At 66.8% G+C, this 112,804-nt stretch carries 106 protein-coding genes and 1 tRNA gene (2 of these 107 only partly in view); 79 read left to right on the top strand and 28 right to left on the bottom strand.

What is annotated here, in order from left to right; translation table 11 throughout:
- The 4 genes from ACOZBP_RS08090 to leuB form a co-directional block, all read left to right on the top strand.
- A protein-coding gene (locus ACOZBP_RS08090; RefSeq protein ID WP_422675892.1) for a branched-chain amino acid transaminase crosses the window boundary here: on the top strand, positions 1-913 show its 3' portion. Its footprint begins 62 nt before the window's first position; the window shows 913 of its 975 coding nt (coding positions 63-975); its start codon lies beyond the left edge, outside the window; its stop codon occupies positions 911-913.
- Between the two features lie 147 nt (positions 914-1,060).
- Positions 1,061-2,473 (top strand): 3-isopropylmalate dehydratase large subunit, encoded by a 1,413-nt coding sequence (gene leuC, locus ACOZBP_RS08085; RefSeq protein ID WP_422675891.1) that lies wholly within the window; start codon positions 1,061-1,063, stop codon positions 2,471-2,473.
- Complete coding sequence (leuD, locus tag ACOZBP_RS08080; protein WP_422675890.1) at positions 2,466-3,056, top strand: 3-isopropylmalate dehydratase small subunit; 591 nt, start codon at positions 2,466-2,468, stop codon at positions 3,054-3,056. Before leuC ends, leuD begins: the two co-directional genes overlap by 8 nt.
- Entirely contained in the window at positions 3,056-4,156 is a 1,101-nt protein-coding gene (gene leuB, locus ACOZBP_RS08075) for a 3-isopropylmalate dehydrogenase (RefSeq protein WP_422675889.1), read from the top strand. Before leuD ends, leuB begins: the two co-directional genes overlap by 1 nt.
- Positions 4,157-4,221: 65 nt before the next feature.
- Here the strand turns inward: leuB and ACOZBP_RS08070 are convergent, their stop codons facing one another.
- On the bottom strand, positions 4,222-4,827 hold the full coding sequence (locus ACOZBP_RS08070) for a TetR/AcrR family transcriptional regulator (protein ID WP_422675888.1): 606 nt from the start codon (positions 4,825-4,827) through the stop codon (positions 4,222-4,224).
- Between the two features lie 165 nt (positions 4,828-4,992).
- Between ACOZBP_RS08070 and ACOZBP_RS08065 the strand changes: the two genes are divergently transcribed.
- From ACOZBP_RS08065 to ACOZBP_RS08045, 5 genes are all read left to right on the top strand, one after another.
- The gene (locus tag ACOZBP_RS08065) at positions 4,993-6,186 is read left to right on the top strand and encodes an efflux RND transporter periplasmic adaptor subunit (RefSeq protein WP_422675887.1); all 1,194 of its coding nucleotides are present in this window, start codon (positions 4,993-4,995) and stop codon (positions 6,184-6,186) included.
- A gap of 6 nt (positions 6,187-6,192) precedes the next feature.
- Positions 6,193-9,468: an efflux RND transporter permease subunit gene (locus tag ACOZBP_RS08060; RefSeq protein ID WP_422675886.1), complete on the top strand. Its 3,276-nt coding sequence runs from the start codon at positions 6,193-6,195 to the stop codon at positions 9,466-9,468.
- The gene (locus tag ACOZBP_RS08055) at positions 9,468-10,907 is read left to right on the top strand and encodes an efflux transporter outer membrane subunit (protein ID WP_422675885.1); all 1,440 of its coding nucleotides are present in this window, start codon (positions 9,468-9,470) and stop codon (positions 10,905-10,907) included. Before ACOZBP_RS08060 ends, ACOZBP_RS08055 begins: the two co-directional genes overlap by 1 nt.
- A 133-nt stretch (positions 10,908-11,040) precedes the next feature.
- Complete coding sequence (proB, locus tag ACOZBP_RS08050) at positions 11,041-12,204, top strand: glutamate 5-kinase (RefSeq protein WP_422675884.1); 1,164 nt, start codon at positions 11,041-11,043, stop codon at positions 12,202-12,204.
- On the top strand, positions 12,201-13,463 hold the full coding sequence (locus tag ACOZBP_RS08045) for a glutamate-5-semialdehyde dehydrogenase (protein ID WP_422675883.1): 1,263 nt from the start codon (positions 12,201-12,203) through the stop codon (positions 13,461-13,463). Before proB ends, ACOZBP_RS08045 begins: the two co-directional genes overlap by 4 nt.
- A 205-nt stretch (positions 13,464-13,668) precedes the next feature.
- Here ACOZBP_RS08045 and ACOZBP_RS08040 read toward each other — a convergent pair whose 3' ends face one another.
- The gene (locus ACOZBP_RS08040; RefSeq protein ID WP_422675882.1) at positions 13,669-16,119 is read right to left on the bottom strand and encodes a membrane-bound PQQ-dependent dehydrogenase, glucose/quinate/shikimate family; all 2,451 of its coding nucleotides are present in this window, start codon (positions 16,117-16,119) and stop codon (positions 13,669-13,671) included.
- 139 nt (positions 16,120-16,258) lie between these two features.
- Positions 16,259-19,069, bottom strand: coding sequence for a M16 family metallopeptidase (locus tag ACOZBP_RS08035; protein ID WP_422675881.1), 2,811 nt, complete (start codon positions 19,067-19,069; stop codon positions 16,259-16,261).
- 262 nt (positions 19,070-19,331) lie between these two features.
- Here ACOZBP_RS08035 and ACOZBP_RS08030 point away from each other — a divergent pair, with 262 nt between their 5' ends.
- From ACOZBP_RS08030 to ligD, 4 genes are read left to right on the top strand one after another with little or no spacing between them, the layout of a single operon-like run.
- On the top strand, positions 19,332-20,765 hold the full coding sequence (locus ACOZBP_RS08030) for an NAD(P)-dependent oxidoreductase (RefSeq protein WP_422675880.1): 1,434 nt from the start codon (positions 19,332-19,334) through the stop codon (positions 20,763-20,765).
- Positions 20,762-25,288: a glutamate synthase large subunit gene (gene gltB / locus ACOZBP_RS08025; protein WP_422675879.1), complete on the top strand. Its 4,527-nt coding sequence runs from the start codon at positions 20,762-20,764 to the stop codon at positions 25,286-25,288. The genes ACOZBP_RS08030 and gltB overlap by 4 nt, the downstream gene beginning before the upstream one ends.
- Positions 25,289-25,330: 42 nt before the next feature.
- Positions 25,331-26,659, top strand: coding sequence for an ammonium transporter (locus ACOZBP_RS08020; protein WP_422675878.1), 1,329 nt, complete (start codon positions 25,331-25,333; stop codon positions 26,657-26,659).
- A 57-nt stretch (positions 26,660-26,716) separates the two neighbouring features.
- Entirely contained in the window at positions 26,717-29,284 is a 2,568-nt protein-coding gene (gene ligD, locus ACOZBP_RS08015; protein ID WP_422675877.1) for a DNA ligase D, read from the top strand.
- Here the strand turns inward: ligD and ACOZBP_RS08010 are convergent.
- Positions 29,281-30,192 carry a LysR substrate-binding domain-containing protein gene (locus ACOZBP_RS08010; protein WP_422675876.1) on the bottom strand — a complete coding sequence of 304 codons (912 nt, stop codon included), beginning with the start codon at positions 30,190-30,192 and terminating at the stop codon, positions 29,281-29,283. The genes ligD and ACOZBP_RS08010 overlap by 4 nt on opposite strands.
- An 87-nt stretch (positions 30,193-30,279) precedes the next feature.
- Here ACOZBP_RS08010 and ACOZBP_RS08005 point away from each other — a divergent pair, with 87 nt between their 5' ends.
- The 3 genes from ACOZBP_RS08005 to ACOZBP_RS07995 all read left to right on the top strand — a co-directional run bounded on the left by ACOZBP_RS08005 (position 30,280) and on the right by ACOZBP_RS07995 (position 32,792).
- Positions 30,280-31,314 carry an aldo/keto reductase gene (locus ACOZBP_RS08005; protein ID WP_422675875.1) on the top strand — a complete coding sequence of 345 codons (1,035 nt, stop codon included), beginning with the start codon at positions 30,280-30,282 and terminating at the stop codon, positions 31,312-31,314.
- Positions 31,315-31,331: 17 nt separating this feature from the next.
- Positions 31,332-32,519 carry an MFS transporter gene (locus ACOZBP_RS08000; protein WP_422675874.1) on the top strand — a complete coding sequence of 396 codons (1,188 nt, stop codon included), beginning with the start codon at positions 31,332-31,334 and terminating at the stop codon, positions 32,517-32,519.
- 90 nt (positions 32,520-32,609) lie between these two features.
- The gene (locus ACOZBP_RS07995; RefSeq protein ID WP_422675873.1) at positions 32,610-32,792 is read left to right on the top strand and encodes a DUF3606 domain-containing protein; all 183 of its coding nucleotides are present in this window, start codon (positions 32,610-32,612) and stop codon (positions 32,790-32,792) included.
- On the opposite strand, the gene ACOZBP_RS07990 is transcribed toward ACOZBP_RS07995, so the two are convergent.
- Positions 32,793-33,632: a Ku protein gene (locus ACOZBP_RS07990; protein WP_422675872.1), complete on the bottom strand. Its 840-nt coding sequence runs from the start codon at positions 33,630-33,632 to the stop codon at positions 32,793-32,795.
- Between the two features lie 98 nt (positions 33,633-33,730).
- Here ACOZBP_RS07990 and ACOZBP_RS07985 point away from each other — a divergent pair, with 98 nt between their 5' ends.
- Positions 33,731-34,381 carry a DUF1345 domain-containing protein gene (locus tag ACOZBP_RS07985; protein ID WP_422675871.1) on the top strand — a complete coding sequence of 217 codons (651 nt, stop codon included), beginning with the start codon at positions 33,731-33,733 and terminating at the stop codon, positions 34,379-34,381.
- Here ACOZBP_RS07985 and ACOZBP_RS07980 read toward each other — a convergent pair.
- A complete protein-coding gene (locus ACOZBP_RS07980; RefSeq protein WP_422675870.1) occupies positions 34,365-34,781 on the bottom strand; it encodes a winged helix-turn-helix transcriptional regulator in 417 nt (138 codons plus the stop codon). The genes ACOZBP_RS07985 and ACOZBP_RS07980 overlap by 17 nt on opposite strands.
- Positions 34,782-34,894: 113 nt before the next feature.
- Between ACOZBP_RS07980 and ACOZBP_RS07975 the strand changes: the two genes are divergently transcribed.
- Both ACOZBP_RS07975 and ACOZBP_RS07970 read left to right on the top strand, forming a co-directional pair.
- Positions 34,895-35,650, top strand: coding sequence for an SDR family oxidoreductase (locus ACOZBP_RS07975; protein ID WP_422675869.1), 756 nt, complete (start codon positions 34,895-34,897; stop codon positions 35,648-35,650).
- 356 nt (positions 35,651-36,006) lie between these two features.
- Positions 36,007-37,500 (top strand): DEAD/DEAH box helicase, encoded by a 1,494-nt coding sequence (locus ACOZBP_RS07970; protein WP_422675917.1) that lies wholly within the window; start codon positions 36,007-36,009, stop codon positions 37,498-37,500.
- Between the two features lie 168 nt (positions 37,501-37,668).
- On the opposite strand, the gene ACOZBP_RS07965 is transcribed toward ACOZBP_RS07970, so the two are convergent.
- Together ACOZBP_RS07965 and ACOZBP_RS07960 are read right to left on the bottom strand one after the other, a co-directional pair.
- Positions 37,669-38,949 carry an OmpP1/FadL family transporter gene (locus ACOZBP_RS07965; RefSeq protein ID WP_422675868.1) on the bottom strand — a complete coding sequence of 427 codons (1,281 nt, stop codon included), beginning with the start codon at positions 38,947-38,949 and terminating at the stop codon, positions 37,669-37,671.
- Between the two features lie 197 nt (positions 38,950-39,146).
- Positions 39,147-39,914, bottom strand: a complete 768-nt coding sequence (locus ACOZBP_RS07960; RefSeq protein WP_422675867.1) for a competence/damage-inducible protein A — start codon at positions 39,912-39,914, stop codon at positions 39,147-39,149.
- A gap of 132 nt (positions 39,915-40,046) precedes the next feature.
- On the opposite strand from ACOZBP_RS07960, the gene map reads away from it, so the two are divergent.
- The 5 genes from map to ACOZBP_RS07935 all read left to right on the top strand — a co-directional run bounded on the left by map (position 40,047) and on the right by ACOZBP_RS07935 (position 43,496).
- Positions 40,047-40,868 (top strand): type I methionyl aminopeptidase, encoded by an 822-nt coding sequence (gene map, locus ACOZBP_RS07955; protein ID WP_422675865.1) that lies wholly within the window; start codon positions 40,047-40,049, stop codon positions 40,866-40,868.
- Positions 40,869-41,006: 138 nt separating this feature from the next.
- Positions 41,007-41,744, top strand: coding sequence for a RadC family protein (gene radC, locus ACOZBP_RS07950; protein ID WP_422675864.1), 738 nt, complete (start codon positions 41,007-41,009; stop codon positions 41,742-41,744).
- Positions 41,741-42,265, top strand: coding sequence for a GNAT family N-acetyltransferase (locus tag ACOZBP_RS07945; RefSeq protein WP_422675863.1), 525 nt, complete (start codon positions 41,741-41,743; stop codon positions 42,263-42,265). The genes radC and ACOZBP_RS07945 overlap by 4 nt, the downstream gene beginning before the upstream one ends.
- Positions 42,266-42,333: 68 nt before the next feature.
- The gene (locus ACOZBP_RS07940) at positions 42,334-42,576 is read left to right on the top strand and encodes a BolA/IbaG family iron-sulfur metabolism protein (protein WP_422675862.1); all 243 of its coding nucleotides are present in this window, start codon (positions 42,334-42,336) and stop codon (positions 42,574-42,576) included.
- Between the two features lie 2 nt (positions 42,577-42,578).
- Complete coding sequence (locus tag ACOZBP_RS07935) at positions 42,579-43,496, top strand: oxidoreductase (protein WP_422675861.1); 918 nt, start codon at positions 42,579-42,581, stop codon at positions 43,494-43,496.
- 6 nt (positions 43,497-43,502) lie between these two features.
- Here ACOZBP_RS07935 and cysQ read toward each other — a convergent pair whose 3' ends face one another.
- Positions 43,503-44,288 (bottom strand): 3'(2'),5'-bisphosphate nucleotidase CysQ, encoded by a 786-nt coding sequence (cysQ, locus tag ACOZBP_RS07930; protein ID WP_422675860.1) that lies wholly within the window; start codon positions 44,286-44,288, stop codon positions 43,503-43,505.
- Between the two features lie 88 nt (positions 44,289-44,376).
- On the opposite strand from cysQ, the gene chpT reads away from it, so the two are divergent.
- From chpT to ACOZBP_RS07915, 3 genes are all read left to right on the top strand, one after another.
- On the top strand, positions 44,377-45,069 hold the full coding sequence (chpT, locus tag ACOZBP_RS07925) for a histidine phosphotransferase ChpT (RefSeq protein WP_422675859.1): 693 nt from the start codon (positions 44,377-44,379) through the stop codon (positions 45,067-45,069).
- Between the two features lie 87 nt (positions 45,070-45,156).
- A complete protein-coding gene (locus tag ACOZBP_RS07920) occupies positions 45,157-45,540 on the top strand; it encodes a response regulator (RefSeq protein WP_422675858.1) in 384 nt (127 codons plus the stop codon).
- Positions 45,537-46,352, top strand: coding sequence for a CheR family methyltransferase (locus tag ACOZBP_RS07915; RefSeq protein ID WP_422675857.1), 816 nt, complete (start codon positions 45,537-45,539; stop codon positions 46,350-46,352). The genes ACOZBP_RS07920 and ACOZBP_RS07915 overlap by 4 nt, the downstream gene beginning before the upstream one ends.
- Here ACOZBP_RS07915 and ACOZBP_RS07910 read toward each other — a convergent pair.
- Entirely contained in the window at positions 46,335-47,705 is a 1,371-nt protein-coding gene (locus ACOZBP_RS07910; protein ID WP_422675856.1) for a metallophosphoesterase, read from the bottom strand. The genes ACOZBP_RS07915 and ACOZBP_RS07910 overlap by 18 nt on opposite strands.
- A 249-nt stretch (positions 47,706-47,954) precedes the next feature.
- Here ACOZBP_RS07910 and ACOZBP_RS07905 point away from each other — a divergent pair, with 249 nt between their 5' ends.
- From ACOZBP_RS07905 to ACOZBP_RS07885, 5 genes are all read left to right on the top strand, one after another.
- Entirely contained in the window at positions 47,955-50,195 is a 2,241-nt protein-coding gene (locus ACOZBP_RS07905) for a TonB-dependent receptor (RefSeq protein WP_422675855.1), read from the top strand.
- Positions 50,196-50,308: 113 nt separating this feature from the next.
- Positions 50,309-52,207: a M20/M25/M40 family metallo-hydrolase gene (locus ACOZBP_RS07900; RefSeq protein WP_422675854.1), complete on the top strand. Its 1,899-nt coding sequence runs from the start codon at positions 50,309-50,311 to the stop codon at positions 52,205-52,207.
- 46 nt (positions 52,208-52,253) lie between these two features.
- Entirely contained in the window at positions 52,254-53,276 is a 1,023-nt protein-coding gene (locus ACOZBP_RS07895) for an NAD-dependent epimerase/dehydratase family protein (RefSeq protein ID WP_422675853.1), read from the top strand.
- 259 nt (positions 53,277-53,535) lie between these two features.
- A complete protein-coding gene (locus tag ACOZBP_RS07890; protein ID WP_422675852.1) occupies positions 53,536-54,768 on the top strand; it encodes a tyrosine-type recombinase/integrase in 1,233 nt (410 codons plus the stop codon).
- Positions 54,769-55,069: 301 nt separating this feature from the next.
- Positions 55,070-56,521, top strand: coding sequence for an ATP-binding protein (locus tag ACOZBP_RS07885; protein ID WP_422675851.1), 1,452 nt, complete (start codon positions 55,070-55,072; stop codon positions 56,519-56,521).
- Between the two features lie 19 nt (positions 56,522-56,540).
- Here the strand turns inward: ACOZBP_RS07885 and ACOZBP_RS07880 are convergent, their stop codons facing one another.
- From ACOZBP_RS07880 to ACOZBP_RS07855, 6 genes are all read right to left on the bottom strand, one after another.
- Positions 56,541-56,780 carry a helix-turn-helix domain-containing protein gene (locus tag ACOZBP_RS07880; protein ID WP_422675850.1) on the bottom strand — a complete coding sequence of 80 codons (240 nt, stop codon included), beginning with the start codon at positions 56,778-56,780 and terminating at the stop codon, positions 56,541-56,543.
- Positions 56,777-57,046, bottom strand: coding sequence for a hypothetical protein (locus ACOZBP_RS07875; protein WP_422675849.1), 270 nt, complete (start codon positions 57,044-57,046; stop codon positions 56,777-56,779). Before ACOZBP_RS07875 ends, ACOZBP_RS07880 begins: the two co-directional genes overlap by 4 nt.
- A complete protein-coding gene (locus ACOZBP_RS07870; protein WP_422675848.1) occupies positions 57,043-57,171 on the bottom strand; it encodes a hypothetical protein in 129 nt (42 codons plus the stop codon). Before ACOZBP_RS07870 ends, ACOZBP_RS07875 begins: the two co-directional genes overlap by 4 nt.
- Positions 57,168-58,649, bottom strand: coding sequence for a hypothetical protein (locus ACOZBP_RS07865; RefSeq protein ID WP_422675846.1), 1,482 nt, complete (start codon positions 58,647-58,649; stop codon positions 57,168-57,170). Before ACOZBP_RS07865 ends, ACOZBP_RS07870 begins: the two co-directional genes overlap by 4 nt.
- A 27-nt stretch (positions 58,650-58,676) precedes the next feature.
- Positions 58,677-59,552: an antA/AntB antirepressor family protein gene (locus tag ACOZBP_RS07860; RefSeq protein WP_422675844.1), complete on the bottom strand. Its 876-nt coding sequence runs from the start codon at positions 59,550-59,552 to the stop codon at positions 58,677-58,679.
- Between the two features lie 67 nt (positions 59,553-59,619).
- Positions 59,620-60,369 carry a hypothetical protein gene (locus ACOZBP_RS07855; protein ID WP_422675843.1) on the bottom strand — a complete coding sequence of 250 codons (750 nt, stop codon included), beginning with the start codon at positions 60,367-60,369 and terminating at the stop codon, positions 59,620-59,622.
- 281 nt (positions 60,370-60,650) lie between these two features.
- Between ACOZBP_RS07855 and ACOZBP_RS07850 the strand changes: the two genes are divergently transcribed.
- From ACOZBP_RS07850 to ACOZBP_RS07815, 8 genes are all read left to right on the top strand, one after another.
- The gene (locus ACOZBP_RS07850) at positions 60,651-60,890 is read left to right on the top strand and encodes a hypothetical protein (RefSeq protein ID WP_422675842.1); all 240 of its coding nucleotides are present in this window, start codon (positions 60,651-60,653) and stop codon (positions 60,888-60,890) included.
- Positions 60,887-61,336 (top strand): hypothetical protein, encoded by a 450-nt coding sequence (locus ACOZBP_RS07845; RefSeq protein ID WP_314431429.1) that lies wholly within the window; start codon positions 60,887-60,889, stop codon positions 61,334-61,336. Before ACOZBP_RS07850 ends, ACOZBP_RS07845 begins: the two co-directional genes overlap by 4 nt.
- Positions 61,336-61,677, top strand: coding sequence for a hypothetical protein (locus ACOZBP_RS07840; RefSeq protein WP_422675841.1), 342 nt, complete (start codon positions 61,336-61,338; stop codon positions 61,675-61,677). The genes ACOZBP_RS07845 and ACOZBP_RS07840 overlap by 1 nt, the downstream gene beginning before the upstream one ends.
- 47 nt (positions 61,678-61,724) lie before the next feature.
- Positions 61,725-62,618, top strand: coding sequence for a DUF7146 domain-containing protein (locus ACOZBP_RS07835; protein ID WP_422675840.1), 894 nt, complete (start codon positions 61,725-61,727; stop codon positions 62,616-62,618).
- Complete coding sequence (locus ACOZBP_RS07830) at positions 62,615-63,730, top strand: AAA family ATPase (RefSeq protein ID WP_422675839.1); 1,116 nt, start codon at positions 62,615-62,617, stop codon at positions 63,728-63,730. Before ACOZBP_RS07835 ends, ACOZBP_RS07830 begins: the two co-directional genes overlap by 4 nt.
- Positions 63,731-63,932: 202 nt before the next feature.
- On the top strand, positions 63,933-64,112 hold the full coding sequence (locus ACOZBP_RS07825; RefSeq protein ID WP_422675838.1) for a hypothetical protein: 180 nt from the start codon (positions 63,933-63,935) through the stop codon (positions 64,110-64,112).
- Positions 64,113-64,123: 11 nt separating this feature from the next.
- Complete coding sequence (locus tag ACOZBP_RS07820) at positions 64,124-64,915, top strand: hypothetical protein (protein WP_422675837.1); 792 nt, start codon at positions 64,124-64,126, stop codon at positions 64,913-64,915.
- A gap of 55 nt (positions 64,916-64,970) precedes the next feature.
- Positions 64,971-65,468 carry a hypothetical protein gene (locus tag ACOZBP_RS07815; protein WP_422675836.1) on the top strand — a complete coding sequence of 166 codons (498 nt, stop codon included), beginning with the start codon at positions 64,971-64,973 and terminating at the stop codon, positions 65,466-65,468.
- A 165-nt stretch (positions 65,469-65,633) separates the two neighbouring features.
- Here ACOZBP_RS07815 and ACOZBP_RS07810 read toward each other — a convergent pair whose 3' ends face one another.
- Positions 65,634-65,888 (bottom strand): hypothetical protein, encoded by a 255-nt coding sequence (locus tag ACOZBP_RS07810; protein ID WP_422675835.1) that lies wholly within the window; start codon positions 65,886-65,888, stop codon positions 65,634-65,636.
- Between the two features lie 412 nt (positions 65,889-66,300).
- On the opposite strand from ACOZBP_RS07810, the gene ACOZBP_RS07805 reads away from it, so the two are divergent.
- From ACOZBP_RS07805 to ACOZBP_RS07670, 28 genes are all read left to right on the top strand, one after another.
- A complete protein-coding gene (locus ACOZBP_RS07805; protein WP_422675834.1) occupies positions 66,301-66,795 on the top strand; it encodes a hypothetical protein in 495 nt (164 codons plus the stop codon).
- 150 nt (positions 66,796-66,945) lie between these two features.
- A complete protein-coding gene (locus ACOZBP_RS07800) occupies positions 66,946-67,617 on the top strand; it encodes a hypothetical protein (protein WP_422675833.1) in 672 nt (223 codons plus the stop codon).
- Complete coding sequence (locus ACOZBP_RS07795) at positions 67,514-69,658, top strand: phage terminase large subunit family protein (protein WP_422675832.1); 2,145 nt, start codon at positions 67,514-67,516, stop codon at positions 69,656-69,658. Before ACOZBP_RS07800 ends, ACOZBP_RS07795 begins: the two co-directional genes overlap by 104 nt.
- Before the next feature lie 9 nt (positions 69,659-69,667).
- A complete protein-coding gene (locus ACOZBP_RS07790) occupies positions 69,668-69,880 on the top strand; it encodes a phage head-tail joining protein (protein ID WP_422675831.1) in 213 nt (70 codons plus the stop codon).
- Positions 69,880-71,622, top strand: a complete 1,743-nt coding sequence (locus tag ACOZBP_RS07785; RefSeq protein ID WP_422675830.1) for a phage portal protein — start codon at positions 69,880-69,882, stop codon at positions 71,620-71,622. Before ACOZBP_RS07790 ends, ACOZBP_RS07785 begins: the two co-directional genes overlap by 1 nt.
- 1 nt (position 71,623) lies before the next feature.
- The gene (locus tag ACOZBP_RS07780) at positions 71,624-73,654 is read left to right on the top strand and encodes a prohead protease/major capsid protein fusion protein (protein WP_422675829.1); all 2,031 of its coding nucleotides are present in this window, start codon (positions 71,624-71,626) and stop codon (positions 73,652-73,654) included.
- A gap of 69 nt (positions 73,655-73,723) precedes the next feature.
- The gene (locus ACOZBP_RS07775) at positions 73,724-74,053 is read left to right on the top strand and encodes a capsid cement protein (RefSeq protein WP_422675828.1); all 330 of its coding nucleotides are present in this window, start codon (positions 73,724-73,726) and stop codon (positions 74,051-74,053) included.
- Positions 74,054-74,074: 21 nt separating this feature from the next.
- Positions 74,075-74,401 (top strand): head-tail joining protein, encoded by a 327-nt coding sequence (locus ACOZBP_RS07770; RefSeq protein WP_422675827.1) that lies wholly within the window; start codon positions 74,075-74,077, stop codon positions 74,399-74,401.
- Positions 74,398-75,120, top strand: a complete 723-nt coding sequence (locus ACOZBP_RS07765; protein ID WP_422675826.1) for a DUF6441 family protein — start codon at positions 74,398-74,400, stop codon at positions 75,118-75,120. Before ACOZBP_RS07770 ends, ACOZBP_RS07765 begins: the two co-directional genes overlap by 4 nt.
- On the top strand, positions 75,113-75,577 hold the full coding sequence (locus ACOZBP_RS07760; RefSeq protein ID WP_422675825.1) for a hypothetical protein: 465 nt from the start codon (positions 75,113-75,115) through the stop codon (positions 75,575-75,577). Before ACOZBP_RS07765 ends, ACOZBP_RS07760 begins: the two co-directional genes overlap by 8 nt.
- Before the next feature lie 11 nt (positions 75,578-75,588).
- Positions 75,589-75,765 (top strand): hypothetical protein, encoded by a 177-nt coding sequence (locus ACOZBP_RS07755; RefSeq protein WP_422675824.1) that lies wholly within the window; start codon positions 75,589-75,591, stop codon positions 75,763-75,765.
- Between the two features lie 4 nt (positions 75,766-75,769).
- Complete coding sequence (locus tag ACOZBP_RS07750; protein WP_422675823.1) at positions 75,770-76,735, top strand: phage tail tube protein; 966 nt, start codon at positions 75,770-75,772, stop codon at positions 76,733-76,735.
- Positions 76,732-77,202 carry a hypothetical protein gene (locus ACOZBP_RS07745; protein ID WP_422675822.1) on the top strand — a complete coding sequence of 157 codons (471 nt, stop codon included), beginning with the start codon at positions 76,732-76,734 and terminating at the stop codon, positions 77,200-77,202. The genes ACOZBP_RS07750 and ACOZBP_RS07745 overlap by 4 nt, the downstream gene beginning before the upstream one ends.
- Before the next feature lie 203 nt (positions 77,203-77,405).
- On the top strand, positions 77,406-77,603 hold the full coding sequence (locus tag ACOZBP_RS07740) for a hypothetical protein (protein ID WP_422675821.1): 198 nt from the start codon (positions 77,406-77,408) through the stop codon (positions 77,601-77,603).
- Complete coding sequence (locus ACOZBP_RS07735) at positions 77,596-79,923, top strand: hypothetical protein (protein ID WP_422675820.1); 2,328 nt, start codon at positions 77,596-77,598, stop codon at positions 79,921-79,923. Before ACOZBP_RS07740 ends, ACOZBP_RS07735 begins: the two co-directional genes overlap by 8 nt.
- Positions 79,923-80,585 (top strand): hypothetical protein, encoded by a 663-nt coding sequence (locus tag ACOZBP_RS07730; RefSeq protein ID WP_422675819.1) that lies wholly within the window; start codon positions 79,923-79,925, stop codon positions 80,583-80,585. The genes ACOZBP_RS07735 and ACOZBP_RS07730 overlap by 1 nt, the downstream gene beginning before the upstream one ends.
- The gene (locus tag ACOZBP_RS07725; RefSeq protein ID WP_422675818.1) at positions 80,585-81,178 is read left to right on the top strand and encodes a hypothetical protein; all 594 of its coding nucleotides are present in this window, start codon (positions 80,585-80,587) and stop codon (positions 81,176-81,178) included. The genes ACOZBP_RS07730 and ACOZBP_RS07725 overlap by 1 nt, the downstream gene beginning before the upstream one ends.
- Position 81,179: 1 nt before the next feature.
- On the top strand, positions 81,180-81,572 hold the full coding sequence (locus ACOZBP_RS07720) for a DUF6950 family protein (protein WP_422675817.1): 393 nt from the start codon (positions 81,180-81,182) through the stop codon (positions 81,570-81,572).
- A complete protein-coding gene (locus ACOZBP_RS07715) occupies positions 81,565-83,445 on the top strand; it encodes a hypothetical protein (protein WP_422675816.1) in 1,881 nt (626 codons plus the stop codon). The genes ACOZBP_RS07720 and ACOZBP_RS07715 overlap by 8 nt, the downstream gene beginning before the upstream one ends.
- Complete coding sequence (locus ACOZBP_RS07710) at positions 83,442-83,618, top strand: hypothetical protein (protein WP_422675815.1); 177 nt, start codon at positions 83,442-83,444, stop codon at positions 83,616-83,618. The genes ACOZBP_RS07715 and ACOZBP_RS07710 overlap by 4 nt, the downstream gene beginning before the upstream one ends.
- Positions 83,619-83,648: 30 nt before the next feature.
- Positions 83,649-85,766: a hypothetical protein gene (locus ACOZBP_RS07705; protein WP_422675814.1), complete on the top strand. Its 2,118-nt coding sequence runs from the start codon at positions 83,649-83,651 to the stop codon at positions 85,764-85,766.
- A gap of 16 nt (positions 85,767-85,782) precedes the next feature.
- Positions 85,783-86,649 (top strand): hypothetical protein, encoded by an 867-nt coding sequence (locus ACOZBP_RS07700; RefSeq protein ID WP_422675813.1) that lies wholly within the window; start codon positions 85,783-85,785, stop codon positions 86,647-86,649.
- 46 nt (positions 86,650-86,695) lie between these two features.
- Positions 86,696-87,412 carry a CatB-related O-acetyltransferase gene (locus ACOZBP_RS07695; RefSeq protein WP_422675812.1) on the top strand — a complete coding sequence of 239 codons (717 nt, stop codon included), beginning with the start codon at positions 86,696-86,698 and terminating at the stop codon, positions 87,410-87,412.
- A gap of 519 nt (positions 87,413-87,931) precedes the next feature.
- Complete coding sequence (locus ACOZBP_RS07690; RefSeq protein WP_422675811.1) at positions 87,932-88,417, top strand: hypothetical protein; 486 nt, start codon at positions 87,932-87,934, stop codon at positions 88,415-88,417.
- Entirely contained in the window at positions 88,414-88,701 is a 288-nt protein-coding gene (locus ACOZBP_RS07685) for a hypothetical protein (RefSeq protein WP_422675810.1), read from the top strand. Before ACOZBP_RS07690 ends, ACOZBP_RS07685 begins: the two co-directional genes overlap by 4 nt.
- Before the next feature lie 841 nt (positions 88,702-89,542).
- Positions 89,543-90,310 (top strand): N-acetylmuramidase family protein, encoded by a 768-nt coding sequence (locus tag ACOZBP_RS07680; RefSeq protein ID WP_422675809.1) that lies wholly within the window; start codon positions 89,543-89,545, stop codon positions 90,308-90,310.
- Positions 90,307-90,675 carry a hypothetical protein gene (locus ACOZBP_RS07675; protein ID WP_422675808.1) on the top strand — a complete coding sequence of 123 codons (369 nt, stop codon included), beginning with the start codon at positions 90,307-90,309 and terminating at the stop codon, positions 90,673-90,675. Before ACOZBP_RS07680 ends, ACOZBP_RS07675 begins: the two co-directional genes overlap by 4 nt.
- A gap of 4 nt (positions 90,676-90,679) precedes the next feature.
- Positions 90,680-90,856, top strand: coding sequence for a hypothetical protein (locus tag ACOZBP_RS07670; RefSeq protein WP_422675807.1), 177 nt, complete (start codon positions 90,680-90,682; stop codon positions 90,854-90,856).
- A gap of 337 nt (positions 90,857-91,193) precedes the next feature.
- Here ACOZBP_RS07670 and ACOZBP_RS07665 read toward each other — a convergent pair whose 3' ends face one another.
- From ACOZBP_RS07665 to ACOZBP_RS07640, 6 genes are all read right to left on the bottom strand, one after another.
- Positions 91,194-91,361 (bottom strand): hypothetical protein, encoded by a 168-nt coding sequence (locus ACOZBP_RS07665; protein WP_422675806.1) that lies wholly within the window; start codon positions 91,359-91,361, stop codon positions 91,194-91,196.
- A 171-nt stretch (positions 91,362-91,532) separates the two neighbouring features.
- The gene (locus ACOZBP_RS07660) at positions 91,533-91,880 is read right to left on the bottom strand and encodes a hypothetical protein (RefSeq protein WP_422675805.1); all 348 of its coding nucleotides are present in this window, start codon (positions 91,878-91,880) and stop codon (positions 91,533-91,535) included.
- A gap of 3 nt (positions 91,881-91,883) precedes the next feature.
- A complete protein-coding gene (locus ACOZBP_RS07655; protein WP_422675804.1) occupies positions 91,884-92,093 on the bottom strand; it encodes a hypothetical protein in 210 nt (69 codons plus the stop codon).
- A complete protein-coding gene (locus ACOZBP_RS07650; RefSeq protein ID WP_422675803.1) occupies positions 92,090-92,254 on the bottom strand; it encodes a hypothetical protein in 165 nt (54 codons plus the stop codon). The genes ACOZBP_RS07655 and ACOZBP_RS07650 overlap by 4 nt, the downstream gene beginning before the upstream one ends.
- A 113-nt stretch (positions 92,255-92,367) precedes the next feature.
- A complete protein-coding gene (locus tag ACOZBP_RS07645) occupies positions 92,368-92,739 on the bottom strand; it encodes a hypothetical protein (protein ID WP_422675802.1) in 372 nt (123 codons plus the stop codon).
- 262 nt (positions 92,740-93,001) lie between these two features.
- Positions 93,002-93,077: transfer RNA gene (locus ACOZBP_RS07640), tRNA-Ala, on the bottom strand.
- Positions 93,078-93,198: 121 nt separating this feature from the next.
- Here ACOZBP_RS07640 and ACOZBP_RS07635 point away from each other — a divergent pair.
- The 5 genes from ACOZBP_RS07635 to hisS all read left to right on the top strand — a co-directional run bounded on the left by ACOZBP_RS07635 (position 93,199) and on the right by hisS (position 97,957).
- Complete coding sequence (locus ACOZBP_RS07635) at positions 93,199-93,528, top strand: YggT family protein (RefSeq protein ID WP_422675801.1); 330 nt, start codon at positions 93,199-93,201, stop codon at positions 93,526-93,528.
- A 132-nt stretch (positions 93,529-93,660) separates the two neighbouring features.
- A complete protein-coding gene (locus ACOZBP_RS07630) occupies positions 93,661-94,539 on the top strand; it encodes a 3-hydroxybutyryl-CoA dehydrogenase (RefSeq protein ID WP_422675800.1) in 879 nt (292 codons plus the stop codon).
- A complete protein-coding gene (locus tag ACOZBP_RS07625) occupies positions 94,539-95,102 on the top strand; it encodes a hypothetical protein (RefSeq protein WP_422675799.1) in 564 nt (187 codons plus the stop codon). The genes ACOZBP_RS07630 and ACOZBP_RS07625 overlap by 1 nt, the downstream gene beginning before the upstream one ends.
- Before the next feature lie 73 nt (positions 95,103-95,175).
- On the top strand, positions 95,176-96,411 hold the full coding sequence (locus tag ACOZBP_RS07620; protein WP_422675798.1) for a DUF418 domain-containing protein: 1,236 nt from the start codon (positions 95,176-95,178) through the stop codon (positions 96,409-96,411).
- Between the two features lie 52 nt (positions 96,412-96,463).
- A complete protein-coding gene (gene hisS, locus ACOZBP_RS07615) occupies positions 96,464-97,957 on the top strand; it encodes a histidine--tRNA ligase (protein WP_422675797.1) in 1,494 nt (497 codons plus the stop codon).
- 518 nt (positions 97,958-98,475) lie between these two features.
- On the opposite strand, the gene ACOZBP_RS07610 is transcribed toward hisS, so the two are convergent.
- A complete protein-coding gene (locus ACOZBP_RS07610; protein WP_422675796.1) occupies positions 98,476-100,614 on the bottom strand; it encodes a M13 family metallopeptidase in 2,139 nt (712 codons plus the stop codon).
- A 153-nt stretch (positions 100,615-100,767) separates the two neighbouring features.
- Here ACOZBP_RS07610 and ACOZBP_RS07605 point away from each other — a divergent pair, with 153 nt between their 5' ends.
- Positions 100,768-102,630, top strand: coding sequence for a cation:proton antiporter (locus tag ACOZBP_RS07605; RefSeq protein WP_422675795.1), 1,863 nt, complete (start codon positions 100,768-100,770; stop codon positions 102,628-102,630).
- Between the two features lie 228 nt (positions 102,631-102,858).
- A complete protein-coding gene (locus ACOZBP_RS07600; RefSeq protein WP_422675794.1) occupies positions 102,859-103,518 on the top strand; it encodes a TetR/AcrR family transcriptional regulator in 660 nt (219 codons plus the stop codon).
- Positions 103,519-103,613: 95 nt separating this feature from the next.
- On the opposite strand, the gene ACOZBP_RS07595 is transcribed toward ACOZBP_RS07600, so the two are convergent.
- On the bottom strand, positions 103,614-104,729 hold the full coding sequence (locus ACOZBP_RS07595; protein WP_422675793.1) for a Rieske 2Fe-2S domain-containing protein: 1,116 nt from the start codon (positions 104,727-104,729) through the stop codon (positions 103,614-103,616).
- A gap of 97 nt (positions 104,730-104,826) precedes the next feature.
- Here ACOZBP_RS07595 and ACOZBP_RS07590 point away from each other — a divergent pair, with 97 nt between their 5' ends.
- Together ACOZBP_RS07590 and ACOZBP_RS07585 are read left to right on the top strand one after the other, a co-directional pair.
- The gene (locus tag ACOZBP_RS07590) at positions 104,827-105,759 is read left to right on the top strand and encodes an alpha/beta fold hydrolase (RefSeq protein WP_422675792.1); all 933 of its coding nucleotides are present in this window, start codon (positions 104,827-104,829) and stop codon (positions 105,757-105,759) included.
- Between the two features lie 146 nt (positions 105,760-105,905).
- Positions 105,906-107,981 (top strand): transglycosylase domain-containing protein, encoded by a 2,076-nt coding sequence (locus ACOZBP_RS07585; RefSeq protein WP_422675791.1) that lies wholly within the window; start codon positions 105,906-105,908, stop codon positions 107,979-107,981.
- A 69-nt stretch (positions 107,982-108,050) separates the two neighbouring features.
- Here ACOZBP_RS07585 and ACOZBP_RS07580 read toward each other — a convergent pair whose 3' ends face one another.
- The 3 genes from ACOZBP_RS07580 to ACOZBP_RS07570 form a co-directional block, all read right to left on the bottom strand.
- Positions 108,051-108,764, bottom strand: a complete 714-nt coding sequence (locus ACOZBP_RS07580; protein WP_422675790.1) for a M48 family metallopeptidase — start codon at positions 108,762-108,764, stop codon at positions 108,051-108,053.
- Positions 108,730-110,010 carry a polyhydroxyalkanoate depolymerase gene (locus tag ACOZBP_RS07575; protein WP_422675789.1) on the bottom strand — a complete coding sequence of 427 codons (1,281 nt, stop codon included), beginning with the start codon at positions 110,008-110,010 and terminating at the stop codon, positions 108,730-108,732. The genes ACOZBP_RS07580 and ACOZBP_RS07575 overlap by 35 nt, the downstream gene beginning before the upstream one ends.
- Before the next feature lie 96 nt (positions 110,011-110,106).
- The gene (locus ACOZBP_RS07570) at positions 110,107-110,727 is read right to left on the bottom strand and encodes an SCO family protein (protein WP_422675788.1); all 621 of its coding nucleotides are present in this window, start codon (positions 110,725-110,727) and stop codon (positions 110,107-110,109) included.
- 63 nt (positions 110,728-110,790) lie between these two features.
- On the opposite strand from ACOZBP_RS07570, the gene ACOZBP_RS07565 reads away from it, so the two are divergent.
- Positions 110,791-112,296 carry an ActS/PrrB/RegB family redox-sensitive histidine kinase gene (locus tag ACOZBP_RS07565; RefSeq protein WP_422675787.1) on the top strand — a complete coding sequence of 502 codons (1,506 nt, stop codon included), beginning with the start codon at positions 110,791-110,793 and terminating at the stop codon, positions 112,294-112,296.
- Between the two features lie 69 nt (positions 112,297-112,365).
- Positions 112,366-112,804 carry the 5' portion of an ActR/PrrA/RegA family redox response regulator transcription factor gene (locus ACOZBP_RS07560; protein ID WP_422675786.1) on the top strand. 116 nt of this gene lie beyond the right edge of the window, so the window shows 439 of its 555 coding nt (coding positions 1-439); the start codon lies at positions 112,366-112,368; its stop codon lies beyond the right edge, outside the window.

The following is a 112,804-nucleotide window of genomic DNA, read 5'->3' as shown; positions in this document are numbered from 1 at the left end:
GATCCACGTCATGAGCCACGCCCTGCACTACGGCACCTCGGTGTTCGAAGGCATCCGCGTCTATGACACCCCGAACGGCCCGTGCGGCTTCCGTCTGACCGACCACATCCGCCGCCTGTTCGACAGCGCGCGCATCTATCACTTCCCCCTGCCCTTCACCGAGGACGAGCTGGTCCAGGCCTGCAAGGACGTGGTCCGTTCCGAGGGCCTGCGTTCGGCCTATCTTCGGCCCCTGGCCTTCCTGGGCGAGTGCGGCATGGGCGTGTCCCCCTCGCCTGAGACCATCCGCACCGACGTCATGATCTCGGCCTTCCCCTGGGGCGCCTATCTGGGCGAGGAAGCCCTGGAGAAGGGGGTCGACGCCTGTATCTCCAGCTGGAACCGCGTCGCGCCGAACACCATCCCGGCCGGGGCCAAGGCCGGCGGCAACTACCTGTCCGGTTATCTGATCGGCCGCGAAGCCCGTGTGCGCGGCTTCGGCGAAGGCATCGCCCTAGGCGCCGACGGCCTGCTGTCCGAAGGGGCCGGCGAGAACCTGTTCGTGATCAAGGACGGCGTGCTGATGACCCCGCCCGCCGCCGCCTCCATCCTGCAAGGCATCACTCGCGACAGCGTCATGAAACTGGCGCGCGGCCTAGGCTATGAGGCTAGAGAGCAGATCCTGCCGCGCGAGACCCTCTATGTCGCCGACGAGGTCTTCATGACTGGCACCGCCGCCGAAATCACCCCCGTCCGCTCCATCGACGGCATCCCCACCCGCGCCAACGGTCCCGGCCCGATCACCAAGGCGGTCAACAAGGCCTTCCGCGGCCTGTTCGACGGCACCACCCCCGACCGCTTCGGCTGGCTGGAGCCCATCGGCGAGGCTTCCTCCGCCGCCTCTCCCAAGGAGCGCGTGCATGAGCTGGCATGATCAATCCTCCCCTGTCGCCTCGCGACGGGGGAGGGGGACCGCCGCAGGCGGTGGAGGGGGCGAGCCCCGTCCGTCGCGCTCGGCCTTCGCCCCCACCACCATGCTGCGCATGGTCCCCCTCCCCCGCTTCGCAGGGGAGGATGGCCGATGAGCGCCCGCACCCTGTACGAAAAGGTCTGGGACCGGCACGTCGTCGTGCCGGAAACGGCCGAGACGCCGGGGGTGATGTATGTAGATCTGCATCTGGTCCACGAAGTCACCTCGCCCCAAGCCTTCTCCGAAATCGAGGCGCGCGGCCTGAAAGTCCGCCGCCCCGACCGCACCTTCGCCACCCTGGACCACTCGACCCCGACCCTGCCCGCCGGCGCGGACGGCCAGCGCCCCTACTTCACCGCCGCCGCCAGGAACCAGGTCGAGACGCTGGAGGCCAACTGCGCCCGTCACGGCGTCGAACTGGCCGGTTGGGACTCGGATCAGCGCGGCGTGGTTCACGTCATGGGGCCTGAGCTGGGCCTGACCCAGCCGGGCATGACCGTGGTCTGCGGCGACAGCCATACCGCCACCCACGGCGCCTTCGGAGCCCTGGCGTTCGGCATCGGCACGTCGGAGGTCGGCCACGTCCTGGCCACCCAGTGCCTGTTGCAGCGCCGCGCCAAGGCCATGCGCGTGACGGTCGACGGGGCCTTGCGTCCCGGCGTCTCGGGCAAGGACATGGCCCTGGCCGTCATCGCCGCCATCGGCTTCGGCGGCGGCACCGGCTACGTCATAGAATACGCCGGCGAAGCCGTGCGCGCCCTGGACATGGAAGGGCGCATGACCCTGTGCAACATGTCCATCGAGGCGGGCGCGCGGGCCGGCATGATCGCCCCCGACCAGACCACTATCGACTGGCTGCGCGGCCGTCGTCACGTCCCCGCCGACTTCGAGGCCGCCGCCGCCGACTGGCTGACTTTGGCCTCCGATCCCGGCGCGACCTTCGATCAGGAGGTAAGGCTGGACGGCGCCGCCATCCGTCCCATGGCCACCTGGGGCACCACCCCCGACGCCGGCGCCCCCGTCGGCGCCCCGGCGCCCCAGCCGCGCTCGGCGTCTGACCAGAAGGCCCTGGACTACATGGGCTTCACCGCCGGCGAGGCGACGACCGGCCACAAGGTCGACGTGGTCTTCATCGGCAGTTGCACCAACGGACGCCTGCCCGACCTGCGCGCCGCCGCCGACATCCTGCGCGGCCGCAAGGTCCAGCCGGGCGTTCGCATGCTGGTCGTCCCCGGCTCCGAGGCCGTGCGTCGCGACGCTGAAGACGAAGGCCTGGATAAGGTCTTCATCGCCGCCGGCGCCGAATGGCGCATCCCCGGCTGCTCCATGTGCATCGCCATGAATGGCGATTTCGTCGCCCCCGGCCAGTTGGCGGTCTCGACCTCCAACCGCAATTTCGAAGGCCGTCAGGGCAAGGGCGCTCGCACCATCCTGGCCAGCCCCGCCACCGCTGCGGCCAGCGCCGTGACCGGCGTTCTGACCGACCCGCGTGCTTTCCTGTCGGAGGCCGCCGCTCATGTCTGAACCATTCAAAACCCTGACGTCGAAGACCCTGACCCTGAGCCAGGCCAATATCGACACCGACCAGATCATCCCGGCCCGCTTCCTGACCACCACGTCGCGCGAGGGTCTGGGCGCCCACGCCTTCCACGACTGGCGCTATGAGGCGGACGGGTCGCCCAAGCCCGAGGCGGTGCTGAACCGCATCGATCCGACCGAGCAGCGCATCCTGCTGGCCGGTCCCAATTTCGCCTGCGGCTCGTCGCGCGAGCACGCCCCCTGGGCCCTTCTGGACTATGGCTTCCGGGCGGTGATCTCGACCGAGATCGCCGACATCTTCACCTCCAATGCCCTGAAGAACGGCTTCCTGCCCATCGTCGTCGATCAGGCGACCTGGGACGATCTGGCCGCCCACCCGGAACAGGCCGTCACCATCGACCTGGAAGCCGGCGAGATCCGTCGCGGCAATGTCGCCCCCGTCCCGTTCAAGGTCGAGGCCTTCGCCCGCCAGTGCCTGCTCGACGGCGTCGATACGCTCGGCTGGCTGCAAGCCAGACTGCCCTACATCCAGACCTACGAACGCTTCCGTGAACCGGAGACCATCTGATGCCCCACACTCGCACGTTCAACATCGTGGTCCTGCCCGGCGACGGCGTCGGCCCGGAGGTCGCTCTGGCCGCCGAGCGCGTCCTGACCTGCATCGGCGACATCTACGGCCATCGCTTCGAGTTCGCCGAGCACCTGATCGGCGGCGCCGCCATCGACGCGACCGGCGAAGCCCTGCCCGAGGAAACGAAAACCGCTTGCCTGGCCTCCGACGCCGTCCTGCTGGGCGCGGTCGGCGGACCCAAATGGGACGGCGCGCCCGTCCGCCCCGAACAGGGTCTGCTGGCCATCCGCAAGGCCATGGGCCTGTACGCCAACCTGCGGCCCCTGCAGGTCTCGCCGGTCCTGGCCCACCTGTCGCCGCTGAAGAAGGAGATCGTCGAGGGCGTCGATCTGATCGTCTTCCGCGAGCTGACCAGCGGCGTCTATTTCGGCGAGAAGACCCGCACCGAAACCAGCGCCTCGGACCTGTGCGTCTATACGGTCGAGGAGATCGAACGCGTCGCCCGCGCCGCCTTCCAGGCCGCCGGCCAGCGTCGCGGCAAGGTCACCTCGGTCGACAAGGCCAATGTCATGGAGACCAGCCGCCTGTGGCGCGAGGTCGTGACCCGCATCCACGCCGAGGAATATCCGCAGATCACCCTGGAGCACGCCCTGGTCGACTCCATGGCCATGCACCTGATCAGGAAGCCGCGCGAATACGACGTCATCCTGACCGAGAACATGTTCGGCGACATCCTGTCGGACGAGATCTCGGTGCTGGGCGGGTCCATCGGCCTGCTGCCCTCGGCCTCACTGGGCAGCAGCGGCCCCGGCCTGTTCGAGCCGATCCACGGCTCGGCCCCCGACATCGCCGGCAAGGACCTGGCCAACCCCATCGGCATGGTCCTGTCGGCGGCCATGATGCTGCGTCACAGCTTCGAACTGGAAGACGAGGCGGATTCGATCGAGGCCGCCGTCGCCGCCGTCCAGGCCTCCGGCGCCGTCACCGCCGATCTGGGCGGGGCTCTGGGCACGGCGGAGGCCACGCGCGCCATCGTCGACGCCATCCGCGCCATCCACTGGGCCGCCGCCCGCCACGTGCCTATGCACTGGGCCTAGGCTCCAGCGCCCGCGCATGGATATAAAATAGAAAGGGCGGGCCTCGCGGTCCGCCCTTTTTGCAATCAGCTGTCGATCAGGCCCTGTAGCGCCCCGGCCATGCGCCGCGCCAACTCCGCCTTCTGCACCTCATCCAGCGAAGAATAGCCGTCCGACAGCTCGCGTCCGATCGCCATGCCCATGATCAGGCCCGCCGCCAGACGCGCCCGCACGGGGGCGTCCGCACCGCCGATCCAGGCCGCCAACGGGTCAAAGAAGCGATTGTTGGAGGTGCGCTGCATCACGTCCATCGCCTTGGCCGAGCCGACCGAGCGCAACAGGATCAGCAGACCGCGCATCTTGGCGCCGGCTCCCTCGTTCTGGCCGTCGTCCTGACACGGCATGACCTCGCCATAGATGATTTCGCGGGCCAGACGCTCGCCGAAATCCTCGCGCGCGCCGTCCATCAGGTCCCGGCCGTTCTTGCAACTGTCCAGAACGGCGACGAACAGGTCTTCCTTTGAGCCGAAGTAGCGACTGATCAGGGCCGCATCCACGCCGACGTCGCGCGCCACGTCGCGCATGCCGACATCGTCATAACTGTCCGAGCAGAACCGCTCCCGCGCCGCCTCCAGAATGGCCTGGCGGGTCGCGTTGGCGTTACGCGGTCGGGGGGCGTCGCAAAGGACCAAAGGGTCACACTCCTATAAACCTTAAACCCTATATGGCTTTGTCATCAGGCGTTGACAAGCGGAACCGCGATCATCATTAAGTCACCGAACGTTGACTGGTGCGTCCTCCCCCGAAGAGCGCCGGTCTGTTAATGTATGAAATCCCTCCCACAGGAGAATGCGCCGATGCGCACGGTTAAGATCGCGGTCGCGTCCGTTCTGATGACGGCCGCCCTCTACGGCTGTTCCAAGGGAGGCGAAGCCCCCGCCCCCCAGGCCCCTCCTGTGACGGTGGCCACGCCGCTGGCCCGCCAGGTCGTGGACTGGGATGAAGTTACGGGCCGCTTCGAAGCCACCCGTTCGGTCGACGTGCGTGCGCGTGTCGGCGGCTACATCCAGGCGGTCCACTTCAAGGACGGCGACTTCGTGCGTCAGGGCCAGCTGCTCTTCACGCTGGACGCCCGACCGGCCCAGGCCGCGCTCGGCACCGCCCAGGCCCAACTGGCCCAGGCCCAGGCCCAGCTGACCCTGGCCCGCACCGAGTTCACACGCTCTGAAGGCCTGCTGGCCTCGCAAGCCGTGTCCCAGGCCGAGGTCGACGCCAAGCGCGGCGCCGTGGCCCAGGCCCAGGCCGCAGTCTCGGCCGCCAACGCCGCCATTCGCGCCCGCCAGCTGGACGTCGAGTTCACCCGGGTCACGGCCCCGATCGCGGGTCGCGTGTCCGACCGTCGCGTCGATCCGGGCAACCTGGTGGGCGGCGGGTCCTCGGCCGGCGACGTGCTGACGACCATCGTCTCGTCCTCGCCGATCTACTTCGTCTTCGACGGCTCCGAAGCCCTGGCGCTGAAGTATCAGCGCGACGCCCGCACCGGCGGCGCAGCCCCCATCCGCATCCGCCTGCAGGATGAGACCGGCTACGACCGCGTCGGCACGCTGGACTTCACCGATAACGCGATCGACGCCGCCTCGGGCACCATTCGTCTGCGGGCCGTGGTGCAGAACGGCGACGGCTTCCTGAAGCCCGGCATGTTCGGTCAGGCCCAGCTGGCTGGCGCCGGCGCCTATCAGGCCCTGCTTGTCCCTGACGCCGCCATCGCCACCGACGCCGCCCGTCGGGTGGTCATCGTGGTCAAGCCCGACGGCACGACCGAGCCCCGCGCGGTTCAGACCGGACCTCTGGTCGACGGCCTGCGCGTCATCCGTTCCGGCCTGAAGCCGACCGATCGCGTCATCATCGCCGGCGGTCAACGCATCCAGATGCCGGGCATGAAGGTCGCGCCCAAGAATGGCACCATCGCTCCGGGCGCGCCCCAGGCGGGCAGCGCCCCGGTCACCCAGGCGGCGCCGGCTTCCAGCGCCTCCTTCGCCAACGCTGGCTGATCTTAAATGAATATCTCCCGCTTCTTCATCGACCGCCCCATCTTCGCGGGCGTGATATCGGTGTTCATCACCCTGATCGGCCTGTTCGCCTATCCGCTGCTGCCTCTTTCGCAGTATCCGGAGATCGCGCCCCCGACGATCACCATCAACGCGGCCTACCCCGGCGCCTCGGCCGAGACCCTGGCCGAAACCGTGGCGGCCCCCATCGAGCAAGAGGTCAACGGCGTCGAGAAGATGCTGTACCTCACGTCCTCGTCCACCTCGGACGGGGCCGTGGCCATCACCGTCACCTTCCAGCCCGGAACGGATCTCGATTCCGCGCAGGTGCTGGTGCAGAACCGCGTCGCCCTGGCCGAGCCCAAGCTTCCCGAGCAGGTCCGCCAGATCGGCGTGACGGTCAACAAGGCCGAAAGCGGCTTCCTGATGATCGTCGGCCTGACCTCGCCCGACGGCAGCCTCGATAACGACTACGTCGGCAACTTCGCCAACTCGACGCTGCGCGACCGCCTGTTGCGGATCGACGGCGTGGGCCAGGTGCAGGTGTTCGGCGGCGGCAACTATTCGATGCGCATCTGGATCGACCCGGCCAAGGCGGCCGAGCGCGGCCTGACCGGCTCGGACATCGTCGGCGCCCTGCGCGCCCAGAACGTCCAGGCCGCCGCCGGCGCCATCGGCCAGCCTCCCTTCGCCACCAACGCCGCCGCCTTCCAGCTGCCGGTCCAGGTGCAGGGCCGACTGTCCGACCCGGATCAGTTCGCCGACGTCGTCATCAAGTCCGATGCTCAAGGCCGCGTGACCCGCGTCCGTGACGTCGCCCGCGTCGAACTGGGTGCCCAGGACTATGGCATCCGCGGCTTCTTCGACGGAGAGCGTGGCGTCGGCGTCGCCGTCGTCCAGCAGCCGGGCGCCAACGCGCTGGGCACCGCCAACCGCGTCCTGGCCGAGGTCGAGGCCCTGAAGGCCGAACTGCCTGCGGGCATGGCCGTCTCCATTCCCTACAACCCGACGGAATTCGTCGCCGCCTCGGTCGAAGCGGTGCAGCACACCCTGCTGGAAGCCGTCGTGCTCGTGGTCATCGTGGTCATGGTCTTCCTGCAGACCTGGCGCGCCGCCATCATTCCCATCGTCGCCATCCCCGTCGCCCTGGTCGGCACCTTCGCGGTGCAGCTGGCTCTGGGCTACTCGATCAACTCCCTGTCGCTGTTCGCCCTGGTCCTCGCCGTCGGCATCGTCGTCGATGACGCCATCGTCGTGGTCGAGAACGTCGAGCGATACCTGCGACAAGGCCTCACGCCCAAGGAGGCGGCCTATCGCTCGATGCAGGAGGTTTCGGGCGCCCTGATCGCCATCGGCCTGGTGCTGACCGCGGTGTTCGTCCCGACCGCCTTCGTCCCCGGCATCCCCGGCATCTTCTACCGCCAGTTCGCCGTCACCATCGCTTCGGCGGCGCTGATATCGCTGCTGGTGTCGCTGACCCTGTCTCCGGCCATGGCGGCCCTGCTGCTCAAGCCGCACGTCGACCACGCCAATGTCCGCAAACCCGGCCTGTGGGGCGCGATCGTCTATTATGTCCGTTGGGCCGGCGACAAGTTCAACCAGGGCTTCGACTGGCTGTCGGACAAGTACGGCCGCCTCACCGCCCGCCTGGTGCGTTCGCTGATGGTCGTCCTGATCATCTATGCGGGTCTGCTGGCCATTACCGGCTGGCGTCTGATGGACACGCCCTCGGGCTTCATTCCGGAACAGGATCAGGGCTTCCTGATCGGCGTCATCCAGCTTCCGGCCGGCGCCTCGCTGGACCGCACCGAAGCGGTGATGAAGCGCGCCAATGAGATCATCCAGAAGACCGAGGGTGTCGACGGCACCGTGGCCTTCGCCGGTCTCGACGGCTCCAGCTTCTCGTTCGGTTCGAACGCCGCGACCATCTTCGTGCGCCTCGACGCCTTCGAGAACCGCACCAAGGAACAGGCGGCCACGGCCCTGGCCGGCGCCATCACCGGCGCCACCGGCGGCATCGAGGAAGCCAACATCTTCGTCATCGCCCCCCCGGCCGTTCAGGGCCTGGGCAACGGCAACGGCTTCAAGATGATGATCCAGGACCGTTCCGGCGCGGGCTACCGCGCGCTGGAAGGCGCCACCTTCGCCATGATGGGCGGGGCCGCGCAGATGCCGGACCAGGTGCAGCAGGTCTTCTCGACCTACAACACCGGTTCGCCCCGCATCGCCGCCGACGTCGACCGCAACAAGGCCCTGATGATGGGCGTCCAGCCCTCGGCCGTGTTCGACACTCTCGGCGTCTATCTGGGTTCGTCCTACATCAACGACTTCAACCTGCTGGGTCGCACCTTCCGCGTCACGGCCCAGGCTGAACCCTCGTCGCGGGACGACATCGCCGACATCGCCAACCTGAAGACCCGCTCCGCCACCGGCGCCATGGTGCCGATCGGCGCCGTCGCCAACCTGCGTGAGGACTCCGGTCCGGCCCGCGTCGTTCGCTACAACCTGTTCCCGGCTTCCGAGCTTCAGGGGCAGGCCGCACCGGGCGTCTCGTCCGGCCAGGGGCTGGCGACGATGGAGCAACTGGCCTCTCAAGCCCTGCCGCAAGGCTTCAGCTTCGAGTGGACCGAACTGGCCCTGCAGGAGAAGCAGGCGTCGGGCGGAGCCTCCATGATCTTCGTCATGGCCGTGGTCTTCGTCTTCCTGGTGCTGGCGGCGCAGTATGAGGCCTTCACCCTGCCGCTCGCGGTGGTGCTGATCGTCCCCATGTGTCTGCTGGCGGCCATGATCGGGGTGAACATCCGTGGTCTGGACAACAACATCCTGGTCCAGATCGGACTCGTCGTCCTGATCGCGCTTGCGGCCAAGAACGCCATCCTGATCGTCGAATTCGCCAAGCAGGCGGAAGAGGAAGAGGGCATGGACCGCTTCGAAGCGGCTGTTTACGCCGCCAAGGTGCGCCTGCGTCCGATCCTGATGACGTCCTTCGCCTTCATCTTCGGCGTGGTGCCGCTGATGCTGGCGACCGGCCCCGGCGCCGAAATGCGCCAGTCGCTGGGCACGTCGGTCTTCTCCGGCATGCTGGGCGTGACCTTCTTCGGTCTGATCTTCACCCCGGTCTTCTACGTCATGATGCGCTGGGTCTCGGGCAAGCTGCCCAAGGCGCCCGAAAAGCCGCGCGATCTGCCGACCACCTACGGCGCGCCGGCTCATGATCCGTACGACCCCACTGACCCCGCGCCGACGGCCCCCACCACGGCCAACCCGCGCCTGGGAGACGCCTGATGAACCGTAAAGCCCTTCCCTTCCTGACCGCCTCCGGCGCCGCGCTTCTTCTCGCGGCCTGCGCGGTCGGGCCGAAGGCGCCCGACGCCGCCCTTCCCCCTCAGGCGTCGGGCGCCTTCATCGGCTCGCAGTCCGCTTCGGTTTCGACCGAAGCGGCCCGCGGCGACTGGTGGCGGCTCTATAACGACGCCACGCTCGACGGTCTGATCCAGCAGGCGCTGACCGAGAACAACGAGCTGGAGGCGGCCGCCGCCAACCTGCGCGCCGTGCGGGCCTCGCTGTCCGAGGCGCGCGCCGGCCGTCTGCCCACGACCAACGCCAACGCCGCCTTCAACCGCAGCCGCGCGTCGACGGTCACCGCACCGACCGCCAACGGCGCCACGCTGGACGATGTCGACACCTACAGCGTCGGCCTGGACGTCTCCTATGAGGTCGACCTTTTCGGCCGGGTGGAATCCTCGATCCGCGCCGCCCGCGCTGACGCCGCCGCCGCCGCCGAAGCGCTGGAGGTGGTGCGCATCACCGTCGCCGCCGAAACCGCCCGGGCCTATGCCGACACCTGCTCGGCCAACGCCCAGATCGCCGTGGCCGAACGCACCATCGAACTGCAGGGCCGCACGCTGGACCTGACCCGCCGACTGCTGGACGCCGGCGGCGGCAATGGCCTGGACGTTGCGGGCGCCGCCTCGACCCTCGAGGCCACGCGGGCGACCCTTCCGCCCCTGCGCGCCCAGCGCGACGGGGCCCTGTTCCGCCTCGCCACCCTTACCGGCCGCACGCCGGCCGAGGCCAGCGAAGCGGCGCGCGGTTGCCAGGCTCCGCCCCAACTGTCGCAGCCCATCCCGATCGGCGACGGCGCGGCCCTGCTGGCGCGTCGCCCCGACGTGCGTCAGGCCGAGGCCCGCCTGGCCGCCGCCGCGGCCCGCGTCAACGTGGCCACCGCCAGCCTCTATCCCAGCATCAGCCTGGGGGGCTCGCTCGGCTCGACCGCGCTGGACTCTTCGGATCTGGGCGACGACGCCAACTTCCGCTTCAGCGTCGGTCCGCTGATCAGCTGGAACTTCCCCAACATCGCGGTGGCCCGCGCCCGCATCAGGCAGGCGGGGGCCCAGACCGACGCCGCCCTGGCCACGTTCGATCAGACCGTGCTTGTGGCCTTGCAGGAAACCGAGACCGCCCTCAGCGCCTACGCCAACGAACTGGATCGACGCTCGGCCCTGCTCAATGCCCGTGACCAGGCGGCGACGGCGGTGCGTCTGTCCCGTCTTCGCTTCGAGGCCGGCGCCGACAACTTCCTCACCCTGCTGGTGTCGGAGCGCGCCCTGGCCGCCGCCGACGCCGCGCTTGCCGCTTCGGAAGCCCAGGTCGTCACCAACCAGATCGCTCTGTTCAAAGCCCTGGCCGGCGGCTGGGATCAGGCCCCCGATCCGGAAGTCTGATCCTCGGATCATCGCTAGAAATGCAAACGCCCGGCAGGTTCGACCCCGCCGGGCGTTTTCTTTTGAACCCTGACGCATGATTTTGACTGTTCGAGGCGTGACCGCAGACCGATTGATGCTCTAGGACAGGGTCATGATCCTGCCCGCCGCGCCCTCCCCCGCCGCCGAGACGTCGCCCGCGACCGCGCTGGCGCACGCGCGTCGCGTTGTGGTCAAGATCGGCTCCTCCCTGCTCATCGATCACGCGACGCGCGCCGTGGCCCGCGACTGGCTGGCCTCCCTGGCCGGCGACATCGCCGCTCTGCGCCAGCAAGGGCGGGAGGTCATCGTCGTCTCCTCCGGCGCCGTGGCCCTGGGGCGCGGACGGCTGAACAGCGCGCCCGGTCGGCTGCAGGACAAGCAGGCCGCCGCCGCCGTCGGCCAGACCCTGCTGATGCACGCCTGGGAAGAGGCCCTTGCCCCTCATGGCCTGATCACCGCCCAGATCTTGCTGACCCGCGATGACACCGAACGCCGCCGCCGCTGGCTCAACGCCCGCGCCACGGTCGAGGCCCTGCTGGCCCACGGCGTCGTTCCCGTGGTCAATGAAAACGACACAGTCGCCACCGAGGAAATCCGCTACGGCGACAACGACCGTCTGGCCGCTCGCGCAGCGCAACTGGCCCGCGCCGACCTGCTGATCCTGCTGTCCGACGTCGACGGCCTCTACACCGCCGACCCGCGCCGCAATCCCGAGGCTCGCCACCTGCCTCTGGTCGAGACGCTCGACCCGGAGATTCTCAGCATGGCCACAGGGCCGAACACGACGGCCGGGGTGGGCGCCGGCGGCATGGCCACCAAGCTGGCGGCGGCCCAGATCGCGCGCTCGGCTGGCTGCGCCACCGTCATCGCCTCAGGCCTGACGCCGCATCCGCTGAAGGCCGTCGCTGAGGGCGCCCGCGCCACCCTGATCACCGCCCCGGCCACGCCGCTGGCCGCCTGGAAACAGTGGATCGCCGGCAGCATGGCCCCCGGCGGCGCGCTGACCCTGGACGAGGGCGCCGTTCACGCCCTGAAATCCGGCAAGAGCCTGCTGCCCTCGGGCATAGCCTCGGTCAGCGGCGCGTTCGAGAAAGGCGACAGTCTGCGACTGCTCGACCCATCCGGCGCCGTCGTCGGCGTCGGCCTGGCCGCCTATCCCGCCGACGAGATCGCTCTGATCAGGGGCCGTCATTCCGACGAGATCGAGACCCTGTTGGGCTATCGCGGCCCCTCGGTCGTGATCCACCGCGACGACCTGGTGCTGGAAACCCGATGACCGACATCCATGCCCTCATGCTCGACATGGGCCGCCGCGCCCGCGCTGCCGCCGACGCCCTTCGCGCCACCACGCCGGACACCCGCACCACCGCCCTGATCCTCCTCGCTCAGGGCCTGCGGGCCGCCGAGGCCGACATCCTGTCGGCCAACGCCCGCGACATCACCAACGCCCGCGCCTCGGGCCTCACCGAGGCTCTGATCGACCGTCTGGCCCTGACCCCCGCCCGCGTCGAGGGCATGGCCGTGGCCGTCGAGACCATCGCCGCCCAGCCTGATCCCGTCGGCGCCGAGATGGCGCGCTGGACCCCCGCCAACGGTCTGGACATCGCCCGCGTCCGCACGCCCATCGGCGTGCTGGGCGTCATCTTTGAGAGCCGGCCCAATGTCACCGCCGACGCCGCCGCCCTGTGCATCCGCTCGGGCAACGCCGCCATCCTGCGCTGCGGCTCGGACTGTCTGGAATCCTCGCGCGCCATCGCCGCCGTGGTCGCCCGCGCCGTCGCGGAGGCCGGCCTGCCCGCCGACGCCATCCAGCTGGTGCCGATCCCTGATCGCGAGGCGGTCGGCGCCATCCTCTCGGGTCTCGACGGCGCCGTCGACCTGATCATCCCGCGCGGCGGCAAGAGTCTGGTCGCCCGCGTTCAGGCCGAGGCCAAGGCCCCGGTGCTGGGCCACCTGGAGGGCCTGTGCCACACCTATCTGGACGCCGCCGCCGACCTCGACGTCGCCCGCCGCGTCGTCGTCAACGCCAAGATGCGCCGCGTCTCGGTCTGCGGCGCCACCGAGACCCTGCTGGTCGATCGCGCCGCCGCCGAGCGCCTGCTGCCCGCCGTCGCTGCTGACCTCATCGCCGCCGGCTGCGAACTGCGTGGCGACGCCGAGACCCGCGCCCTCCTCCCCGAGGCCGCCGCAGCCGTCGAAGCGGACTGGACCACCGAATACCTGGCCCCCATCCTGTCGGTGCGGGTCGTGGACGGCGTGGACGGCGCGGTCGAGCACATCCGGGCTTACGGCTCAGGCCATACCGAGGCCGTCATCACCACCGACGCGGAGGCCGCCGAACGTTTCGCCAATGGCGTCGACAGCGCCATTGTCCTGATCAACGCCTCGACCCAGTTCGCCGACGGCGGCGAGTTCGGCTTCGGCGGCGAGATCGGCATCTCAACCTCCAAGCTGCACGCCCGCGGCCCCGTCGGCGCCGAGCAGCTGACCACCTACAAGTACGTCGTGCGCGGCCGGGGCCAGACCCGGCCGTAACCCTCCGTCATCCCGGCCCAGCGGAAAGCCGCGCCGAGCGGGGACCGCCACCCACTCACCGCCTGTGTCTTGAGCGGTCCCGGATAACGGCTCCGCCGTTTCCGGGATGACGCGGAACGAGAGGCCACAGCCCAAGCCCCGACCTCTCCACTATTCTTTACGGGCCTCAAGTAGCGCGAAGCGCGATAGGCCCCAGAAAGAATGCTTATGCGCCCCCTGCGGGGAGCGCATAAGCGATCACATAGTCGCCCTCGGGCGTCTCCATGAAGTGGTGCCCGCCGGCCATGATGACCAGATACTGACGGCCGTTCTGCTCATAGATCATCGGATTGGCCTGACCGCCCGCCGGCAGGACGTCGGACCAGACCGTCTTGCCCGTCTCGATGTCGATGGCGCGGATCAGGTCATCGGTCGCAGCCGCAATGAAGATCAGCCCGCCCGCCGTCACCGCCGCGCCGCCATTGTTCGGCGTGCCGATCTCGACCGGCAGCATCGACGGGATGCCGAACGGCCCATTCTTGCGCGCCGTGCCGAAGGGACGATCCCAGAGGGTGCGACCGGTCTTCAGGTCGATGGTGCGGATGCCGCCATAGGGGGGCTGCTTGCACAGCAGACCCGTGAACTTCACCCGCCAGCCGGCGTTGACGTCGATGGCGTAGGGTACGCCGATCTGGGGATCGCCGGCGCCCTCGGCCTTGGACTTGGAAAGATTGCCGCCGCGGTTGGCCGCCTCCTTCTCGCGCTCGATATAACGGGGGTCGTCGCGCGGGAACCAGCCCAGACGATCGGCCTCGGCGCGCGGCACCAGACGGTTGTGGTTGGGCATGTCGTTGTAGTTGGCGACGATCACGCCGCGCGCCGGATCGACCGCCACGCCGCCCCAGTCCGAACCGCCGTTATAGCCCGGATACTGGATGAAGGGCCGGTCCGCCGTCGGGGGGGTGAAGTAGCCCTCATAGGCCGCCTGACGGAACTGGATGCGGCAGAACATCTGGTCGATCGGCGACATGCCCCACATGTCACGCTCGGTCAGTTCCGGCTTCCTCAGCGTGTGGAACAGGGAGAAGGGCTGGGTCGGGCTGCGTTGCGAGGGCTCGACTCCGCCCTGCGGCACGCGGCGCTCTTCGACCTTGTGCAGCGGCTGGCCGGTGCGGCGATCCAGAATATAGAGGTCGCCCTGCTTGGACGGCAGGACCACGGCCGGGACCAGGCCCGCCGCCGTCGGCATGTCCACCAGGGTCGCCTGAGAGCCCAGATCATAGTCCCAGACGTCCTTGCGCACGGTCTGGAAATGCCAGCGCGGCTTGCCCGTCGTGACGTCCAGCGCCACCAGCGAGGTCGAGTATTCATTCTCGGCCGGACGGCGCAGGCCCGAATAATAGTCCGCCGCCGAGTTGCCCATGGGCAGGAAGACCAGGCCCAGGGCCTCGTCCGCCGTCGCCGTGGTCCACATGTTGGGCGTGCCGGGCGTATAGGTCTGACCGGCGGGCGGTAGGGTGGTGATGTCCGGCCGCATCATGTCCCAGGCGAAGCGCAACTGGCCGGTCACGGCGTCAAAGCCCTGGATGACGCCCGAGGCGTTCCAGCGCTTCTGTCCGTCCAGAACCTGATGCCCGGTGACGATCACGCCGCGCACGATGACCGGCGCCGAGGTGATGGAGACCATGCCCGGATAGGGATCGCCCATGCCGGCCTTGATGCTGACCGCGCCATTGCTCCCGAAGCCGGCGCAGGGGACCCCGGTGCGGGCGTCCACAGCGATCAGCCGACCGTCCAGCGTGCCTTCGATGATCCGCGTGGCGCAGGGTTGGGCCGCGTCGACATTGGGCGTGGCGAAATAGGTCACCCCCCGGCAGGCGGCGGTATAGGGGATCTGGTCGTCCGCGACCTGGGGATCATAGGTCCACTTCTGCTTGCCCGTGGTCGCGTCGAGCGCGAACAGCCGGTTGCGACCCGAGCAGAGATACAGGGTGTCGCCGATCTTCAGCGGCGTGGTCTCGGCCCCGAAGAGCTCGCCCGGCAGGTCGCCGGTGCGGAAGGTCCAGGCGCGTTGCAGCCCCTTCACATTGTCCTTGTTGATCTGGGTCAGCGGCGAATAGCGCTGGGCGCTGTCGGCCCCGCCATAGGCCGGCCAGTCGGCGCCCGTCCTGATCATGGCCGGGTCGCCGATCCCGCCCTGCCCCATGGCCGGGACCGGGCTATCCACCCGCGCCTTGTTGGCCTGGGCCACCACGACGCCCGAGATCAGACCCATTACGACGATCAGGCCGATCCCGCCGAGCGCCAGCTTGCCGCCTCCGCCTTCCCGTTTCAGGGCGGGGAAGGAGAGGACCACCAGAACCAGAAGCACCAGAGGCGCGATCACGCGCGGCACCAGGGCCCAGCCGTTCAGTCCCACCTCCCACACGGCCCAGATCGCCGTGCCGATGAAGATGAGGATATAGAGCCAGGCGCCGGCTGTTCTAAGCAATGCCAGCAGTCCGCCCGACAGGATCATCAGCAGGCCGACGATCAGGTAGTAGGGCGACCCGCCGAGCATGATCAACTGGCCGCCGCCGATGGCCAGGGTCAAACCGATCAGGGCGATGACCACCCCCAGCAATCGCACCAGGGCGCTGCCGAACCCGCCTTTGCGCCTGCGTTCAATGGATGGCATGTCGCACTACTCCGAGGTTCAGCTTGGCCATGGGCTCAACACCCCCGAAACCAAGCCGTTCCCAAAAGCGGCGAAACAACGGCCAGGAAAAAGGGCGACGCCGCAGCGCCGCCCTTTCCCGTTCGTCAGGCCTGTTCCGTCAGTTGACGGGGCGGCCCTCGATATCCACCACCTGCACCTCGCCCAGGTTCAGGGCGCGGATCTTGGGCTCGATGGCGGCGCGATCGCCGACCACGACCCAGGTCGTCGGGCCGTCGCCGACGATGGCGCGCGCCGCGACCGAAGCCGACTGCGGCGTCGTCGCGTTCACCCCGGCGGCGTATCCGTCATAGTAGTTCTCCGGCAGGCCGAAGACGACCATCTGGGTCAGATCGCCCATGACCGAGGCGTTGGTCTCCCAGTCGCCCGCCATGCCCTGGATCAGGTTGGCCTTGACCGCGCTCAGCTCGGCTTCCGTCACCGGACGCGAACCGACCACTTCGCTGAGTTCACGACGGACTTCGGCCGCGCTCTCGGCGGTCTTGTCGGCCTGCACCGCCGCCGTCGCCGCGAACAGGCGCGGGCCGTTGGCCGTGCGCACGCCGGCGCCGGCGCCATAGGACCAGTGCTTGTCCTCACGCAGGTTCATGTTGATCCGGCTGGTGAAGGCGCCGCCCAAGGCGGTGTTGAAGGCCACCTGCGAAGGCTGGGCTGCGGCGTCGAAGGCCGGAGCCAGACGACCCGCCGTGATGATTGACTGCGGACCCGCGCGATCCACGATCAGCACGCGGGGCTTGGCGGGCGCGGTCGCCGTCACGACCGGCGCCTTGACCGGCAGAGGCGTCGAAGGCGCGCGCCATCCGCCGAGGGCTCGCTCCAACTGGGCCGTCAACTCAGCCATGCCTACGTCGCCGACGACCACCAGGGTGGCGTTGTCGGGGCGGAACCAGGTGTCATGGAAGGCCTCGGCGTCCGCCGGGGTCAGCCCTGCCACTGACTGCTCCGTCCCCGAGGTCGGGCGGCCGTAGGGGCTTTGCGGCCCATAGACGTCGGCGGCCAGGATGCGGTTGGCGATGGCGCCGGGGCTGCGGTTCGCCTGCTGGATGCCCGAAACCTGCTGCGCCTGGGCGCGAGCGAAGTCAGCCGGGCGGAAGGCCGGATTCTCGATCACATCGGCGAACAGATCGAGCGAGGGCGCCAGACGCGACGTCAGCGCCGTCAGCGACACCGAGCTGTAGTCCGTCGCCGAGCCTGCGCCGAGCGTGGCGCCCAGCAGTTGGGTGCGATCGCTGATCTCCAGGGCGTCCAGGGTCTTGGTGCCGTTGGTCATCACCGCTGGGGCCAGTTGGGCGATCCCCGCCTTGTCAGCGCCGTCAGCCGCAGACCCGGCGTTGACGATCAGGTTCATGCTCACCGTCGGCACGCCGTCGCGCGAGGCCAGCAGAACCTTCAGACCATTCGACAGGGTGGCGCGTTCGATGTCGGGGAAGTCGGCCGCCGGCACGGCGCCCGGCGTCGGCACGCCCTTCGAGCGATCGACGTCCGTCGCCGCGACCTTGTAGTCAGGGAAGGGCAGGACCGACAGGGCATAGCTGCCGTCGGTCAGCCAGGCGCGGCCGGCCGCTGTCAGGTCGGCGGGGCGCGCCGCCAGGATACGTTCATAGCTCGCCTTCCAGGCGCCGGGATCGCCCAGATAGACCTGGCTCTCGGCCAGGATGTCGGACTTGCCGCCAAAGCCGCCGATCCGCTCGGAGCCGCGGATGAAGGCCGCGCCGACGTTGGTGCGGGCGCGCTCCAGCTCGTCGGCGGTCGGGCCGTCGCGCAGCAGCTTGGTCATTTCCTCGTCGACTATGGCTTCGATCCGGCCCAGGTCCTGGCCAGGCTTGGCGGTGACCATGACCAGGAATTGGCTGCCGATCTCGGCTTCCGAGTTGAAGGCGCCGACCGAGGTCGCGATCTGGTCGTCAAACACCAGACGCTTGTAGAGACGCGAGTTGCGGCCGCTCGACAGCACCTGGCCCAGCATACCCAGATAGTCGGCTTCGGCTGTGCCGGTCGGCGGCGTGTTCCAGACCTTGTAGAGGCGCGGCTGGCCGACGCGGTCATACATGGTCTCGCTCTGAGCGCCGGTCATCTTGGCGATCATCTGGTTGGCGTGGGTTACCGGCGGGCCCGACGGGATGTCGCCGAAGTAGCGCTCGACCTTGGCCTTGGCCTCCTCTGGGGTGATGTCGCCGGCCAGGACGATGACGGCGTTGGCCGCGCCGTAGTAGTCACGGAACCAGGCCTTCACCGTATCCAGGTCCGCCGCGTTCAGGTCGTCCATCGAGCCGATGACCGTGTGGCCGTAGGGGTGGTCCGCCGGATAGGTGGCGTTGGTGATGGCGTCCCAGACGCGGCCATAGGGCTGGTTCTCGCCCTGGCGCTTCTCGTTCTGAACCACGCCGCGCTGCTCATCCAGGCGGGCCTGGTCGATGGCGCCCTGCAGATGGCCCATCCGGTCGCTTTCCAGCCACAGGATGGAATCGAGCGCCGAGGTCGGCACGTTCTGGAAATAGTTGGTGCGGTCGGTGTTGGTGGTGCCGTTCTGGTCGGTCGCGCCCAGCAGCTCCGTGCCCTTGAAGAAGTCGTTGTTGTAGTTCTCCGACCCGTTGAACATCAGGTGTTCGAACAGGTGGGCGAAGCCCGAACGGCCCACCGGCTCGTTCTTGGACCCGACGTGATACCAGATGTTCACCGCCACGATCGGCGCCTTGTGGTCCTCATGGACGATCAGGGTCAGGCCGTTGGACAGCACCATCTTGGTGAAGGGGATGTCCACGTCGGGAAGGGCCGGAAGCGCAGCGGCGGCCCGGCTCTGGGCGGCTGTCGCGGCGGGTGCGGCCGGCAAGGGATTGGCTTGAGCGGCGGCGGCCAGAAGGCTGACGGCGGCCCCGCCCAACAGGGCCAGGCGGCGTGCGGTGATGGTCATGATGTCCCCCAATGCGATCTCGCGATGGCGAGACCGTAACGCCGCTATTCCGTCAGAAACGAATCTTTCAAAAATTTAATGCGATCGGGTCTCGGCGACGTGGGTCGGCCACCTAGAAAACATGCTGCGACGCACACCAATAATCGGTCGCAACATGCGTCGATAGCCGTCAAGATCACCGCATCATGCCCAATGTCATCATTTTTGGGCTTTGCTACGGAAAATATTTGCACAACCGCCTCATGTTTCGCTTAATGAGCGGATGCAAAAAGGCGGACGATCCAACCCTGGCGGTTTCCTGATTGAACAGCGGCGGCTTGAAAAACAGCCCGCTGAGCTGCGCGTACGCGCCTTCACGGAGATCACGCTCAAACCGACCGCCGACAGCGGGACGGTCCAGGCGTCGCGTTGCACCGATTGCGGCGTGCCTTTCTGCCAGAACGCCTGCCCGCTTCAGAACAACATCCCCGACTGGCTGGCCCTGTCGGCGGACGGCGACCTGCGCGAGGCCTGGCGCGTCGCCTCGGCCACCTCTACCATGCCCGAGATCTGTGGTCGCATCTGTCCGCAGGACCGCCTGTGCGAAGGCGCCTGCACCCTGCAACAGTCGGGCTGGGACGGGGTCACCATCGGCTCGGTCGAGGCCTGGATCGCCGACACCGCCTTCGACAACGGCTGGGTCGAGCCCATCCGCCCCCTGGCCGAGCGCGCCCAGAGCGTCGCCATCGTCGGCTCAGGTCCCGCCGGCATGGCCGCCGCCGACCGCCTGCGCAGCGAAGGCTATCAGGTCACCGTCTATGACCGCCACGACCGCGCGGGCGGCCTGCTGACCTACGGCATCCCCGGCTTCAAGCTGGAGAAGCGCATCGTTCAGCGCCGCATCGACCGCCTGATCGAGGGCGGGGTCGAGTTCGTGCTCAACACCTCGGTCGGGGTCGATGTCTCGATGGACGAGCTGCGGTCGCGCCATGACGCCGTCCTGCTGGCCATGGGCGTCTATCAGGCCCGCACCCTCAGCGTCCCCGGTCGTGGGCCGAACGACACCGTCGCCGCGCTCGACTTTCTGATCGCCCAGAACCGCGTCGATTGCGGCGACGCCGTCGACGCCTCCGCGCCCCATGCGGCCGGTCGCGACGTCGTCGTCGTCGGCGGCGGCGACACGGCCATGGACTGCGTTCGCACGGCCATCCGACAGGGCGCGAACAGCGTCATATGCCTGTATCGCCGCGACCGCGAGAACATGCCCGGTTCCGCCCGCGAGGTGCAAAACGCCGAGGAAGAAGGCGTCCGCTTCGAATGGCTGGGCGCGCCCAAGGCCCTGATGTCCAGGGGCGAGGCCGTGACCGCCGTCCGCGCCCAGCGCATGGCCCTGACCGAAGCGGCCCCTGGCGGCCGCCGCGACATCGCCCCGGTCGCCGGCTCCGACTTCGACCTGCCCGCCGACCTGGTGATCGAAGCCCTGGGCTTCGAGCCCGAGCCCTTCGCCGAGCAGATCGACGCCGGCCTCGGCCTGAGCAAATGGAACACCCTGCAGGTGGCGCATGGCGGTTTCACCACCACCCTGCCCGGCGTGTTCGCCGCCGGAGACGCCGTGCGCGGCGCCTCCCTCGTCGTCTGGGCCGTGCGCGACGGCCAGGACGCTGCGGCCGAGATCGATCGTTACCTGCGCGCGCGTACCGAGGAAGCCGCCGCATGACCGACGCAATCCAACAGACCTGGCTGGCCCAGTACCAAGAGAACCGCGCCCGCCTGATCGAGGGCGGCGCCTATGATCCGTCGTCGGAACGCGACGCCTGCGGCGTGGGCCTGGTCTGCGCCATCGACGGCAAGCCCCGGCGCGAGATCGTCGAGATGGCCATCCAGTCGCTGAAGGCCGTGGCCCACCGCGGCGCGGTCGACGCCGACGGCCTGTCCGGCGACGGCGCCGGCATCATGATCGAACTGCCCCAGGCCTTCTTCGCCGCCCAGGTGCGCGCGGTCGGCCAGACCCTGCGCCCCGGCCCCATCGCGGTTGGCCAGGTCTTCCTGCCGCGCACCGACCTGGGCGCCCAGGACCACGCCCGCGCCATCGTCGAGACCGAGGCCATCCGTTCGGGCTTCTACATCTACGGCTGGCGTCAGACGCCGATGGACCTGTCCGTCGTGGGCGTGCGCGCCGACGCCACCCGCCCCGAGATCGAGCAGATCATGCTGGCCGCTCCGGAAGGCATGGAGATCGAGGAACTGGAGCGCGAGCTCTTCCTGTGTCGCCGCCGCATCGAAAAGGCGGTGCAGGCGTCCGGTCTGAACGGCTTCTACCTCTGCTCCCTGTCGGCCCGCTCCATCGTCTACAAGGGCATGGTCCGCGCCGAGCTGCTGGGTCAGCTGTATCACGACCTGAACGACCCCACCGTCGTCGCCGGCTACGCCGTCTTCCACCAGCGCTACTCGACCAACACCTTCCCCGAGTGGAAGCTGGCCCAGCCCTTCCGCATGCTGGCTCACAACGGCGAGATCAACACGCTTCAGGGCAATCTGAACTGGATGCGCAGCCACGAGATCCGCATGGCGGCCTCGGCCTTCGGCGACCGCGACCATGAGGTCAAGCCGGTGGTCCAGCCGGGCGGTTCGGACTCGGCGGCCCTGGACAATGTGTTCGAGGTCCTGGTCCGCGCCGGGCGCCCCGCCCCCCTGGCCAAGGCCCTGCTGGTGCCCGAGGCCTGGTCCTCGGACGACGTGGTGATGAAGCCCGAGCACCGCGCCCTCTACGCCTACTGCAATGCGGTCATGGAGCCGTGGGACGGCCCCGCCGCCCTGTGCGCCGTCGATGGCCGCTGGGTCGTGGCCGGCAAGGACCGCAACGGCCTGCGTCCCCTGCGCGCCGTCGAGACCGTCGACGGCCTGCTGCTGGCCGGCTCGGAAGCCGGACTGGTTCCCCTGCCCGAGGGTCGCATCAAGCGCCGCCTGCACATCGGCCCGGGCAAGCTGATCGCCGTCGATCTGAAGCACGGCCGCATCTACGACGAACATGAGGCCGTCGACGCCCTGGCCGCCGCCCAGCCCTATTCTGACTGGCTGGACAACATGGTTGATCTGGAGCCCATCATCGGCCCCGGCCCCGAACCGCGCGCCGCAGTCGGCGAGGCCCTGATCCGCCGCCAGATCGCCGCCGGCTTCAGCCGCGAGGATCTGGACCTGCTGCTGGACGCCCTGGTCCGCGACGGCAAGGAGGCGGTCGGTTCGATGGGCGACGACGCCCCGCCCGCCGTCCTGTCCAGCCTGCCGCGCCCCCTGGCCCACTACTTCCGCCAGAACTTCAGCCAGGTCACCAACCCGCCCATCGATCCCCTGCGGGAAGCGGGAGCCATGAGCCTGAAGACCCGCTTCAAGAACCTGGGCAACATCCTGGCCCAGGACGAGGCCCAGACCGAGGTCTTCGTGCTGGACAGCCCGGTCCTGACCACCGGCATGTATCAACGCATGCTGGGCGTCATCGCCGACGGCTCGACCACGGTGATCGACTGCACCTACCCGCTGCCCGCCGAAGATGACCGCCCCGGCGCGGGTCTGCGTCAGGCCCTGGACCGCATCCGCGACGAGGCCGAGGCCGCCGCCCGCGAAGGCGCCACCCTGATCGTGCTGACCGACGAACACGCCTCTGCCGAACGCCTGGCCGCGCCCATGATCCTGGCCACCGCCGGGACGCACGGTCGCCTGACCGACGCAGGCCTGCGCACCTATTGCTCGCTGGTCGTCCGCTCGGCCGAGACCCTGGACCCGCATGCCTTCGCCGTTCTGGTCGGGGTCGGCGCCACCGCCGTCAATCCGTGGCTGGCGCAGGAGCTGTTCCAGGAACGACTGGATCGCGGGGCCTATCCAGGCCTGACGCTTCACGACGCCTGCCTCAACTACAAGCACGGCATCGAGGCCGGCCTGCTGAAGGTGCTGGCGCGCAAGGGCATCAGCGTCATCTCCGCCTATCGCGGCGGCTGCGAGTTCGAGGTCCTGGGCCTGTCGCGCGCCCTGGCCGCCGAGTTCTTCCCCGGCGCTCCGTCGCGCATCTCCGGCATCGGTCTGGCCGGCCTGGAGCAGGCGGCGCTCAAGCGCCATGCCCTGGCCTTCGGCGCGGCGGTCCCCTCTCCCTCAATGGGCGGCTTCTTCCGCATCCGTGCGGGCGGCGAGGCCCACGCCCATGACGCCAGGACCATCCACCTGTTGCAGGACGCGGTGAATCGCGGCGACTACAAGCGCTTCAAGCAATACTCCGCCGCCGTCCGCGAGCAGCCGGACCTGGCCCTGCGCGACCTGCTGGACTTCAAGGAGGGCCTGACCCCGGTCCAGCTGCACGAGGTCGAGAGCGTCTCGGACATCCGCCGCCGCTTCCTGTCCCAGGCCATGTCGCTCGGCGCCCTCAGCCCTGAGGCGCATGAGACCCTGAACATCGCCATGAACCGGATGGGCGCTCGCGCCGTGTCCGGCGAGGGCGGCGAGGACCCGGCGCGCTACCTCCCCCGTCCGAACGGCGACAACGCCAACTCCGCGGTCAAGCAGGTGGCCTCGGGCCGTTTCGGCGTCACCGCCGAATACCTGAACCAGTGCCGCGAGATCGAGATCAAGGTGGCCCAGGGCGCCAAGCCCGGCGAAGGCGGCCAGCTGCCCGGCTTCAAGGTCACGGAGTTCATCGGCCGGATGCGCCACGCCGTCCCCGGCACGACGCTCATCAGCCCCCCGCCTCACCACGACATCTATTCGATCGAGGATCTGGCCCAGCTGATCTACGACCTGAAGGCGATCAATCCCGACGCCAAGGTCACGGTCAAGCTGGTCTCGGCCACCGGCATCGGCGCCATCGCCTCCGGGGTGGCCAAGGCCAAGGCCGACGCCATCCTGATCGCCGGCCACAACGGCGGCACGGGCGCCTCGCCCCAGACCTCGGTCAAGCACGCCGGCATGCCCTGGGAGATCGGCCTGGCCGAGGCGCATCAGGTCCTCAGCCTGAACCATCTGCGCTCCTCGGTGTCCCTGCGCGCCGACGGCGGCATCCGCACGGGCCGGGACGTGGTCATGGCCGCCCTGCTGGGGGCCGAGGAATACGGCATCGGCACCTCGGGCCTGATCGCCATGGGCTGTCTGATGGTGCGCCAGTGCCATTCCAACACCTGCCCCGTCGGCGTCTGTTCGCAGGACGAGCGCCTGCGCGCCAAGTTCACCGGCACGCCCGAGAAGGTGGTCAACCTCTTCACCTTCATCGCCGAGGAGGTCCGCGAAATCCTGGCCTCCATCGGCGCCCGCACCATCGATGAGATCGTCGGCCGCACCGACCTGATGCGTCAGACGCGGCGCGGCGGCACACATCTGGACGACTTGGACCTGAACCCCCTGCTGATGAAGGTCGACGTCGACCGTCCGGGCCGCTGGGCCGACAAGGTCCGCCGCCCGGTGCCTGACAGCCTGGACGCCCTGGTGCTGAAGGACGCCAGGCCCTTCCTGGAGCGCGGCCAGACGCTGGAACTGTCCTATCCGCTGAACAACACCCAGCGCACAGCGGGCGCCGGCGTCTCATCCGCCATCGTCCGCCGCTTCGGCCCGGAGGGTCCGCAAGGCCGTCTGAAGCTGAAGCTGGAAGGCATCGCGGGTCAGAGCTTCGGCGCATTCGGGGCCAAGGGCCTGATCCTCGACGTCACCGGCGAGGTCAACGACTACGTCGGCAAGGGTCTCTCCGGGGCCGACATCCACGTCCGCCCCTATGAGTGGCGGGCCGAGCAGCAGATCTGCGGCAACACCACCCTTTACGGCGCCACCTCCGGCCGTCTGTTCGTGGCGGGCGCGGCGGGCGAACGCTTCGCCGTCCGCAACTCCGGCGCCGAGGCCGTGGTCGAAGGTCTGGGCGCGCACGGTTGCGAATACATGACCGGCGGCCGCGTCGTGGTGCTCGGCGCGGTCGGCTGGAACCTGGCGGCGGGCATGAGCGGCGGCGAACTGTTCGTTCTGGATGCTGATGGCCGCGCCGCTCAGGCGCTGAACGGCGACATGGCCGGGGTCGGTCGCATCGACGCCGAGGCCGAGGCCCGTCTCAAGACCCTGATCCAGGGCCACGTCAGCGCCACCGCCTCGCCTCTGGCCCGGCGCATCCTGGCCGACTGGTCGACGTTCTCGCCCCGCTTCGTCCGCATCGCGCCCAAGACCGTCCTCGCCGCCGAGGCTCTCAACACCGACGTCAGGCTGGCCCAACCGGCCTGACGTCGCCTTCCTTTTCACCTGCGTCTTCTCCCCGAGACCTTCATGAACCCATCGACGATCGCCCGGGCCGCAGCCATCTGTTGCGGCCTTGTCGCCATGGCCCTTGCGGCGCCCGCCCTGGCTGCAGCGCCCCCCGATCTGCTGGCGCATCAGGTCCCCCTGGCGCTGGACGGCGCCGGCACGGCCTGGATCCTGACCTCGACGGCCCTGGTGCTGATGATGACCCTGCCGGGTCTGGCCCTCTTCTACGGCGGCATGGTCAGGAAGAAGAACCTGATCGCCACCATCGCCCATTCGACGGCCGCCATGGCCATCGTCACTGTCCTCTGGTTCGTCGCCGGCTACACCCTGTCCTTCGGCACCAGCGACGGCCCAGCCAACGGCTTCATCGGCAGCTTCCAGGCCCTGTTCCTGAACGGCGTCGGGGTGAAGACCGCCCACGCCCTGACCCCCGGCCTGCCCGAGTTCCTGTGGATCGGCTATCAGCTGACCTTCGCCATCATCACCCCGGCCCTGATCGCGGGCGCCTTCGCCGAGCGCATCAAGTTCTCGGCCAGCGTCCTCTTCTTCACCCTGTGGCACCTGATCGTCTATGCGCCGATCTGCCATCAGGTCTGGGGCGGCGGCTGGATGGGCGAGATGGGCGTGCTCGACTTCGCAGGCGGGGCCGTGGTCCACGTCAATGCGGGCGTGGCCGGTCTGGTCTGCGCCATCGTGCTCGGCCCGCGTCACGGCTGGGGTCGCGACAACATGGCCCCCCACAACCTGGCCTTCACCGCCATCGGCACAGGCCTGCTGTTCGTCGGCTGGATGGGCTTCAACGGCGGTTCGGCCGCAGGCGCCAATGAGATCGCCGCCGTCGCCGTCTTCAACTCCCTGTTGGCCCCCGCCGCCGCCGCCGTCGGCTGGATCGCGGTGGAGTGGACGCTGAAGAAGAAGCCGACCCTGCTGGGCCTGCTGACCGGCGTGGTCGCGGGCCTGGTCGCCATCACCCCCGCCGCCGGCTTCGTCGACCCCAGGGGCGCCTTCTTCATCGGCCTGATCTCGGGTCCGGTCGCCTATGTCGGCGCCGTCTGGCTGAAACATAAGCTCAAGTACGACGACAGCCTGGACGCCTTCGGCGTGCACGGCATCGCCGGCATCGCGGGCGCCCTGCTGACCGGCGTCTTCGCCAACGCCGCCATCAATCCCCTGGCCGAGGGCGCGACAGTGTGGAAACAGGCCATCGGCCTGGGCGGCGCCATGCTCTGGAGCGCGGTCGGCACCTTCGTCGTGCTGATGATCTGCAAATACACCGTCGGCCTGCGCGTCGAGAAGGAGGCCGAGATCGAGGGCCTCGACTACAGCCAGCACGGCGAGGCCATGCACTAGGACATCGACGGGCGGGAGAGGCATGAAGCCTTCCCCGCCCCTCTGCGTTCAGGCGGTATGAGCGCACGCGGCGAACTGGACACCTATCAGGCCAAGCGAAACTTCGGCGTCACGCCGGAGCCGAAAGGCCGCAAGGCCAAGTCACGCCAGAGCGGCCTGCGCTATCTGATCCAGCGCCACGCCGCCACGCGCCTGCACTACGACTTCCGCATCGAGCACGACGGCGTGCTGAAGTCCTGGGCCGTGACCAAGGCGCCGTCGCGCGACCCCCACGTCAAACGCCTGGCGGTCGAGGTCGAGGATCACCCGTTGGACTACGGCGGCTTCGAGGGGACCATCCCCGCCGGCAACTATGGCGCGGGCACGGTGCAGATGTGGGACGTCGGCGAATGGCGCCCCCAAGACGCGGACAAGGACGCCGACCTGGACGCGGCCTTCAAGAAGGGCGTGGTCAAGCTGACCCTCGACGGCGAACGGCTGAAGGGCGGCTGGGCCCTGATCCGGCTCAAGTCCGATCGCGGCAAGCCCTCCAAAAGAGCCAACTGGCTGCTGGTCAAGGAGAAGGACGAGTTCGCCGTCGACGGCGAGGGCGACGCCCTGGCCGAGATCGACGCCTCGATCACCACCGGCCGCAGTCTGGCGGAAATCGCCGAGGGCCAAACCCAATGGGCCGCTTCCAGGGCCACAGGCCGCACGGCCCCGCCCAAGCCCAGGCCGACCCCGGCTCTGGGGTCCAAAACCGGAAAGCCCCGCCCCTTCATCCCCATCCAGTTCGCCAAGGTGGCGGATCACCCGCCCCCCGGTCCGGGCTGGGTGCACGAGATCAAGTTCGACGGCTACCGCATCCAGATCTCGGTCGGCGGCGGTAAGGCCGTGCTGCGCACCCGCAACGGCCTGGACTGGACCGACCGCTTTCCGGCCCTGGCGAAACAGGCCGCGACCTGGCCCGACGGCGTCATCGACGGCGAGCTTTGCGCCCTGAACCCCGACCACATGCCCGACTTCTCGGCGCTCCAGTCCGCCATCTCGGACGGGCGGACCGACGACCTGGTCTACTTCGCCTTCGACCTGCTGTTCGAGGGTGACGAGGATCTGCGCGCCAAGCCGCTGTCGCACCGCAAGGCCCGGCTTCAGGCCTATTGCGACCGGGTGGGCAGTTCGGGTCCCGGCCTGCGCTTTGTCGAGCATTTCGCCTCATCGGGCGAGGCCGTGCTGGTCAGCGCCTGCCGCATGGACCTGGAAGGCGTCATCTCCAAGAAGCTGGACGCGCCCTACAAGGCGGGTCGCACCGCGACCTGGCTCAAGTCGAAGTGCCGGGGCCGCGACGAGGTGGTGATCGGCGGCTGGTCGTCCGAAGGCGGCGCGCGTCTGCGCTCCCTGCTGGTCGGCGTGCAGGATGAGGGCGGCCTGCGTTACATGGGCCGGGTCGGCACGGGCTTCTCGGCCATACTGACCAAGACCCTGCTGCCGGCGCTCAAGGCGGCGGGCGCCGCGAAAACCCCCTTCGTCGGGGCCGGCGCGCCCAAGGGCGGAAAGGACATCCACTGGCTGAAACCCGTCCTGGTGGCCGAGATCGAACACGCAGGCGTCACCGAAGGCGGTTCTGTCCGGCAGGCCGCCTACAAGGGTCTGCGCGAGGACAAGCCCGCCGCCGAGGTCACGGCCGAACCCCAGCCCCCCGCCTCGGCCCCCGCCGCCCGGGACGCGCCCACGGCGCGCGGCGGCAAGGGCAAGCTGGTCGTCGCCGGCGTCGCCATCTCCAATCCGGACAAGGTGCTCTGGCCCGCCCACGACGGCGCCCCGCCCATCACCAAGGGCGAACTGGTCCGCTACTATGAGCTGGCGGCCGAGCGCATCCTGCCCCACGTCGCCGACCGCCCGGTGTCGATCATCCGCGCCCCGGAAGGCATCGAGGGCGAGCGCTTCTTCCAGCGCCACGCCATGCCCGGCCACAATCCCCGGCTGAAGCTGATCGACGTGAAGGAGCGCAAGCCCTACGTCGGCGTCGTCGATGTCGGCGGCCTGGTCGCCATCGGCCAGTCGGGCGGGCTGGAGCTGCATCCCTGGGGCTGCAAGCCCGGCGATCCGGAAACCCCGGATCAGATCACCTTCGACCTCGACCCGGACGAGGGACTGGATTTCGACGACGTCATCGCCGCCGCCAAGCTCCTGAAACCCCGCCTGGAGGCGCTGGGCCTGACGCCCTTCGTCAAGACCACCGGCGGCAAGGGTCTGCACGTGGTCGTCCCGATCAAGGCCGACGCCCGCAGCCGCATCGACTGGGACGCCGCCAAGGCCTTCGCCAAGGGGGTCTCGGAGGCGATGAAGACCGACCATCCCGACCGCTTCACCACCGCCCTGGCCAAGAAGGCGCGCGGCGGAAAGATCTTTCTCGACTACCTGCGCAACGGCCGCATGGCCACCGCCGTCGCCCCCTGGTCGCCCCGCGCCCGCCCCGGCGCCGGCATCGCCTTTCCCCTGGCCTGGGACCAGGTGAAGCCCCGGCTCGACCCCAGGGCCTTCAACCTGCGCACCGCCGCCGACCTGTTGCAGACCCCAGATCCGTGGGCCGGCTTCCGATCCTCTGCCGCGTCGCTGAGGCCCGCCATCCGAAAGCTGGGCTAGCGCCCCAGCTGTTCAGCCAGGAAATCGACGAAGACCCGCACCCGCGCCGGCGTATTGGCCCCGCCGACGAAGACTGCGTGAATCCGCTCCTCGTCGCCGGGATTGAAGTCCTCAAGCAGGGGGACCAGCCGACCGGCCGCCACGTCGTCCACCACGCTGAAGGCGCCGACCCGCGTCACCCCCACCCCATCGACGGCCAACTGGCCCAGGGTCTCGCCGTTGTTGGCCTCGACATTGCCCTTCACCGACAGGGCGAATTCCTGACCGTCACGCACGAATGGCCAGACCGGCTCGGCGCGCCGGAAGTTGAAGTTCAGGCAGTTGTGGTCGTGCAGGTCCTCGGGAACCCTCGGCGCTCCTCGCCGCGCCAGATAGTCCGGCGAGGCCACGATCATGCGCCGCGTCACCCCGATCTTGCGCGCGGTCAGGCCGCTGTCCGCCAGAGGGCCGAAGCGCACCGCCACGTCCGCCTGCCCCGCCGCCACGTCGACCACCACATCGGTCAGGTTGATGTCGACCAGAATATGCGGATAGCGCGCCACGAACGCCCCCAGCAGGGGCACGACGCACAGCCGCCCATGCGACAGGGAGGCGCTGACCCTGAGGCGCCCGCGCGGCGCGCCCTGGTCGGCGATGGCCTGCTCGGCGTCGTCCAGATCGGACAGGATGCGCCGCGCCGCCCCCAGATAGGCCTGCCCCTCCGGCGTCAGGGTCAGGGTCCGCGTCGTGCGCAGCATCAGCCTCACCCCCAGGCGCGCCTCGATCCGGTCGATGGTGCGGCTGACGGCGGACGGGGTCAGGTCCAGATCGCGCCCGGCGGCCGAGAAGCTGCCGCGCGCCGCCACGGCTGAAAAGACGACCATCTCGCGCGCCCGATCGGCGCCGCCCGGCTGCATCTTTGCGTTCATTTCAAAAATCCTTGGCCTGAACCGCCTCTAACGCGCACAGGCGCCGCCGTCCATCTGTGCCGCCTGGAACAGAAAGAAGAGACCGTCATGGACTATCGTCAACTCGGATCGTCAGGCCTGCGCGTGCCGGTCCTCAGCTTCGGCACCGGCACCTTCGGCGGTTCCGGCCCGCTGTTCGGGGCCTGGGGCAATAGCGATGTGACGGAGGCGCGGCGGCTGGTCGACATCTGCCTGGAGGCCGGGGTCAACCTGTTCGACACCGCCGACGTCTATTCCGACGGCGCCTCGGAAGAGGTGCTGGGCCAGGCCATCAAGGGCCGCCGCGACCAGGTGCTGATCTCGACCAAGACCGGCCTGCCGACCGGCGACGGCCCAGGAGACTGGGGCGTATCGCGCAGCCGCCTGATCCGCGCCGTCGAGGACGCCCTGCGCCGTCTCGGAACCGATCACATCGACCTGCTGCAACTGCACGCCTTCGACGCCTCTACCCCGGTCGAGGAGCTGCTGGCGACGCTGGATATGCTCGTGACCTCCGGCAAGGTCCGCCACACCGGCGTCTCCAACTATCCCGGCTGGGCGCTGATGAAGGCGCAAGCCGCCGCCGACCGCGACGCCCGCCCCCGCTTCGTCGCCCATCAGGTCTACTATTCCCTGATCGGCCGCGCCTATGAGGCCGACCTGATGCCGCTGGGCGCCGATCAGGGCGTCGGCGCCCTGGTGTGGAGCCCGCTGGGCTGGGGCCGCCTGACCGGCAAGATCCGTCGCGACGCCCCCATCCCCGAGAGCAGTCGCCTGCATCAGACGGCCGCCTTCGCCCCGCCGGTCGAGGACGAACACCTGTACCGCGTGGTCGACGCCCTGGACGTCGTCGCCGCCGAGACCGGCAAGACCGTGCCCCAGGTGGCCATCAACTGGCTGCTGCACCGCCCGACCGTCTCCTCGGTCATCATCGGCGCCCGCAACGAGGAACAGCTGCGTCAGAACCTCGGCGCCGTCGGCTGGAGCCTGACGCCCGAACAGGTCGCCGTTCTCGACGCCGCCAGCCACATCCTGCCGCCCTATCCCCACACCCCCTATCGCCAGCAGGAAGGGTTCGCCCGCCTGAACCCGGCCCTGGTCTGAGCCAAGGTTTCCTCCCCATGAAACTCAATCCTCCCCTTCTGGCCTTGGCGGTCGGCGCCTTCGGCATCGGCGTCACAGAGTTCGCCCCCATGGGCATGCTGCCCGTCATCGCCGGCGACCTGGGCGTCTCGATCCCGGCGGCGGGCCTTCTGGTCAGCGCCTATGCCTTCGGCGTCCTGGTCGGAGCGCCGCTGATGACCCTTACCACCGGCCGCGTGCCGCGCCGGACCCTGCTGATCGGCCTGATGGGCGTCTTCACCCTGGGCAATCTGCTGTCGGCCGTCGCGCCCGAGTACTGGAGCCTGATGGCGGCGCGGGTCGTGACCTCATTCAACCACGGGGCCTTCTTCGGCGTCGGCTCCATCGTCGCGGCCAGCGTGGTGGCGCCGAACAAGCGAGCCGGCGCGGTGGCGGCCATGTTCATGGGCCTGACCATCGCCAACATCACCGGGGTGCCTCTGGCCGCCTGGGCCGGCGAGACCCTGGGCTGGCGCGCCTCCTTCTGGGGCATAGCGGGGCTCGGCGCCCTGGCCATGATCGCCCTGCGCCTGACCCTGCCCCACGGTCGGGTCGAGGCCGCGACCGACGGCGGCGCCATGAAGGCCGAACTGGCGGTGCTGAAACGCGGCCCGGTGCTGGCGGCCCTGGCCCTGACCGTCATCGGCTCCAGCGCAATGTTCACCGTCTTCACCTACATCGCGCCGATCCTGAAGGAACAGACCCTGGCCTCCAGCGCCTTTGTCACCGCCATGCTGGTCACCTATGGCCTGGGCCTGACGCTCGGCAACTGGCTGGGCGGGCGCTTCGCCGATCGGTCGGTGGACCGCACCCTGGTCATCACCCTGGCCAGCCTGGCCGCCCTGCTGGTCCTGTTCGCCGTGGTCATGCCGTGGCAGGCGCCCGCCGCCGTGGTCATCTTCCTCTGGGGCGTGGCCAGCTTCGCCCTGGTGCCGCCGTTGCAGATGCGGGTGATGACCGCCGCTGGCGACGCGCCCAACCTGGCCTCGGCCATGAACATCGGCGCCTTCAACCTGGGCAACGCCATCGGCGCGGCTCTGGGCGGGGCGGTCATCGGCCTCAACCTCGGCTATCCGGCCGTGGCCCTGGCCGGGGCGGCGATGGCGGCCTCGGGCCTGATCCTGGTCCTGCTGCTGGTCCGCCGCGAGGCCCGCACCGCGGCGGCGACAGCTCCGGCCTGCGGCTAGACGAAAAGACGGCCCTTCCTTCACCCGAAGGAGGGGCCTTTTCGCCGCCTTGGTGCTAGTCTTTGTCTTTACGGATCAAGGGACACCCTCATGGCGGGCCTCAAGGACAAGCGCGGCTTCATCGACAAGGATCGGATCGACCTGTCCGAGCGTCAGTCCGTCGAATACTTCATGAAGCGCTGGGGCGTGACCAGGGACCAGATCACCGCCGCCCACCGCAAGGTCGGCCGCATGACCAAGGACATCGCCGCCGAACTGGGCAAGAAGCGCTGATCATCCGGCCTTCTTCTTCGGCGCGGCCTTCTTGGCGGCAGACTTGGCGGGCGCCGCTTTCGACGCCGGGCCCTTCAAGCTGGCCTTCAGCGCCGCCATCAGGTCGATGACATTGGTGTCGTCCGGTTCGGCCACCGCCACCACGCCCTTGCCGCCCTTCTGTTTGGCCTTGATCATTTCCTTCAGCGCCTCGTCATAACCGTCGTGGAAGCGGGTCGGATCGAAGTCCGCCTCCTTCTGGCCGATGATGCGGGCGGCGATCTCCACCATGTCGGGGTCGGCCTTGACCGTCGGGATGTCATCGAAGAAGTCGTCGGCGTCCCGCACCTCGTCGTGAGCGCGCAGGGTATAGGCCACCAGGCCCTTGCCGTGGACCTCCAGCGCCAGTTGCCGCTCCTTGCCGCGCAGGACCAGCTGGCCCAGGGCGATCTTGCCCGCCGTCTTCATCGCCTCGCGGATCACGGCGAAGGCTTCGACACCCACGCCCTTCTCCGGCACCACATAGAAGGGATCGTCCCAGTACAGACGGTCGATGTCCGCCTCGTCGACGAACTGGTCGATGGCGATGGTCTTGGTGCTCTCCAGCTTCACCCTGTCGAAGTCGGCCTCGTCGAACAGGACATACTCGTCCTTGGACACCTCATAGCCCTTCACCAGGTCGGAGCGCTCGACCGGCCCTGTGTCCGGGTCGGTCGTCACCATGCGAATGCGGTTGTTGGTGGCCGGGTTGATCAGGTGAAAGCGCACGTCACTGGCGCTGCTCGTGGCGGTGTAGAGGGCGACCGGACAGGTCACCAGCGACAGCTTCAGATGTCCCTGCCAGGTGGGTCGTGCAGCCATGATCCGGTCCTCCAGCCCGGTTCAACGGGCCGGCCCGGGATTCGTTCAGACGCCACCCCGGCTCTGGCCCCCGTCGCAGAACCGCGCCATCATCCCCCATGCGCTGGATCGCCCGCCTCTACCGTCTGCACGCCGCCCTGTGGCTGGGGCTGGCGGTCCTGGTCGCGGTCATCGCCCTGACCCCGGGCCAATGGGACTGGCCGACGCGGATCGCGGCGGGATGGGGCGCGGGCGCCGGAACCTTCCTGATCGTGACCTTCGCCCGGCTGATACGCGGGCGTTCGGTCGAGGCTATTCGCAGGCGCGCCGCCGAGATGGATCAGGCGGGCGGGGCCGTCCTGCCGCTCAGCCTGCTGGCGGCGGCGGCCAGCGTCTTCATCATCGTCATGGAGGCCGCAGGCGGCAAACCTTCCGCGACCTCAGCGCTCTTCTCACTCGGCGTCATCGCCCTGTCCTGGCTGTTCGTGCACGTCATCTTCACCCTCCACTACGCCCACGAGTTCTATGCCCCGAAAGACGGGGGCAAGGGCGATCGCCAGGGGCTGATCTTCCCTGGCCAGGCCGAGGCCGACTACTGGGACTTCCTGCATTTCGCCCTGATCATCGGCGTCGCCAACCAGACCGCCGACATCCAGATCAGTAGTCAAAAGCTGCGCCGGCTCGCCACCCTGCACAGTCTGGTCGCCTTCCTGTTCAATACGGTGATCCTGGCCCTGGCCGTCAATATGGCGGTCAGCCTGCTGGGCTAATCCGGCGCGCGTCGAAGGCCTCGCGTGCAGTCTCGATCCGATCAAGGTTCTTCTCGGCCCAGGTCCAGACCCCGCAGAAGGCCTCGGCCAGGGTCAGGCCCAGATCGGTCAGGCGATAGTCCACCCGCGGCGGGATCACCGGGTGCACGGTGCGCACCACCAGACCGTCACGTTCCATCTGACGCAGGGTCTGGGTCAGCATCTTCTGGCTGATGCCGCCAACCAGATCGCCCACGCGGGTGAAACGCTGCTCGCCATGCTGCTCCAGCACCTCGAGGATCAGCATGGTCCACTTGTCCGCCACCCGGCCTATCACCTCATTGACCAGGGCCTCGACACGAGGATCGCCCGGCTCGTCGCTATGCGGCGGCGAAATTCTCGCCGGGGGAAGGTCAGCCATATCCAAATCTTTCCATGAGGTAAGTATGGCGGTTTCTGGTGCCTACTTTCCAATAGAGAGCATAGCTCATAGCTCGACCTCCAGCGCGACACCATGCGTCGAAGGAGCCCCACATGAAGATCACCGGCAACACCATCCTGATCACCGGCGGCGGCAGCGGCATCGGCCGCGCCCTGGCTGAGGCCCTGCACGCGCGGGGCAACCGCATCATCATCACCGGTCGTCGCCAGGCCCCGCTGCAAGCCGTCGCCGAGGCCAATCCCGGCATGGCCTGGGCTATCCTCGACATGGCGGACGCCGCCGCCATCCGCGTCGTCGCCGCGCGGATCGCACAGGACCATCCCGACCTGAACGTCGTCATCAACAACGCCGGCGTCATGACGCCCGAGGACCTGACAGCCGATCCCTTCTCGCTGGAGACGGCCGAGACGACCATCGCCACCAACCTACTGGGTCCGATCCGGCTGACCATGGCGCTTCTGCCCCATCTGCGGACCCGGGAAGCATCGACGGTCGTGACGGTCACCTCAGGCCTGGCCTTTGTCCCGCTGGCCGCCACGCCGACCTACAACGCCACCAAGGCCGCTATCCACTCATGGACCCAGTCGCTGCGCACCCAGCTGGCTGACACGGCGATCGAGGTGCTGGAACTGGCGCCGCCCGCGGTGGCCACCGATCTCATGCCAGGCCATGCCGACAACCCCGCCTCCATGCCGCTGGCCGACTATACGGCCGAGGTCATCGGGCTGATCGAGCGGGGCGAAACCCCGCGCGGCGAGATTCTGGTCGAACGGGTCAAACCCCTGCGCCGCGCCGAGATCGACGGGCGATACGCGCAGGTCTACGCCGCCCTGAACGGCCAGGCCTGACGCTATTCTTGCAAGGCGGCGAGCGCGCCGCCTTGACTTGGCCCTTATTGAGGCCCATCTGCGCTGCATCGCACCATGCGATGGCCGGCTTCCTGCAACGCGTGTGGGTCTTCCTCCATGAAGACCTGATTGCAGACGCAGCCGGCAAGACCTCAGAGTCATTACGTCGTCCGGACACGCGGGGCGACGCCCCGATCCACCCCGACGGCTTCATTCCGAAGCTCTATCGGGATTGGCGAGGCGTCTCTTCCAGCGTGCGTCGGGTCAAGAAGGCGGAGCCTTCTGACCGCACGCATCAAGGATGCCGCTTCGCCGCATGCGAAAGACGCTACGTGAGCAATACCACTTTTGAATCCATGGGCCTGAACAAGGCCCTCCTCCAGGCCCTTGAAGCGACCGGCTACACCAAGCCGACGCCGATCCAGGCCAAGGCCATCCCCGACGTCATGCTGGGCAAGGACCTGCTGGGCATCGCCCAGACCGGCACCGGCAAGACTGCGGCCTTCGCCCTGCCGATCCTGCATCGTCTGGCCGAGAACCGCATCGCGCCCAAGCCGCGCACCACGCGCTGCCTGATCCTGTCGCCCACCCGTGAACTGGCCACCCAGATCGCCGACAGCTTCAAGCAGTACGGCCAGCACCTGGGCTTCCGCGTCGCCGTCATCTTCGGCGGCGTCAAGTACGGCCCGCAGGAACGCGCGCTGCAACAGGGCCTCGACGTCCTGGTCGCCGCTCCCGGCCGTCTGCTGGACCACCTGCAACAGAAGACGCTGGACCTGTCGCAAACGGAAATCTTCGTCCTCGACGAAGCCGACCAGATGCTGGACCTGGGCTTCATCAAGCCCATTCGTCAGATCGTCAGCCGCATCCCGGCCAAGCGTCAGAACCTGTTCTTCTCGGCCACCATGCCGTCGGAGATCGGCAAGCTGGCCGGCGAGCTGCTGAAGGATCCGGTCAAGGTCCAGGTCACGCCGCAGGCCACCACGGTCGAGCGCATCAAGCAGTCGGTCGTCCACATCGAGCAAGGCCGCAAGCGCGCCCTGCTGACCGAGCTCTTCTCTGACTCGGCCTATACGCGCTGCCTGGTCTTCACCAAGACCAAGCACGGCGCCGACAAGGTTGCGGCCTATCTGGAAGCCGGCGGCGTCGAAGCCGGCGCCATCCACGGCAACAAGAGCCAGTCGCAACGCGAACGCGCCCTCGAAGCCTTCAAGCAGGGCAAGCTGCGCGTCCTGGTCGCCACCGACATCGCCGCCCGCGGCATCGACGTGGACAAGGTCACGCACGTCGTGAACTTCGAGCTGCCCTATGTGCCGGAAGCCTATGTGCACCGCATCGGCCGTACGGCCCGCGCCGGCGCTGACGGCACGGCGATCAGCTTCGTCGCCGGCGACGAGATGAAGCTGCTCAAGGACATCGAAAAGGTCACGCGCCAGAAGATCCCGGCCATCGACCGCCGCAACGACAAGGCCCTGGGCATGCTCGACGCCTCGATCATGGCCGCCGGCGTCAAGCAGAAGGCCACCCTGCCCGAGCGTGAAGGCCGGGGCGGGCGTGGCGGCGGCGAGGGCGGCGAAGGCCGTAACCGCAGCCGCAACCCGCGTCGCGACGGCGTCAAGCCGGAAGGCGGTGGCCAGCCGCACCGTCAGCGCAAGCCCGGCCCGGGCCGCGACCGCACCCACCACGCCGAGCGCCCGGCCGCCGTCTATGATCCGATGGCGGGCGAGCGTCCGAAGTCCTCGCCCCGCGCGACCCCCTCGGCCGAGCCCAAGCCGGTCGGTGAGATGCAGCGCCGTCCGCGCAGCCGTCGCCCGTCCAACGGCGGCAAGGGCTACAGCTCGCAAGGCTGATCCTTAGGATCGACGACACGACAGAAGCGCCGGGCTCTCCTCGAGAGCCCGGCGTTTTCATGTGCGCGACCCGCTGCCAGTGCTCCCGTTCCAATGGAAGGGGGCATCAAAGAAAAACGGCGGCCCCCGCAAGGGAGCCGCCGTTTCCATGTCAGCCGTCCGCGTGGATCAGAAGGCCCAGCGCGCGCCCATCGAGACGACCAGGGCCGAGCCTTCGGCCGTACCGCGCAGGTGCGAAGTGGTCGCCGCCGGCGTACCCGCATAGAAGGTGCGGTCGTCGAAGATATCGCTGTCGCTGAAGGCGATGTAGGTCAGACCGGCGTCGAAGGTCACGCCCTCGGTCACCTCGGTCGACCCCCCGACCGAGAACAGCAGGCGGTCAGCGTCCGGGATGCGGGCCGTGCGCAGGCTGTCGCGGGTCGGGGTCGGGTCATAGCCGACGCCGGCGCGCAGGGTGGTCTTGTCGCTGAGGGCGTAGTCCAGGCCGATCGCGCCCGTCGTCACGTCCTTGTAGTTCTGGTGGATCGAGTCGCCGCCGCCTGCGTACTCGACGTCGATGGCCTCGAACTCGCTCCAGCCGATGCGATTGACCTGGGCGTTCAGCGTCAGCTTGTCGTTGACCGCATAACGGACTGAGGCCGAAGCGAACCACGGCGTGTTGAAGCTGGCCTGGCCGGCGGTGGCGACATTGCTGCCGGCCAGCGGCCCCAGCAGACCGGCGATGGCGATGTCGCCATCCAGCTCATGCTCGATCTTGGAGCGGTAGCTCAGACCAAAGTCCCACGGCCCCTTGTGCGCCTGGGCGCCGACGTTCCAGCCATAGCCCCAGCCGTCGCCTTCCAGCGTATTGGAGCCGTCCGGCAGCAGCGGCGACAGGTTGGGCAGGGCCGAGGTCAGCTTGGCCTTGACGAACTGGGCGTCCAGGCCCGCGCCGATGTCCAGCCAGTCGTTGACCTGATAGGCCACGGTCAGGCCGGCGTTGGCCGAGCGCAGCTCCGACGTCAGGGCGTCGTAGCGGGTGAAGGAGCTCTGCTCGTACTTGGTGGTGAAGTTGTAGGGGGCCGCCACCGACAGGCCGACGGCGAAGCGGTCGCCGACGGGGGTGGCGAAGGCGAAGTTGGGCACCAGGCCGCTTTCGATCGGGTCGACGTTGGTGTTGCGCGGATTGGTCACCGGAACATTGGCGCCGCCCGGATAGGTGACATAGGAGCCGTTGTTCTTGACCTCGGAATCGATCTTGATGCCGTGCATGCCGACCGAGACTTCACGGCCGCTGCGGGCGATGGCGGCGGGGTTCCACCACATCGAGCCCACGCCGCGATCCGCAGCCTCGCCCGAGAAGGCGCGTCCGGCGCCGCGCACCGACTGTTCCTGCAGATAGAAGGAGCCGGCGAAGGCCGGCGCTGCGACGGAGGCCATAAGGACGGCGAGACCGCTGATGCGAGCCATGTTCCTGGGAGTCATTACTGTTTCACCTATGTGGACCGCCCGTCCTTACTGAGGCGACGGGTCGTTGTTCGGGGAGGGAGGCGACGCTAACAGCCACAGCGCCTGTGTCATGAAAGCGTTGCGCCAACGGCCCCTGTCGGACCGCAAATCGGCAAAACCGTGGCGGCGAAGTCGCACAATTTCACACCTTGGTGAGGTTACGTTACGGCAACGCTAATACCCAAAGAACGCAGTTCTCGGCAAAGATCGTGTTCCGCAAGGTCAACTTCGACCTCGTCACGCCCACGGATCACCAGCTGGGTTCCGACCGCCCCCTCGCCGCCGAACCCGAACGGATAGCTGCCGAACGACAGGTCGCGACGCGCGTCTGCGGCGGCGCGCAGAACCTCGGCGATCGCGCCCTCGCCGACGCCGAGGACGCGGATCGTCCGCGCATGAACCACCGCCCCCGTCCGCAGGCGCGGAGCCACGTCCTGCAGCATGGCCTCCATGATCCTGGGCACGCCGGCCATGACGAAGACATTCTCAATCTGGAAGCCAGGCGCATCCGTCACCGGATTGGCGATCAGGCTGCCGCCCTCTGGAATACGGGCCATGCGCCGCCGCGCGGCGTTGAACTCGCCGGGGCCGTAGCGCCGCTCGAGGATCGCCAGGGCGTCAGGATGTTCCTGGACAGCGACGCCGAAGGCGGCGCCCACGGCGTCGGTGGTGATGTCGTCATGGGTCGGGCCGATGCCGCCGGTGGTGAAGACATAGTCGTAAGCGCAGCGCAGGGCGTTCAGCGCCGCCACAATCTGATCCTGCCGATCGCCCACCGTCCGCGCTTCCATCAGATCGACGCCCAGGGCCGCGAGAAAGCGGGCGATGGTGTTCAGGTTGGTGTCCCGGGTCCGGCCGGACAGGATTTCGTCCCCGATGATCAGGACAGCGGCGCGGGGTGCGGTTGGAGAGGACGACCTGGTCATGCCCTTCAGATAGGCGCCGCCTTCCGCCGCGTCATCGTCGCCGCCTGACGGGGTTGAGCTTTTGTGCTAGTCTCGCCATCTGAGCCGAAGAAACAGCCGCCCTCCCCGTCCGCGCGGCGCCGAAAGCAGATCATGTACGAGACCCCCGACCTGGATAACGACGCCTTCGTCCGCAGCCACGAAATCCGCATCCATGATGCAGAGGCCTTCGAAGGCATGCGCAAGGCCGGCCGTCTGGTGGCCGAGGCCCTGGACATGATCGGCGAACATGTGAAGCCAGGCGTCACCACTGGCGAACTGGACGATCTGGTGCGCGAGTTTACCCTGGCCCGCGGCGGCATTCCCGCCTGCCTGGGATACAAGGGCTATACCAGGACGGTCTGCACCTCGATCAACCATGTCGTCTGCCACGGCATTCCGGGCGACAAGGTCCTGAAGGAAGGCGACATCGTCAACATCGACCACACCGTCATCGTCGATGGCTGGCATGGCGACTCGAGCCGCATGTATCCGGTCGGCGAGATCAATGCGCGGGCGAAGAAGCTGATCGACGTCACCTATGAATCTCTCGAACTGGGCCTGGCCCAGGTCAAGCCGGGCAACACCTTCGGCGACATCGGCTTCGCCATCCAGAAATACGTCGAGGCCCAGCGCATGAGCGTGGTCCGGGACTTCTGCGGCCACGGCATCGGCCGCGTCTTCCATGACAGCCCCAACGTCCTGCACTACGGCCGTCGTGGCGAGGGCGCGGTGCTGAAGCCCGGCATGTTCTTCACTGTCGAGCCGATGGTGAACCTGGGCAAGCCGGCGGTGAAGGTCCTGTCCGACGGCTGGACCGCCGTGACCCGTGACAAATCGCTGTCGTCGCAGTGCGAGCACACCATCGGCGTGACCGAAGACGGGCTGGAAATCTTCACCGCCTCGCCCAAGGGCCTGTTCCGCCCGCAATTCTAGACCCCGCTCAACCCCGCGGAAGCGGGGACCCAGAGCTTTGGCCCCGCAATCCAGCGCTTGATCCCTGCCACGGACAAGCTAGCGTCCGATCCTAGGACTGGGTCCCCGCGTCCGCGGGGATGAGCGGGTGGGGGCATCGTGTCCGACGGCGTCACGGGAGCAATTCCAAAGCAGGCCAGGCCGCACCACGCCGGTCATCGCGAGCGGCTGCGCGAACGTGCGCGCGGCGCCGGCATCCACCACCTGCCCGACTATGAACTGCTGGAGCTCTTCCTGTTCCGCAGCCAGCCGCAGGGCGACGTCAAACCCATAGCCAAGGCCCTGCTGAGCCGCTTCGGCTCGCTGGCCGCCGTCCTGGCCGCCTCGGTCGAGGACCTGATGACGGTCCGCGCCGAGGACTCGCGCGGTCGCTCCAAGGGCGTCGGCGCCGAGACCGCCCTGGACCTGGCCGCCCTGCACGAGGTCTCGCGACGCGTGACCAAGGAGGAGGCGAACAAGCGCACCGTCATCACGTCGTGGACCGCGCTGCTGGCCTATGTCCGCCTCAGCCTTCAGCACGAGCCGCGCGAGCAGTTCCGCGTCCTCTACCTCGACAAGAAGAACCAGCTGATCCTCGACGAGATCCAGAACCGGGGCACGGTCGACCACGCCCCTGTCTATCCGCGCGAGGTGGTGCGCCGGGCGCTGGAGCTGTCGGCCAGCGCCATGATCATCGTCCACAATCACCCCTCGGGCGACCCGACCCCCAGCCGCGCGGACATCGACATGACGAAGCAGGTCGTCGAGGCCGCCCGCTCGCTCAGCCTTCAGGTCCACGACCATCTCATCGTCGGCCGCGAAGGCGTGGCCAGCTTCAAGCAACTGGGACTGATGTGACCGTTCTGACCACCGACCGCCTGACCCTGACCCCCGTCGCCGTCAGCGACATGAACGACCTCGTCGCCCTGTGGGCCGACGCCGACTTCACCCGGCACATCATGGGACGCGGCCTGTCGGAAGAAGAGGTCTGGTTCCGGCTGCTGCGCGATCTGGGCCACTGGCAGGCCAAGGGCTACGGCAACTGGTCGATCCGCGAGACGGTTGCCGGCGCCTATGTCGGCAGCGTCGGCGTGCTGGACTACCGCCGCGACATTACCCCTCCATTCGACGCCCCTGAACTGGGCTGGGGCGTCGCGCCCGCCTTCCAGGGTCAGGGCCTGGCGCAGGAAGCGCTTCAGGCCGCCCTGGCCTGGACCGACGCCTATCGGCTGGAGCCGCGCACCGTCTGCATGATCTCGCCGGACAACACCCCCTCGGTGACGCTGGCCGAGCGGGTGGGCTACCGCCCCTATGCCGAGGCCGACTACAAGGGCTCGACCGTCACCCTGTATGAGCGGCCCCGCACCGTGGCGGGCTGACAGGGGCGCCGGCCCTCATTAAGGTTTACCGTTCACAGTCCCCCGAGCGTTTCTTCAAGAGTCCCGCAATGCCCATGTCCGTCGATGTCCTGCGCGCCCATCTGGTCGAGGCCTTTCCCGATGCGGACATCGCCATCGAGGACCTGGCCGGCGACGGCGACCACTATCGCGCCCGGATCGTCTCGGCCGCCTTCAAGGGTCTGCCGCGCGTGCGTCAGCACCAGCTGGTCTATGGCGCGCTGAAGGGTCAGATGGGCGGCGAACTGCACGCCCTGGCGCTGGAGACCTCGGCTCCCGTCGAGGCAGGCTGACCATGCGCTATCGTCCGTTCGGCACATCCGGCGCGGCGGTCTCCAACCTGACCCTTTGCCTGGGCGCCGAGGCGCTGGGACGGGGTCGAGCCGCCGTCAGCGAACTGATCTTCACGGCGCTCGAAGCCGGGGTGAACAGCTATCATCTCGAAAACGCCGACCCGGTGCTGGCGGAGATCGTCGGGGAAGCCCTGGGTCACGTCGAGCGCCGACTGGTCTGCGTCGGCCTGACCCTCGGCCTCGGCGACGGGCGCAGAAAGGGTTTCCGCGACTTTTCCGCCGAGGGGCTGAGCGGTTCGATCGACCGAGCGCTGCACGCTTCGGGACTGGGCTGGTTCGACGTCGCGGTGTTGGACGAGCCCGCTGATGACGAACTGCCGCAAGCCTCGCTTATCGTGCTCAAGGCCCAGCGCAAGGCGGGTCATGTACGGCTGCTGGGCGTGTCGGGCGATTCACCGGTCATGGACGTCTATGTCTCGACCGGCGCCTTTGACGTCCTCTACACGCCCTTCCACGCCAATGTGGAATGGCGCATCCGGTCGCGAATGCGGGCCGCGCGCGAGCGCGACATGGCCATCTTCACCTACGACTACTTTCCGGAAAGCCTGTCGACCGAGCGAAAGGCCGCCGGCGCCGGATCGGCGCCGAAAAAGAAGGGCCTGTTCGGCTTCGGTTCAAAGCCGGTCGAACAGGGCCTCGCCAACGCCGGATCTTTCGCCTTCCTGCATCAGACGCCCAACTGGAACGCCGAATCCATCTGCCTGGCCTTCACCCTGACCGACCCGGCCATCGCCAGCGTCATGGTCGACGCCGTCAATCCGGAGCGGATGGAGGCCCTCGCCGTCGTGCCGGAACGCGACCTGCCGCCAGGGCTGTCAGCCCAGATCGAAATGGCGCGCGTGGGTTCGGCCGCAGCCTGACAGAAACTAGCCGCCCATCGCCGTGAACGGCCCATTGAGGAAGCCCGGCTTGCGATAGGCCAGCCGCTGTCCGTCGGAGCCGAGAACGCGGCCTCCGGCGGCTTCCAGGACCGCCTGCCCCGCCGCCGTATCCCATTCGTTCGTCGGGCCGGTGCGCGGATAGGCGTCGAATCGCCCCTCGGCGATCAGGCAGAATTTCAACGATGAGTCCGTGCCCTGCCACTGGCTGCAGCCGTGACGGGCCGCCAGACGCGTCGCCTCCTCGTCAGTCATGCTGTGGCTCAGCAGGGCGATGCCCTCGGCCGGACGGTTGCGCACCTTGATCGGCCGCCAGGCCTCGCCGAAGGCGCGGCGCACGGCGCCCTTTCCCGGAATGGCGGAGGCCCAGGTCACGCTGGACGCCGGGGCCGTGACCACCCCCGCGACGGCTGCGTCGCCCTGGATCAGGGCGATGTTGACGGTGAAGCTCTCGCGGCCCTGAACAAAGCCCTTGGTGCCGTCCAGCGGGTCGATCAGCCAGAACCAGTCCCCCACAGAAACCGGAGCCCCATCGGCGGCGACAGCCTCTTCGGCCACAGCATCAACCTCGGGCCAGCGCTCGGCCAACCGCATCAGGATCAGGGCTTCAGCGGCGCGATCGGCCTCGGTCACCGGGCTGGCGTCAGACTTGGTCTCGACCGCCGTTCCGACCCGCCAATAGGGCAGGATCAGGCGCGCGGCCTCCTCGGCGATGTCGGCGATGGTCTCGGCGAGGGCGCCGGAAGCGAGGTCGGTCTCAAGAGCGTGCGTCATGTTCCCCTTCGATAGCCCATGCGACCGGTTTCACGAACCGGCAAATCAGGTCAGCCTTGACCATTCCCGCCAGCAGACCGCTCGAACGATGACCTTCCCTGACTCCTCCGCCCATTCGCCCTCGGCCGACCTCGCCGCCGCCGACCTGCCCATGGGCGGAGCCGAGCTGGCCGCCTTCATCGCGGGAAAGCTGTGCCACGACTTCATCAGCCCGGCCGGGGCTATCATGTCGGGCCTGGACCTGCTGGAAGACCCGACCGCCCAGGACATGCGCGACGACGCCATGAGCCTGATCCGCCAGAGCGCGAAGAAGCTGGTCGCCCACGTCCATTTCGCCCGGGTCGCCTTCGGCGCCGCGACTACCAGCGAGCAATTCGCCTCTGCGGAGTTGCACGGTCTGGTCGCCAACCTGTCGGAAGGCGGCCGCGCGACGCTGGACTGGCGCATCGCCGAGGGGACGACCTTCACCAAGCCCCAGGCCCGCATCCTGATCAACCTGGCCTGGATGACGCTCGGCGCCCTGCCCACCGGCGGCGTCGCCACGATCACCGTCCGACGCGAAGACGACCGCCTGCTGCTGATCGGCTCTACCGAAGGCGCGCGCGCCAGGCTCAAACCCGAAGCCCTGACCGGCCTCAAGGGCGAGCGACTGACAGAGGGTCTGGCCGGTCAATGGATCCAGCCCTACTGGCTGTGGCTGGCGGTCAACGAAGCCGGCGGGCGTCTCGACGTCGCCTGCGACGAGGGCCGGGTCGGTCTGATCGCCCGAACGCCCGCCTGATTTCAACAGCGCCCATCGTCCGTTAACCCCCAGGAACGATCATCATGCGAGGCGCGCTTTCGTTTCGCGCGCAGCCGGATAAAGCCCTTGGACCCCAAGACCTGTTTGATCGTCGATGACAGCCGGATCATCCGCAAGGTCGCGCGTCGCATTGTTGAGACGCTGGGCTTTGAGGTGGACGAGGCCGCAGACGGCGCCGAGGCGCTGACCTATTGCATGGGAGCCATGCCCTATGTGGTGCTGCTGGACTGGCAGATGCCGGTCATGGACGGGCTGACCTTCCTGCGCCGCCTGCGCGCCCTGCCGGGCGGTCGCGCCCCCAAGGTCCTGTTCTGCACCATCGAGACCCGCGCCGACCGGATTGCAGAAGCCCTGTCCGCAGGAGCCGACGATTATGTTATGAAGCCTTTCGACGGCGAGATCCTTCACTCCAAACTCGCCGAAGTGGGAGCTGTTCAGTCACCGTCATGACGCCGGAGGATTTCGATCGTCTTCAGACCTTGCTGGCGTCACGCGCCGGCTTTCGGCTGACTCGCGACCGGATGCATCTGGCCGAGCACCGACTGGGGCCGGTGGCGCGCCGCGAGGGCTACCACAACGTCGAGGCCATGCTGGCGACCCTGTGGAACAAGCCCGTGGCCTCGCTTGGGTGGTCGGTGATCGAGGCCCTGTTGAACGGCGAGACCTGGTTCCGCCGCGACCGCGCCGTCTTCGACGTCTTCGCCCGTGAACTGATGCCCGCCCTGACGGCCGCCCGGCCCGGCGGCAAGGTTCGACTGTGGTCCGCCGGAGCCTCGACCGGTCAGGAAGCCTATTCCCTGGCCATCGCCGCGCTGGAAAACAGCGCCGACGTCGAAATCCTCGCCACGGACCTGTCGCGCCTGTCGATCGAGAAGGCGCAGTCGGGCCTCTACACCTCGTTCGAAATCCAGCGCGGCCTGTCGGCCCGCAGCATGCTTCGCTGGTTCGAGCAGGCCGACGAACAATGGCGCGCCCGCCCCGAGCTGCGCAGCACCGTGAGGTTCGAACGCGCCAATCTGCTGGACGAGCCGACCGATGATCGCCAGTTCGATGTCATCTTCTGCCGCAACGTGCTCAGTGATCTGGAACCGGCGCGGCGCGCCCAGGTGCTGGACCGGCTGGAGCGTCGGCTGGTGGACGACGGCTGCCTCTTCCTTGGACTCGACGAACGCCCCGACAGCGACAGCGTCGCCTTCCGCCCCGTCGCCGGGCGCAGAGGCCTGTACGTGAAGGCGCCTTCGGCCCTAAGTCGCGCCGCCTAGCAGCCCGGCTGCGGCCGCCTTGACCCGCGCCTGCGGAACCTCGCTGAAGACCAGATCACTCGCGCCGAAATACTCGGCCTGGTTCATGGCGCACCAGTCGGTGGTGACCAGACGCACGGTCGGCTTGCCGCCCGCCACTTCCGCCGCGCCGTAGAGGAAGTCGCCGCTGCGCTCGGCCAGCGGCATGGGTCGATCCTGGTTGGCCCGCGCCATGAAGCTATTCAGCCGCTCCGGCGACACCTCGGCGACCATCAGCTTGCCGTCGAACCGCACCACGGCGTCAAAGGCGTAACGCGTCACCGGGCCGGCGGGCAGGCCGGTCCCCAGGGTGGTGTGGCCGATGAAGCCCGCCTCGACGCCCGCCGCCCGGGCCATGGCGGCGGCGACCGCGCGACCCGTCTCGCCCAGGGTCAGCGCGCGCGGACTGACGCCCAGCACGGCCTTTTCCTCATCCGTAAGGGTCGTCGCCAGCGTCGTCGCGATCAGATCGGCTATACGCGGCGAGGGGGCGGCGTTCATATCCACCGCCGTCGAGCCGACCTCGATCCGACCGTCAGCATAGAGGGTCGCGGTCGTATAGGCGTTGCTCCACGACCCGGTGTGGGCATAGGCGCTGCGGCCCTGCTCATGCTGGAACAGCAGGTGGTTGTGGCCGCCGATCATCAGGGCGCCGTCCGGCAGCAGGGGCAGGATGTCGCGATCCCCCGCCACGCCGGCATGGCTCATCACCAGCATCAGGTCGGCGCCCTCCAGCAGGCGCGTCAGGTTCGCCTGCGCCCAGTCTCCCGGAGCCGGGATCGACAACCAGTCGCGGCTGGCCTTGGGATAGGTGTTCAGGGAATCCGTTCCCGCCCCAACGATGCGCAGCGTGCGTTCGCCCAGCGGCACGGCCACGGCGGCCTCGGCGTAGGGCTGGCCGGAGCGCGCATCAAGGATATTGCTGACGACGACGATCCCCAGCGACCGCATCCGCGCCACCACCTCATGCAGGTCGGGCGTCAGGTCGTTGTCGTGATTGCCCAGATTGACCACCGTGGGCGCCAGCTTCGGCAGCTCGCCCAGGAAGGCCCAGTCGATGGCGCCGCCCGACCGCACCGAAACGACATTGCCGTGCTCGAAGATGTCGCCGTCGATGGCGATCAGGCATGGCGCGTCTGAACTGGCGATCTCCGCCTCCAGCGCCGCCAGCAACTGGCCCGTCCGCTCATAGGCCGAATGCAGGTCCGACATGGCCAGGATGCGGCCCAGTACGCGCACATCCGGCGCCGAGGACAGACCGGCCAGACCCGGCGCAACGCCAGCCGCGGCCATCAACTGGAAGAAACGACGGCGATGGAGGGGGGTGATCGTCATGGGAAGTCCCGGCCAGACGCGCCCAGCGCATTCGGGAACTTCTCACCGAAAACAGGCGGCGCAGCCCCGCCGTTTCGCATGAGACATTGCGCCGCACAATAGCTTGGCTCCTCTCACGCGGCGGACGCGATGGAGTTTTCGCCCACCGTGTTCATGTCGCGAAAGCTTCATCGAACAGGCGTTCTCGGCGCTGGAAAAAGCGTCGCCCTGGACCTAGGCCCTCGCCAGTTTCAATGAGGACCTCCCCCCATGTCCCCTCGCCTTACGGCCCTTGCCGTTTCCGCCAGCAGCCTCGCCCTGCTCCTCGCCGCCCCCGCCATGGCGCAGTCCGCTGACGGCTCCGAACAGGCCGTCAGCGTCGACGAGATCGTCGTCACCGCCCAGCGCCGCAGCGAGAACATCCGCGACGTGCCCTTCGCCGTCACGGCGATGAACCCCGAGACCCTGACCGCCATCTCGGCCGGCGGCGCCGACATCCTCAGCCTGTCGGGCCGCGTCCCCAGCCTGCAGGTCGAAAGCTCGAACGGCCGTTACGCCCCGCGCTTCTACATCCGCGGCCTCGGCAACGTGGACTTCGACTTCACCGCTTCGCAGCCGGTCTCGGTGGTGATGGACGAGATCGTGCTGGAGAGCGTCTATCTGAAGGGCTTCCCCCTGTTCGACGTCAAGCAGCTGGAAGTGCTGCGCGGCCCGCAGGGCACCCTGTTCGGGCGCAACACCCCGGCGGGCGTGATCAAGATCGACACCACCAAGCCGGGTCAGGACTTCGCCGGGTACGGCTCCCTGACCTATGGCAACTACGGCTCCAGCCGCGCCGAAGGCGGCGTGACCATGCCGCTGACCGACACCCTGTCGGTGCGCGTAGCCGGCCTGTGGAACCACCGCGACGACTACATCAACAACGCCTTTGACGCCCCCTTCGCCAAGACGGACGGCAAGGACCTCGGCAACTTCGACGACATCGCCGGCCGCGTCCACGTCGCCTGGACCCCCACCGACCGCCTGTCGACCCTGCTGACCTTGCAGGCCCGCGACTATGAGGGCACGGGCACGATGAACCGCGCCAACGTCCTGACCAAGGGCTCGAACGAGCTGAACGACCGCTTCGACCGCGACACCGTCTATTACGACGGCGGCCGCAACAACTTCCAGAAGCAGAAGACCACCTCGCAGTCGCTGCAGGTCGCCTATGACTTCGGTCCCGCCACCCTGACCGGCGTGGTCGGCGCCTACCAGGGCTCCAGCCAGGGCGACGGCGACATCGACGGCGGCGTGCTGAACGATCCGATCAACAGCGGCGCCATCCCCTACCGTTCGGAAAGCGGCACCCTGTCCAGCGACCTCAAGCAGAACACCTATGAACTGCGCCTGACCTCGAACGGCGATAACCGCCTCGGCTGGCAGGTCGGCGCCTTCTACTGGGACGAGCGCATCAACCTGGTGTCCGCAAACCAGTTCGACGGCGTCGGCGGCCTGATCCCAATCAAGGCGACGGACATCACCCAGAAGTCGGATTCCTGGTCCATCTTCGGTCAGGCCAACTACCAACTCACGGACGCGCTGAAGGTCACCGGCGGCGTGCGCTACACAGACGACAGCCGCGACTATCAGGGTCGGGTGGTCATCGGCACGCCGGCTAACGCCCAAGGCCAGATCTCGGTCGGCGACGAGCAGGTCAGCTGGGACGTCAGCGCCCTGTATGAGGTCAACGACAGCCTGAACCTGTTCGCCCGCGTGGCCAGCGGCTATCGCGGTCCGTCGATCCAGGGCCGCAACCTGCCCGTCCTGACCACGGCCGATTCCGAGACCGTCATGTCCTATGAGGCCGGCCTGAAGTCGCGTCTGTGGGACGGCCGCGCCCGCCTGAACGCCACCGCCTATCTGTATGAAGTCAGCGACATGCAGTTCACCGCCATCGGCGGCGCCGACAACTCCAACCGCCTGATCAACGCCGACAAGGGCGAAGGCTATGGCGTGGAAATCGACGGCGACGTCTATCTAGGCGCAGGCTTCAGCCTGGCGGCGGGCTTCGCCTGGAACCACACCGAGATCCAGGACAGCAACCTGCTGGTGGCCGTCTGCGGCGCCAACTGCACCGTGACCGACCCCATCGTCATGGTCGGAACCGCCCGTCGCGCCAATGTCGACGGCAACCCCTTCCCCCAGGCGCCGGAATATACCGCCAACCTGACCCTCTCCTACGTCCGTCCCATCGGCGACGATCAGGAGCTGTTCGCCTCGACCGACTGGGTGGTGCAGAAGGACTTCAACCTCTTCCTCTATGAATCGGTCGAGTTCATGCAGGACACGGCCTTCGAAGGCGGCCTGCGCGCAGGCTGGCGCGATCTGAACCGGGGTCTGGAAGCCGCGGCCTATGTCCGCAACATCACCGATGAAGCCAATGTCATCGGCGCCATCGACTTCAACAACCTGACAGCCTTCGTCAACGAGCCGCGCATGTACGGCGTGGAGCTGTCGAAGCGCTTCTAGGCCGATCCGGCTGAGGCGATCAGGGGGCGGCGGCGGGGAAACCCGTCGCCGCCCTCTTGCTATCCGGGCCCGGCTTGGCCCTACTGCCTCCTGGATCGGGGAGGATCTTTCACATGCGGCTGGCCCTGCTGTTCGGATCGCTGACGCTCGCCTTCCTTTTGGCGGTCTGGACTACTCAGGTTCCCAGGCCCCGCCCCCTCGACGCCCCCGTCGCCGCCTTCTCGGCTGCCAGGGCCATGACCGACGTCGAGCAGATCGCCCGCGCCCCGCATCCCGTAGGCTCAACCGAACACGCCCGCGTCCGCGCCTACCTGACCGCCCGCATGACCCAGCTGGGCCTGTCCCCGCAGGAGCAGGCGGGGCCGTTGTCCCCGGGTTCTATCCAGCGCTTGAAGAAGGCCGGCGGCGATCCCGACGCGGCCAATAATCAGGCCATCAACCTGATCGGCGTCCTGCCCGGAAAAGACCGCAGCCAGCCCGCCGTCATGCTGATGGCCCACTACGACACCGTGGTCGGCTCACCCGGCGCGGCCGATGATTCCACCGGCGTCGGCGCCGTGCTGGAGGCCGTGCGCGCCATCAAGGCGCGCGGGCCGATCGAGCGCGACCTGGTCGTCCTGCTGACCGACGCCGAGGAACTGAACCTGGACGGCGCCCGCATCTTCTTCGGCGGCCATCCGCTGCGCGACCGCATCGGCGCCGTGGTCAACCTCGAGGCGCGCGGCGGCGGCGGCCGTGCGGCCATGTTCGAGACCGGGCGCGAGGCCGGGCCAACCGTGGACCTGTTCCGCCGCGCCGTCGCCCGCGCCGACGGCGGGACGACCGCCACCTCGCTCGCCGTCTTCATGTACGAACGAATGCCCAACGGCACCGATTTCACCATCCCCAAGGATCGCGGCGTCGGCGGACTGAACTTCGCCTTCATCGGCCGCCCGGCCCAGTACCATTCCGCCGACGCCACCCCCGAAAATCTGGACAAGGGCGGATTGCAGCACATCGGCTCTCAGGCGCTGGAGGCCGCCGACGCCCTGCTGCGCGCCCCCGCCCTGCCCGCCAAGGGTCCGAACACTGTCTATGCCGACGTCTTCGGCCGCTGGATGCTCAGCCATTCGGCGGCGATGGGCTGGGGCCTGCTGTGCCTGACCGCCCTGCTCGGCGGTTTCGCCGCCTGGCGCGCCCGCCGTGCGACCGGCTTGACCGCCGCACAGGTCGGGCGCGGCCTGCTCGACGGCCTGTGGTTCGCGTCCGCCGGACTGGTGCTGGCCCAGGCCGTGCGCCTGTTGGCTGGCCCCGTCGTCACCCGCCACACCTCGTCCGAGACCTATTACGTCCTGCTGCGCCGTCTGCCGTGGATGGAGGCGGGCGCCGTCCTGACCATCCTCGCCCTCGCCCTGCTGTGCCTGACCGGCGTGCGCCGCCTGCGCCCCCGCACGACAGCGGGGATCGCCGCCGTCCTGACGCTTCTTGTCCTGCTGCTTGGCGGCTTCAGCCCGGTCATGCTGGGCGCGGGCCTGATCGCCGTCGCCCTGTCGCTGTGGCCGGTCAAGGCCCCCGCCTCCACCACCGCCTCGCCCTGGGGCGGGTGGCTGGGGCTCATCGCCCTCGTCTTCCTGCTCGGCTGCATCGTCCAGGGCGCCGCGCCCGAGGCCGCCCTGCTGTTCGTCTGGCCTGCCCTGCTGGCCGCAGCCGCCGCGGCCCTGTCCGCCCTGATCGGCCCCGACCTGACGCGGCCCGCCAGCCTGATCCCGCCCGCGGTCGCCGGCGTCCTCGGCGGCGCCTGGCTGATGGGGTTGGGCCATTTCGTCTTCCTCGGCATCGGCATGGACCTGCCCGGCGCCCTGGCCCTGATCGGCCTTCTGGCCCTGCTCTTCCTGCGCCCGCTCAGCCCGCCCGTCGGCGCGACCCGTCCGGTGCTGATCGGCGCGGCCGCCTGTTTGATCCTCGCCTGCGGCCTCAGCCTCGCCGCCGGGTTCGCGGAGCCGAAGCCCGCTGTGGCCGAGGCTCTGCCCTGACAGCGTCCCGCTGGCGAAAGCGCGTCCGAACGTCTATCGCAGCCTGATGGTCCACGATCCCGTCCTCGTCACCGGCTCGGCCGGCTTCATCGGCTTCCACACCGCGCGGCGGCTGCTGGAGCGCGGCGAGACGGTCATCGGCCTCGACAACCTCAACGCCTACTACGACCCGGCGCTCAAACACGCCCGTCTGGCCCAGCTTCAGGCCTATCCGGCCTATCGCCACCACACCCTGGACCTGGCCGACCGCACCGGCGTCGCCGCCCTGTTCGCCGAGCACAGGCCGCGCCGCGTCGTCCACCTCGCCGCCCAGGCGGGCGTCCGGTACAGCCTCGAAGCGCCCGAGACCTATGTGGATTCCAACGTCGTCGGCTTCCTCAGCATCCTCGAGGGCTGCCGCGCGGTTCAGGCGACCAACCTCGTCTTCGCCTCGACCAGCTCGGTCTTCGGCGCCAACGCCGCCCTGCCGTTTTCGGTGCGTGACCCGGCCGACCACCCGCTGACCGTCTATGCCGCGACCAAGCTGGCCAATGAGGCCATGGCCCATTCCTACGCCCACCTGTTCGGCTTCCCGGCCACGGGGCTGCGCTTCTTCACCGTCTATGGACCGTGGGGCCGCCCGGACATGGCCCTGTTCAAATTCACCCGCGCCATCCTCAAGGACGAACCGATAGACGTTTACGGCGAAGGCAAGATGTCGCGCGACTTCACCTATGTGGACGACATCGTCACCGGCGTGATCGCGGCGCTGGACCGCCCCGCCGCCGTCGACCCGACCTGGGACGCCACCGCCCCCAATCCCGCCACCAGCGGCGTCGCCCCCTGGCGCATCCTCAACCTGGGCGCCGGCCGCCCGGTCGCCCTGATGCGCTATATCGAGGTGCTGGAAGAAAAACTGGGCCGCAAAGCCAGGCTCAACCTCATGCCCATGCAGGACGGCGATGTCGCCAATACCGAGGCCGATGTCGCCGACACCCTCAAAGCCCTCGACTACGCCCCCTCAACCCCCGTGGAAGACGGCGTCGGCCATTTCGTCGACTGGTACTGCAACTTCTATCGCAAAAACTGACGCGTGGACGGGCCTGCGCCCATCGTGTCACGAGATGATCCGGGAAAGCCCTGGTGGAGCCGAGGGACGACTAACCCGGTCGCAGGGATCGTCATAGTGCACCATCTGAAGCCCGCCACCATTGACGTAGCGGCCCGCCTCCGTCGTAACTCGCCATAGTGCTACGGGGCCAACCGGCCAAACTTTTAGGGTCGCTTTTAGGGTCAGCTTTAGGGTCGATCCCATTTGACCCGCTCTGCGCGTTCGTGGATCGTTCTCTATGGCTCACCAGATCAAGCGGCTGACGGCCGTCGCCGTCCGCGCCCACAGCGCCCCAGGACTCTACGCCGACGGCGCTGGTCTGTATCTCCAGATCAACAAGACCGGCGCCAAGAGCTGGGCCTTCATCTTCCAGTGGCGCGGCGCGCGCAAGCAGATGGGCCTCGGCTCGCTGAAGGTGCGGAGCCTGGCTGAGGCGCGTGAAGCGGCCGATGCCGCCCGCAAGCTGGTCGCCGACGGCATCAACCCTATCGAGGAGCGCGGCGATACGCGCACGACCGACCGGACGTTCGGCGCCTTGGCAGACCAGTTGCTCGACGCCCTGCGGCCAGAGTGGAAGAACGCCAAGCACGTCTATCAGTGGGAACAGAGCCTCAAGGTCGATGCCGCGCCCCTGCGCTCCCTCGATGTGGATGCGGTCACGACCGAGGATGTCCTCGCAGTGCTTAAGCCGATCTGGGCGGTGAAGCCTGAGACGGCCTCCCGCACGCGAGGTCGCATCGAGCGGGTGCTGGACGCCGCCAAGGCCAAGGGTCTGCGCACCGCGGAGAACCCAGCCCGCTGGAAAGGCCACCTCGCCCTCCTGCTGCCGAAACGGCAAAAGCTCTACAAGGGCCACCACCCTGCCCTGCCCTTCGATGAAGTGTCCGAGTTCATCGGACAGTTGCGCGCCCGCCCGGCGCCGGCGGCTCGCGCCCTGGACCTGCTGATCCTGACAGCATCGCGCACCGGCGAGATCGTCGGCGCCGAGCGCTCAGAGTTCGATCTCGTGAAGAAGATCTGGACGGTCCCGGCCGAGCGCATGAAGGGGAAGGTCGAGCACCGCGTGCCGCTGACCGACGCTGCCGTGAAGATCGTCCGCGCCGCCTGGGCCGAGGGCGACGAGTTCGCTAAGCTGAACCCCCAGGCACCCACGCGGTGGTTGTTCACCGACCCGACCGGCATGAAGCCGATGTCGAACATGGCGATGCTGATGCTCCTGCGCCGCATGGGGCACGACGACATCAGCGTTCACGGCTTCCGCTCAACATTCAGGGACTGGGCTGGAGAGTGCACGAACTTCGCCCGCGAGGTCGTCGAGGCGGCGCTCGCGCACCAGGTCGGCAACGAGGTCGAGCGGGCCTATCGCCGGGGCGACGCGTTGGAGAAGCGCCGCAAGCTCATGGATGCGTGGGCTAGCTATATCGAGAGCGCGAGGACATTGGTCACGCTTGATACGACGAAGAGAATGTAGGCTGGATGACGTGGGATTTACGCTTGCACCAACAGCCGGCTCCATACCTAGAACGCCAGCATGATCATCAATGAAAAGTCGCGACGTTCAAAACGACGAACCTGATGCTATTGACGAATGAAGTCGGTTGGCGGTTGGTGAAAAACGGCATTGATAACGCGAAAGCAAGCAAAGAAGGGATAAAAGGTTCAATCCCTTGTTAACTTATGATCGTTGTTTTCATTGAACAAAACCTGCCTTTTGCCGCCGTGACCGGTGTCGATTTTAGTTCCGCCGATATAAGGGGGATAAAAGGAAATTCATGGCGATCAACGATCCAGCAGCCCTGTTAGCCCGGCTTTGCCAAGAGCCCTCAGAGAGCGCTTGGGTCGAGTTCAAGGAGAACAACGAAGATCCCGATATGATCGGCCGGTGGATTTCGGCCGGAGCAAATGCGGCCATCCTAGCCGGGCGCGATCGGGCATTCTTGGTGTTTGGCGTTCGAGACAGCGACCGGGAATGCGTCGGCACCGCAGTACGATTGTGCCGTTTGAAAAAAGGCGGCGAGAACCTCGAAAACTGGTTAGCGCGGACGCTGTCTCCAAAGCTGATGCTAGATGTCATTGACTTCGAACACGCTGGAAAACAGTTTTCCATCATCTCTATCGAAACGAGCTATGAGCGCCCCGTGCGCTTCAGCGATACCGAGTGGATTCGCGTCGGCGAGAACACGAAAAAGCTAAGCGATTTTCCAGAGCACGAGAGAGCTCTCTGGCTGGCAACGGGCCGCAGGAAATTCGAAGACGCTGTCGCGTTAAGCCATCAGTCGGCAGCGCAGGTGCTTGGCCTACTAGAGACCGCCACATTTTATAGCCTTTCACGTCTCCCGCGTCCGACCGAGGACGCCGAAGTAATCTCCACTTTTTGCAAGCAGGGGTTTCTGAAGGACGACCTTGAAGGCACCTACGACATCACGAACCTGGGCGCGCTTCTATTCGCCAAGAACGTGGAGGACTTTCCCTCAATCGAGCGGAAGACCGTTCGAGTTATCAGGTACGCAGGTCGGGACAAAAGAAAGTCCATCCAGGAGATCGAAGGCAAGAAAGGATACGCCGTCGGTTTTAGCGGGCTGTTGCAACACATCAAAACGCTTCTCCCGTATGATGAGCACTACATGGAAGGCATAAGGGTAGAGGACGCTCTGTACCCCGAAACAGCACTCCGAGAAGTGATCGCCAACGCGATGATCCACCAAGACTTCACGGTAAGCGGCACCTGCCCTGTTGTGGACATCTACCAAGATCGAATTGAGGTCACCAATCCTGGCAATTCCCTGATCGAGCTAGATCGCATCATCGACGAAAGGCGGTCACGTAATGAAAAACTCGCCGGAGCAATGCGTAGCCTGCGGCTTTGCGAAGAGCGAGGCGGCGGCCTCGACAAGGCTCTGTTAGAAATCGAAGAAATGAACTTGCCCGCGCCGGCTTTCCACTCTTCTTCAGACTCCATGCGCGTCGTTCTGTTCGGGCCCCGCCCGTTCAAACAGCTGGCCAAAGCCGAAAAGATGCGCGCCTGCTTCTATCACTGCATAATCAAATGGATTGCCGCCGACCCGATGAGCAACGCTTCATTGCGCGAGCGCTTCCGGCTCGAAGATGATGAGTATCAGGTCGTATCAGCTATAATCTCCGAGGCAGTGAAGTCCGGCCGCATCAAGCCGTTGGAAGAGGGACAGGGGAAAAGAAACGCCCGGTACATTCCATACTTCGCCTGACAGCAGGAGGCTTCTGAAGCTAGGCCGCCCGCGCGGCCGGTGCCTCGTCTATCACACGCAGAAGTTCCTCACGCGGGACGACGGTGCGCCCCCTCACCTTCTTCGCCACCACCTCGCCCTCGCGCAGCATCGTCCACATGGTGGTGACGCCAACGCCGAGCGCCTGGGCGGCCTCGTCCACGGTGTAGGCCAGCTTCGAACCGGGTGGCAGGTCGATGACCTTGCGCGGCTTCTTCTCGTTGCAGTTCGCGCCGGTCATGTGATCCCAGGCCTTCCGGTCTGCTCCACCGCAGTGATCGGGCCCGCCCGCAGGAGCGCGATCTCCTCGGCCTGGCTGCGGACAACGGCCAGCACCTCAGCGACAGCCTGCGCATCCTCGATCCTTGCCCGCACCTCGGCTGCGGTCCGAGACGTGGTCGCCAGGACCTCGAACCATCGCCGCACATTGGTCAGGCGCTGAACGGCGGCGGCGAGCCTGTCGTTCGAGACGGTGGTCGTCTCATCGGACAAGAGTTGCGTGATCATGCGGCGGCTCTCAGCAAGGCTTCGCCGACGCCCATGCTCCCGACGCCGAGGGCGAACCCCAGCAGGCAGAGCTTCCAGAGAGGCACGTCGTGATGGGCAGGGTTGGCCCATGTGCGGCGGATCATTTGGCCGGTCCCGGACGTGCCCGGCCGTCGAGATCGTCGGCGACCGGACCGAGGAAATACTGCGCTGCCCGATAGTCGAACGGCAGGCCCAGGACCCGGAGCGCGTTGGCGATGGCTGTGCGGATCAGCTTAGCCGAAGCGTCCGCGTCGTCGCTCGTCGCGTGCTGAACAAAATCGAGATGGCTGGCGGCGACCAAGAGCTGGAAGGCGACGCCGGACCGGTTGCGCGGCAGGTGGGCGAAGGCGCTCGTGCGGACGGTGCAGAGGGCATCATCCGCCGCGGCCAGGGCGGCGGTCTCTTGCGACGTCAGGTTCGCCTCTTTCCCGTCCAGCGCGTCATGCGTGCGGATGGCGCCGGAGAATTCGTCCGCCAGGCGATCGACCTCGCATTCGATGGTGTCCTTAGAGAACCAGATCGTGCTGGTGGCCTCGCCCGAGAGCATCCTGTGGCGGTCGCTGAACTTGGATAGTTCGCGGGTATCGCGAACGATGATCTCGACCAGCGCGGCCAGGCGACTGATAGCGCCGACATCGCATGCCCAGTTCGCATAGCCGTCTGGTCTGTTGACCGCTCGGTGGGCCATCTGTTCGGCGTAGCAGCGAGCGGTGAGGAACAGGATGACGTCGGCATCGCCGGGCGCGCCGTTGCCCAGCATCTCGGCGGCGCGCTTCAACTCCCGCGCGGACTCGGCCCATCCGTCCGAGCTATCTTCGGCCCCGTACTGCAGCAAAAGACAATCGATCTTGGCGGCCACTGCTGACCAGTGAGGAGCAGAGATTTCCGTCAGCGCCTCACGCGCCCGGATGAAGCGGCGGTAGATAGGAGCGTTCGCCTTGGAGCGCCGCTGAAACTCAACCTCGTCGCCGTCGGCTTCATATTCATGGTCGCAAGCCATGTCGCTCGCCACCAAAGCCGCTTCGTACTCTGCTTGGACATCAGCCCACGAAGGCTCTGCGCCGGGCTGGGTGGCGTCGAAAAGCTGCTGGACGAGCGCCGGCCAGTCGCCGGACACATCAAGGCCCTCGTGGTTTCGCCTGGGGGCAAGGCCAGCCTTGGCGGGAAGCGCGTCGGGTTCACTGGCGGCGTCGATCAACTCTTCGAGTTCACCAACGAAGTTTACGGCCTTTCTCAGGTGTTCGAACAGGCCGTCCTTCTCGTCAGGCCAAGCCACTGCGGTCTTGTTGATGAAATCGACCAGGTCGTTTCGCACCTTCAGTCGAACGGACCAGATTTCGTCATGGTCAGCCTCGGCCAGGAAGCCCTTTGCTGCTGCGACGCGCGGGCAAGCGGCGAATGGAGTTGCGGCCTCGGCGGCGGCAACGGCGGCCCGCGCGGCCGTGATCAACTCCTCTCCATCATCGTCGGTATGACCGTCGGCGGTGAAGGTCAGCGCCGCTTCGAACTCGGCGGTGGTCGGGACAGCAGTCATCGTTCCGGCGGAGGACCCGCCGGTGGTTCTTTCAGACACGGCCTGCATGGCGTGCTCCTAGATTGTCGGTTGGGGTCAGGCCGCCGCGATCAGCGGCCGTAATTGGTCGATGATGCCGCTCGCCCATCTGAGCTGGCGGCTGTTTCCGGTGCCGTTACTTCGAGCGACGTCGAGCATGACGCCACCGGCGGCGATGCCCTTATCGGTCGGCTCGTAAGCTCCGGGGCTGCCAGACTGAAAACCGAGTTCCAACAGGCGAGCGTTGATGAAGCGCGCGGAGACCTCGCCCAGCCGTTCACCGATTTCGGTAGCGGTGAGCAGCACTTCCTGTTGTGGCGCGACCAGATGCTTAATGCCCATGGCGCCCAGCACGTCCACGCCGGTGATGCGCTCGGTCAGCGCGTTGGCGCCCAAAGCCTTCTGATTGGCGTCGCTAATGCCCAGCCGTTCGCTGAGGGACTCAGCCCACGCCCATGTCGAGGCCAATGATCGGTGGCTGGGCGGGCGCTTCAGTGCGGTGGCCCGACGCGGAGCCTTGGCCTTACGTTCGCAGTCGATGAAATAGCGGCGGACCATGCGGCCCCGCTCGTTGTTCTCGACCATGCCCAGCTCTTTGGCCATATCGAGGGTCAGGGCGTATTCCGACGTCGGGCGACCGCCTTTGGGTTTCCCGCTCCCCGGATTTGGGGAGCCCGAACCATCAGAGAGGTTTTCGCCAAATCCGGCGAAAACCTCATAGTCGACGCCCTTCTCAAACCCGTAGGTCTGGATGCGGCCCTTGATCCAATTCGTGAAGTCGCGGCCGACATCAAGGAAGGCGTGCAGGGCGCGGCCATCGACGGTCTGGATGGCGACGCTGCCGACTGTCCCGGCGGTAACGGCCGGGAAGGCGGGTGCTTCAGCTACCGTGACGGCGCGGCTGGCGGATGAAATCGTATCTGGGTGCGACAAGGCGCGGCTCCATCACGTGGGGTGATGGGGCATTCATTGCATTCATGCAACGTTACTGTCAATGCATTTATGCAACGGATAAATCAGGCCTCCATGGGCGACGGTCATAGAACCCGACGACCTTCCCGACGATATCGATTCCCCAGTCTGGGCGGTCCCCCTCCTTAAGAAACTCTGGCTTGCCCGGGGAGCCCCCGGTTTGCTTAAGTTTAGTTTCTCCATCTATGGTAACGTAACGCCAAATAGAAGTTTCAGACTTCACGCTTCCATGGAAGTGCGCTCTGCGCCTGAGAACGTATTCATCTCCTGCAAATATCTTAAAGGTATCGTCATCCTTTTTCACTTGGACAGTGAAAACATAGACGCCAGTTTTATATACATCGTGGGTGGCGTCATCACCGATCTTGAATGCCAAGACTCTTCCGTGGGGCCAGCCGCTGTCCCACACAGGGATTGTTTCAGGGGGACCGTCCAGCGAGGGCTTGTCACCATCCAGCCAGACGCCGGCTTGCAATCCGCCCGCCAATAGAAGCGCTCCTCGCGACTCGAGGAGCGTTTCGCTAATCAGATAGCGGTTGGAATCTCGAATAGAGGCCACCTCATTGCGGAGGTTGCGAGCCTGGGCCTCCAGGAGAGGCATTAACTTGGACACGGTAACGCGAGACGGCACGAACGCAGAGTTGGGGTCAAGCGCGCGCGTAATGGTGCTCGGTGAGAGCTGCGCCTCGCGGGCGAGCCTAGACGCTGACCACCCGGTCTCCTCCATGATCGTGCGGATCATCCGGATAACCGGCTCCTTCATGTCCTCGTCGCTCATCAAGACCTCCAAGCCTTCCGCCTTATTAAAGCAACAGCGAGGTTGCGGTTGATGCATTAGTGCAATACCGTTGCTTTCATGCACGATCCAATTCACGGGTTTGAGTTCGCCTGTCTGGCCAAAGGCGTAGACCAGCGAGTCATTTTGAAAGATGCGGGTATCGCCGCGTCCACTTGGTGGCGCTGGCGGACCAAGCGCGCTGAGCCTCGTCAGGCGTCATTACGTAAATTGTACGAGGCGCTCGACGCGCTTGAGGCCGATGGCACGGGGCGTAACGCCTGATGCAGCAGCACCGTGGCCTTAGCGCGCTGTTCGCTTCCCAGAACGGCCCAGCAATCCTGACCGGTTTCCCGGGCGGCGACGGAGCAAGCGCCGGCCGCCGTGGCGTGCAGGATCGCTCGATACAGCAGCGGGTCAACAATCTCGTGGTCGGCCATGCCGCCCTCCCTCTTTTCAACATCCCCAACCTGATTGCCGGGCCCCGCAACGGCTACGGTGCAAAACGCGAGATCGTGCAATGAGCCGCCCCCTTTCGTCCGGCGAAGTGAAGGCTCTCTGGCGCCAGCTAGTTAAAGCCGCTGGCGGCGTAGAGGCCGCTGCCGTTGAACTCGGCATCAAGCATCAGCGTGTGTCGCTGCTGCAGTCGCCCTCGGCCCCCGACATGCCGAGCTTCATGCAGATCATGAGCCTTGAGGCGGTGGTCGGCCGGGACATCATCACCGGAGCCGCTTCCCGCGCCATCAAGGGCGAGGACGACGAGGCTGTTCAGGCCGCCGTGGTCGAGGCCGTTCAGGCCTCCGCCGCCGCCCTGGGTGCCGTCCACGCCATGGACGCAGACGGACATCGAACCGAGGCTGAGGTTCGCGAGGTGCAGAAGAGCACCCAGAAGGCGCTCGCCGAGGCTCAGCAAGCGGCTGATGCTGCCCAGCGCCTGAAGCCCGGCCCTGTCTTCGAACAGGTGCACTGATGACTGCCTCGGTCACACCGCTCTATCGCGGCCCAGTCCTGATGCAGCGTCGCGACGGCCCGGCCGCTCGCGTGTTGCAGTCGCACAAGCTAGTCGAGCAGGCAGCGCGGGATCTGGACGGAGGGGACAGGGGCTCCGGCGTGCGCGCGCTGTGCTTTGCCGCATCGACGCACCTCGCCCTGACCATCGGCGCCGACAAGGCGGGCGACTTCTTCGAGATGCTCGCGCGCGTCGCTCGTGAAGTTCGTCCGCCAGAGGCTTCTGTTGTCGACTGCGGAGACGGCCTGTTCCTTCGCAACGGCGTCGAAGTGGATGCTGGGGCAGGAGGAGGGGCGGCGTGAGTTCGGTCTCGTCTATTCGACCCGCCCTCCCTGACTTACGCGACATCGTGCATCGCCTCGGCGGCGAGTTGTCAGCTGGGGGTCGGATGGCGACCATTCCAGGGCCAGGCCACTCTCGTCGCGACCGGTCGCTCAGCCTCAGGGTATCTGAGGACGGTTCTCGCATCCTGTTCAACTCGTTCGCTGGCGACGGCGCCCGAGAGGTCTTCGCTTATCTCGGGATCGACAACGCATCAGAATACAAGCCCAGCCGGTCCGAGATCGAAGCTGCGCGCCGCCTGCGCGCCGCCGAAGCCCACAAGATGGAGGTCGAGAAGCTCGACTTCTGCGCCGACATCTGGGCCGGCACGGTCTCCCTTCCGGGCACCCCGGCCGCGCTCTACCTCATCAACCGCGGCCTCGTGCTGGACTGTGACGACGTTCGGTTTCACCCGGCCGCGCCGCGGTCGGTGCCTTGGAACCGCATGGCCAACGACCCGCCCCCGCCGTCTCCCAGCCCGGCGCTGGTCTGTCTGGCGCGGGACGGAAAATCCCAAGGGAGGGGGTTACACCTGACCTATGTGACCGACGACGGCCGGAAGGCCTTCGGCGACTGGTCGCGCCTGATGATGGGCCCGATGTCGGGCGCCGCCCTGCGGACCGGGCCTGTCAGCAAAGATGGCGTCCTCGCGGTGGCAGAGGGACTGGAGACTGCGGGGGCGTTCTCGCTTCTGCATGGGGTCCCGACCTGGGCGACGTTCTCCACCTCGGGCTTAAAGGGCTTTGAGGTCCCTCTCAGCGTCCGTCGGCTGATCATCGCCGCCGACAACGACGAGAACGGGGCCGGCCTAAAGGCCGCCAAGGAGCTAGCCGAGCGCGCGTGTTCGCGCTGCGACGTCGAAATCACTGCCCCGGCCGAAGCGGGCGATTGGAACGATGTCCTTATGGGGGCTGGCCAATGAGCGACGTTGTCCATCTCGCGTTCCAGCGCCGGTCCAGATACCGGGTCGAGCCGTTTGAGAACATCAAGCCCTCGACCTCGGCCTATCTGGTCAAAGGCATTTACCCCAGCCGTGGGCTCGCGTTCATCACCGGCCAGTCGAAGGCTGGTAAGACGTTCGTCACCATAGACCACACTCTGAAGGTCTCATCCGGCGCAAGCGTGATGGGCCGGAAGGCCAAACACGCGGGGATCATCTATGTGGCCGCCGAAGACCCAGAGGGCTGCCGCAGCCGGATCGAAGCTTGGAAGAAACGCTTTCCCCGCGAAAGTTACACCCCCTTCGCCCTTATCGGTCAGCCCGTTGATCTCAACAACGACGACTCGGTCGATGACCTGAAGGGGGCGATCCGCGACGCGGTCGCCGTCTTCGAAGAGAACGGCTTCGCTCTCGGAGGGATCGTGTTCGACACGCTCGCCCGCTGCGTCCCCGGCGCCGACGAGAACAGCAGCGCTGACATGGGCCGGGCCCTGCAAGCCATCGAAAACTTCGCCAACACCTTCGACTGCCTGGCCATGATCGTGGCGCACCACGGCAAGAACGCCTCCGCCGGCATCCGAGGCTGGTCGGGGTTGATCGGCGCCGCCGACGCCATCGTGACGGTGGTGCGGGATGATGAGACCAAGGAACGCACCATCACCTTGGACAAGGTCAAGAACGGGCCAGACGGCGATTGTATCGCGTTCAGCCTGCTTCCAGCCCCCATCGGCATCTTCGACGAAGATGGCGAGGAAGTTTGGTCCTGCACCGTCAACTATGAGGGCATGGCCGACAAGGTCGCCAAGCCCCCCCGCCGGGTCGCTTTGAAGCCCCAGGAAGAGATCATGCTCTCGGCCGTTCGGTGGGTGACCGACAACGGTTCCACCCAGGATGTCCCCATGAACGTGTCGGGCGCGCGCGCCGGTACGAAGGCTGTCCGAACTGCTGACGTCTACGCCCGAGCAGAGGCCGCGGGGATGAGCAGCGAGGGCGAAACCTACGACGCCTTCAAGAAACGCCGCCGCCGGGCGCTGGAGGCTCTCGTGGCCGCCAAGCGCATTCGCATGGAGGGGGACTTGATATGGCTGGTCTAAACGGGATGGGGACAAGGGGACAACAAGGGACAGGTCCCTTCCTGTCCCCTGCGTCCGCGATCTTGACGGGGGACAGAACGGGGGGTACGGCTGACAGGCCGCCCCAGTTGTCCCCCAGCGAGGATGACGCGTTTTTCGCGCTTCGGGCAGGTCTCCAAAGCTTCGAGTTCAATGTTTGCGCCATCTCTCATCCGAGGGTGTGATGGTCGAGCGCATCACCCTGGCCCAGCAGCACGCGGTCAACGAACAGCGCCGCATGGGCCGCACCGACCGGCAAGCCGAGAAGATCGTGGGCCTGCCCAACGGCATCTTGGCGCGACCCTTCATCGTGATCGACGACGGCCAGCTTTCCAGCGCCACCAACCGATTTACCCTTTTCTGAGGAGCAGCCTGATGGGCAAAGCCACCAACCCCAGCCGCATCAATCCCCGCTCCAAAGGTGGGCGTCCGCGTCAGGCCGGCGAGCGCACCAAGGGCGGACGCCTGAAGCACACCCCCAATGCGCGGGTGATGGAGATGCGCGCGGCCTTCGGCGTCGATCATATCGGCCAGGCTTTCTCGCCGATCCAGATCGCTTACCGCAATGGCTGGCTCACCGAAGTCGATTGCCGCACGGCCGCTGAGTTCGCTTCGTTGCACGCGGTCGCCGGCCTGGGCCGGAGCAGCATCTCGCTCTCGGCAGACATGGAGGTTGATCGGGGAACCGAGACCAGCGGCGACGTGTCCGCCAAGTCGTTCTTCGCCCAGCTACCGGATCGGGAGATGGCGCAGCTCTGGGACGCCGTGTTCAACGACGACGGTGGTCAACGCCTGTCGGCTGACGACAGGGCCAAGCGCGCCATGATGCGCTGGAAGCTGGCCAGCGCCGCGATGACGCCCGAGCAGCGCCGGGAAGTCCACGACGTCTGCATCCTCGACAGCTTCCCTCAGTGGGTGGTTCAGCGCGCAGCGGGCCGAATGGATACCGCATGGGAACGGAAGCGCGACCTGCTGATCGCGGGTCTGGGTGCCATTCGTCGGGCTCTTCACCCGCTGAAGCCCGCCTCGGCCGCCCCAGCATTCGAGCCGATGCCTTCAGCACCGCAATCGCCGGGACGCGCCCAGATCAATCGCACGGTCTACATCAACGAGGACGGAGACCCGTTGCTGCAGGTCGAGCGGATCGCAAGGCGCCCAGCGGCTTGACGACTTCATCGGAGGAGGGGAACATCACCAGAACATCGTCAAGGGATTCGTGCGTATGATCCGTCTGCTTGATCTGCCCAGCGTGCCCCAAATTGAAGCCCGCGTCCGCTTGAACGCCACGGCCCGCGTCAAGTCCGAGGACTGGGACCTCACGCAAAAGATCGCGGCTTTTATCGAGGGCGTTCTCGGCATCGATGGTTCACCGAGCAGTCTGCTCCTAGAGCATTATTATGCTGAACTTCTCCGTCTTGGTGACGAGGCCTACTTTGCCAAATACTGCGCCGATGATGAGGAAGACCTGTCGGACGTTGATGCCTGGCTGGCGGAGGGCTGGGATATTCGAGGAGAGAATGGGAAGAAACTCCTCTGCTTCGAACTGATCGAGGATGCCATCCAATGCCTGGAGATTGGCGTTGCAGGCCGACCCAAGACAGAGCTGGAGGCGATGATCTGGGCTGCGCGCCACAGGGCGGAAGCACGGCCGTCTCTACGCGAACGAACGCAAAGCCAAGACTTCCTCCAGCTCGGCCAGCGCCGACGGAGAGGGGCTTGACGGCCTCCAAATAGGAAGGTAGTCCTATCTGCAGATATGTCAGGGTGAACGAACTCCTGACAGACAGACCCCGACGCATCAGCGGCCGGGGTCTTTTCGTATCCGCCCCGTCCATGTTCGGCGCTTCGGCAATGGCTGGTTCAGAGCGTGGATCGAAACCCTAGCTCAACTTCCTCGCGGCGGGATCGGCAGCCAGCCTTCGTCGTTCAGCCTGATCTCGATGCCTTTCGCCTTCAGGTGCTCGATAAGTCGAGGATGCTGCTGGGGCACCAAGCCGTCCCAGTTTGACGAGATGCAGATTTCGCAGGCGATGATGTCCCACTGTCTGACCGGCCTGCCGGCGTAGACGTGCGGCCCGAACTGAAACGGCCGCTGGCACAAGAAGCAGTCGTACATGAACTTCGGCTTGTCGTGGGGCATGGATCCCTCCTGTACCCAGCCTGGGCTAGGTTTTCTTTTGGCCCTTAGTTTGGTCCTGAGACAGCGCTGATGCGGCGAGCTTGCGGGACTCGGCTAGAGTCGGCGCCTTGCGCCCAGCCAAGACATCTGACGCCAACTTCGATATCGCAGGAGACGTCTGGCGGGGAGCTGGCTTCTTGGGCGGTTTGGCCATTTGTGTTTCCTCTGTCTATCTTCGGTCGTGCGATGAACTCTAGGTTCACTTTTTGGCGGGGGGCTTCTGCGTGGGCTTTTGGCTGGGCTGGGGCTGCGAGGGTCGCTGCGGAGCAGAACGCGGCGGCGTTATTCCGAAGTTGCTACGACGTTCAGGCGGCGGCTTAGCTGGAGACATGTCGTGAACGTCCAAGGTTATAGTCAAGCTAGCAAAGAGCATATGTCTCTGATCTTGAGTCAAGCGGAACGCCGCTTGTCGGATCAGGCCTCCTTCGCCGCTGCAGCCGATGCTCGCGCGGCTACCGTGACCAGTGCCGCGGCCGCCATCGCCACCGCTGGAGTTGGGGCTTTTGCAGCGGCCCTTTCATCTGGAGTGAACTGGCCTCTTGCCGTCGGCTCGGCTGTCTGCGTGTTGGGGTTTGGTCACGCCGCTCGCCGCGCTCTACAGTCCGCGCGAACTGCCATGTTCCATCCAGCCGGATATCGGCCACGCGACTTCGCATTCGACATCACCGGCAATCACCCCATCGAACAGACCCACGCAGAGATGGCTGAGGACCTTGATGAGCGACTCGAGTTCAACTCGGGCATCCTGGCTCAGAGAGGCGGGCTGATTGACGGAGCAATGGACGCGCTCTGGATGACGCCAGCCGTCGCAGCAGTGGCAGCAGGCGTGACCGCCGCCTTTGAGGCCATGCTGAGAGCCACCATCTAGCCGAAAGGCGTCGCCCGGCCGCATGGCAGGGGAGCGCCCCCCAGCGCGCGGGTCCTCCCCCCGGGGGTGGGTACGTATACGGGCGGCTGAGGCATGTACGTTTCGCAGCTATGACCCCCGAAAGTCGGTAGCCGGTAGCCGGAGGTAGCCATGACGCTCGTTTCGGTCACCGCCTACGCCAAACTTCACGAGGTCTCGAAGGGCGCTGCCCAGAAGTGGCAAGCCCGTGGGCTGCTGGTTATGCGGGAAGGCAAGGTCGATGTTGAGGCATCGGATCGCAGCCTCGCCCATGCCGGCGTGGGTCGTTTCGCCGATGCGGCTACCAAGGCCCGACGAGCGGCTACCACGCCGCCGCCGGTAGCCGTGCCGGTAGCCGCCTTACCTGCCGCCATACTCGGGGATCTAGAGGAGGCCGCCGCTCAGGGCGACGACGAAGCCCGGACCGTTCTCGACTTCATGGCAGGCCTTCAGGCCGGCCGCCTGGTCAACCTCATCGAAGCTCAGACGATCAAGGAAAACGCCCTCGCCGCGATCCGCATGATCGAGGCGAGAAAGCGCGCCGGCGAAGTCGTCGAGATGGCGGACGCCGAGGCCGTGTTCTTCGACGTGTTCCGACAGCACCGCGACGCCTGGCTGAACTTCTCCTCCCGGATCGGGCCGCTCCTCGCCGCCGACCTCGGCCTAACCCCAGACCGTGTGGTGGAGGCGCTGACCGTACATGTCCACCAGCACCTCACCGACCTGGGCGAACCCGTCGACCCTATCCGAAAAGCTGGAACGGCTGAGGCTGACGGCCAGAAAGGCAGCAACGCCGCCGCCTAGACTGAGCCTCCCGGATTGGGCGGACGAATATCGGTACCTGGCGCCGGAGTCGGGCAGCAGCTCGGGCAGGTGGAAAACGTCGACCGTCGAGATCGCTCGCGGGCCAATGCTGGCCAAGACAGAACCCGGCGTAGAAATCCTGACCGCGATGGTCTCGACGCAGCTGCTCAAGACGGCGCTGCTGGAAAACATCTTCGGGTATCACGCCCATATCGACCCGTGCCCGATCCTGCTGGTCCAGCCGAAGGAAGACGCGGCCGAGGCCTTCTCGAAAGAACGCATCGCTCCGATGGTCCGGGTCACTCCGGTTCTGAAAGGTCTCGTCGGCCACCGCCACACGCGGAAGTCCGAAGATACGCTGACCTATAAGGCTTTCCCGGGCGGGTTCCTCGCGCTGGTCGGCGCGGGCAGCCCAGACAACTTGGCGCGCCGGCCGATCCGGGTCACGCTCTACGATGAGTGCGACAAGTACCCGATCACGAAGGAGGGCGACCCGTTCGCCCTGGGCGACGAGAGACAATCTACCTTTTCGAACGGCCTCAGCGTCCGGGTCTGCTCGCCGACGTTGTCGGGCGAAAGCCGGATCGAGGCCAGCTATCTCGACGGCGATCAGCGCCGCGCCTCGGTCGCGTGCCCGCACTGTGCGCACCGGCAGTTCCTCGAATGGTCTCATGTCCAGTGGGACAAGATCGAGCTTGAGGGCCACGCCAAGGAACACCGCCCCGAGACGGCGCAGATCTTCTGCGAGAAATGCGGCGTCGGCTGGAGCGAGGGCGAGCGACTACGGGCGCTCCAAACTATCAGGTGGCATCAGACCCGCCCATTCATCTGCTGCGGCGAGCGTCAAATCCCGCTGGAGGCTTACGGCGCTCTGGTGACAGCAGGCGCCAAGACGCCTGTCGACGATCTCTGGGACTGGTGGTCAAGCGACCGTTGGGCCGTCTATCGCGCGAAGTGCCGCTGTTGCGGGACCAAGGCGGTGCCGAACACCCACGCCAGCTTCCAGGCGAGCAAGCTGTTCAGCCCGTGGACACGGAAAGACAGCCCGGCACGGATCGCAAAGAAGTACATCGACGCGCAAGGCGACGACGACAAGCTACAGGTCTGGACGAACACCCAGATGGGTCTTCCCTTCCGGCGCCATGCCGGGAAGGAGATCGCTGCCGAGGTGCTGGCCGCACGTCGCGGGAACTGGAAGCAAGGCCACGTCCCCGACGGCGTCGCCATCCTCACGGCCGGCATCGACACGCAAGACGACCGCATCGAGGTCGAGGTCGTCGGCTGGGGCCGCGACGAAGAGTCATGGTCGATCGATTATAAGATCATCCCTGGAGCCTTCGACGATCCCGGAACCAAGGCTAAGCTCGACCAGTATCTGCTGACCGTGTTCCGCAAGTCAGACGGCCTGGAGATGCGGATCGCGGCAGCCTGCCACGACAGCGGCGGGCACCACACCGACGCCGTCTACCAGTTCTCTAAGGAGCGCCTCGGCCGTCAGGTCTGGGCGATCAAAGGCGCCAGCGACCAGGCAGGTAAACGCTCACCGGTCTGGCCAGCCATCAAGCCTGATCGCCGGAAACGGTCCAAATTTAAGCCGTTCATCATCGGCACCCAAACGGCCAAAGACGCCATCTCGTCACGACTGCAAGTCAGCAAGCCTGGCCCCGGCTTCATGCACTATCCGGCGGACCGGGATTTCGACTGGTTCATGCAAATCACAGCCGAGCGCCTAGTCGCGAAGGTCGAGGGCGGCCAGCGCTACTTCATGTGGCAGGCCATTCCCGGTCGAGCCAACGAAGGGCTCGACTGTCGGGTCTACGCCTACGCCGCCCTTCGCGGACTGACGCAGCTTGGCCTTCGGCTCAACGTCCAGGCCGACGTCGTCGGCGCCGCGGTCACGCGAACTACCGCAGTCGAGACGACTGGCGGAACAGACACCGAGGAACCTGCCGCACCGCCTGTGACGACGCTGAAGAAGCGACGTCGCCGACGTCGGACGGGACCTGACGGCGACCAGATCTGGTCCAGCAACGATCTCTAGGAGGCATCCATGCCTGCAGAAGACCAGTACGTGGCTGAGCTCACACAGCTCCGCGCGGGGCTCGGCAGTGGCATGGTCACCGTCGAGAGCAATGGCCGCCGCGTCACCTATCGCGGGGTCGGCGAGATCGAGAAGGCCATCCGCTATTTCGAACTGCTGTCCGGCACCCGGAAAACACGGCGCACCCGCGTCAGGCTTGCTTCGTATGAAGGCCGCCGCTGATGGGCTGGACCGACAAGCTGGTGGGTGCCTTCTCTCCGAAGGCCGAAGCCAACCGCCTGGGTCACCGCGCCCGCGGTGCAGTCCTCGTTGAGGCGACCCGCACTCTTCGCACTCGCAGCTATGATGGGGCGCGCCATAGCCGCCTGACCCGCGACTGGCGGGCATCTACCGGTTCGGCTGATGCGATCATTGGCCAGGACCTTCCGACCCTGCGCAGCCGCTCCCGCGACCTTGTGCGTAATAATCCGTACATCGCCAGCGCCGTCCGACAGCTTGTCGCGAACCTTGTCGGCGACGGTATCGAGGCGCGGGCTCAGCACGCCGATCCCCGCATCCAGAAGTTGGCTCAAGAAGTCTACGGCGAGTGGGCACTGGCGCGAGTCGATGGCCGGCATGACTGGTACGGCATTCAGCGCCAGGCGGTCAGGTCCATGATCGTCGATGGCGACATCGCGGTGGTCTGGAGCTCGCGCAACGGACAGCCCGACGCCCTCCTCACCCTCATTGAGGGCGACCAGATGGCCAGCCCTCAGGCGGGCATTCTCAACCGCACCCCGCGTATTCGCGACGGCGTTCAGTACGACGTCAGCGGCGTTCGCGCTGCCTATCACTTCCTCGAAACGCACCCGGGCGATCTCCTCGGCAACCTGCTGCGTAAGACCCGGGTGGTCGAGGCCCAACACGTCGATCACCTGTTCGATCCGGAGCGCGCCGGCCAAAGCCGTGGCGTGCCGTGGATCTGCCCGTCAATGACTAAGGTCCGCGAGCTCCAGGACCTGGCAGACTCCATCCGTATGAAGAAGAAGATGCAGGCATGCATCGGCATCATTCGGACGCTCGCTGCTGATGATGATGATGACCCCGACACCGGCGTCGGCGAGGAGGGCGGCGAAGAGCCTATCGGCTCGGGCTCCCCCGCGCTGGAGCGCATGTCGCCGGGCATGGTTGTCGAAGGTCTTCCGGGCGAGCAGTTCACCACCATCCAGCCGACGGCGGACGGCGACAGCGATGTCTTCTATCGGCAGGAATGGCGCAGCGTGGCCGCGTCGATTGGCATCCCTGACCACCTGATGACGGGCGACGTCGGCCAAGCCAACTACTCCAGCCTCCGCGCCGCAACGGTCGCATTCTGGACCCTGCTGGACGACTGGCAGTCGAACGTCATCGTTCCCTTCCTGCTGGACCCTGCCTTCGAGCGTCTCATGCGCCGTAAGGCCGTCGAGCTCCGCGAGCCGAAACTGGCCGAGGTCAAGGCACGTTGGACGCCGCCGCCCCGCTTCTGGGTCGATCCGGTCAAGGACGTCGCGGCCCTCGTGATGGAAGAGCGCGCCGGCTACATCAACAAGCCCGAAGCGCTGGCGCGTCGCGGCATCAACTGGCGTGAGCACTTCGAAGAGCGCGCAATGGTTCAGGCTGAGGCCGACCGTCTGCAACTCGCGTTCGATACCGATCCGCGCCAGGTCAGCCGCTCCGGCGTCACCCAAGCGCGCCCTCAAGGCTCGGTCCTCCCGACCGGCGAAGAGGGCGATGAGGCTGCTCGCAGCACCATCGGCGACCCCGTCGTTGTCGGCTTTTTTGGTCGCATGATCGAGGCAATCGAGGCGGGCGATCACGCCGCTCTGAACAGCGGCTTCGTCGAGGCCGCCACCGCGCTGCGGTCTGGCAGTCCCGCCGGCCCGGCGATGGTCGCGATCATCGCGGCCGTGACCGGGGCCGATGAGCCCGAAAATAGAGAGGTCTAAGATGCGGAACCGACTGCTGGGCAGCGCCGCTGTGCGCGCGCCAGAGACTGATGCCGGGACGCGCGCCGCGCCGCCCGGCCTGGACGGTCAGGTCCAGAGCCGGTTCGCCAGCTTTGCGCCGGGCACCTATGACGCCGCGACCCGAAGCGTCGAGGCTGTCTTCAGCACCGGCGCCCGCCGGAGGACTTGGTACGGCTTCGAAGAGCTCGAGGTTTCGCCGGCAGCGGTGAACCTGACCCGCGTCGAACTCGGTCAGGTTCGCGCGCTGGACCACCACAACCAGTATCAGATTGACGCCATCGTCGGCTCCGTCTCGGAAGCCCGCATCGACGGCGCTAATCTCGTCGGCAAGATCTACTTCGCCGACACCGACTTCGGCCGAAAGGTCGAGGGCATGGTCGCCCGCGGCGAGCTCACCGGCATCAGCGTCGGCTATACGATCGAGACCATCGAACGTGTGGGCGTCGAGGACGAACGTGACATCTGGCGGGTCACCCGCTGGACGCTGATGGAAGTCAGCTTTGTTGCCGTACCCGCAGACGCGAACGCCGGGGTGCGTTCTGCGGCCACTACCCCCGGAAACCCCCGCGACCTCGCCGACCCCTCCCAGGAGAACACACCTATGCGTACCCGTCTGATGGGCGGCGCGGCCGCCGCCGTGCTTGCCCCCAACACCGACGCCGCCCCTGGCGCGGACGCCACCCGCGCCGCGGCCCCGGCTCCCGCTGCGGCTCCTGCCGCTGCACTCGCCGCCCAACCGGTCTCCGGCGCCACTGCCGGCGTCGGCCTGACCGACGGTCTTCGTCTTCTGGAACAGGCCCGCACCTTCGGCGCGGATATCGAGACCCAGATCCGTGGTCTGGTGACCGATCCGAACCAAACAGTTGCCACGGTCGAGAGCGCCATTCTGGCCGCCGCCGCGCGCGCCCAGACTGCCCAGACTGCCGGACTTGCCGCCGGCCAAGCCGCTCGCTCGAGTGACGGTGATCGCGAGAACCAGGCGACCGGTATGGTCGATGCCCTGGTGTCGCGCATGACCCATGCTGCACCGACCGAGCAAGGTCGCCCGTTCCGCGGTCTGCGCATCGCCGACCTGATGGCCGAACGGAACGGCATTGCTTCCCGCAACGTCGACGAGATCATCGAACGTTCGGTGGGCATGCAGACCACGTCGGACTTCGCCCAACTGTTGGGCCAGGCCGCGAACCGCGTGCTGCTGGCGTCCTATCAGCAGGCCGAGCCTGTCTATCGCACCTTCTCGGCGCGCCGGAACTTCCAGGACTTCCGCCCGCACGCCATGCTGCGTATCGGTGAGTTCCCGCTGCTGAAGGAGGTTTCGCAGTCGGGCGAGATCAAACACGGCTCTATCCCTGACTCGGGCGAGAGCGTGGGCCTGAAGACCCGGGGTCTGAACCTGGCGCTGACCCGTCAGGCGATCATCAATGATGATCTGGGCGCTTTCGCCGACATGGCCAACGCTGCCGGCCGCGCCGCCGCCCGCACCGAGGACGCGGTTGCTTTCGAGGCCCTGCTCGCCAACAGCGGCAACGGCCTGAAGCTGTCCGATGGGAAGGCCTTCTTCCACGCCGACCACGGCAACCTCGCAGCGTCGGGCGGCGCCATCACCGAAGCGACCGCCGACGCGGCTCGCAAGGCGGTGCGTAGCCAGAAGGGGGTGGGCGACGAGATCCTGGGCTACGCGCCCAAGGTCCTGCTGGTCGGCCCGAACCAAGAGACGGCGGCCGAGAAGTTCGTCGCTGCGGTGACCCCCGCCAACCAGGCGGACTTCAACCCGTTTTCGGGCAAGTGGACGGTCGTTGTGTCGGCGCGCATCACCGACAATAGCTGGCGCGTGTTCACCGATCCGAACGAGCTGGCAGCCTTCGTCTATGGCTACCTGCGCGATGCCGAGGCTCCGGCGGTCAGCCAGCACGAGCCGTTCAACCAGGACGGCATCGTCTGGAAGGTCCTGCACGACTTCGCCTTCGGGCCTGTCGACTACCGCGCCGGCTTCAAGAACCCCGGCCAGTAACCCCCCCTCTGATCCCACGAAGCGGGGCGGCTTCGGCCGCCCTCGTCCCCTCTGCAAAGGAGCAGAACTATGAAGACCTTTGTCCAAGTCGGTGACGTCATCGACTTCATCGCACCGGCCGGCGGCGTTGTCTCCGGCCGCGGTTACGTCCACGGCGTCGCTTTCGCTGCTGCCGCCAGCTCCGCTGCTGAAGGCGAGATCTACGCCGGCGTCGTCGAGGGCGTGGTCAGCCTGCCCAAGGCCACGGGCGCAATCGGCGAAGGCGCTCTCGTCTACTGGGATGCCACGGCCGGCAACGCCACCACCACGGCAACCAGCAACAAGAAGATCGGATACGCGACCGTCGCTCGGGTGACGGGCGACACCTCGGTCGATGTGAAGCTGGTCCCGAGCATCTAGGCCCGACCCCAGGAGGCCGGTATGAACAACTTTTCCGGCCTCCTGGAAGGCCTCGACGTCGCCGTCGAAGATCATCTCTGCGACGACGCTGTCTATTATCCGCTCTCCCCGGACGACGATGACGGCCTGCCGGTCCGAGTGATGATCGACTATCCCCGCTCGGCGGATCGCATGACGGGCATGTCGTTCACTCGCGCGCGCCCGCTGATGCGCGTGGCGCGCTTCCGCGTTCCAGGCCTGAAAGAGGGTCACTACTTCCGCCACGGCACCGACATCTGGCAGGTGGCCGAGGCGCCTACCGCCGAAGACGACGGACGCTGGTGGGCATTTGAGGTTCAGCCGGGATGACCGTCGGCGCCCAGCTTCGCGCAGCGCTTTCCGGCAACTTCGAGAAGGAACTGTCCGACGGCCTTGCGCGGGTCCAGCGAGCCGTTCAGGCGGCGCTGTTCGAGTACGCCCAAGAGACCCAGACGAAGTGGCGGCAGGACGTCGCCCAGTCCGGCCTGAAGAACGCCCAGCGCCTGACCAAGACCATCAGGCTCCGCAAATACAAGAACCAGGGCCTTAACCCGGCGTCCCAGGTCTTCTCCACCTTCCCGATCCTTCAGCGCGCCTTCGAGCAGGCGACGGTGGTTCGGTCGAAACAAGGCTTCTTCCTTCCGATTCCCAACCCGGACGTCTGGCCCAGCGGCCGCGTGTCTCGCCCCAGCCGAAACGGCGGCCAGCGCTCCAACACCATCGCCATCGCGGAACAGCGCTTCGGGCCCCTTCAGTTCATCTATCGCCCCGGGAAGGCGTCCCTCCTGGTCGCCCAAGTGCGCGGCAGCGCCTCGCGCCCAGGCACCTTCCGCAAGGCTAGCGCCACAGCGCTGCGCACCGGCAACGGCCTGCAGACCATCGTCGTCTTCTTCCTCGTGAAGGAGGCCAAACTCCCCCGGATGCTACGCGGCAGCGTGATCCGGGACCGAGCTTCCCGCGGCGCCGCCTCTGCCGTGGACCGTCTCTTCATCCGGCACTTTGAAAGCGCCGGAACCACCCAACTGCTGACAGGTCCGACCGATGATTGAGACGGCCTATGAAGAGCTGGCCCTTCGCGTCTCCGAAGCCCTGAACGCCACGGAATTCCTGAGAGACCTGACGGACCTCAAGATTGATCCGTCGGCTCCCTTCACCCCCACTGGCGATGAGAAAACCCTAGTGACGGCGGCGTCTCTGGTGAAGCTGCGCACTAGTTCAGTCCGCCAGCTTCTTGGCGGCCCGGCGCCGCGCCACGTCGTCGAGCGGGAGTGCCGTCTGGAGATGGCGCTTGCTGGCCCCGACCGGCTGCTTCGCGCTTACCGGATCGACAGCGCCCTCAACCGTCTCGCTCTGCTCCCGTCCGTCTACCCGACCCTGTCGGGCAAGGCCGAGCGCCTCAACATCGGCGAGCAGACAGACGACGAGCTGGAGCCGAACGGGCTCGCCTTCTTCCTCACATTCACCATTCGCGTTCGTTCGGGCGATCCGCTCGGCCGCACGCCCTGACGGAGCCTGACATGACCGACAAGCCCGAACCCAAGGCCAAGCTGGTCTGGATCGTCACCAAGCGGAAGGGCCTCCACCAGGCCCCGTCTACGGCCGTCGAGACTGCCATCTCGAACGACAAGGGCCGTGTCGCCACCGACCGGGACCTCGAAATCGCTGGCGTCGCCAGCCCGACCAAGAAGGACTGACACCATGGCCACTGACGTCTGGTATGGCGGCGACTGCGAAACCCGCCTCGGCCTCCGGGCCAACCTCGATACGCCCCCCACGACCTGGCAGAACGTCGAGTTCCTGAGCCTGACCGTGACGCCGGCGCAGGAGTGGCGCGAGCGGACCAAGCTGGGCAACCCCGGCATCCGCAAGAACGTCCTGGACCCGACCCGGCCGCGTAAGGGCTTCTTCCGCCTGACGGGCGAGTTGGTGCTGGACGCCGACACCCGTCAGCTTCCGGTCTGGCTTCGAGCAGGCATGGGCGCGCCGGTCACGACCGCAGTCGATGACAAGTTCAGTCACCTGTTCGAGAGCGGCTCGAAGGCGGAGCAGTATTTCGATTTGGCCGTGAAAGTCGGCGCCAGTGACGTGCGCGTCTATGAGGGCCTGACGCTGTCGCAACTGTCGACGCAGTTCAACGGCGAGAACACCCAGGACTTCAACATCAACATCTCGCTCGGTGGTCTGCGTCGTAAGAAGCTGTCCGCGTTTCCGTCCGGCACCATCGAGCCGACTCCGCTTGAAGCGCCCGTCCTGCGCGCCCTGTTCGCCGTTGACGACGTGGTCGCAGCTAACATGCTGTCGGGTTCGTTCAGCTTCAGCCGGAACCTGCAAGACGGCATCTTCCTGAGCGCCACGCCGAGCGTGTCGAGCCTCCGTCCGAACGGCAATCAGCACTCGGGCTCGGCGACGTTCCGCGCCATCGGCGCGGTATACGACCAGATGGAAGAGGACGAGGACACATTCTCGGCCGCCTTCCGCCTGCTCGGCGTCGTGGACGATCACGAGATTATCCTGAAGCACCCGCAAGCGCTGCTCGCCGCCAGTCCCATGCCCATCACTGGGCCGGGCCAGATCGAGCGGACGTTGAACTGGTCGCCGTATCAGACGGCTGCAGCAGCGGCGGCCCAGATCGTGATCGTCAATGACACGGCGACCTATCCATGACGGTCAGGGTCGAGACCAAAACCGGCCCGGTTACGAAGTCTCTCCGCGCCCCCTACTCCGACGTCAAGGTCACGGTTCGCCGTCTCCGCACGCCGGAATGGGACAGCGCGCGTGAGGCCGCCCAGGCGCTCCTGCGCAACGACGCCAAGCTGCTACCCCTCCTGATCGAGCACGACCTGCTCCCTCCCGGTGGGGTGAAGGCCTGGCGCCGGCTGCGCGATCACGATCCGATGAAATACACCCAGTCGCTGATCGGTGTCGCAATGTGGCTCACGGCCGTCGAGGCGGCACTGGTCGGCGTCATAAGCTGGGAAGGTATCAACACGGCGGACGGCCAACCTGCGCCCGTCACGCGGGAGGTTCTCGAGGTGCTGTGCCTCGACGACGCGCTCAGCGGTCAGATCATGGACGTGCTGGGTGAGGCCGCCCGCCTGCTGATCATCGAGGGAAAGCCCTCAGGGGCTTAGCCGAGTGGCTCTTCGGAGCCCGTACCGACGGCGTAGGCCCCGAACACTGCAGAAACTGCGAGAAGATTGAGGCCCCATGCAGCCGTGGCTTCGCTGACGATAAGGGCCGGCGCTGTCCGCAAGTTGAAAACGCCTGCTCCACGGTCGAGGGGCTTAGGGTGTGGGACGCGGTTCGTCGTTCGGGCGGCTGGACCGGCGGCGGCATGACCCCGCGCCGCGTGGACCGGGTGAACATCCGGTCCCGCCTCGACGACATACCGACGTGGATTATCGAGACGATGCTCGACGACTTCGAGCCAGCCGCGCTCGCCGCCCTGGCTGCGGTCGAGAATAAGCGCAGCAAAGACAAGACCCCGCCGGCCCGGCCTCAGAAACCGCCAGAGGAACCCCCTGATGACTGACACCACAGCAGGGCGCGGCGGCGTCGGCATCCGCCTATTCGTCCAGGGCGGCGAAGTCGTTCGTCGCACCTTTGATCAGGTGGGTGACAGCGGCCGCAAGATGTGGTCCGAGATCGCCTTGGGCGAGCGGTCTGCCAACCCCGCCATCCGCGCTCTGTCCGTCGGCGCCAATGAAGCAAAGGCCGGATTCCAGGGGCTCGCCTCCCGCGCCGGCTCAGTCGGGGCAGCGCTTGGCGTCTTCGGTGTCGCGGGGCTCGCCGCAGCGGCCGCTCTCGGTGCATTGGCTATCGCTGTCACGAGCGCCTTCGCGGCCATGGGCAACGCTGCAGAACTCACCGACACGGCTGACCGGATCGGCCTAGGTGTCGAGGCATTGCAGGAGTGGCGCTACGTCGCTGACGAGGCGGGCGTGGACACCGCTAAGCTCGAAGCTGGGATGGAGAAGCTGAACGGCGTCCTGGGCAAGTTCAAGATGGGCATCGGCGACGGCAAGCTGAAGCCGGTCTTCGAGGAGCTGGGTATCACCAAGGCCGATTTGGACAACGTCACCTCGGCCGACCAACTGCTCACCCTGCTCGCCGATACCCTCGGCCAGGTCGGGGATCGCGCCAAGCAGGTCTCGATGGCTCGGGCCCTGGGCATCGAAGAGTTGCTGCCGATCCTTCGTATGGGCTCGGAGGAGATCAAGCAGTTCAAGGACGAGGCCAGCGAGCTCGGCTTCGTCATGGGAAGCGAAACGGTAGCCGAGCTGGACAAGGCCGACCGGGCCATGGAGCGAGCCGGCCAGCAGTTCCGCGTCATCAAAGATACGACCCTAGCCCCCTTGGCCTCGATGTTCTCCGAACTCACCGCCGAGATCGCAAGCAGTTCCGTCGAGATCTCACAGATGACAGGACAGCTTCCAGCGTGGCAGCGCGCGATGGCCCAGTTTGCTCAATGGGTTCCTGGACTCGGCGGCGCAGTGCGCAACCTGGCGAAGCATACGAAGGGCGCCTTAACGCCCAACCAAGACGCCTTTGTTCCGTTCAACATGAGGGACCTGGACATTGAAGGCGTTCTAGCCGCTCCCAGAAGCGGTTTCGAATTGAACGGCCACACCCGCTCCGGTGGGAGCAGCGGAGCCAGTGCAGCCGCTGCGGCGGCGCGCACGCGGGAGCGCGAAGAGGAACAGCGCCGCCAACGTCAGGAGCGTGCAGATCAGCAGATTGAGCGCGCTGACGACGCCATCGCGAAGAGCTACGACAAGGGCTTCCTCTCCATCGACGGGCGCGCGACCTACGAGGTTGCGGACCTGGAGCGTGAGCGCGCTACGCGCCTCCGTGAGATCGCCCGGGCGGAAGAGGAATACATTCGATCCAAGGGTTTGCGTGGCCTGACCGAGGCCGAGGGTGAACAGCTCCGTTTCAAGCAAACCGAACTGACCGAGCAGAAGGCCGCTGTCGTCGAATGGGAACGGCGCCGTGACATCGCGGCGCGACACCTGAAGGACGACGAGGACACTGCCCGCGCCTCCATCGAACTCCTCGATATCGACGCGCAGATGGTCAGAACCAACCGCGAGCGGGTTCGCATCGAGCGCGAGATCCTGTTGGCCACAATCGAGATCGCTCGGAAGCGGAAGCAGGCCGAGCTCGATAATGATCCGGAGTTGACCGACGAGGAACGTAGGGGCCGCATGGGCACGTTCGAGCGGTCGGCTGGACGGCAGGTCGATCTATTTGATGATCGCGAAAGCGAACGTCTGCGCCAGCAGTTCAAGGGATATGGGCGCGAGGTGGTCGATGCCATCCAGCAGGGTCGCATCGGCGAGTACATCGGCGACAAACTGAAAGAGCGCCTCATGGACGGCGCTCTAGATCAGCTCTTCGGCCTGTTCAAAATGGGCGGGGGTGGTTCGGACGGTGGTGGCGGAGGCTGGATGCAGACGGCTTTCAAGTTCGCATCGTCAATGTTTGGCGGCCCGCGCGCCGCCGGCGGCGGTACCGAAGCGGGCAGATTTTATACTACCGTCGAGCATGGCCGCCCCGAACTCATGATGATCGGCGGCAACGGCCACGTAACTAGCGCCGCAGAGACCGTCCGGATGCTTCAGGATAGCCTGGGTCATCGCCGCGGCGGGGCTGCGGCAGCCGCGCCTGTCGTGCACGAGCATCACTGGCACAACGATTTTAAGGGTGCCGTGATGACCCAGCAGCTCGTTGACGGCCTGAATGCCAAGGTGGCGCAATCTGAAGGCCGGGCTGTCGCCAAATCCTTAGCCGCCACCCGCAGAAATGCGCCGGCCGTTCAAAGGCAGCAGCAGCGGATGGGGACGCCCTGATGGACATCTACCCATTTGATCTGCTGCCTCCTGCAACCGAACGCTGGCGTTTGTCATCTGTCGCTCTGAGTGGTGGGGTCTCGCCCACCCGCGCGCCGACCCTCTCCCGCACCGATGGCGGGGGATTCTGGATGTGCTGGATGAACGAGATCGAGCTGATCACACGACCGCAGATCAAGGCAGCGCGAGCACTAGAGGCGAGCCTGGACGGTGGCGTTACATCCATCATCGTGCCCGCCTTCGACTGGGTATTTTCTCCCGAGACGGTGGCTCATGCCGACGGCTCCCCTTTTGAGGACGGCAGCCTTTATCTATCCAGCCCAGTAGCAGCGACCGTCACGGCTCCGGCGGCGCTGCGCGCCACGATTCTCCAAGCCATGTTCGTAGGCGGCGGCCCTCTTGAGGCAGGGGAACGCTTCTCGATCATCCATCCGACGAAGGGCAAGCGTCTCTATACGATCGCACGGATCCGAGACCGAGTAGCTGACACCTACACGCTGGAGATCCGCCCGCCCCTCCGCGAAGCCGTTCTGGCTGGCGCGGAGGTCGATGTTTCGACGCCGGGATGCGTGATGCGTCTCGGCAACCCCGATGACTTCCTGGGCGCCATCGATGCCCTGCATGAGAGCGTGGCGAACGCGATCTGGGTGGAGGCTCCCTGATGCTTCCAGAACAGGCCGCGATCATGGCGGCGGCGGGCGCGCCGCGCTGGTCAGTGTTCTTCCGCATGGAATGCAAGTCGTCGGTGGTACGCGCTTGGATGGGGTTCGGCGACTTCGCCGTCCCATCCGATGATGTGGACTTGACCGGCGGGACCTATCTCGGCGTCGGCCTGGTCGGTGAAGTGCCGGCGCTGCGCCAGCTGGTCGGCGGCGTCGCGGAGCGCATCGAGTTCACGCTCAATGGCGCCGATGAAACGACCTTCCGCCTTGCTGACGATCAGGTCGAGGAGGCGCGAGGGGCGCCGGTACACGTCGGGATCATCTTCTTCGATGAGGAATGGCAGGCGGTCGCCCCCATCGCGTGGCTGTGGGAGGGCACGGCTGACGTACCTGCTGTGGATCGCGATGGATCAGGTGGTCAGGTCAATCGCAAGGTCAGCCTGTCGGTCGGCTCTGCCTTCACTGATCGCACCCGTCCGCAGCTCGGCTTCTATACCGACAAGGATCAACGACGCCGCAGCCCCGATGACGCCTTCTGCGCGCGGGTAGCGTCCTACAGCGTCGACAGCACCATCGTCTGGCCTGGCAACTAGAATGCTGGACGCCTTTGTGGAACGCATGGCCGCCACGCCCTTCGTGGACGGCAGCTCGGACTGCGCCCTGACAGTCGCCGACTGGGTGATGGTCGCCACCGGATGTCCCGATCCGGCCGCTGATTTGCGCGGGCGATACACCACAGCGCTGGGGCGAGAGCGCCTGTTGAAGCGTCGCTTCGGCCTTCATGCGGTGATGGCTGGGTGCGCCATCAAGGCGGGCCTGCGTCCGACCACGAACCCGGTTCGCGGTGACGTCGGCACGATCCGGCATGGCCGTCAGGCGCTCGCCGCCATCTGTCTGGGTGAGCGGTGGGCTGTGAAGTCCAGTCGGGGGATCGACGCCTTGAATCCTGACGAGATCATATTCGCCTGGAGGGTGCCGCATGGCTGACCCGATCTCGGCTGCTGCTGCCGCCGTCGCTAACTGGGTGGCGACCACGGTCTTCGCAAGCGCAGGCGCCGCCAGCATCACGACGGCGGCGACCCTGGCGAACGTGGCCTACATCACAGCCTATGCCGTCACCTATGTCGGGCTGACCGCTGGCGTGACCATGGGGCTGACCGCTATTGCCCGGTCTTCGGTCCCGGACCCCGAGGGCCAGAAGATTACCCGAAAGCAAACCCGGCCGCCACGCGTCCGCGCCGTGGGCTGGGACAGCCGCATGTCCGGCCCCTACATGCTGCGCGAGACGATGGGGAACAAGTATGGCGCCGTCATCGCCCTGTGTGACGACCGTCTGGCTGCGATCAGCCGCGTCTATCTCAACGACGACCAGGTGACGCGGAGTGGCGCTGGCTGGATCCAGGGTATGGCGGGCGAGAGATACGGCAGCGGCGACCTCGTGAACGTCTCGCTGCGCATGGGTAACCCGGCCGAGACGCGTCACACCAATCTCGACCCCACCTTCAGCGGATATTGGCCCGCCAATGCTCGCGGCGACGGGGTCGCTTCGCTGGCGCTCTTTGCGCAACACCGCTCGAAGGAAAGCTTCCCTCGCCACTTCCCCAACGGCGAGCCCATCCCTTCCGTCGTCGGTCGGCCGGTCTGCTTTGACTGGCGTGATCCGACGCAAAGCCGCGTGAACGAGGCGACGTGGAAGGCCAGCGCCAACCCCATTGTCTGGCTGGTGCACGTCGAGTGGACCCGCTTCGGGCGGTCGTGGGACCGCTGCATCGCTCCGGTCCTCGCTGAACTGACCGCAGAGGCCGACTATTGCGACGGCGCCGTGTCACTCAAAGCAGGCGGGACAGAGCCTCGCTATCGCCTCGCCGGCAACTATCCGGTCAATACCGAGCCGGCGGCCGTCCGCGAAGCCATTCTCGCCAGCATGGACGGCTGGCTGTCCGTCAACGGCAAGGGCCACTTGATCCTGAAGGCTGGGCGCTATGAAGAACCGACCTTCATCCTGACCGGCGAGCATATCGATGGTTATAGCTGGCGGGCATTCCAAACCGATGAGGAGTCGATCAACGAGCTGATCGTGTCCTACGTCTCGCCCGATCACGACTTCACCGAGATCGAAGCGGGAGCGTGGCGCGACGAAAGCGACATCAGCGACACAGGCCGTCTCCGGTCCGAGCCGCTCGGCCTGACCTGGGTGTTTTCTCGCGCCCAGTCGATGCGTCTTGCCAAGCGCAAGATGACGCGGCTGAACGCCCCGCGTCGGGGCCAGATCAGGACCGGCATCTTCGGTCTGAACGGCTTGGGAGAGCGTTACATCCGGGTCCAGAACCCCGAACTGGTCAGCATGGCCGACGTGGTCTGCGAGGTGATGAACGTCGAAATCGACTTCGCCGCATCGCAGGTCGTGTTCGACGTAATCCAGGCCGACGTGAACATCGACGACTGGAACCCTGAGGAAGAAGAAGGCGAGCAGCCCGATCCCATCGAGCGGCCTGAGCCCACGCCTTCTGATCAGGAGGCCGCGCGCACGATCAAGAGCCCCTCGGTCCAATATCCGATCACATCTGACGCCGGGACGATCTCAGTTGCTGCTTTCACGGCCGTTGGACCGGACGGCGCGGTCATCAGCTTCCCTGCCGCTACGATTTCCGGCCTCAATGAGCTGACCCGCTACGGCGTCTTCTGGAAGCCAGGCGCCGGTTATGAGGTTGAGGAATATCCCGCTCCCGACCGTATGGCGACGGGCTCCTGGTTCTTCCTCGGCTGGACCTCGACATCCGACGTCGGCGGCTCCTTCCCAAGCAACCCGACGCCGCCCGGCGGCTGGGGCGGCAACAATGAGATGGAGGTGGTGCAGTGAACGAGCGGCGCATCTTTCTGATCATCCGCACGGCGGAGGACGGCCTGACCGTCACCGTCACACCGGTCCAGCCTGCCGAACAACCGGACGCCGTAGCGGTCATTCGCACCGTTGGCGACGTCGCGGTTGAAACCACCCTGCACTTCCCCGGCGCCGTCATCCGTCAGGACTGACGCGCTTCTCCAACAATCCAAGGTGAACCCATGGCCGACGCCGCGTCGATCAAGGCCGAGTTGCGCTCTGCCTTCAGGGATTTCGAGGTCTCGGGCATTCCGGCTTCCGGCGCCCATAAACCTGTGAAGACGGCCGTCCGCGCCGCGCTTGAAGGCACTGTCGACTACATCGACGGAGTCGCGTCAGGCACCGCAGCAAGCATCGAGGCTATCGTCGCGGGGCCGCTGTCAGAACTCGACGGCCGGATTGACGATCTCGCCACCTCGGTCACCGCCAGCCGGCGAGTTTACGCCACGGTGACCGAGCGCGATACCTGGACCGACAGGCCGACCGGGGCTCTGGCCTACGTCGAGGCCACGGAAACCTCCTACCGCTGGGACGGGTCAGCGTGGTTGGCGTTTTCCGATCCGACCCTTGAGGCGGCGGCGCGCGCTCTGGCCTCGGCGGAAAGCGCACAACAGAGCGTCGATGGCCGCGCCCGGGTCACGCAGGTCCCCGGGCGGGCCATGCCCAGCGCCGACGTGGCCTATGAGGTCGTCAACGCGGCGGGCGAGCAGGTCTTCGCCATCATGCGGACCGGCGAGGTCGTGCAGACGGGCAAGCCGATCATGGAGGGCGGCTTCCGCTTCGCCACGGCGGAGGGCGCCCTGATCGCCGGCCGGAACCCCCATGGTGTCGATCCCGAGGCCGAGGCTTACGACGCCTGGGTGAAGGGCGGCCAAGCCTATCTCTATGCGCTTGGCTCAGTCTATCAACTGACGGCGGGCTCGACGTACAGCTACGTCAAAGCGGATGTGCGCGGCGGACTGCTGAGCCTTGTGCGCTCTGACGATGAACGGATCACGACCCCGCTGGCCGGCGGCTATCCGGCCGCGTTCGCCTCCGCGAAGGCCGTCGAATATTCCGACCAGTACGGGCAATCGAACGGAGCGGGCAACGCCGCGACGGTCAAGACGACGGCGAACCCTCACGCGCGGTTCCTGATGTTCGGCGCCGGGCAGCGGGCGTTCGGCCAGGCCATCGGCGTGGGCCAGTTGCGCACCGATCCCCTGGTCGTCAGCGCCGACGCCATTCAGGACCTTGTTCCCGGCCATGAAGCCGCAGCGCCGGGCGCTGGCGAAACCTCCAGCTCCGGCTTCGCCCGGGTGCTGCTGGCGGGCTCAACCTCTCTAGCCACGTCCGTCCTGCTGACCACGACCTCGGCCGTAGGGTCCGCCAACATGGGCATGCTGCGCCCCAATGCGACCGAGGCGCCGTCCGGGATCAACACGGCCGGTTCGCCGTGGCGCAATCTCGTCGCCAAGGTCCGCCGGGCGGCGCTGTTCGCCCGACTGCAAGGCAAGGCCTTCGTGGCGGGTCCGCTGCGCTACAATCAGGGTGAAGGCAACTACGCGGACACCAAGGCCAACTTCCTCAACGGCCTGATCTCGCTGCGCGACGGCTGGTCGGCCCTGGCGCTTGAATGGAACGCGCTCAGGACCGCGGGCGGTCATGTCGGCAAGGCTCCGCTGATCACCACGCAGATGGTCAACGGCAACAAGTATGGGGCGATCACCTCGCAAGTGCCGTGGGCCCAGCTGCAGATCAATCTGGACGATCCGACGACGGCGCTGTGCTGCGGTCCTATGTATGACCAGGCCCACGCGGCGGATGGCGTTCACCTGTCGGCGCTGGGGCAGGAAATGCAGGGCGCGCGGCAGGCTGTGGCCTACGGCGAGTGGCTGAAGGGCAACCTCTGGCGGCCGCTGTGCGTGCGCAAGGATATAGGCTTCGCACCGTCGAGGTCAGGCGCGACAGTAACGCTAAAACTGTGGAACCACTTCAATCTGCCGCTGACCTTCGACACCGCGACGATCACCGGACTTGGCGCCGATCAGGGCTTCCGCTGGTTCGATAACGGCGACGGCAACAGCGTGACCGTGACCAATGCGGTCATTACCGACAGCACGACCGTCACCCTGACCCTGTCGGCGGTCCCGACCGGAACCGGTGGCGCGATCGACGTGGCCATGAACGGAACCAGCCTTGGCAACGCCGGGCCGACGACAGGCAACCGCTCAACCCTGCGGACCAACGGCAGCGGCGTGTCCGTCGACGGCCGCCCCGTCGAACACTTCATCTGCATCGACCGCGTTCCGGTCGCCTGAACCTAGGAGGGGCGTCATGGCCTTTGGACAACAGATCACCATCGGCGGCGCGGCCGTCAGCGCCAATCTCGGCTTGGCGCAGTCCAAGTCGAACGACGCTGACGCCGTGGCGGCGGGTTATGGCTCGCGGCTGCTGATGCGCGTTTCCACACGCGACGTTCGGCGCACCGCTGACAACCCGACCGGGGCCAAGCGGGTGCATCCCCTGGCGCCCAACCGCGATCCGCTGCTGTTCATGGGATCTGGCGTTTCGGTCGGCGCGATCTCGGGGAAGTACGGCGCCCGCGAGGTCTTCGCCATGACGGCGACCGGCAACGTCAGCGCCGGAACGGCCAACGACCTGAAGGCTGGCCCCAAGTCGCTGAACGGCATGGCGTCAGGCTTCACCCTCTTCGGCGTCGCCCACTACGAGGCTTCGATGCTGGGTTCTGGCTTTCACGCTCTCGTCACCATGCTGCGCGACGGCTCGCAACTGGAGTCGATGCTGGTCCATCAGTTCGCGGGCGGCATCAACTACATGACCGCCTTCTCCGATCAGGGCGACAGCAACGGCGTGAATGTGGACATGGCGACAGTCCCGGCCTTGGTCGCCGGAGCGCCCTTCGCCTACTGCCTGCGGATCAAGCCGATCACCACCTCGGCTAATGTCGATCTGTGGATCAACAACCTGACCACCCCCGTCATCACCTCGACCGGCAAGCCGCTGCCCGAGGCGGGGCAATATGAACTGCTGCTCGGCCACACCCTGATCGACAGCCAGCAATGGTCCGGCGGGCACGGCGACGCCTACGTCATCCAGGGCGATGCGCTGGCCACGCTGGACGATAAGGCGCTGGCCACGGCGCTGATGCTGGAAATGAAGGCCTATTACGGCATCGGCTGAGTCCAATGGGCCTGACGCCCTCGTCGAAAGGCGCTAGCTAGGCGGTATGTATGCCCCCGACAGATCGCTCCTAAAGCGTCAGTTCAACATCGTCGTGCCGAGCGAGCCCGACGTGACTTTCCGTCGCGACGTATCAATGGAAGAGCACTCCCTGATCGCGGGAGGCTGTATCATCATGACCCGAGAAATCGGGTCGTTCAGCTACATCGGTCGCAAGTGTGAGGTGTACTCGACTCATTCAATCGGGCGGTACTGCTCCCTTGGCCAAGAGATCCTCATCGGTCTGGGGCCGCACCCTACTGACTGGCTGTCCACCAGCACCTTTTTCTATCGCAAGAACATGTGGGCGGGCTCACCGCTGATCGACGATTTCTACGCCGCCCAAGAGGTCGACTTTGAGGCCATCAAGCGACCCGTGGTCATTGGGAACGACGTCTGGATTGGAAGCCGCGCCGTTGTGATGGCTGGCGTGCACATCGGTCACGGCGCGGTAGTCGCTTCTGGCGCCGTTGTCACCAAGGACGTCGAACCTTATTCGATTGTGGCGGGTGTCCCCGCCAAGCCCTTGCGCAGGCGCTTCGATGCCGCGACCGTAGAGCGTCTGCTGGCTTCCGAATGGTGGCGCGTCAGACCGGAACTGATCAAGGGGTTGGACTACAGTGATGTGAGCGGAATGCTAGATCGCATCGACTGCATAAAAGCATCTTCAGATGACTGGGAGTACAGGCCCCAGACGGTCACTGTGAGCGCTGTCAAGGTTTGACATGTCCTCTTCCAAATTAGGTACCTTCTGGGCATCTAAACTCGATGCATCGTCGACCCTCTGATTCCGAAGTTGAAGCCACGCTCGCAGCCCTGCGCCGGATGGGCGGCGATGGTGCGCGAGCTGTCGATCTAATCCAGGCGCTACAAGAGCGTCTGGATGCGCTGCTGCCCCCCGGCGCTGACGACCGCCAGACTGCGGGCCATTTGGCGAAGGTCGCGGGAGATTACCTCGACGCGGCGCTGGGGCTACGGTCCTCGCCGCGCGACTAGAGGAAGCGCTCGCGTCCGACGAGCAGCTTCACCATGCTGTCGAATAGCAGCAAGCAGTAACCCATGATCGTTCTAGCCTTCTGTGGAGTTGGGACGCCGTTCTCAATGGCAGCGCTCATTCGGACACGGTTAACGCAGTCCGACCATCGCCGGTTCAGTTGAGCGCCGCACACGTTGAAGTGAAGCTTCGCCCGCCGCTGACGAACCCGGTTCGTCTCTTTCCACAACTCATCGCGCAGGAGCCCGCATGTCCGCAGGCCACCACATCACCATGCCCTTCGCGTCGTGGGAGGGCATCGTCGCGCTCTTGACCGCCCTTGGCGTCGGGGGCGTTCTCACCGCCTGGGCTCAGAGGCCGTCTCGGCGCGCGGTGGACGCCACGGCCGCAAAGGACGAGGCGACCGGCGAGGCCGCTGTTATCGCCTCCATCGCCACCGCCTTCACCGGCACGACCGGCGCTCTGCGCGAGGAGATCGAGCGGATGCAGCTCATGCTCAACGAGTTGCGCACGCGGGTCGTGGAAGCCGAGGCCGAGATCCGCGCGGCCGCCCTGCGTGAGGCCGACCAGGCGCGGGTAATCGCCGACCTGAGGTCGCAGCTTGATATCTCCCACGCCGATGTCGTCCGGCTGCGCACCGAGCGCGACACGGCCTTGGCGTCAGCCACCCAGAAAGAGGGCGAGGTCCGGCAGCTCAAGGCCGTGATCGACGCCCATGCGAGGGCCACGACATGACCGACACCCCGATCCAGCCGCTAGCCTCTCCGTCTGAGCGCGTCAAAGCCTTCATCGGCGATCTGGCCCGGCCCTTCGCCATCTACGCCACGTCCGGCGCCGCTGCTGTCGGCATCGTCCGCGTCGCCTGGGTGGTCGAGAACGGCAACGATGGCGCCATCTACCTCGGCGCGGTCGCGGTACTCGTCGGTGGCATCTACGGTTTCAAGTCCTGGGAGCAGATCAAGACCGGCAAGCAAGGCGCCGAGGTCGAGATCGCCAAGGCGAAGTCTGAAGCGACCTAGAGCAGCCGTTCGATGTTCATGACGAACTTGAACAACTGGTCGAGGCGAAGGAGCAGGAATCCGAAAAGCGTAGCCATGACGTAACCCTAGGCTGGGGACGATCAGGCTCAAGTTACAACTTCGACATCGCAAGCCCGAAAAAGCCAGATTTGGGACGGCCCGACGCTCAGTGTGAGGGCTGAAACAGCGCCGGGCCGTCAGCATTTCTCCTCCCCGGAGAATGCAGCAAGGCAACTCGCCAAGCGCCGCTGTGGTTCCGAATGAGGCCGAAGATCACTCTCTGAGGAGTTGTTCGTACTCCTCCAGCGTAGCTGAAGGGACGCCACATGCTCGCGCGGCAGCGATAGCGGCCGTCATCTTAATGACCCAGGTCTCGTCCTGGCGAAGGGTTGGCCTGTTCCGTGCCTTCAGCCGAAGGGCGTTTAGCGGCTCCAAGAACTCAGACGCCTCGCACTCCATCTCATCCTCCCAAGGGTGATGCGGCCAAGCTACACCGACGAGAGCAAAGTCTAGAAGTCAGATGCAGCGCAGCATTTAGCCGCAGCCCTAGCGCAGTCGGTAATCGATGACCTCGTCATCGGTCTCAAACCCGTGGGCTCGCGCCCGCCGAGCAGCGCTCTCTGCCGACGCCATCATATGATCGGGACGGCGTCGGGGACGGCCTTCGACTAGCGGCGCAAACTCAAACCAAGTCCGCAGGCCTCCTCCGCGAGCATCGGAAAGCATGCGTAAAATGACGGCAGTTTTCATTGCCGCAGCTCCTCCCTGAGCCGGCTCCATGACGACCAACGTTCGTCATACGTAGAATTACCCATCCCCACAATTAGAACTGGAGACGGCCATGTCACGCGCGGCCCTGTTCGCCGACGTGCGCAAACACGCGCCCGGCGGAAAACTTCTCGATGCTCACGTCCCGCTGATCAATGCGGTGGCGGACGCCTTCGGCCTGCCCCACGCAGCCAACGACCGAGTTCAGACCGATCTGACCGTTAAGGACTTCGCCGACGCGGCGGCGGCGCTCGGCTGCTCGGTCGCACAGATCCGGGCGGTGTTCGAGGTCGAGGCCTCCGGCGCCGGGTGGTTCACCGACATGCGCGGCGAGATTCTCGCTTTGGACGGCCCCGGCGGCTTCCTCGACGGCTCATCGCTGCCCAAGATCCTGTTCGAGGCGCACGTCTTCGACAAGGAGACGGGCGGGCGGTTCCGCGCCTCGCACCCCAACCTGTCGTCGGCGCGTTGGAACAAGGCGCTCTACGTCGGCGGGCAGGGCGAATACGAACGCCTGCACCGCGCCATGCAGCTGGACGCCCGCGCGGCGCTCTGCTCCGCATCTTGGGGTGCCCCCCAGATCATGGGCTTCAATCACAAGCTGGCGGGCTTCGACACAGTCGAGGCCTTTGTCGAGGCGATGAAGACAGGCGCCCGTGCGCACCTGATGGCTTTCGTCGCCTTCGTGAAGTCGAGCGGCCTGACAGCGGCGTTGCGCCAGATCACCACCTATCACGCGAGCGCTGAGCCGTTCGCGCGGGGCTACAACGGGCCCGGCTACAAGGCGAACGAGTACCACGTCAAAATCGCTCGGGCCTTCGCGAAGTGGAGCAAGGCATGATCGCCCTCGCCCTCCGCATCGCTCGCACTTTCCCGCCTCGCACGTGGCTGCTCTTCGCCGCCCTCGCCGCCTTCCTGATCTTCGGCGGATACTGCGCTCACAGGGGCGCTGAGGGCGTTCGCGACCGTCAGGCTGCCGAACAAGCCAAAGTCGAGGCGAAGGCCTCCAGCGCGCGGGAAACTGGCGCGGAGGAAGCCCTGATCGAAACCACCACCATCACCAACCGGAAACTGGAGAGAGACCATGCTGCCGAGGCGCTTCCTGATGGCCTGCCTGATGATCGTGAGCTGCGGCGCCGCTGTCGCCAGTTGCGGGACGACGGGCGCATCCCTCCCGCGTGCCGAGGACCTGAGGGTCCTGCCTAAGCCGGTGCCGTCCGACGAAGTGCTTACCAGCCGCATCGCTGGCGAGCAGCACGACAACGCGGTCGAGGCCTGGGGCGAGGCTGGATGGGCGCAGGTCGGGCGCCTGTGCCGCTTCTTCGACGGGATGGGGATGAAGGGGCTGGACTGTCCGGCGCCGGAAATCCGACCGAAGCCGAGCTAGGCACTCAGGGCTGCCGGAAGACCGCTTCACGACAGTTCGACCCTCATCGGCCCTCGACAGGTTCTGAACCAATGGACTTGGAATATATCTTCAGCATTGTCCTTGACGACCGGTTGGCGACTGCGGAGCTATTTGCGGCTGACGACCGTGCGGCCCGGAACCAAGCCTTGATGGCCACAGCGGAAACACTCAAGGACTACGGCCTGCGGGGGCATCCTCTAACGTCTCTCGCCGTCACTGTTGAGAGCCTTTCCGGGGAGACCATCTTCGAAGCGCGGGTCGTGCTCACCTAAGATTGGGTCATAGGTGGATGACCGGTTGCGGGCGATCCGGCTAGTCAGGTGCGGCTACGGTAAGGCAGTCCTTGGGCCTTCGCTAGCATTTCGTTCCAGTACACGGCCTTGCCCAACAGCTTTGCCCGCGCGGCCAGGTCACGCTCGGTCAAGGCGGCTTTAAGAAACGCATCGACCTTGTGAAAAGTTTGGTCAGTCGCGCTCTCGGACATGGGAACCTCCGGGTATCCTGTTACGAAAGGTCAGTGCGGACGCAACGCTCCGCTTTGTGTCCAGTTCCTGACACTTCGACTTACTCTAGCTCGCGAAGTGCCGGCTGTATGAGCGGTGGCCCGGCAAATTAGCGCCGCTCTTCGTGGACCCCTTCACCTGCCCCCGACCTATCAGGCGGGGGCTTCTTTCACTGGCGCCACCCACTTCCCCAACTCCATTCGATAGCCGAGCGCTTTCAGGTGAGCCCGACGCTTCTCGTTGAGAGCCCACCATGCGTCGTCCCGGTCGGTGATGGTGTCGAGCGGAACAGCGAACTGGCTGCTGCAGTCCTTGAAGGTGACGATGCCGGGGCAGCCTGGAATACGGCAAGGCGGGTGCTTGTTGGCCAGGCGATAATCGCCACACTTTGCCTTGGCGATCCGCTTCAGGTCTGCGTCTCCATGGTGGTTCACCGACACGTCGCAGTGCCAGCGGATCTTGGCGCCGCGATCGATCATGCGGCTGATGGGTTCGGCCATGGGTCAGGCGTCCAACTGGCCCTCGGCCAGAAGCGAAGCCCCTGCCCGCCGCAACGCCAGACCCGCCTGCATCCGCGCAATCGATCCCGGCGCCTTGGCCTCGATCTCACGCAGGATTGCGCCAGCTCCGGCGCGGACGTCTGCGCTGGTCAGGTCCAGGCCGACCAGCTGCAGCATCAGGTCGGCAAGTTCGATGTCTGTCGCGGCGGTCATCGCACCGGCCGCCCGATCTGAGCCATGCCGGCGACCAAACCAGCGAGCAGGCTGACGGTCTTCTCGGGCATCTCAGGATCAGTCCGCGTCTCAAGCTCCCGATCCAGTTCGGCCAAATCGCGGGCTAAGGCTTCGTCAGGTCCACAGGGTTGCGTGTTCATCTCGTCCTCCAAGGTTGCCGACCCGGGGCGGACTCCTAAGGCGCCGATTACGGCTACGCCAAGCTGTTTGTTCTTGTTTTGTTTCGAGCGCGGTCGAACCCCACTCGCGCTCGCTAGGCCTCGGCTGCGGAGCGCCGAAATTGCCGCTCGCTCTCAATAAAAACCGAGCTGACGTAACCTCTTCCCGCTCGGTATTCATCGCACTGAACGGATAGATATAGCGGGCCTGAATCGGTAGATTTTGACCCCAGGAGGGTCAACACAATGCGGGGAGGCAAGTAAACGGTCGCCTCGACGGTGTTCTTGTTTGCAATGATATAGCCGAGCGAGCGGTGCTCCCTCCGCGCCTTGAGGAATTCGGGATTTTCAAGCTCATCCACTGCACTCAGATGAAGCGTTGCGGCACGTCCCGCTAACTTAGCCGGGGCGACACAATGACCATCCCATTCTGTTAAGAGGCTCTGCTGGAGTTCGTTGGTACGCATAGCCTGCAGAACGTACTCAAACGATGGGCTCCCCAAGCGAAACGAGAACATAGCTGGCTGATCGGCGGCTTTTGCTCGCGTCATTCTAACCCCCCAGGACGAACCTTCGAACCCAAGCCGGACGAGTTTGGACAAATATCGAACAGGCTAGCTGCAACCCAGCGAGGGTCCGAACACGAAAATGGCTTTAGGGCCAGATTTAGGGCCAGATCACCAAGACCGCTGAATAATACTTGATTTCATTGAAGAAAATCTGCCGCCTTGGTGGAGCCGAGGGGAGTCGAACCCCTGACCTCGTCATTGCGAACGACGCGCTCTACCAACTGAGCTACGGCCCCGACCGACAGGCAGGGGTGGAGATAAGCGGGGCCTCAAGGGGGTGTCAACGGGTCGCGGAGGAATCCTTGGCGTTCGGCTGCGGCGCGGCTAGAAGCAGGCTGGTTCACAAGGAATTCGCTCATGGGCATCGGCGTCGGCGTTGTTGGCTTCATCTTCTTTATCCTGGGCGCGCTGCTGCAGCTGCTGCTGTTCGCCATTATCGCCAATGCGATCCTGAGCTGGCTGTTCGCCTTCGACGTCATCAACTACCGAAACCGGTTCGTGGCCCAGGTGGCCGAGTTTCTGGACCGGTTCACCAGCCCCGTCCTGGCGCCGCTGCGCCGGGTGATCCCGCCGCTCGGCGGCATGGATCTGACCCCGATCGTGGCCTTGCTGATCGTCCAGGGCGTCCAGGGCTATCTGTTGCCGCCGCTGCATGTGGCGGCTCTGGGCCTCGTCGGCGCCTACTGAGCCGAAAACGTTGAGGCGCGGACACGGCCGTCAGGAATCTTAATCGCGCCTCATTCCGCCCCTTGCGCGCGGCGGGCGGGCTCCTAAGGTGCCCGCGATTGGTCCCTGCGGGACCGCAGATTGCGCGTATTCATGACCACGATCAGGACAGTCGCCATTATCGGCGCCGGGCAAATGGGTTCGGGCATCGCTCAGGCGGTGGCGGCCGGCGGCTACGACGTGCGGCTCTTTGACCTGTCGGCCGAGCGGATTCCTCTGGCCCAGGGCGAGATCGCGGCCAGCCTGGCGCGGCGGGCCGCGCGCGGGCTGACGACTCCGGCCGAAGCGGACGCCGCCCTTGCCCGCATCCAGCCCGTGGCCAGCCTGGCCGAAGCTGCCCGGGCGGACCTGATCATCGAGGCGGCGTCCGAGGACGAGGCGGTCAAGAAGGCGGTCTTCGTCGACCTGCTGCCGCACCTCGGCCCCGACACGCTGCTGGCGTCCAACACATCGTCCATTTCGATCACCCGCCTGGCCTCGGTCAGCGATCGGCCTGACCGCTTCATCGGCCTGCACTTCATGAAGCCGGCGCCGACCATGAAGCTGGTCGAGATCGTGCGCGGCATCGCCACCTCGGCCGCCACCTACGAGGCCGCCGTCGCCTTCGCCGAGAGCCTGGGCAAGATCACCACCGAATCCGAGGATTTCCCCGCCTTCATCGTCAACCGCATCCTGGTGCCGATGATGAACGAGGCCATCTATGTCCTTTACGAAGGCGTCGGCAACGTCGCCTCTATCGACAAGGCGCTGAAGCTGGGCGCCAACCATCCGATGGGGCCGCTGGAGTTGGCGGATTTCATGGGTCTGGACGTGGTTCTGGCCATCATGAACGTGCTGTACGACGGCCTGGCCGACAGCAAGTACCGCCCCTGCCCGCTGCTGGTGAAGTATGTCGAGGCCGGCTGGCTGGGCAAGAAGAGCGGCCGCGGCTTCTATGACTATTCCGGCGCGACGCCGGTTCCGACCCGCTGATGTCGCGTCTCGACCGGATCGAGGACCTGCCGGGGCTGAAGCGCGTCGCGCCGCAACGTTCGACGCAGAGGTTCGTGCTGGCGGCCTTGGCCGCCGCCGCCTGGCCGCCGCTGATCATCACCCTGGTCGTCTGGCCGCCCGAGAACTGGGCCTCTGGCGTCGACACCGACTGGCGGCTGGTGCTGCTGGTGCTCGGCCTGATCGCCGCGCCCGTCGGCCTGTGGCTGCTGCGCCAGGCCCACGCCCGGATCGGCCGCCCCTCGACTCGCCTGGGCGTGGTCTGCCGTTTCATGGTCTTCGGCGGTCTGCTCGCCGCCGCTGTGCAGACCCTGATCGCCCTCGTCATGTCCCTGCTTTCAGTGATCGCCTCGCAAAGCCTGCTTCAGGGCCTGGGCGCACTGGAGACCACCTTGCTCATTTTCGGCGTCGCCGGCCTGCCGCTGGCGGTGCTGGTGGGGGTGAGCTACGCCCTTTGGGCCGGGCTGTGCGTGGCCTACATCGCCTTCGTCCCTGCCCCTGTGGTCAAGAACCGCATGGGCCTGATGCAGAACGGCGCGCGCTGAAATTACGCGGCATCAAGGTGTCGAGGGCGGCCGCTGCCGCCCCTGCCTGCGCCGTCACGGGGGATGCCAAGCCATGACCGGACAGACTTGGCCCGTCGAGGCGCCCGCGCCCGTGGCGACGAGCGCCCGCATCCAGACCCTGGACGTGCTGCGCGGCGCGGCCGTGCTGGGCATCCTCGCCGTCAACGCCGCCGCCTTTGCCCTGCCCATGTCGGCGGCGATGTCGCCGGAGCAATCGCCCTTCCCTCTGATCGGCGCCTCGGCTGCGGCCCGATGGGTGGTCGAGGTCTTCTTCCACCAGAAGTTCGTCACCCTGTTTTCCATGCTGTTCGGGGTGTCGATCTTTCTGGTCGGCGGCGAACGTGGGGATGAGGCGCGCGGGCGCGTGCTGCGCCGCCGCCTGCTGTGGCTGGGCCTGTTCGGCCTGATCCACGGGCTGGCCTTCTGGTACGGCGACATCCTGCTGCTCTACGCCTGGTCCGGGCTGTTCGTCATGCTGATGCGCTCCATGTCGGCCCGGTCCCTGATCCTGTTCGGCGCAGCCGCCACCCTCGCCCTGGCCACGATGCAGGCGGGAACCATGTGGCTCACGGTCAACGGCCCCTCGGCTCTGGTCGATGCCTTGGGCGACGAATCCATGGCCCTGGCCGAGGGCGCCGTATCGGCCAGCATCGCCGCCTATCGCAGCGGCTGGCCGGGCGCCCTGATCGAGAACCTCAAGGCCTGGGGCGTCCTGCAAAGCGCCAGTCTGTTCGGCTATGTCTTCGCCACCGTGCCGCTGATGATGCTGGGCATGGGCCTGTTCAAGGCGGGCTTCTTCCACGGCCGCATGCCGACCCGTGTCTATGTCGTCCTCATCGCCGTTGGAGCCGTCGTCCTGGCCGGGCTGGGTCTGCTGGAAGGGCGCGAGATCATGGCTGGGCCGGGTGTTCAGGCGACGCACGGCTGGGCAGAGGTCGTCGCCTCCTATCCGATCTTCATCACCCTGGCCTACGCCAGCGGCCTGATCCTGCTGACCTCGCGCGGGGTCGGCGGGGTGCGCCGCCTCTTCGCGCCGGTGGGGCAGATGGCCTTCACCAACTACCTGAGCCAGACCCTGATCATGACCACCCTCTTCTACATGCCGTGGGGGCCGCGCCTGATGGGACAGGTCGACTATCCGAGCCAGTGGGCCATCGTCGTCGCCGTCTGGGCCCTGCAACTGATGTGGTCGCCGCTGTGGCTGAGCCGCTTCCGCATGGGGCCGCTGGAATGGCTATGGCGGCGCCTCAGCTATGGCCACGACCTGCCCTTGCGCCGCGCGGCCTGAACCCACGGTTCGGGAAGTTGCAGCCGGTCCGCTGATGGCTTAATCGCCCGGCATGACCGACGAAGCCCCCATCCGCCCCGAAGCCCGCGCCCCCCGGGGGTTCGCCGACCGCCGCGGCCGCGACCTGACCGCCGAGCGCCGCATCGTCGCGCGCGTGTCCGAGGTCTATGAGCGCTGGGGCTTCGAGCCGCTGGAGACGCCGGCGTTTGAATACGCCGACGCCCTGGGCAAGTTCCTGCCCGACGCCGACCGCCCCAACGAGGGCGTTTTCGCGCTGCAGGACGACGCCGGGTCGGACGAGCCGGGCGAGTGGATGGCCCTGCGTTATGACCACACCGCCCCCCTGGCCCGCTTCGCCGCCCAGAACTGGGAGACCCTGCCCAAGCCCTTCCGCCGCTACGCCTATGGCCCGGTCTGGCGCAACGAGAAGCCCGGCCCCGGCCGCTTCCGCGAGTTCTGGCAGTGCGACGCCGACACCGTAGGCTCGGACCGGCCCGAGGCCGACGCCGAAATCATCGCCATGGGCTGCGAGGGCCTGCGCGCCGCCGGCCTGGGCGACGGCCAGTCGGTGATCCGCGTCTCCAACCGCAAGCTGTTCGACGGCCTGTTCGACGCCGGCGGCGTCACCGACGCGGTCCAGCGCCTGACCGCGCTTCGCGCCGTCGACAAGTACGACCGCCTGGGTCTGGAGGGCGTCCGCGCCCTGCTGGGCGAGGGCCGGCTGGACGAGTCCGGCGACTACACCAAGGGCGCCCGCCTGCCCGCCGCCGTGATCGGCGCGGTCGAGGCCTTCCTGGTTTCCGCCGAGACGCCGGGCCTGAGCCGCGCGGGCGTGCTGGATGCGGTTGCCAACGCGGGCGCCGCCCTGGGCGCGGCGGGCGAAGCGGCCCTGGCCGAACTGTCCGCCATCGACCGCGCCCTGACCGCCATGCGCGTCGGCGAGGCCGAGGTGAAGTTCGATCCGACCATCGTGCGCGGCCTGGAATACTATACCGGCGCCGTGTTCGAGGCCGAGCTGCTGCTGGACACCAAGGACGACAAGGGCCGGGCCGTGCGCTTCGGCTCCATCGGCGGCGGCGGTCGCTATGACGACCTGGTGGCGCGCTTCACCGGCCAGTCTGTGCCCGCCACCGGCTTCTCGTTCGGCGTCTCGCGTCTGGCCTCGGCCCTGCGCGCCGCCGGTCGCGGCGCCGGCGACGCCACGCGCGGGCCGGTCGTGGTCATCGTCTTCTCCGAGGACGACATGCAGCACTATCTCGACGCCGTATCCGAACTGCGCGCGGCCGGCGTCGCCGCCGAGCTCTACCTCGGTCGCGCCGGCATGAAGGCCCAGATGAAATACGCCGATCGTCGGGGATCGCCCGCCGTGGTCATCCTGGGCGGCGACGAACTGGCCGCCGGCGAAGTGACCATCAAGGATCTGGACGCCGGACGCGCCCGCGCCGCCGCCATCGCCGACAACGAAGCCTGGAAGGCCGAGCGTCCGGGCCAGCAGAAGGTGGCCCGCATCGAACTGGTCGCAACGGTCCGCGCCATTATCGAATAACCTTCGATTAACTCTCGTGGTCGAGCGTGTATTATCGACGTTCAGTCATGAAAGACCTGTCTTTTGGCATGGACATGATTGACTTGCCCCCGGGCTTCGCGTCAATTGGTCTCACTCGAGAGGCGCAGCGGTCAGCCGCAGCGACATCTTGGAGGCGTTTCGGGGAGGAAACGTCCGCTCCTTAGAGAGCGTGAAAGCCCGCTGCGATGTATCCCCCGCAGCGGGCTTTTTCACGTCTGGAATCATGAAAATGCGGCCGACGCCGCTGGCTCACGCCGTTCATTATCGAAGCTTCTTCGATAATTTCACCACATCGTCATCCTCGGGCTTGACCCGAGAATCGGGCCATCAGCCTGCGCGCCGCTGGAATGCGCGAGCGCGCCCCCTCGCTCGCCCCTCGGGTCAAGCCCGAGGGTGACGGCGAGTGCAGGATCACCGCAGAGAAGAAGCCGAGCATCGGCCATGAAAAAGGCCGGAGCGTCGCCGCCCCGGCCCTCTTCATTCGTCAGGCGTCGCGCTTACCAGATGCGGACGCGGTCTTCCGGCGCGAGGTAGTATTTCGAGCCCGGCTTGACCTCAAAGGCTTCGTACCAGGCGTCAACGTTGCGCACCGGGCCGATCACGCGGAATTCGGCCGGGCTGTGCGGGTCGGTGGCGATCTGGTTCTTGAGCGCGTCCTCGCGGTACTTCGACTGCCAGACCTGGGCCCAGCCGTAGAAGAAGCGCTGATCGCCGGTCGTGCCGTCGATGACGGGGGCCGGCTGGCCGTTCAGCGACAGGTGATAGGCGTCGAGACCCACGGCCGTGCCCGCCGCATCGCCGATGTTCTCGCCCATGGTCAGGCCGCCCTGGACATGGAAGCCGGGCAGCGGCTCATAGCTGTCGTACTGGGCGCCCAGACGCTTGGTCAGGCCCTCGAAATTGGCCTTGTCCTGATCCGTCCACCAGTTGCGCAGCACGCCGTCGCCGTCGGACTTCGAACCCTGGTCGTCGAAGCCGTGGCCGATCTCGTGGCCGATCACGCCGCCGATGCCGCCATAGTTGACGGCCGGATCCGCATTCGGATCAAAGAAGGGCGGCTGCAGGATGGCGGCCGGGAAGACGATCTCGTTGTTGGCCGAGTTGTAGTAGGCGTTGACCGTCTGCGGGGTCATGCCCCACTCGGCCTTGTCGACGGGCTTGTCCAGGCGGTTCAGCTGATAGTTCCACTGGAACTGGCCGAGACGCTGGCTATTGCCGAACAGGTCGTCGGCCCGGACTTCCAGCGCCGAGTAGTCCCGCCACTTTTCCGGATAGCCGATCTTGACGGTGAACTTGCGCAGCTTCTCCTGAGCCGCAGCCTTCGTCTCGGTTCCCATCCACGTGAGGTTGTCGATGCGGTGCGACAGGGCGATGCGCAGGTTGGCGACCAGCTCTTCCATCTTGGCCTTGGATTCGGCCGGGAAGTACTCGGCGACGTACAGACGACCCGCCGCCTCGCCCAGCGAGCCTTCAGCGAAGCTGATGGCGCGCTTTTCACGGCTGCGCTGCTCGGGCTGGCCCGACAGGTCGCGCGAGCGGAACTCCCATTGAGCGTCCGAGAACCGCTTCGACAGGGTCGACGCGGCGTCGTCGGTGGTGTGGAAGGCCTGCCAGGCTTGCAGGGTGTCGATCGGCGTCTCGGCGAAGATGGCGGCGATCTTGGGCATGGCCGTGTTCTGACGCACGATCAGGCGGTCGATCGAGCCCAGACCGGCGGCGTTGAAGTATCCGTTCCAGTCAAAGCCGGGCGCCTCGGCGGCCAGGGTTTGGATGGAGTACTCGTTGTAGGTCTTGTCGCGGTTGCGGTTCTCGATCGGGGTCCAGTGGGCCTCGGCGATCTTGCTCTCCAGCGCCACGATGGCGGCGGCGTGACCGGCCGCATCAGCCCAGCCGATATTGGTCAGCATCCGCTCGATATAGGCCTGATACTTCTCCTTCTTGTCCGCAAAGCGGGCGTCCAGATAGTAGTCGCGATTGGGCAGGCCGATGCCCGACTGGCCCGCCGAAACGACGTAGCGAGTCGGGTTCTTCTGGTCGATCGTGATGCCGGTGCCGAAGAAGGACGAGCCGACGCGGCCCTGGGTCTGACCCATGTAGGCGGCGATCTTCTCATGCGTGTCGGCGGCGCGGATGGCGGCCAGGAAGGGCTGCAGGGGCTGGGCGTCCAGCGCCTCGACGCGAGCCTCGTCGATATAGCTGCGGTAGGCGTCGGCGATCTTGGCCTCGTCCGAACCCGGCGCCAGGTCGGTGCGCGCGACCAGGCTCTGAATCAGGGCCTTCATGCGGTTGTCCGACAGTTCACGCAGCAGGGGGAAGGACCCGTAGGAGGTGCGGTCCGACGGAATCTGCAGCTTGTCGAAGGCGGTACCGTTGGCATAGCGGAAGAAGCTGTCGCCCGGCGCCACCGACGTGTCGCGGCCCGACAGGTCGAAGCCCCAGGTTCCGTACTTGGGGGCGTCCGTGCCGACCCAGCCAGCCGGCGCGGCGCCGCCCTCGGGCGCCGAGACGCCGTGGAACAGTTCCACGACAGTGCAGCTCTCGTCCACGCAGGCGTGGTCGTGGCCGTCCTGTGCAGCCGCCAGGCCCGCAGGCAGAAGCAGGGCGCCGACAGCGGCCCCGATCAGCAATTTCTTCATATGCATTTCCCTCGACTAACCCGTGCTCAGGTTCGGCGCGGACCCTAATCCCGCCTTGAGCGCTGTCGCGTCTTAAAAAAAGTTCATGAAAGACGCGACCCGTATCGCCAGATCGTGATCGCCTGGTTCAAAGTGTGGCGTTACGGAGGATTCATGGATCAGGCGCACGGCGGCGAATACAGAGACCTGGTGGTCTTTCTGGCGGCGGCCGGGGTCGTGGTGCCCCTGTTCAATCGTCTGAAGATCAGCCCCGTTCTGGGTTTTCTGGCCGCCGGCGTCCTGCTCGGCCCCGACGGCCTGGGTCGGTTCGCGCGACCGGACGGATGGCTCAGTTGGCTGACCATCGGCGATCAGGCCCAGATCCGACAGCTTTCGGAACTCGGCGTCGCCTTCCTCCTGTTCATGATCGGGCTCGAACTGTCGTGGGAGCGGCTCAAGGCCATGCGCCGTCTGGTATTCGGTCTGGGCATGCTCCAGGTCGCGGTCTGCGCGGTGGCCATCGCCATCGTCTTCATGGCGCTGGGCCAGCCCCTGGCCGGGGCGGCGGTGCTGGGCATGGGTCTGGCCCTGTCCTCCACGGCGGTGGTCATGCCTGTGCTGGCGGCCCAGGGCAGGATCAACAGCGAGACCGGGCGCGCCACCTTCGCGGTCCTGCTGGCGCAAGATGTCGCCGTTGCGCCCATTCTGATCACCGTCACCGTTCTGGCGGCCCTCGCCCAGAGCGGATCAGTGATCGAACCCGCCGACCTGGGCCGCGCCCTGTTCACCCTTGCGCCCGCAGCGGGCGGCCTCTTCCTGATGGTCCTGCTCGGACGGCTGGTGTTGCGCCCCATGTTCCGCTCGGTCGCCCGCGCCCAGCACCGCGGCGAAGGTCGTGAGCTGTTCGTCGCCGCCTCCCTGCTGGTGGTGGTCGCCGCCGGCCTCGGCGCCCAGGCGGTCGGACTGTCGATGAGCCTGGGCGCCCTGGTCGCCGGGGTCCTGCTGGCCGAAACCGAGTTCCGGCGCGAGGTCGAGGTGGCCATTGACCCCTTCAAAGGGCTGTTGCTGGGCGTCTTCTTCATTGGCGTCGGCATCAGCCTGGATTTGGACGCGGTCGCGGCCGATCCGACCACGGTCCTGGGTCTGGCGAGCGGCCTCATCCTGTTGAAGGCCCTGGTGATCTTTCTTCTGGCCCGCGCCTGGGGGCTGGCCGCCCGCTCGGCGATCGAGACCGCCCTGGTGCTGGGTCCTGCCGGGGAGTTCGCCTTCGTCATCCTGTCGACCGGGCTGGTCGAAGGTCTGGCGGCGCCGGAGTTGACGCGAAAGGCCATGCTGGCCGCAACCCTCAGCATGTTCGCAGTCCCTCTGCTGGCCGTCCTGGCGCGGTCCTTGACAAGGAGGGTTACGCCCGCCCTGGACGCCGGGATCAGGGCCTTGTCTCCCGAGGCGGCCGCGCCTTCGTCGGACGGCGCCGTCCTGATCGTCGGCTTTGGGCGCGTCGGCCGACTGGTGGGCGAGCTTCTGGCCGAACACGACCAAAGGTTCATCGCCCTGGACGCCGACCCCGCCTCGGTTCGCTCCGGCCGAACCGAGGGCTATGAAGTCTACTACGGCGACGCCGCTCGCCCGGAGATGCTGAACGCCTGCGGTCTGGACTCGGCGCGCGCCCTGATCGTCACCATGGATAGTCCGACTAAAGTCGATGAGGTGGTGAAGGCGGCCCGCGCGCTGCGCCCGGACCTTATCCTGATCGCCCGGGCGCGCGACGACCGCCATGCCGCCCGCCTCTACGCCTTGGGCGTAACCGACGCCGTGCCGGAAACCACCGAGGCCAGCTTGCAACTGGCGGAGAACACCCTGGTCGACCTGGGCGTGCCCATGGGGCTTGTCCTGGCCTCAATCCACGAACGCCGCGACGGCTTCCGCAAGACCTTCCAGGCCGCCGCGCCGGACGGGCGCGGGACTCGACCGGCGCGCGCCTTCCGCACCGCACGATCCGGCGTTCCGCCATCGACCACGGATACGCGATCTACGTAATATTCCTTATATTCATTGACGTTATGGTCAAGCTTCATCAAGATTTCGCATCGGTTCGCGACCCATTTTGGTCAATGTTCGGTGATGAAAGTTCGCCTTCCCCCCTGGGACGTCGGTTGTCGTCTTGTGCGAGGTTACCGCCGAGGCGGCGCAAACCTGGCCTGACACGGTCGCCGTCCTGTAAGACCGGCGGGCGTCAAGCCCTTCCCGAGCCAGAGTAATTGACTGATGCGCGATACCCCCCAGCCCGCTCCCGAGACTGTCGAAACCGAGGGCCAACCCCGGATCAATCGCCGTCAGGCGGCCAAGATCCGCACTCGCCAGAAGGTTCTGGACGCCGCGCGCGCCCTGTTCGCCGAGCGCGGCTACGACGCCGCCACCATCCGCGACATCGCCAAGGGCGCCGGCATGTCGACGGGCGCGGTCTTCGCCAACTTCCAGGACAAGGCCGAACTGTTCGAGTGCGTCTTCGCCGAGGAGATGGCCGGCCTGCTGCAGGACATCCAGACCGCCGCCGGCCATGAAGGCCGTGTCGCCGAGCGCCTGGCCGAGGGCCTGACGGCCGGCTACCACCGCTCGCTGGAGCACCTGCCGCTGATGCAGGCCATGATCGCCCGCTCCTGGTTCCAGCCCGAGGCCGCCGACGAACGGTCGCGCACCTTCGTCAAGCCGATCATCCAGGCCATCGTCGCCGTGCTGCAAGGCGGCATCCGCGAAGGCGAACTGCGTCAGGACCTGGATCAGATGGTCATGGGCCGGATGATCTGGGACGTCTTCATCGCCAACTTCCGCTACGCCGCCTACGACAACTGGGGCATCGAGGAACTGACGCCGCAGATCCGCAAGCAACTGGACCTGATCCTGTCCAGCCAGCTCGCGCGGCAGTAGTTGGCGGGGCCGAGGCCCCTGACCGCGATACAAAAAAGGCCTCTCCCGTCGCAGGGAGAGGCCTTTTTCCATTCAGCTGATCGACAGCCCTCCAATCAGCTCTTCCACCTCAAAACCACTTCCTTGATCGGGTTAATGAAGTCGCGGCCCTCGGCGCGGCTCTTGATCCATTCGCGCTTCAGCTGCTGATACCACTTGGCCTGCTTGTCGGCGTCGTCGATCCAGATCAGGGCCGGGTCGTATTTCAGCCCCTCGTTCTGCAGGTTCACCATGCCCCCGTCCTGCTTCAGGAAGGCGACCACGCCCAGCCGCAGGAAGGGCTTGGCGATATCGAAGACCCAGTGATCCGACCAGAATATCTGGGTGATGCGCGTCTTGGCGTCGTTGACCGGGGTCAGGAAGGTCAGGGCCAGAACCTGCTTTTCGCCGACCTGGATATGCTCCCAGCGATAGCCCGGCAGGCGGAAGGTGATCTCGGTCGCCGGCGCGCCGCCCAGGATCTTGTAGAGACGGCTGTTCGACGACGGCGCGTGACGCACCATGGCCCAGCCATAGTCGCGCGGCGCAAAGGTCTTGGCCTTTTCGTGCATCGAATGTTCGGAGCGCCACCACCACTGTTGGTGGACGAACGGGCCGTGCGCCGGGTCCATCAGGCCGACGACCGCGTGGTCGATATGGCTGTCGAAATCCATGGCCTCGACCAGCTTCACCTCGCCCTCGGCGCCGGGAAAGCGCGGCGGCTCGTGGTCCGGCTCGGACGGGTTGCGGGCGTCCGCCGCCATCCAGACGAAGACCATGCCCTGGCTCTCCCGCACGGGATGGGATCGGACACGAATGCGATTGGCCTCGAAGGCCTGATCCTCGACCAAGGACGGAATGGCGGCGCAGACGCCGTCGGGGCGGAAACGCCAGCCGTGATAGGGGCACTCGATCGTCTCGCCCTCGCCCGGCTTGTCGACCAGACGGCCGGCCGACAGGGGCGCGGCGCGATGGGGACAGATGTCGCGCATGGCGTAGACCGCGCCCGCGCGCGTCCGTCCCACCAGAACCGGCTCGTCCATCAGCTCATAGCGCTTCAGGCTGGCGACCGGCACGTCGCGCGCCAGGGCCACGAAATACCAGGCGTCGCGCACGAAGCCCTTGCCGAAAGCGGTCGGCGGGGCCTTTGCTTCAGGAGAGGTCGCGGAAGAAGGAGCAGCGTCAATCGTCATGACGCCTTTCTAGCAGCAGGCGCCGCCGGGCGTCCAAAACCCATTCCATTCCTCAGCCGATGAATTTACAGCTAGAGCCACACTTTCGGAGAACGCCATGATCCGCGCCGCCCTTCTCGCCGCCGCTGTCTGCGCCGCCCCTCTGGCCGCAGCGCCGGCCCAGGCCCAGGATGGACATGTGAACCACGCCGCCCATGGCCATGCGCACGCCGCCTTCGCCTCGGACCGTCTGCATGTCCGCGTCGACGGTCCCGAGGGCGCGCCGGACCTGATCCTGATCCCCGGTCTGTCGTCCTCGCCCGAGGTCTGGCAGGGGACAGTCGATCATCTTGCGGGCCGCTATCGCGTCCACCGCATCCACGTCCAGGGCTTCGCCGGCGCCCCCGCCGAGGGCAATGCGACCGGCCCCGTCGCCGCCCCCGTGGCCGAAGAGATCGCCCGCTATATCCGCGAGCAGGGCCTGCAAAAGCCCGCCGTCGTCGGCCACTCGATGGGCGGGACCATGGCCATGATGCTGGCCGCGCGGCATCCCGACATGGTCGGCAAGCTGATGGTCATCGACATGATCCCCTTCATGGGCGCCATGTTCGGCCCGCCCGGAACCACGGCTGAAAGCGTCAAACCCGTCGCCGATCAGGTCTATGCCGCCCAGTCGACCGCGCCCCGCGACCAGTACCTGACCCAGGCCAAGGCCTCGGTCACCGGCATGATCAGGACCGAGGCCGCCCGCACCGGCCCGCTGACCGACGTCGAGACCAGCGACCAGCAGGTCTCGGCCGCCGCCTTCCGCGAACTGATCGTCACCGACCTGCGCCCGGAGCTGGGCGAGATCACCGCCCCGACCGAAGTTCTCTACGTGAAGTTCAACGACCCGCGCATGACCGACGCCATCACCGACGCCATCTACCAGATGTCCTTCTCGACCCTGCCGAGCGCCAGGCTGAAGCGCATCGACGACAGCGCCCACTTCATCATGCTGGATCAACCGGCGGCCTTCTACGCCGACCTGGACGCCTTCCTGGCCAGGTGACCCACCCGGCGGCGGTCACGGCGTCTGGCTGACCCGGCGCGCCATTCTTTCGGCGAAATAGATACTCACGCTCACGTGAACTGAAGCGGGGCGTTTTCTGCGGCCGCGTGACCGGCTAGGGTCGCGTCGTTGCAAGAGGGACTTTCATGGCGCGTAACGACGGCGGACCGGACCGCAATGAGCAGGGCGGCGGCAGGAAGCGCCGGTCCTTCCTCGGCAACCTCGTCTACTGGGGAGCTGTTCTGGCTGTCTGGGGCCTGATCTTCGCGGTCGTCTTCTTCGCCGTCTTCGCGCGCGACCTGCCAGACACCTCGACATTGTATGACGTCGAGCGCCAACCCTCGATCACCTATCTGGACCGTTCGGGCGCCCTGATCGCGGTGCGCGGCACCCAGATGGCGCCGCCCGTCGATCTGGACGCCCTGCCCGACTACGTCCCCGCCGCCTTCGTGGCCATCGAGGACCGACGCTTCTATCACCACCCCGGCTTCGACCCCATCGGCATGAGCCGCGCCATGGCCCTGAACCTCAAGGCCGGGCGTGTGGTCCAGGGCGGCTCCACCATCACCCAGCAACTGGCCAAGAACCTGTTCCTGACGCCCGATCAGAACATGAAACGCAAGGTGCAGGAGCTGATGCTGGCCGTCTGGCTGGAGATGAAGTTCACCAAGAAGGAAATCCTCGCCCTCTATCTGAACCGGGTCTATTTCGGCGCCGGCGCCTATGGCATCGAGGCCGCTTCCCAGCGCTATTTCGACAAGAGCGCGGACAAGCTGACGGTCGGCGAATCCGCCCTTCTGGCCGGCCTGCTCAAGGCCCCTTCGCGCTATTCGCCCGTGTCCGAAAGCGAACGCGCCGCCACCCGCGCCAACGTCGTTCTCAATGAAATGGTTGAAGTCGGGGCCATCACCCCGGCCCAGCGCGACGCCGCCGTGGCCGAGCCGGTTCGCGTCTCGCGCACCCTGGCCAGCCAGCACGCCCAGTACTTCATCGACTGGCTGGACAAGCAGATCCGCGGTCTGGTCGGCGAACCGACCGAGGACATGGTGGTCGAAACCACCCTGGACCTGACGCTGCAGACCGACGCCGAGCGCGCCGTGCGGCGCATCCTCGATCGCGACAGGAGCCGGGGCGTCGAACAGGCGGCCCTGGTCGCCCTGGACGGCGAAGGGCGGGTCCGCGCCATGATCGGCGGCGGCTCCTATGCCGACAGTCAGTTCAACCGCGCCACCGACGCCCGCCGTCAGGCCGGCTCGGCGTGGAAGCCCTTCGTCTATCTGGCGGCGGTCGAGGCGGGCTATACGCCCACGACGCCGGTCGTGGACCAGCCCGTGACGATCGGCGGATGGTCGCCGCGCAACTATTCCGGCAACTTCTCCGGCCAGATGACCCTGGCCCAGGCCGTGGCCCAGTCGACCAATACGGTGGCCGCCTATGTCGCCGATCAGGTCGGCCGCGACAGCGTGGCCCGCGCCGCCCGGCGTCTGGGGATCTCCAGCGAGATCGGCCTGCAGCCCTCCATGGCCCTGGGCGCCGTCGAGGTCAGCCCGCTGGAGATGGCCCAGGCCTATGACGCCTTCGCCAATGGCGGCAAAAGGGTTGAGGCCTGGGGCATCAGTCGCATCCGCACCCCTTCGGGCCGCGTCATCTACAGCCACGGCGCGGGCGAGAACGGTCAGGCGATCAACAACCCTTCGCTCTACTACATGAACCAGATGCTGCGCGGCGTGATCACCTCGGGCAGCGGCCGTTCGGCGGCCATCGGCGGACGCGACATCGCCGGCAAGACCGGCACCACCTCGGATTACAAGGACGCCTGGTTCGTCGGCTACACCGGCGGCTTCGTCGCCGCCGTCTGGGTCGGCAAGGACGACAACAAGGCCATGCGCGGCGTGACCGGCGGCTCTTCGCCCGCCGCCATCTGGCGCGGCTTCATGGAATCGGCCCTGCCCAAGCTGGCGGTCCAGCCCATCCCCAACGGCCCGCCCCTGCCCGAGGGCTGGGTCGCGCCCGATCCGGTCGGCGACATGATGGGCCAGGTTCAGGACCCCTACGCCCAACCCCTGGAGGGGGAGCCCGGCCCGGCCATCGTCGATGGCGAGCCCCTGCCGACGCCTGCCCCCCTGCCCAATGATCAGCCGATCATACGGCCGACCTCGCCGCAACCGCCCGTCAAGGAGGCGCCCCGCGGCGATCGCAAACCCGAGGCGGTCTTCTTTTAAGCTGCCCCCCCTTCCGTCATGCTCCGGCGAGTGTAGCGAGACCGGGGGATGACGGAAGAAAAGGCCGCCTCAGCGCCCCACGGCGTGCAGCGCCGCGCCGTGGTCCCGCAGCCACTGACGATAGGGGCGATGGTCGCCGACCAGTCGGTGCACCACCGCCCAATAGGCCGGGCTGTGGTCGGCGTGAACCAGGTGGGCGACCTCGTGCGCGGCCAGATAGTCGGCCACCGCCGACGGGGCCATGATCACGCGCCAGGAATAGCGGATCGAGCGGTTGTGCGGGCTGCACGAGCCCCAGCGCGAGCGGGTGTCGACGATCGACACCTTGACCGGCCTCTGGCCCAGCGCTCTCAGATGAACCTCGGTGCGAGCGGTCAGGAACTCGCGCGCGGCCCGCTTGAACCAGTTCTCGACCCGGCGGGAAAAGGCCTCGCCTTCGCCGCCGGAGCGTATCACCGGCCCGTCCGCCGTCTCGACCAGGCGCGCAGCGCCGGCCCCGCCGACGGCCTCCAGCCGCACGCTGCGTCCCAGCCAGGAAACGGTCGCGTCGGGCGCCAGCGGCGAACCCGCGACCCGTGCGGCCAGCCGGTCGGCGATCCAATCCGACTTGGTGCGGGCGAAGGCCACGACCTCGCTCAACCGCCGCTCGGACGGGGCCACGGCCACGGCTTCGCCGGCGCGGGCGTCGATGCGGATCGACAGCCTTCGGGCGCGCGGGTTCACCGAGAGGCGAAGGGCGCCGCCGCCCTCAAGCGGCAGCCGCTGACCGTTCCGGTACTGCACTCAGACTCTCATTCTGGGCGATGAAGTCGCGCACCCGCGGATAGATTTCGTTCCGGAAGCGCCGGCCGTTGAAGACGCCGTAGTGGCCCACGCCCGGCTGGACGTAGAGCAGGCGGCGGTCGTCAGGGATATTGGGCGTCAGGCCGTGCGCGGCCTGGGTCTGGCCCACGCCGGAGATGTCGTCCTTCTCGCCCTCGACGGTGGCCAGGCCGATGTCGGTGATGGCCGACAGGTCCACCTTCTTGCCCTCATGCTCCAGCAGGCCGCGCGCCAGCAGGTGCTGCTGGAAGACGATGTCGATGGTCTGAAGATAGAACTCCTCGGTCAGGTCCAGCACCGACAGATACTCGTCGTAGAACTGCTCGTGCTTGTCGACCCCGTCGCCGTCGCCGGCCACCAGATCCTCGAAATAGCGGCGGTGGGCGTCGAGGTGCTTGTCCTCGTTCATCGACATGAAGCTGTAGAGCTGGACAAAGCCCGGATAGACGCGGCGCCCAAAGCCCGGATAGGGCCAGGGCACGGTATGGATCATGTTCGACCTGAACCAGGCGAAGGGCTTGGCCTCGGCCAGCTGGTTGGTCACCGTCGGCGACAGGCGGGCGTCGATGGGCGAGCCCATGAAGGTCATGGAGGCGGGCCGGTTCGGGTCATTCTCGGCCGCCATGACGGCGCAGGCCGCCAGCACCGGCGGTCCTGGCTGACAGACGCCGACGACGTGGGCGCGCGGCCCGATGGCCGTCAGCATGGACCGGACGTGGTCGATATAGTCGTTGAAGTCGAAGCGGCCTTCCAGCACCGGCACCTGGCGGGCGTTCTCCCAGTCGGCGACATAGACGTCGTGGTCCTGCAGGAAGCCCTCGACCGTGCCGCGCAGCAGGGTGGCGTAGTGGCCTGACAGGGGTGCGACGATCAGAACGGCGGGCGCCGTCGTCGGCTTGTCCGCCTTCTTCAGATCGCCTGCGTCGCGCTCGAACCGGACCAGGCGGCACCAGGGCGAGGACCAGACGACCTGTTCGGTCGTGCGCACGGCTTGGCCGTCGATGTCGATCGTCTCCAGCCCCCAGGCGGGCTTGCCGTAGCGGCGCGTCAGGCTCTCGAACACCTCAGCCGAGGCGTAGGCCGTGCGGCCGATGGCCGTGTCGGAGGCCGGATTGAAGGGCGACGTCCAGAACTGGCGGGCCATCTGGGCCCCGATCCGAAACGGCGTCGCCGAATGATAGGCGAGTTCGTGAAATGCGTAGAGCATGAAACCCCGATGCGGCCCCCGCCGATGCGGCAGTGCAGCATATAACGCATTCCGGCGCAAAAAGGATTCCGCCGCTCTCCGATCAGGGAAAGGTGATCAACCCCGATCCATCGCGTTCTCGATCAGCTTGACGGTCCGGTCCGGTCCCAGGTCATGGGCCACGGCGCTGCGGAACTGGCCGTCCGGTCCCATCAGATAAACCGTCAGGCTGTGGTTCATCGTATAGGTCTCGCCCTCGCCGACCTTCTGGTAGAAGGCGCGGTACTCCTTTGCGACCTGGGCCGTCTGTTCCGGCGTGCCGGTCAGGCCGATGACGCCCGTGGGGAAGCCGTCCGACGACAGGTAGTCCTTCAGCAGCCGGGGCGTGTCGCGCTCGGGGTCGATGCTGACGAAGACGATCTGCAGGTCCCTGGCCTTGTCGCCCATCCGCTCCTGCACGGCGTTCAGCACGCCCAGGGTCGTCGGGCAGTAGTCGGGGCAGTAGGTGAAACCGAAGAAGACCAGGGTCCACTTGCCGTTCAAAATCGATTGATCGACCACCTGGCCGTCCTGGTTGGTCAGGGTGAAGGGTCCGCCGACCAGAGGCTGCCCCGTGCCGCTTTCCACCGTCTGGTCCGCCTGCTGACGTCCCCCGACGACGACCATGGTGATCAGCCCCAGCGCCAGGGCGATGACCGCGCAGGCGGCGGCGAACAGAATGACGGGGCGACGCGGCATGGACTTCTCCTCGGGCCTGGCGACGGGTGTGCAGTCGCCAGCGTCGCGGTCTATAGAAGAGGCGTGAGCAGCACAGAAGCCCCCTCCCTGTCGCAGGCCGTGAAGGTCGCCGGGCGCCCCGGCGCGATGGAAGCCCTGCGCGAGCGGCCCAGGCGCGGGCGGGGCCTGTCGCTGCGGACCCTGATCGTCCTGCGGTGGCTGGCCATCCTAGGCCAGACCTCGGCCATCCTGACCGCCTATTTCGCGCTCCACTTCCCCCTGCCCCTGTGGGAATGCCTGACGGCCATCGGCGCCGGGGTGGCGATGAACCTGGCCACCATGGCCCGTGCGCGCCGCATCGACGGCAGCCTGCCCAACGGTCCGCAGACGGCGGCGCAACTCGGGTTCGACATCCTGCAGCTGGCGACCTTGCTGGCCCTGACCGGCGGTCTGGACAACCCCTTCTGCCTGCTGCTCGTCGCCCCGGTGACCATCGCCGCGGCCTCCCTGCCCTCGCGTCAGGCCCTGGTGCTGGGCGTGATGGCCCTGATCGCCCTTGCCGTCCTCTTCTCCTGGTCCCTGCCCCTGCCGTGGCGCCTGCACGAGCACCTGGTCCTGCCCGGCCTCTATCGTTTCGGCATGGGGCTGGCCCTCGCCACCGGCGTCCTGTTCACCTCAGGCTATGCCTGGAAGGTGGCAGCCGACGCCGAAAAGCTGGAACTGGCCCTGGCCACCACCCAGGACGTGCTGCAACGCGAGCAGAGGCTGGCGGCCCTGGGCGGTCTGGCCGCCGCCGCCGCCCACGAGCTGGGCACCCCCCTGGCGACCATTCAGGTGGTGGCCAAGGAGCTGCTGCGCGCTTCGCCGCCCGGCAGCCCTGTGGCCGAGGACGCCGCGCTGATGTTGCAACAGGCCGAGCGCTGCCGCGACATCCTGAAACAGCTGTCGGCCCAGCCGGAAGAGGGCGACGCCCTCTACGCCGACGTCGATCTGAAGGCCCTTTTAGAAGAGGTGGTCGAGCCGCACAGAGGCTTTGATCTGGACTTCCAGACGGCGGTGAAGGCCCCGCCGGGACAGCCCCTGCCCCGCGTCCACCGGCTGCCCGAGGTGGTCCACGGCCTTTCCACCCTGGTCGAGAACGCCGCCGACTTCGCCAACAGCCGGGTGCGGGTGACGGCCGTCGTCGACGCGGGTTGGATCGAGATCGACATCCTCGACGACGGCCCGGGTTTCTCCTCCGAAATCCTGCCGCGACTGGGCGAGCCCTATGTCACCAGCCGGCCCCAGACCAAGGCGCGCCGGGCGCTGGCGGCCCAGATCGCCGCCGCCTCGGACGCCCCGCGCAGGATCAGCCGCAAGGCGCCGCCGCCGCCCGTGACCGCCCCCATCGCCCCCAGTCAGGGCGGCATGGGTCTGGGCTTCTTCATCGCCCGCACCCTGTTGGAACGCAGCGGCGGCAAGGTCTCGGTCGGCGCCGGCGGCGGCGAAAAGGGCCAGCCCAAGGGCGCCCGCGTCACCGTCCGCTGGCCGCGGCAGGCTCTGGAAGTCGCAGATCCGGCGCTGGAGCCGCAGGCTTGCGGTGGAACCTGATGTCGCAGTCAGGAGCTAAAACCTTGACCATGCGGCGCAGACGCACGACCTGAGCGTCAGGAGAACTGAATGTCCGAACTCGAAGCCCGCATCGCCACCCTGTCCGACAAGACCCTGCTGCTGCTGGACGACGACGCGGCCCTGCGCACCCGACTGGGCCGGGCGCTGGAATCGCGCGGTTTCGAGGTCACTCTCGCCGGCTCGGTCGCCGAGGCCGGCGACGCCCTGCGCGTGGCCGCGCCCGCCTTCGCCGTGCTGGACATGCGGCTGGAAGACGGCAACGGCCTGAAAGTGGTCGAGGCCATTCGCGAGCGCCGCGAGGACGCCCGCATCGTCATGCTGACCGGCTATGGCGCCATCGCCACCGCTGTCGCGGCGGTCAAGGCCGGCGCTGTCGACTATATGCAGAAACCCGCCGACGCCGACGACGTGGTCAAGGCCCTGCTGTCCACCGGCGAGGCTCCCGAACCGCCGGAAAATCCGATGAGCGCCGACCGCGTGCGGTGGG

Origin of the sequence: Brevundimonas sp. NPDC058933 (assembly GCF_049315965.1) — a bacterium.
In the GTDB taxonomy this organism is placed as follows: Bacteria; Pseudomonadota; Alphaproteobacteria; order Caulobacterales; family Caulobacteraceae; genus Brevundimonas.
Note: the sequence above shows the minus strand (reverse complement) of the source record. Positions and strands in the feature narration are given on the sequence as shown.

Bases quoted from the DNA above. Each gene is read 5' to 3' on its own strand.
- ACOZBP_RS07765 (WP_422675826.1), top strand. From the start codon at position 74,398: ATGACCGTCGGCGCCCAGCTTCGCGCAGCGCTTTCCGGCAACTTCGAG.
- ACOZBP_RS07805 (WP_422675834.1), top strand. From the start codon at position 66,301: ATGTCTCTGATCTTGAGTCAAGCGGAACGCCGCTTGTCGGATCAGGCC.
- ACOZBP_RS08030 (WP_422675880.1), top strand. From the start codon at position 19,332: ATGCAAAAAGGCGGACGATCCAACCCTGGCGGTTTCCTGATTGAACAG.
- ACOZBP_RS07970 (WP_422675917.1), top strand. From the start codon at position 36,007: ATGGGCCTGAACAAGGCCCTCCTCCAGGCCCTTGAAGCGACCGGCTAC.
- ACOZBP_RS07990 (WP_422675872.1), bottom strand. From the start codon at position 33,632: ATGGCTGCACGACCCACCTGGCAGGGACATCTGAAGCTGTCGCTGGTG.
- ACOZBP_RS07855 (WP_422675843.1), bottom strand. From the start codon at position 60,369: ATGAGCGACGAGGACATGAAGGAGCCGGTTATCCGGATGATCCGCACG.
- ACOZBP_RS07845 (WP_314431429.1), top strand. From the start codon at position 60,887: ATGAGCCGCCCCCTTTCGTCCGGCGAAGTGAAGGCTCTCTGGCGCCAG.
- ACOZBP_RS07605 (WP_422675795.1), top strand. From the start codon at position 100,768: ATGGATCAGGCGCACGGCGGCGAATACAGAGACCTGGTGGTCTTTCTG.
- ACOZBP_RS07600 (WP_422675794.1), top strand. From the start codon at position 102,859: ATGCGCGATACCCCCCAGCCCGCTCCCGAGACTGTCGAAACCGAGGGC.
- ACOZBP_RS07570 (WP_422675788.1), bottom strand. From the start codon at position 110,727: ATGCCGCGTCGCCCCGTCATTCTGTTCGCCGCCGCCTGCGCGGTCATC.
- ACOZBP_RS07785 (WP_422675830.1), top strand. From the start codon at position 69,880: ATGGGCTGGACCGACAAGCTGGTGGGTGCCTTCTCTCCGAAGGCCGAA.
- ACOZBP_RS08000 (WP_422675874.1), top strand. From the start codon at position 31,332: ATGAAACTCAATCCTCCCCTTCTGGCCTTGGCGGTCGGCGCCTTCGGC.
- ACOZBP_RS07900 (WP_422675854.1), top strand. From the start codon at position 50,309: ATGCGGCTGGCCCTGCTGTTCGGATCGCTGACGCTCGCCTTCCTTTTG.
- ACOZBP_RS07735 (WP_422675820.1), top strand. From the start codon at position 77,596: ATGACTGACACCACAGCAGGGCGCGGCGGCGTCGGCATCCGCCTATTC.
- leuD (WP_422675890.1), top strand. From the start codon at position 2,466: ATGTCTGAACCATTCAAAACCCTGACGTCGAAGACCCTGACCCTGAGC.
- ACOZBP_RS07760 (WP_422675825.1), top strand. From the start codon at position 75,113: ATGATTGAGACGGCCTATGAAGAGCTGGCCCTTCGCGTCTCCGAAGCC.
- proB (WP_422675884.1), top strand. From the start codon at position 11,041: ATGATCCTGCCCGCCGCGCCCTCCCCCGCCGCCGAGACGTCGCCCGCG.
- ACOZBP_RS07915 (WP_422675857.1), top strand. From the start codon at position 45,537: ATGACGCCGGAGGATTTCGATCGTCTTCAGACCTTGCTGGCGTCACGC.
- ACOZBP_RS07965 (WP_422675868.1), bottom strand. From the start codon at position 38,949: ATGGCTCGCATCAGCGGTCTCGCCGTCCTTATGGCCTCCGTCGCAGCG.
- ACOZBP_RS07865 (WP_422675846.1), bottom strand. From the start codon at position 58,649: ATGCAGGCCGTGTCTGAAAGAACCACCGGCGGGTCCTCCGCCGGAACG.
- ACOZBP_RS07980 (WP_422675870.1), bottom strand. From the start codon at position 34,781: ATGGCTGACCTTCCCCCGGCGAGAATTTCGCCGCCGCATAGCGACGAG.
- ACOZBP_RS07685 (WP_422675810.1), top strand. From the start codon at position 88,414: ATGACCGACACCCCGATCCAGCCGCTAGCCTCTCCGTCTGAGCGCGTC.
- leuC (WP_422675891.1), top strand. From the start codon at position 1,061: ATGAGCGCCCGCACCCTGTACGAAAAGGTCTGGGACCGGCACGTCGTC.
- ACOZBP_RS08020 (WP_422675878.1), top strand. From the start codon at position 25,331: ATGAACCCATCGACGATCGCCCGGGCCGCAGCCATCTGTTGCGGCCTT.
- ACOZBP_RS07890 (WP_422675852.1), top strand. From the start codon at position 53,536: ATGGCTCACCAGATCAAGCGGCTGACGGCCGTCGCCGTCCGCGCCCAC.
- ACOZBP_RS07800 (WP_422675833.1), top strand. From the start codon at position 66,946: ATGACGCTCGTTTCGGTCACCGCCTACGCCAAACTTCACGAGGTCTCG.
- ACOZBP_RS07665 (WP_422675806.1), bottom strand. From the start codon at position 91,361: ATGTCCGAGAGCGCGACTGACCAAACTTTTCACAAGGTCGATGCGTTT.
- ACOZBP_RS07705 (WP_422675814.1), top strand. From the start codon at position 83,649: ATGGCCGACGCCGCGTCGATCAAGGCCGAGTTGCGCTCTGCCTTCAGG.
- ACOZBP_RS08005 (WP_422675875.1), top strand. From the start codon at position 30,280: ATGGACTATCGTCAACTCGGATCGTCAGGCCTGCGCGTGCCGGTCCTC.
- ACOZBP_RS07770 (WP_422675827.1), top strand. From the start codon at position 74,075: ATGAACAACTTTTCCGGCCTCCTGGAAGGCCTCGACGTCGCCGTCGAA.
- ACOZBP_RS07895 (WP_422675853.1), top strand. From the start codon at position 52,254: ATGGTCCACGATCCCGTCCTCGTCACCGGCTCGGCCGGCTTCATCGGC.
- ACOZBP_RS07795 (WP_422675832.1), top strand. From the start codon at position 67,514: ATGTCCACCAGCACCTCACCGACCTGGGCGAACCCGTCGACCCTATCC.
- ACOZBP_RS07810 (WP_422675835.1), bottom strand. From the start codon at position 65,888: ATGCCCCACGACAAGCCGAAGTTCATGTACGACTGCTTCTTGTGCCAG.
- ACOZBP_RS08055 (WP_422675885.1), top strand. From the start codon at position 9,468: ATGAACCGTAAAGCCCTTCCCTTCCTGACCGCCTCCGGCGCCGCGCTT.
- ACOZBP_RS08010 (WP_422675876.1), bottom strand. From the start codon at position 30,192: ATGAACGCAAAGATGCAGCCGGGCGGCGCCGATCGGGCGCGCGAGATG.
- hisS (WP_422675797.1), top strand. From the start codon at position 96,464: ATGACCGACGAAGCCCCCATCCGCCCCGAAGCCCGCGCCCCCCGGGGG.
- ACOZBP_RS07750 (WP_422675823.1), top strand. From the start codon at position 75,770: ATGGCCACTGACGTCTGGTATGGCGGCGACTGCGAAACCCGCCTCGGC.
- ACOZBP_RS07880 (WP_422675850.1), bottom strand. From the start codon at position 56,780: ATGACCGGCGCGAACTGCAACGAGAAGAAGCCGCGCAAGGTCATCGAC.
- ACOZBP_RS07715 (WP_422675816.1), top strand. From the start codon at position 81,565: ATGGCTGACCCGATCTCGGCTGCTGCTGCCGCCGTCGCTAACTGGGTG.
- ACOZBP_RS07780 (WP_422675829.1), top strand. From the start codon at position 71,624: ATGCGGAACCGACTGCTGGGCAGCGCCGCTGTGCGCGCGCCAGAGACT.
- ACOZBP_RS07610 (WP_422675796.1), bottom strand. From the start codon at position 100,614: ATGAAGAAATTGCTGATCGGGGCCGCTGTCGGCGCCCTGCTTCTGCCT.
- ACOZBP_RS07870 (WP_422675848.1), bottom strand. From the start codon at position 57,171: ATGATCCGCCGCACATGGGCCAACCCTGCCCATCACGACGTGCCTCTC.
- ACOZBP_RS08040 (WP_422675882.1), bottom strand. From the start codon at position 16,119: ATGCCATCCATTGAACGCAGGCGCAAAGGCGGGTTCGGCAGCGCCCTG.
- ACOZBP_RS08035 (WP_422675881.1), bottom strand. From the start codon at position 19,069: ATGACCATCACCGCACGCCGCCTGGCCCTGTTGGGCGGGGCCGCCGTC.
- ACOZBP_RS07635 (WP_422675801.1), top strand. From the start codon at position 93,199: ATGGGCATCGGCGTCGGCGTTGTTGGCTTCATCTTCTTTATCCTGGGC.
- ACOZBP_RS07720 (WP_422675817.1), top strand. From the start codon at position 81,180: ATGCTGGACGCCTTTGTGGAACGCATGGCCGCCACGCCCTTCGTGGAC.
- ligD (WP_422675877.1), top strand. From the start codon at position 26,717: ATGAGCGCACGCGGCGAACTGGACACCTATCAGGCCAAGCGAAACTTC.
- ACOZBP_RS07700 (WP_422675813.1), top strand. From the start codon at position 85,783: ATGGCCTTTGGACAACAGATCACCATCGGCGGCGCGGCCGTCAGCGCC.
- ACOZBP_RS07630 (WP_422675800.1), top strand. From the start codon at position 93,661: ATGACCACGATCAGGACAGTCGCCATTATCGGCGCCGGGCAAATGGGT.
- ACOZBP_RS07675 (WP_422675808.1), top strand. From the start codon at position 90,307: ATGATCGCCCTCGCCCTCCGCATCGCTCGCACTTTCCCGCCTCGCACG.
- ACOZBP_RS07875 (WP_422675849.1), bottom strand. From the start codon at position 57,046: ATGATCACGCAACTCTTGTCCGATGAGACGACCACCGTCTCGAACGAC.
- cysQ (WP_422675860.1), bottom strand. From the start codon at position 44,288: ATGACGCACGCTCTTGAGACCGACCTCGCTTCCGGCGCCCTCGCCGAG.
- map (WP_422675865.1), top strand. From the start codon at position 40,047: ATGTACGAGACCCCCGACCTGGATAACGACGCCTTCGTCCGCAGCCAC.
- ACOZBP_RS08065 (WP_422675887.1), top strand. From the start codon at position 4,993: ATGCGCACGGTTAAGATCGCGGTCGCGTCCGTTCTGATGACGGCCGCC.
- ACOZBP_RS07575 (WP_422675789.1), bottom strand. From the start codon at position 110,010: ATGCTCTACGCATTTCACGAACTCGCCTATCATTCGGCGACGCCGTTT.
- ACOZBP_RS07660 (WP_422675805.1), bottom strand. From the start codon at position 91,880: ATGGCCGAACCCATCAGCCGCATGATCGATCGCGGCGCCAAGATCCGC.
- ACOZBP_RS07725 (WP_422675818.1), top strand. From the start codon at position 80,585: ATGCTTCCAGAACAGGCCGCGATCATGGCGGCGGCGGGCGCGCCGCGC.
- gltB (WP_422675879.1), top strand. From the start codon at position 20,762: ATGACCGACGCAATCCAACAGACCTGGCTGGCCCAGTACCAAGAGAAC.
- ACOZBP_RS07655 (WP_422675804.1), bottom strand. From the start codon at position 92,093: ATGACCGCCGCGACAGACATCGAACTTGCCGACCTGATGCTGCAGCTG.
- ACOZBP_RS07825 (WP_422675838.1), top strand. From the start codon at position 63,933: ATGGTCGAGCGCATCACCCTGGCCCAGCAGCACGCGGTCAACGAACAG.
- ACOZBP_RS08045 (WP_422675883.1), top strand. From the start codon at position 12,201: ATGACCGACATCCATGCCCTCATGCTCGACATGGGCCGCCGCGCCCGC.
- ACOZBP_RS07995 (WP_422675873.1), top strand. From the start codon at position 32,610: ATGGCGGGCCTCAAGGACAAGCGCGGCTTCATCGACAAGGATCGGATC.
- ACOZBP_RS07985 (WP_422675871.1), top strand. From the start codon at position 33,731: ATGCGCTGGATCGCCCGCCTCTACCGTCTGCACGCCGCCCTGTGGCTG.
- ACOZBP_RS07690 (WP_422675811.1), top strand. From the start codon at position 87,932: ATGTCCGCAGGCCACCACATCACCATGCCCTTCGCGTCGTGGGAGGGC.
- ACOZBP_RS07840 (WP_422675841.1), top strand. From the start codon at position 61,336: ATGACTGCCTCGGTCACACCGCTCTATCGCGGCCCAGTCCTGATGCAG.
- ACOZBP_RS07975 (WP_422675869.1), top strand. From the start codon at position 34,895: ATGAAGATCACCGGCAACACCATCCTGATCACCGGCGGCGGCAGCGGC.
- ACOZBP_RS07695 (WP_422675812.1), top strand. From the start codon at position 86,696: ATGTATGCCCCCGACAGATCGCTCCTAAAGCGTCAGTTCAACATCGTC.
- ACOZBP_RS07790 (WP_422675831.1), top strand. From the start codon at position 69,668: ATGCCTGCAGAAGACCAGTACGTGGCTGAGCTCACACAGCTCCGCGCG.
- ACOZBP_RS07960 (WP_422675867.1), bottom strand. From the start codon at position 39,914: ATGACCAGGTCGTCCTCTCCAACCGCACCCCGCGCCGCTGTCCTGATC.
- ACOZBP_RS07850 (WP_422675842.1), top strand. From the start codon at position 60,651: ATGCAGCAGCACCGTGGCCTTAGCGCGCTGTTCGCTTCCCAGAACGGC.
- ACOZBP_RS07620 (WP_422675798.1), top strand. From the start codon at position 95,176: ATGACCGGACAGACTTGGCCCGTCGAGGCGCCCGCGCCCGTGGCGACG.
- ACOZBP_RS07595 (WP_422675793.1), bottom strand. From the start codon at position 104,729: ATGACGATTGACGCTGCTCCTTCTTCCGCGACCTCTCCTGAAGCAAAG.
- chpT (WP_422675859.1), top strand. From the start codon at position 44,377: ATGACCTTCCCTGACTCCTCCGCCCATTCGCCCTCGGCCGACCTCGCC.
- ACOZBP_RS07830 (WP_422675839.1), top strand. From the start codon at position 62,615: ATGAGCGACGTTGTCCATCTCGCGTTCCAGCGCCGGTCCAGATACCGG.
- ACOZBP_RS07820 (WP_422675837.1), top strand. From the start codon at position 64,124: ATGGGCAAAGCCACCAACCCCAGCCGCATCAATCCCCGCTCCAAAGGT.
- ACOZBP_RS07650 (WP_422675803.1), bottom strand. From the start codon at position 92,254: ATGAACACGCAACCCTGTGGACCTGACGAAGCCTTAGCCCGCGATTTG.
- ACOZBP_RS07590 (WP_422675792.1), top strand. From the start codon at position 104,827: ATGATCCGCGCCGCCCTTCTCGCCGCCGCTGTCTGCGCCGCCCCTCTG.
- ACOZBP_RS07585 (WP_422675791.1), top strand. From the start codon at position 105,906: ATGGCGCGTAACGACGGCGGACCGGACCGCAATGAGCAGGGCGGCGGC.
- ACOZBP_RS07905 (WP_422675855.1), top strand. From the start codon at position 47,955: ATGTCCCCTCGCCTTACGGCCCTTGCCGTTTCCGCCAGCAGCCTCGCC.
- ACOZBP_RS07910 (WP_422675856.1), bottom strand. From the start codon at position 47,705: ATGACGATCACCCCCCTCCATCGCCGTCGTTTCTTCCAGTTGATGGCC.
- ACOZBP_RS07645 (WP_422675802.1), bottom strand. From the start codon at position 92,739: ATGCGTACCAACGAACTCCAGCAGAGCCTCTTAACAGAATGGGATGGT.
- ACOZBP_RS07935 (WP_422675861.1), top strand. From the start codon at position 42,579: ATGCGCTATCGTCCGTTCGGCACATCCGGCGCGGCGGTCTCCAACCTG.
- ACOZBP_RS07885 (WP_422675851.1), top strand. From the start codon at position 55,070: ATGGCGATCAACGATCCAGCAGCCCTGTTAGCCCGGCTTTGCCAAGAG.
- leuB (WP_422675889.1), top strand. From the start codon at position 3,056: ATGCCCCACACTCGCACGTTCAACATCGTGGTCCTGCCCGGCGACGGC.
- ACOZBP_RS07775 (WP_422675828.1), top strand. From the start codon at position 73,724: ATGAAGACCTTTGTCCAAGTCGGTGACGTCATCGACTTCATCGCACCG.
- ACOZBP_RS07755 (WP_422675824.1), top strand. From the start codon at position 75,589: ATGACCGACAAGCCCGAACCCAAGGCCAAGCTGGTCTGGATCGTCACC.
- ACOZBP_RS07740 (WP_422675821.1), top strand. From the start codon at position 77,406: ATGACCCCGCGCCGCGTGGACCGGGTGAACATCCGGTCCCGCCTCGAC.
- ACOZBP_RS08060 (WP_422675886.1), top strand. From the start codon at position 6,193: ATGAATATCTCCCGCTTCTTCATCGACCGCCCCATCTTCGCGGGCGTG.
- ACOZBP_RS07625 (WP_422675799.1), top strand. From the start codon at position 94,539: ATGTCGCGTCTCGACCGGATCGAGGACCTGCCGGGGCTGAAGCGCGTC.
- ACOZBP_RS07815 (WP_422675836.1), top strand. From the start codon at position 64,971: ATGATCCGTCTGCTTGATCTGCCCAGCGTGCCCCAAATTGAAGCCCGC.
- ACOZBP_RS07680 (WP_422675809.1), top strand. From the start codon at position 89,543: ATGTCACGCGCGGCCCTGTTCGCCGACGTGCGCAAACACGCGCCCGGC.
- ACOZBP_RS07730 (WP_422675819.1), top strand. From the start codon at position 79,923: ATGGACATCTACCCATTTGATCTGCTGCCTCCTGCAACCGAACGCTGG.
- ACOZBP_RS07940 (WP_422675862.1), top strand. From the start codon at position 42,334: ATGCCCATGTCCGTCGATGTCCTGCGCGCCCATCTGGTCGAGGCCTTT.
- ACOZBP_RS07745 (WP_422675822.1), top strand. From the start codon at position 76,732: ATGACGGTCAGGGTCGAGACCAAAACCGGCCCGGTTACGAAGTCTCTC.